The sequence below is a fragment of the Micromonospora sp. NPDC051543 genome, from assembly GCF_044454415.1.
Taxonomy (GTDB): domain Bacteria; phylum Actinomycetota; class Actinomycetes; order Mycobacteriales; family Micromonosporaceae; genus Micromonospora.
The window spans coordinates 164,590-279,373 of sequence record NZ_JBITDT010000001.1; the positions used below are offsets into that span (position 1 = coordinate 164,590).

105 protein-coding genes, 2 pseudogenes and 1 riboswitch (1 of these 108 cut by a window edge) are annotated in these 114,784 nt (G+C 73.5%); of the genes and pseudogenes, 58 read left to right on the top strand and 49 right to left on the bottom strand.

The window, feature by feature from the left end; genetic code table 11:
• Positions 1–136 precede the first annotated feature (136 nt).
• From ACIA3K_RS00875 to ACIA3K_RS00915, 9 genes are all read right to left on the bottom strand, one after another.
• Positions 137–661, bottom strand: a complete 525-nt coding sequence (locus ACIA3K_RS00875) for an FxsA family protein (protein WP_396798192.1) — start codon at positions 659–661, stop codon at positions 137–139.
• Between the two features lie 62 nt (positions 662–723).
• Complete coding sequence (locus ACIA3K_RS00880) at positions 724–1,512, bottom strand: polyprenol monophosphomannose synthase (RefSeq protein ID WP_396798784.1); 789 nt, start codon at positions 1,510–1,512, stop codon at positions 724–726.
• A 55-nt stretch (positions 1,513–1,567) separates the two neighbouring features.
• Complete coding sequence (gene lnt, locus ACIA3K_RS00885) at positions 1,568–3,091, bottom strand: apolipoprotein N-acyltransferase (RefSeq protein WP_396798785.1); 1,524 nt, start codon at positions 3,089–3,091, stop codon at positions 1,568–1,570.
• 654 nt (positions 3,092–3,745) lie between these two features.
• Complete coding sequence (locus tag ACIA3K_RS00890) at positions 3,746–5,077, bottom strand: glutamate mutase L (RefSeq protein WP_396798194.1); 1,332 nt, start codon at positions 5,075–5,077, stop codon at positions 3,746–3,748.
• Positions 5,074–5,469: a hotdog domain-containing protein gene (locus tag ACIA3K_RS00895; RefSeq protein WP_396798195.1), complete on the bottom strand. Its 396-nt coding sequence runs from the start codon at positions 5,467–5,469 to the stop codon at positions 5,074–5,076. The genes ACIA3K_RS00890 and ACIA3K_RS00895 overlap by 4 nt, the downstream gene beginning before the upstream one ends.
• Positions 5,466–6,215, bottom strand: coding sequence for an OAM dimerization domain-containing protein (locus tag ACIA3K_RS00900; RefSeq protein ID WP_355051124.1), 750 nt, complete (start codon positions 6,213–6,215; stop codon positions 5,466–5,468). Before ACIA3K_RS00900 ends, ACIA3K_RS00895 begins: the two co-directional genes overlap by 4 nt.
• Positions 6,208–7,770, bottom strand: coding sequence for a lysine 5,6-aminomutase subunit alpha (locus ACIA3K_RS00905; RefSeq protein ID WP_355051125.1), 1,563 nt, complete (start codon positions 7,768–7,770; stop codon positions 6,208–6,210). Before ACIA3K_RS00905 ends, ACIA3K_RS00900 begins: the two co-directional genes overlap by 8 nt.
• A gap of 22 nt (positions 7,771–7,792) precedes the next feature.
• Positions 7,793–9,358, bottom strand: a complete 1,566-nt coding sequence (locus tag ACIA3K_RS00910; protein WP_396798196.1) for an amidohydrolase — start codon at positions 9,356–9,358, stop codon at positions 7,793–7,795.
• 4 nt (positions 9,359–9,362) lie between these two features.
• Positions 9,363–10,412 carry a zinc-binding alcohol dehydrogenase gene (locus ACIA3K_RS00915; RefSeq protein ID WP_396798787.1) on the bottom strand — a complete coding sequence of 350 codons (1,050 nt, stop codon included), beginning with the start codon at positions 10,410–10,412 and terminating at the stop codon, positions 9,363–9,365.
• Positions 10,413–10,565: 153 nt separating this feature from the next.
• On the opposite strand from ACIA3K_RS00915, the gene ACIA3K_RS00920 reads away from it, so the two are divergent.
• On the top strand, positions 10,566–11,957 hold the full coding sequence (locus ACIA3K_RS00920; RefSeq protein ID WP_396798197.1) for a KamA family radical SAM protein: 1,392 nt from the start codon (positions 10,566–10,568) through the stop codon (positions 11,955–11,957).
• 25 nt (positions 11,958–11,982) lie between these two features.
• Here the strand turns inward: ACIA3K_RS00920 and ACIA3K_RS00925 are convergent, their stop codons facing one another.
• The 3 genes from ACIA3K_RS00925 to ACIA3K_RS00935 form a co-directional block, all read right to left on the bottom strand.
• Positions 11,983–12,663 (bottom strand): polysaccharide deacetylase family protein, encoded by a 681-nt coding sequence (locus tag ACIA3K_RS00925; protein ID WP_396798198.1) that lies wholly within the window; start codon positions 12,661–12,663, stop codon positions 11,983–11,985.
• 379 nt (positions 12,664–13,042) lie between these two features.
• Complete coding sequence (locus ACIA3K_RS00930; RefSeq protein ID WP_396798200.1) at positions 13,043–13,384, bottom strand: YnfA family protein; 342 nt, start codon at positions 13,382–13,384, stop codon at positions 13,043–13,045.
• Between the two features lie 74 nt (positions 13,385–13,458).
• Positions 13,459–13,653 carry a CsbD family protein gene (locus ACIA3K_RS00935; protein ID WP_355051130.1) on the bottom strand — a complete coding sequence of 65 codons (195 nt, stop codon included), beginning with the start codon at positions 13,651–13,653 and terminating at the stop codon, positions 13,459–13,461.
• A 156-nt stretch (positions 13,654–13,809) separates the two neighbouring features.
• Between ACIA3K_RS00935 and ACIA3K_RS00940 the strand changes: the two genes are divergently transcribed.
• The gene (locus ACIA3K_RS00940; RefSeq protein ID WP_355051131.1) at positions 13,810–14,421 is read left to right on the top strand and encodes a histidine phosphatase family protein; all 612 of its coding nucleotides are present in this window, start codon (positions 13,810–13,812) and stop codon (positions 14,419–14,421) included.
• On the opposite strand, the gene ACIA3K_RS00945 is transcribed toward ACIA3K_RS00940, so the two are convergent.
• The 3 genes from ACIA3K_RS00945 to ACIA3K_RS00955 are packed head-to-tail and all read right to left on the bottom strand — an operon-like array spanning position 14,351 to position 17,162.
• Positions 14,351–14,857, bottom strand: coding sequence for an Lrp/AsnC family transcriptional regulator (locus ACIA3K_RS00945; protein ID WP_355051132.1), 507 nt, complete (start codon positions 14,855–14,857; stop codon positions 14,351–14,353). The two genes, ACIA3K_RS00940 and ACIA3K_RS00945, sit on opposite strands and share 71 nt — an antisense overlap.
• 56 nt (positions 14,858–14,913) lie before the next feature.
• Complete coding sequence (locus ACIA3K_RS00950) at positions 14,914–16,056, bottom strand: acyl-CoA dehydrogenase family protein (RefSeq protein ID WP_396798202.1); 1,143 nt, start codon at positions 16,054–16,056, stop codon at positions 14,914–14,916.
• Positions 16,053–17,162, bottom strand: coding sequence for a M24 family metallopeptidase (locus ACIA3K_RS00955; protein WP_396798204.1), 1,110 nt, complete (start codon positions 17,160–17,162; stop codon positions 16,053–16,055). The genes ACIA3K_RS00950 and ACIA3K_RS00955 overlap by 4 nt, the downstream gene beginning before the upstream one ends.
• Before the next feature lie 203 nt (positions 17,163–17,365).
• Between ACIA3K_RS00955 and ACIA3K_RS00960 the strand changes: the two genes are divergently transcribed.
• Entirely contained in the window at positions 17,366–18,736 is a 1,371-nt protein-coding gene (locus ACIA3K_RS00960) for a glycosyl hydrolase family 18 protein (RefSeq protein WP_396798207.1), read from the top strand.
• Between the two features lie 37 nt (positions 18,737–18,773).
• On the opposite strand, the gene ACIA3K_RS00965 is transcribed toward ACIA3K_RS00960, so the two are convergent.
• Positions 18,774–19,661, bottom strand: a complete 888-nt coding sequence (locus ACIA3K_RS00965) for a winged helix-turn-helix transcriptional regulator (protein WP_396798209.1) — start codon at positions 19,659–19,661, stop codon at positions 18,774–18,776.
• Positions 19,662–19,759: 98 nt separating this feature from the next.
• Here ACIA3K_RS00965 and ACIA3K_RS00970 point away from each other — a divergent pair, with 98 nt between their 5' ends.
• The 4 genes from ACIA3K_RS00970 (at position 19,760) to ACIA3K_RS00985 (ending at position 23,146) form a co-directional block, all read left to right on the top strand.
• The gene (locus ACIA3K_RS00970; protein WP_396798789.1) at positions 19,760–21,022 is read left to right on the top strand and encodes an MFS transporter; all 1,263 of its coding nucleotides are present in this window, start codon (positions 19,760–19,762) and stop codon (positions 21,020–21,022) included.
• 86 nt (positions 21,023–21,108) lie between these two features.
• Positions 21,109–21,336, top strand: coding sequence for a hypothetical protein (locus ACIA3K_RS00975; RefSeq protein ID WP_396798211.1), 228 nt, complete (start codon positions 21,109–21,111; stop codon positions 21,334–21,336).
• 59 nt (positions 21,337–21,395) lie between these two features.
• A complete protein-coding gene (locus ACIA3K_RS00980) occupies positions 21,396–22,325 on the top strand; it encodes a 5'-3' exonuclease H3TH domain-containing protein (protein ID WP_396798213.1) in 930 nt (309 codons plus the stop codon).
• An 86-nt stretch (positions 22,326–22,411) separates the two neighbouring features.
• On the top strand, positions 22,412–23,146 hold the full coding sequence (locus tag ACIA3K_RS00985; RefSeq protein ID WP_396798215.1) for a DUF1963 domain-containing protein: 735 nt from the start codon (positions 22,412–22,414) through the stop codon (positions 23,144–23,146).
• 58 nt (positions 23,147–23,204) lie between these two features.
• Here ACIA3K_RS00985 and ACIA3K_RS00990 read toward each other — a convergent pair whose 3' ends face one another.
• The gene (locus ACIA3K_RS00990; protein WP_396798217.1) at positions 23,205–23,921 is read right to left on the bottom strand and encodes an isocitrate lyase/phosphoenolpyruvate mutase family protein; all 717 of its coding nucleotides are present in this window, start codon (positions 23,919–23,921) and stop codon (positions 23,205–23,207) included.
• Between the two features lie 192 nt (positions 23,922–24,113).
• Between ACIA3K_RS00990 and ACIA3K_RS00995 the strand changes: the two genes are divergently transcribed.
• The 3 genes from ACIA3K_RS00995 to ACIA3K_RS01005 are packed head-to-tail and all read left to right on the top strand — an operon-like array spanning position 24,114 to position 25,364.
• Positions 24,114–24,572, top strand: a complete 459-nt coding sequence (locus tag ACIA3K_RS00995; RefSeq protein ID WP_396798218.1) for an SRPBCC domain-containing protein — start codon at positions 24,114–24,116, stop codon at positions 24,570–24,572.
• Positions 24,569–24,919, top strand: coding sequence for an ArsR/SmtB family transcription factor (locus ACIA3K_RS01000; RefSeq protein WP_396798220.1), 351 nt, complete (start codon positions 24,569–24,571; stop codon positions 24,917–24,919). The genes ACIA3K_RS00995 and ACIA3K_RS01000 overlap by 4 nt, the downstream gene beginning before the upstream one ends.
• A gap of 1 nt (position 24,920) precedes the next feature.
• Positions 24,921–25,364, top strand: coding sequence for an SRPBCC domain-containing protein (locus ACIA3K_RS01005; protein WP_396798222.1), 444 nt, complete (start codon positions 24,921–24,923; stop codon positions 25,362–25,364).
• An 8-nt stretch (positions 25,365–25,372) separates the two neighbouring features.
• Here ACIA3K_RS01005 and ACIA3K_RS01010 read toward each other — a convergent pair whose 3' ends face one another.
• From ACIA3K_RS01010 to ACIA3K_RS01020, 3 genes are all read right to left on the bottom strand, one after another.
• Complete coding sequence (locus ACIA3K_RS01010; protein WP_396798224.1) at positions 25,373–25,675, bottom strand: GNAT family N-acetyltransferase; 303 nt, start codon at positions 25,673–25,675, stop codon at positions 25,373–25,375.
• A gap of 84 nt (positions 25,676–25,759) precedes the next feature.
• A complete protein-coding gene (locus tag ACIA3K_RS01015; RefSeq protein WP_355051144.1) occupies positions 25,760–26,029 on the bottom strand; it encodes a GlsB/YeaQ/YmgE family stress response membrane protein in 270 nt (89 codons plus the stop codon).
• 179 nt (positions 26,030–26,208) lie between these two features.
• Positions 26,209–27,381: a lactonase family protein gene (locus ACIA3K_RS01020; protein ID WP_396798226.1), complete on the bottom strand. Its 1,173-nt coding sequence runs from the start codon at positions 27,379–27,381 to the stop codon at positions 26,209–26,211.
• Between the two features lie 237 nt (positions 27,382–27,618).
• Here ACIA3K_RS01020 and ACIA3K_RS01025 point away from each other — a divergent pair, with 237 nt between their 5' ends.
• The 13 genes from ACIA3K_RS01025 (at position 27,619) to ACIA3K_RS01085 (ending at position 42,806) form a co-directional block, all read left to right on the top strand.
• The gene (locus ACIA3K_RS01025; protein WP_396798227.1) at positions 27,619–28,338 is read left to right on the top strand and encodes a DUF1223 domain-containing protein; all 720 of its coding nucleotides are present in this window, start codon (positions 27,619–27,621) and stop codon (positions 28,336–28,338) included.
• Between the two features lie 63 nt (positions 28,339–28,401).
• On the top strand, positions 28,402–28,776 hold the full coding sequence (locus ACIA3K_RS01030) for an MmcQ/YjbR family DNA-binding protein (protein ID WP_396798229.1): 375 nt from the start codon (positions 28,402–28,404) through the stop codon (positions 28,774–28,776).
• Between the two features lie 172 nt (positions 28,777–28,948).
• Entirely contained in the window at positions 28,949–31,864 is a 2,916-nt protein-coding gene (locus tag ACIA3K_RS01035; RefSeq protein WP_396798230.1) for a glycosyl hydrolase, read from the top strand.
• 338 nt (positions 31,865–32,202) lie between these two features.
• Positions 32,203–33,495 (top strand): cytochrome P450, encoded by a 1,293-nt coding sequence (locus ACIA3K_RS01040; RefSeq protein ID WP_396798231.1) that lies wholly within the window; start codon positions 32,203–32,205, stop codon positions 33,493–33,495.
• A 239-nt stretch (positions 33,496–33,734) separates the two neighbouring features.
• A complete protein-coding gene (locus ACIA3K_RS01045) occupies positions 33,735–34,214 on the top strand; it encodes a helix-turn-helix transcriptional regulator (RefSeq protein ID WP_396798233.1) in 480 nt (159 codons plus the stop codon).
• Between the two features lie 179 nt (positions 34,215–34,393).
• On the top strand, positions 34,394–36,850 hold the full coding sequence (locus tag ACIA3K_RS01050; RefSeq protein ID WP_396798234.1) for a nitrate- and nitrite sensing domain-containing protein: 2,457 nt from the start codon (positions 34,394–34,396) through the stop codon (positions 36,848–36,850).
• 16 nt (positions 36,851–36,866) lie between these two features.
• Positions 36,867–37,271 (top strand): roadblock/LC7 domain-containing protein, encoded by a 405-nt coding sequence (locus tag ACIA3K_RS01055; protein ID WP_355051152.1) that lies wholly within the window; start codon positions 36,867–36,869, stop codon positions 37,269–37,271.
• Between the two features lie 41 nt (positions 37,272–37,312).
• Entirely contained in the window at positions 37,313–38,506 is a 1,194-nt protein-coding gene (locus ACIA3K_RS01060) for an ABC transporter substrate-binding protein (protein ID WP_396798235.1), read from the top strand.
• On the top strand, positions 38,503–39,399 hold the full coding sequence (locus ACIA3K_RS01065) for a branched-chain amino acid ABC transporter permease (protein ID WP_396798236.1): 897 nt from the start codon (positions 38,503–38,505) through the stop codon (positions 39,397–39,399). The genes ACIA3K_RS01060 and ACIA3K_RS01065 overlap by 4 nt, the downstream gene beginning before the upstream one ends.
• Entirely contained in the window at positions 39,396–40,412 is a 1,017-nt protein-coding gene (locus ACIA3K_RS01070) for a branched-chain amino acid ABC transporter permease (RefSeq protein WP_396798237.1), read from the top strand. The genes ACIA3K_RS01065 and ACIA3K_RS01070 overlap by 4 nt, the downstream gene beginning before the upstream one ends.
• Positions 40,409–41,152, top strand: coding sequence for an ABC transporter ATP-binding protein (locus tag ACIA3K_RS01075; RefSeq protein ID WP_396798238.1), 744 nt, complete (start codon positions 40,409–40,411; stop codon positions 41,150–41,152). Before ACIA3K_RS01070 ends, ACIA3K_RS01075 begins: the two co-directional genes overlap by 4 nt.
• Entirely contained in the window at positions 41,152–41,922 is a 771-nt protein-coding gene (locus ACIA3K_RS01080; protein ID WP_396798239.1) for an ABC transporter ATP-binding protein, read from the top strand. Before ACIA3K_RS01075 ends, ACIA3K_RS01080 begins: the two co-directional genes overlap by 1 nt.
• Before the next feature lie 65 nt (positions 41,923–41,987).
• Positions 41,988–42,806: a class I SAM-dependent methyltransferase gene (locus ACIA3K_RS01085; protein WP_396798241.1), complete on the top strand. Its 819-nt coding sequence runs from the start codon at positions 41,988–41,990 to the stop codon at positions 42,804–42,806.
• Positions 42,807–42,926: 120 nt separating this feature from the next.
• On the opposite strand, the gene ACIA3K_RS01090 is transcribed toward ACIA3K_RS01085, so the two are convergent.
• Complete coding sequence (locus ACIA3K_RS01090) at positions 42,927–43,292, bottom strand: hypothetical protein (RefSeq protein ID WP_396798242.1); 366 nt, start codon at positions 43,290–43,292, stop codon at positions 42,927–42,929.
• Positions 43,293–43,616: 324 nt separating this feature from the next.
• Between ACIA3K_RS01090 and ACIA3K_RS01095 the strand changes: the two genes are divergently transcribed.
• Positions 43,617–44,576 (top strand): TIGR03557 family F420-dependent LLM class oxidoreductase, encoded by a 960-nt coding sequence (locus tag ACIA3K_RS01095; RefSeq protein ID WP_396798243.1) that lies wholly within the window; start codon positions 43,617–43,619, stop codon positions 44,574–44,576.
• A gap of 85 nt (positions 44,577–44,661) precedes the next feature.
• Here ACIA3K_RS01095 and ACIA3K_RS01100 read toward each other — a convergent pair whose 3' ends face one another.
• The 5 genes from ACIA3K_RS01100 to ACIA3K_RS01120 form a co-directional block, all read right to left on the bottom strand.
• Complete coding sequence (locus ACIA3K_RS01100) at positions 44,662–46,176, bottom strand: hypothetical protein (RefSeq protein ID WP_396798245.1); 1,515 nt, start codon at positions 46,174–46,176, stop codon at positions 44,662–44,664.
• 171 nt (positions 46,177–46,347) lie between these two features.
• Positions 46,348–48,444 (bottom strand): amino acid transporter, encoded by a 2,097-nt coding sequence (locus tag ACIA3K_RS01105; protein WP_396798246.1) that lies wholly within the window; start codon positions 48,442–48,444, stop codon positions 46,348–46,350.
• Between the two features lie 87 nt (positions 48,445–48,531).
• On the bottom strand, positions 48,532–48,933 hold the full coding sequence (locus ACIA3K_RS01110; RefSeq protein ID WP_396798247.1) for a hypothetical protein: 402 nt from the start codon (positions 48,931–48,933) through the stop codon (positions 48,532–48,534).
• Between the two features lie 363 nt (positions 48,934–49,296).
• A complete protein-coding gene (locus ACIA3K_RS01115) occupies positions 49,297–50,067 on the bottom strand; it encodes a DUF5995 family protein (protein WP_396798249.1) in 771 nt (256 codons plus the stop codon).
• Positions 50,068–50,202: 135 nt separating this feature from the next.
• Positions 50,203–53,103 carry an AAA family ATPase gene (locus ACIA3K_RS01120; protein ID WP_396798250.1) on the bottom strand — a complete coding sequence of 967 codons (2,901 nt, stop codon included), beginning with the start codon at positions 53,101–53,103 and terminating at the stop codon, positions 50,203–50,205.
• A 193-nt stretch (positions 53,104–53,296) separates the two neighbouring features.
• On the opposite strand from ACIA3K_RS01120, the gene ACIA3K_RS01125 reads away from it, so the two are divergent.
• Complete coding sequence (locus tag ACIA3K_RS01125; protein WP_396798251.1) at positions 53,297–55,408, top strand: AAA family ATPase; 2,112 nt, start codon at positions 53,297–53,299, stop codon at positions 55,406–55,408.
• A gap of 41 nt (positions 55,409–55,449) precedes the next feature.
• Here ACIA3K_RS01125 and ACIA3K_RS01130 read toward each other — a convergent pair whose 3' ends face one another.
• Positions 55,450–56,268: a class I SAM-dependent methyltransferase gene (locus ACIA3K_RS01130; RefSeq protein WP_396798252.1), complete on the bottom strand. Its 819-nt coding sequence runs from the start codon at positions 56,266–56,268 to the stop codon at positions 55,450–55,452.
• Positions 56,269–56,384: 116 nt separating this feature from the next.
• Here ACIA3K_RS01130 and ACIA3K_RS01135 point away from each other — a divergent pair, with 116 nt between their 5' ends.
• Both ACIA3K_RS01135 and ACIA3K_RS01140 read left to right on the top strand, forming a co-directional pair.
• Positions 56,385–59,654: a BTAD domain-containing putative transcriptional regulator gene (locus tag ACIA3K_RS01135; protein ID WP_396798253.1), complete on the top strand. Its 3,270-nt coding sequence runs from the start codon at positions 56,385–56,387 to the stop codon at positions 59,652–59,654.
• A gap of 83 nt (positions 59,655–59,737) precedes the next feature.
• The gene (locus ACIA3K_RS01140; RefSeq protein ID WP_396798254.1) at positions 59,738–60,430 is read left to right on the top strand and encodes a hemerythrin domain-containing protein; all 693 of its coding nucleotides are present in this window, start codon (positions 59,738–59,740) and stop codon (positions 60,428–60,430) included.
• Positions 60,431–60,587: 157 nt separating this feature from the next.
• Here the strand turns inward: ACIA3K_RS01140 and ACIA3K_RS01145 are convergent, their stop codons facing one another.
• The 4 genes from ACIA3K_RS01145 to ACIA3K_RS01160 all read right to left on the bottom strand — a co-directional run bounded on the left by ACIA3K_RS01145 (position 60,588) and on the right by ACIA3K_RS01160 (position 64,199).
• Complete coding sequence (locus ACIA3K_RS01145; protein ID WP_396798255.1) at positions 60,588–61,154, bottom strand: dienelactone hydrolase family protein; 567 nt, start codon at positions 61,152–61,154, stop codon at positions 60,588–60,590.
• A gap of 55 nt (positions 61,155–61,209) precedes the next feature.
• A complete protein-coding gene (locus ACIA3K_RS01150) occupies positions 61,210–62,319 on the bottom strand; it encodes a nucleotide disphospho-sugar-binding domain-containing protein (protein ID WP_396798256.1) in 1,110 nt (369 codons plus the stop codon).
• A 55-nt stretch (positions 62,320–62,374) separates the two neighbouring features.
• Entirely contained in the window at positions 62,375–63,682 is a 1,308-nt protein-coding gene (gene paaK / locus ACIA3K_RS01155; protein WP_396798258.1) for a phenylacetate--CoA ligase PaaK, read from the bottom strand.
• Between the two features lie 67 nt (positions 63,683–63,749).
• Complete coding sequence (locus ACIA3K_RS01160) at positions 63,750–64,199, bottom strand: MarR family transcriptional regulator (RefSeq protein WP_357118380.1); 450 nt, start codon at positions 64,197–64,199, stop codon at positions 63,750–63,752.
• Between the two features lie 136 nt (positions 64,200–64,335).
• On the opposite strand from ACIA3K_RS01160, the gene ACIA3K_RS01165 reads away from it, so the two are divergent.
• From ACIA3K_RS01165 to ACIA3K_RS01195, 7 genes are all read left to right on the top strand, one after another.
• Entirely contained in the window at positions 64,336–65,559 is a 1,224-nt protein-coding gene (locus ACIA3K_RS01165) for an MFS transporter (RefSeq protein WP_396798260.1), read from the top strand.
• A 140-nt stretch (positions 65,560–65,699) separates the two neighbouring features.
• Entirely contained in the window at positions 65,700–66,458 is a 759-nt protein-coding gene (locus ACIA3K_RS01170; RefSeq protein ID WP_396798262.1) for a class I SAM-dependent methyltransferase, read from the top strand.
• 75 nt (positions 66,459–66,533) lie between these two features.
• A complete protein-coding gene (locus tag ACIA3K_RS01175) occupies positions 66,534–67,010 on the top strand; it encodes a fluoride efflux transporter FluC (protein WP_396798264.1) in 477 nt (158 codons plus the stop codon).
• Positions 67,007–67,369, top strand: coding sequence for a fluoride efflux transporter CrcB (gene crcB / locus ACIA3K_RS01180; protein ID WP_396798265.1), 363 nt, complete (start codon positions 67,007–67,009; stop codon positions 67,367–67,369). Before ACIA3K_RS01175 ends, crcB begins: the two co-directional genes overlap by 4 nt.
• 91 nt (positions 67,370–67,460) lie before the next feature.
• Positions 67,461–67,985 (top strand): PadR family transcriptional regulator, encoded by a 525-nt coding sequence (locus ACIA3K_RS01185; protein ID WP_357118364.1) that lies wholly within the window; start codon positions 67,461–67,463, stop codon positions 67,983–67,985.
• Positions 67,982–68,662 carry an ABC transporter ATP-binding protein gene (locus tag ACIA3K_RS01190; RefSeq protein ID WP_396798267.1) on the top strand — a complete coding sequence of 227 codons (681 nt, stop codon included), beginning with the start codon at positions 67,982–67,984 and terminating at the stop codon, positions 68,660–68,662. Before ACIA3K_RS01185 ends, ACIA3K_RS01190 begins: the two co-directional genes overlap by 4 nt.
• Positions 68,659–70,815 (top strand): FtsX-like permease family protein, encoded by a 2,157-nt coding sequence (locus tag ACIA3K_RS01195; RefSeq protein WP_396798268.1) that lies wholly within the window; start codon positions 68,659–68,661, stop codon positions 70,813–70,815. Before ACIA3K_RS01190 ends, ACIA3K_RS01195 begins: the two co-directional genes overlap by 4 nt.
• A gap of 33 nt (positions 70,816–70,848) precedes the next feature.
• Here the strand turns inward: ACIA3K_RS01195 and ACIA3K_RS01200 are convergent.
• From ACIA3K_RS01200 to ACIA3K_RS01260, 13 genes and pseudogenes are all read right to left on the bottom strand, one after another.
• Positions 70,849–71,790, bottom strand: a pseudogene (locus ACIA3K_RS01200) (sirohydrochlorin chelatase); the annotation flags it as partial.
• A complete protein-coding gene (locus tag ACIA3K_RS01205) occupies positions 71,787–72,383 on the bottom strand; it encodes a precorrin-8X methylmutase (protein ID WP_396798270.1) in 597 nt (198 codons plus the stop codon). The pseudogene ACIA3K_RS01200 and the gene ACIA3K_RS01205, both read right to left, overlap by 4 nt.
• On the bottom strand, positions 72,380–72,571 hold the full coding sequence (locus ACIA3K_RS01210) for a DUF362 domain-containing protein (RefSeq protein ID WP_396798272.1): 192 nt from the start codon (positions 72,569–72,571) through the stop codon (positions 72,380–72,382). Before ACIA3K_RS01210 ends, ACIA3K_RS01205 begins: the two co-directional genes overlap by 4 nt.
• Complete coding sequence (gene cobJ, locus ACIA3K_RS01215; protein ID WP_396798273.1) at positions 72,559–74,283, bottom strand: precorrin-3B C(17)-methyltransferase; 1,725 nt, start codon at positions 74,281–74,283, stop codon at positions 72,559–72,561. The genes ACIA3K_RS01210 and cobJ overlap by 13 nt, the downstream gene beginning before the upstream one ends.
• Entirely contained in the window at positions 74,280–75,572 is a 1,293-nt protein-coding gene (gene cbiE, locus ACIA3K_RS01220; RefSeq protein WP_396798274.1) for a precorrin-6y C5,15-methyltransferase (decarboxylating) subunit CbiE, read from the bottom strand. Before cbiE ends, cobJ begins: the two co-directional genes overlap by 4 nt.
• Positions 75,569–76,720 carry a cobalt-precorrin-5B (C(1))-methyltransferase gene (locus ACIA3K_RS01225; protein WP_396798276.1) on the bottom strand — a complete coding sequence of 384 codons (1,152 nt, stop codon included), beginning with the start codon at positions 76,718–76,720 and terminating at the stop codon, positions 75,569–75,571. The genes cbiE and ACIA3K_RS01225 overlap by 4 nt, the downstream gene beginning before the upstream one ends.
• Positions 76,717–77,541 carry a precorrin-4 C(11)-methyltransferase gene (gene cobM, locus ACIA3K_RS01230; RefSeq protein WP_396798278.1) on the bottom strand — a complete coding sequence of 275 codons (825 nt, stop codon included), beginning with the start codon at positions 77,539–77,541 and terminating at the stop codon, positions 76,717–76,719. Before cobM ends, ACIA3K_RS01225 begins: the two co-directional genes overlap by 4 nt.
• Positions 77,538–78,311 carry a precorrin-2 C(20)-methyltransferase gene (gene cobI, locus ACIA3K_RS01235; RefSeq protein ID WP_396798279.1) on the bottom strand — a complete coding sequence of 258 codons (774 nt, stop codon included), beginning with the start codon at positions 78,309–78,311 and terminating at the stop codon, positions 77,538–77,540. Before cobI ends, cobM begins: the two co-directional genes overlap by 4 nt.
• Positions 78,308–79,663 (bottom strand): cobyrinate a,c-diamide synthase, encoded by a 1,356-nt coding sequence (locus ACIA3K_RS01240; protein ID WP_396798281.1) that lies wholly within the window; start codon positions 79,661–79,663, stop codon positions 78,308–78,310. The genes cobI and ACIA3K_RS01240 overlap by 4 nt, the downstream gene beginning before the upstream one ends.
• Positions 79,657–80,268: a cob(I)yrinic acid a,c-diamide adenosyltransferase gene (gene cobO, locus ACIA3K_RS01245; RefSeq protein ID WP_396798282.1), complete on the bottom strand. Its 612-nt coding sequence runs from the start codon at positions 80,266–80,268 to the stop codon at positions 79,657–79,659. Before cobO ends, ACIA3K_RS01240 begins: the two co-directional genes overlap by 7 nt.
• A 76-nt stretch (positions 80,269–80,344) precedes the next feature.
• Positions 80,345–82,600, bottom strand: a pseudogene (locus ACIA3K_RS01250) (magnesium chelatase subunit D family protein); the annotation flags it as partial.
• A 117-nt stretch (positions 82,601–82,717) separates the two neighbouring features.
• Complete coding sequence (cobN, locus tag ACIA3K_RS01255) at positions 82,718–86,386, bottom strand: cobaltochelatase subunit CobN (protein WP_396798284.1); 3,669 nt, start codon at positions 86,384–86,386, stop codon at positions 82,718–82,720.
• 286 nt (positions 86,387–86,672) lie between these two features.
• A riboswitch (cobalamin riboswitch) is annotated at positions 86,673–86,802 on the bottom strand.
• Positions 86,803–86,913: 111 nt separating this feature from the next.
• Entirely contained in the window at positions 86,914–87,189 is a 276-nt protein-coding gene (locus ACIA3K_RS01260) for a hypothetical protein (protein WP_396798285.1), read from the bottom strand.
• 153 nt (positions 87,190–87,342) lie between these two features.
• Here ACIA3K_RS01260 and ACIA3K_RS01265 point away from each other — a divergent pair, with 153 nt between their 5' ends.
• A complete protein-coding gene (locus ACIA3K_RS01265; protein WP_396798286.1) occupies positions 87,343–88,227 on the top strand; it encodes a DUF5919 domain-containing protein in 885 nt (294 codons plus the stop codon).
• A complete protein-coding gene (locus ACIA3K_RS01270; RefSeq protein WP_396798288.1) occupies positions 88,224–89,030 on the top strand; it encodes an inositol monophosphatase family protein in 807 nt (268 codons plus the stop codon). Before ACIA3K_RS01265 ends, ACIA3K_RS01270 begins: the two co-directional genes overlap by 4 nt.
• Before the next feature lie 22 nt (positions 89,031–89,052).
• On the opposite strand, the gene ACIA3K_RS01275 is transcribed toward ACIA3K_RS01270, so the two are convergent.
• Positions 89,053–89,388: a hypothetical protein gene (locus ACIA3K_RS01275; RefSeq protein WP_396798289.1), complete on the bottom strand. Its 336-nt coding sequence runs from the start codon at positions 89,386–89,388 to the stop codon at positions 89,053–89,055.
• Between the two features lie 125 nt (positions 89,389–89,513).
• Here ACIA3K_RS01275 and ACIA3K_RS01280 point away from each other — a divergent pair, with 125 nt between their 5' ends.
• The 5 genes from ACIA3K_RS01280 (at position 89,514) to ACIA3K_RS01300 (ending at position 94,372) form a co-directional block, all read left to right on the top strand.
• Complete coding sequence (locus tag ACIA3K_RS01280) at positions 89,514–90,089, top strand: RNA polymerase sigma factor (protein ID WP_396798291.1); 576 nt, start codon at positions 89,514–89,516, stop codon at positions 90,087–90,089.
• The gene (locus ACIA3K_RS01285; protein WP_396798293.1) at positions 90,082–90,816 is read left to right on the top strand and encodes a hypothetical protein; all 735 of its coding nucleotides are present in this window, start codon (positions 90,082–90,084) and stop codon (positions 90,814–90,816) included. Before ACIA3K_RS01280 ends, ACIA3K_RS01285 begins: the two co-directional genes overlap by 8 nt.
• Before the next feature lie 90 nt (positions 90,817–90,906).
• Positions 90,907–91,413, top strand: a complete 507-nt coding sequence (locus ACIA3K_RS01290; protein WP_396798295.1) for a hypothetical protein — start codon at positions 90,907–90,909, stop codon at positions 91,411–91,413.
• Between the two features lie 126 nt (positions 91,414–91,539).
• Entirely contained in the window at positions 91,540–93,699 is a 2,160-nt protein-coding gene (gene helR, locus ACIA3K_RS01295) for an RNA polymerase recycling motor ATPase HelR (RefSeq protein WP_396798791.1), read from the top strand.
• 10 nt (positions 93,700–93,709) lie between these two features.
• Positions 93,710–94,372 (top strand): hypothetical protein, encoded by a 663-nt coding sequence (locus tag ACIA3K_RS01300; protein WP_396798297.1) that lies wholly within the window; start codon positions 93,710–93,712, stop codon positions 94,370–94,372.
• An 88-nt stretch (positions 94,373–94,460) separates the two neighbouring features.
• Here the strand turns inward: ACIA3K_RS01300 and ACIA3K_RS01305 are convergent, their stop codons facing one another.
• Positions 94,461–95,357 carry an aldo/keto reductase gene (locus tag ACIA3K_RS01305; protein ID WP_396798298.1) on the bottom strand — a complete coding sequence of 299 codons (897 nt, stop codon included), beginning with the start codon at positions 95,355–95,357 and terminating at the stop codon, positions 94,461–94,463.
• A 73-nt stretch (positions 95,358–95,430) separates the two neighbouring features.
• Complete coding sequence (locus ACIA3K_RS01310; RefSeq protein WP_396798300.1) at positions 95,431–96,699, bottom strand: MFS transporter; 1,269 nt, start codon at positions 96,697–96,699, stop codon at positions 95,431–95,433.
• Positions 96,700–96,860: 161 nt separating this feature from the next.
• Between ACIA3K_RS01310 and ACIA3K_RS01315 the strand changes: the two genes are divergently transcribed.
• A complete protein-coding gene (locus ACIA3K_RS01315) occupies positions 96,861–97,850 on the top strand; it encodes a LacI family DNA-binding transcriptional regulator (protein WP_396798302.1) in 990 nt (329 codons plus the stop codon).
• Positions 97,851–97,925: 75 nt separating this feature from the next.
• Positions 97,926–98,627 carry an alpha/beta hydrolase gene (locus ACIA3K_RS01320; RefSeq protein ID WP_396798304.1) on the top strand — a complete coding sequence of 234 codons (702 nt, stop codon included), beginning with the start codon at positions 97,926–97,928 and terminating at the stop codon, positions 98,625–98,627.
• A 13-nt stretch (positions 98,628–98,640) separates the two neighbouring features.
• Here the strand turns inward: ACIA3K_RS01320 and ACIA3K_RS01325 are convergent, their stop codons facing one another.
• Positions 98,641–99,765, bottom strand: a complete 1,125-nt coding sequence (locus ACIA3K_RS01325; RefSeq protein WP_396798306.1) for an aromatic acid exporter family protein — start codon at positions 99,763–99,765, stop codon at positions 98,641–98,643.
• 172 nt (positions 99,766–99,937) lie between these two features.
• Complete coding sequence (locus tag ACIA3K_RS01330; RefSeq protein WP_396798308.1) at positions 99,938–100,567, bottom strand: TetR/AcrR family transcriptional regulator; 630 nt, start codon at positions 100,565–100,567, stop codon at positions 99,938–99,940.
• A gap of 67 nt (positions 100,568–100,634) precedes the next feature.
• Here ACIA3K_RS01330 and ACIA3K_RS01335 point away from each other — a divergent pair, with 67 nt between their 5' ends.
• From ACIA3K_RS01335 to ACIA3K_RS01405, 15 genes are all read left to right on the top strand, one after another.
• The gene (locus tag ACIA3K_RS01335; RefSeq protein WP_396798309.1) at positions 100,635–101,798 is read left to right on the top strand and encodes an FAD-dependent oxidoreductase; all 1,164 of its coding nucleotides are present in this window, start codon (positions 100,635–100,637) and stop codon (positions 101,796–101,798) included.
• 158 nt (positions 101,799–101,956) lie between these two features.
• The gene (locus tag ACIA3K_RS01340; protein ID WP_396798311.1) at positions 101,957–102,763 is read left to right on the top strand and encodes an LppM family (lipo)protein; all 807 of its coding nucleotides are present in this window, start codon (positions 101,957–101,959) and stop codon (positions 102,761–102,763) included.
• 148 nt (positions 102,764–102,911) lie between these two features.
• Positions 102,912–103,247: a hypothetical protein gene (locus tag ACIA3K_RS01345; RefSeq protein WP_355051204.1), complete on the top strand. Its 336-nt coding sequence runs from the start codon at positions 102,912–102,914 to the stop codon at positions 103,245–103,247.
• Positions 103,248–103,260: 13 nt separating this feature from the next.
• Positions 103,261–103,869: a glycine zipper family protein gene (locus ACIA3K_RS01350; RefSeq protein WP_396798313.1), complete on the top strand. Its 609-nt coding sequence runs from the start codon at positions 103,261–103,263 to the stop codon at positions 103,867–103,869.
• The gene (locus tag ACIA3K_RS01355) at positions 103,866–104,564 is read left to right on the top strand and encodes a carboxypeptidase-like regulatory domain-containing protein (RefSeq protein ID WP_396798315.1); all 699 of its coding nucleotides are present in this window, start codon (positions 103,866–103,868) and stop codon (positions 104,562–104,564) included. Before ACIA3K_RS01350 ends, ACIA3K_RS01355 begins: the two co-directional genes overlap by 4 nt.
• Positions 104,565–104,588: 24 nt before the next feature.
• A complete protein-coding gene (locus ACIA3K_RS01360) occupies positions 104,589–105,818 on the top strand; it encodes a phage tail sheath subtilisin-like domain-containing protein (RefSeq protein WP_396798317.1) in 1,230 nt (409 codons plus the stop codon).
• Position 105,819: 1 nt separating this feature from the next.
• Positions 105,820–106,302 carry a phage tail protein gene (locus ACIA3K_RS01365; RefSeq protein ID WP_355051208.1) on the top strand — a complete coding sequence of 161 codons (483 nt, stop codon included), beginning with the start codon at positions 105,820–105,822 and terminating at the stop codon, positions 106,300–106,302.
• The gene (locus ACIA3K_RS01370; RefSeq protein ID WP_396798318.1) at positions 106,277–107,620 is read left to right on the top strand and encodes a hypothetical protein; all 1,344 of its coding nucleotides are present in this window, start codon (positions 106,277–106,279) and stop codon (positions 107,618–107,620) included. The genes ACIA3K_RS01365 and ACIA3K_RS01370 overlap by 26 nt, the downstream gene beginning before the upstream one ends.
• Positions 107,620–108,594: a hypothetical protein gene (locus ACIA3K_RS01375; protein WP_396798321.1), complete on the top strand. Its 975-nt coding sequence runs from the start codon at positions 107,620–107,622 to the stop codon at positions 108,592–108,594. The genes ACIA3K_RS01370 and ACIA3K_RS01375 overlap by 1 nt, the downstream gene beginning before the upstream one ends.
• Entirely contained in the window at positions 108,591–110,183 is a 1,593-nt protein-coding gene (locus ACIA3K_RS01380; protein ID WP_396798322.1) for a contractile injection system protein, VgrG/Pvc8 family, read from the top strand. Before ACIA3K_RS01375 ends, ACIA3K_RS01380 begins: the two co-directional genes overlap by 4 nt.
• Positions 110,183–110,521 carry a hypothetical protein gene (locus ACIA3K_RS01385; RefSeq protein WP_396798324.1) on the top strand — a complete coding sequence of 113 codons (339 nt, stop codon included), beginning with the start codon at positions 110,183–110,185 and terminating at the stop codon, positions 110,519–110,521. The genes ACIA3K_RS01380 and ACIA3K_RS01385 overlap by 1 nt, the downstream gene beginning before the upstream one ends.
• Positions 110,518–110,949 carry a GPW/gp25 family protein gene (locus ACIA3K_RS01390; protein ID WP_396798326.1) on the top strand — a complete coding sequence of 144 codons (432 nt, stop codon included), beginning with the start codon at positions 110,518–110,520 and terminating at the stop codon, positions 110,947–110,949. The genes ACIA3K_RS01385 and ACIA3K_RS01390 overlap by 4 nt, the downstream gene beginning before the upstream one ends.
• Positions 110,946–113,597: a putative baseplate assembly protein gene (locus ACIA3K_RS01395; protein ID WP_396798327.1), complete on the top strand. Its 2,652-nt coding sequence runs from the start codon at positions 110,946–110,948 to the stop codon at positions 113,595–113,597. Before ACIA3K_RS01390 ends, ACIA3K_RS01395 begins: the two co-directional genes overlap by 4 nt.
• Positions 113,578–114,123 carry a phage tail protein gene (locus tag ACIA3K_RS01400; RefSeq protein WP_396798328.1) on the top strand — a complete coding sequence of 182 codons (546 nt, stop codon included), beginning with the start codon at positions 113,578–113,580 and terminating at the stop codon, positions 114,121–114,123. Before ACIA3K_RS01395 ends, ACIA3K_RS01400 begins: the two co-directional genes overlap by 20 nt.
• A 9-nt stretch (positions 114,124–114,132) precedes the next feature.
• On the top strand, positions 114,133–114,784 hold the 5' portion of the coding sequence (locus tag ACIA3K_RS01405; RefSeq protein ID WP_396798329.1) for a hypothetical protein. 281 nt of this gene lie beyond the right edge of the window; 652 of the gene's 933 nt are visible here — the first part of the coding sequence; it begins with the start codon at positions 114,133–114,135; the stop codon falls past the right edge of the window.

Genomic DNA, 114,784 nt, shown 5'->3' on the forward strand with positions numbered 1-114,784 from the left:
TTCGATCGCCTAGATTGTGCACATCCTCGCCGTGCGGCTCCTGGTGGTACGTACCCGCCGCGGCCGCCCCTGAGCCGCACCCACACACCCCCCGGCGCCCCCGGGGTTGCCCGGGGGCGCCGTCGTGTGTGTGGGTTCAGTTGCGGCCCGGCTCGACGATCTCGCCCTCGATGGCGCGGCCACCGTCGACGACCACCGGCTGCTCCGGCTGCGGACGTGGCGGCGGCTGTGGCGCGCCCTGACGCACCCGGACCGTACGCGGCCCGAACAGGTCACCGGCCACCATCGACGACACCCGCCGCTCGGCGACGCGTTGCACCCCGGCGCGAGCCAACCGGCGCACCGGCGGCACCATCAGCAGCAACCCGACCAGGCCGCTGACCAGGCCTGGTATCGCCAGCAGCAGGGCACCGGCCAACCCGACGAGCCCATCGGTCACCTGACGGCCCGGCGGCTGCCCGGCCTGCGCGGCGGTGCGGAACCCCCGCCAGGCGCGCATTCCCTCACGGCGCAGCAGCACCAGCCCCAGCAGGGACGCGGCGAACACCAGCAGCACCGCCGCGCCGAACCCCACCGCCCTGCCCACGACGACGAACACCGCCAGCTCCAGCACCACCGTCAGCAGCAGGGCCAGCGGCACGAACCTCAGTCCTCGGCGCATCTCACCTCATCGCCATCCCGCGGCACGACACGAACCGCACATCCAGCATGACACGGCCACGCTCACGGCCACCGCACCTGACCGCTGGGGGTGCCGTTCAGGCTGCGGCGTACGGCCTGCCGCCGGTCCTGCACGCCCCACGCGGTGATCCGCCACAACGCCTCGGCGACGATGCGCGGACTCATCTTGCTGTCGCCGCGTTCCCGCTCGGCGAACGTGATCGGCACCTCCACGATCCGCACCCCCGCCCGGTGCGCCAGCCGCGACAGCTCCACCTGGAACGAGTACCCCTGCGAGGTCACCGACGCCAGGTCGATGGCGTCCAGGGCGCTGGTGCGGTACACCCGGTAGCCGCCGGTGGCGTCCGAGACGGGCATGCCCAGCGCGAGACGCGCGTACAGGTTGCCGCCGCGCGACAGCAGCAGCCGCCGCAGCGGCCAGTTCACCACCCGCGCCCCGCTGGTCCACCGCGACCCGATCACCACATCGGCGTCCCGGGCGGCCTCCAGCAGCGCCGGCAGGTCCTCCGGGGCGTGGGAGCCGTCGGCGTCCATCTCCACCACCGCGTGGTAGCCGCGCTCGCGCGCCCACCCGAACCCGGCCAGGTACGCCGCGCCGAGCCCCTCCTTGCCCCGGCGATGCAACACCTGCACGTGCGGGTCGCCGTCGGCGAGGGCGTCGGCGATCGCGCCGGTGCCGTCGGGGCTGTTGTCGTCGGCGATGAGGATGCTCACGGTGGGGGCGGCCCGGCGGACCCGCCCCACGATCGCCGCCACGTTGTCGGCCTCGTTGTAGGTGGGGATCACCACGAGGACCCGACCCACGCCGGGCACCTCGTCGGGACGCCGGATCGTATCGGTGGCCTGGACCACGGTTCCTCCGCTCCCGCCGGCGTACCGGCTGCTGCTATGCGGGCACGACCCGCTGGCGGCGCCGCAGCACACCCGCGCCGACCAGGGCGGCCACCGCCAGAGCGGCCAGGGCCAACTCCGGCCACCAGCCGAGGCGGGTGGCGAGGGTGCGTCCGCTGTCGAGCCGCAGCTGCCGCACCACGACCTCCCGGGTGTTGAACCCGGTGGCATCGCTTACCCGCCCGTCGGGGGCGACGAACCCGGACACGCCGACCGTGGAGGCCATCAGCGCCGGCCGGCCGTGCTCGACGGCCCGCAGCCGCACCATGGCCAGCTGTTGGCGGGCCTCCGCCTCGTTGAAGGTGGCGTTGTTGGTCTGCACCACCAGCAGTTGCGCGCCGCCGGTGACCGTGTCGCGGACCACCTCGTCGTAGGCGACCTCGAAGCAGATCACGTCGCCGAGGGTCGCCGGGCCGGCGCGTACCACGCCCGGGGTGCTGCCGGGTACGAAGTCGGTGCGGATCAGGTCGACCTTGTCGCTGACCATGCGCGCGATGTTCCGCAACGGCACGTACTCGGCGAACGGCACCGGATGCCGTTTGGTGTAGAGCTGCGCCATGTCCGCACCGGTGCCGGGCCGCCACAGGATGCCCGCGTTGCGGACCTGCCCGGGCCCGGGGCCGAGCAGCACCGCGCCGACCAGGATGGGCGCGCGGATCGCGTCGGCGGCCTGGGCGATGCGGGCCCCGGCGGTGGGGTTGCGCAGCGGGTCGATGTCGCTGGAGTTCTCCGGCCACACCACCAGGTCGGGTCGCTGCGCGGTGCCGGCGACGACCCGGGCGGCCAGCTCGATGGTGGCGTCGACGTGGTTGTTGAGCACGGCCTGCCGCTGGGCGTTGAAGTCCAGCCCGAGGCGCGGCACGTTGCCCTGCACGATGGCGACGGTCACGGTCTTGCCGCCGCCCGCGGCGGCGACGGGCACCAGCAGGCTCACCGCGCCCACCGCCACGGCGACGGCGGCCGGCACGACCGCCGCCAGCCACCACTCGGGGCGGGCGTCGCGGCGGGCCGCCCAGCCCCGCCAGACGGCGGCGGCGAGCAGGCCACCGGCGAGGGCCACGGCGAAGGTGACCAGTGGCGCGCCGCCGAGGGCGGCCAGGCGCAGCAGCGGAGAGTCGTCCTGGCTGAACGCGAGGCGACCCCACGGGAAACCGCCGAACGGGGTACGGTCGCGCACCGCCTCCTGCCCCACCCACAGCAGCCCGGTCAGCGCCGGCCACTGCCACGGGCCCCGGTCGGCCAGGGGGGACACCCAGGCGGTGGCGGCGCCGAGCAGCGCCAGGTAGCCGGCCTGCAGCAGCGACAGCAGCACCCACGGCAGGTAGCCGGTGTGCAGGTTCGTCCAGGCCAGCATCGGCGCGAACAGCGCCACCCCGGTGAGGAAACCCAGGCCGGCGCCGGCGCGCAACCGTCGCCGGTGGGCGGCGGCGGCCAGCAGCGCCACCCCGACGGGCGCGAGCGGCCACACCCCGTACGGCGGGAACGCCAGCAGCAGGGCCAACCCGGCGACCACGGCCATCGGCGCGGCCACGCGCAGCGGCAGCGGCCGACCCGCGACGACCGGCGCACTGGTCACCGTGGGGACGTGACTCCCGTCCCGGTCCAGCGTCGTCACCGCTGCTTCACCTCGATCACCCGCCGAAGGCTACCCGGCCGCCATCCGCGCCTGACCCCTGCTCCGCGATCTTGCAGTTTCCGCTGCGACAGAAGGGGCGTTACCGCCCAACTCGACCACAGAAACCGCAAGATCGGCGCGGCGATGGGGGGCGATGTCGGGGGCGCATGAAATCGGGGCGCGGCTTGCGCCGCGCCCCGATGCTCCCAGGCCCTTCCCGGCCGGTGGGGCGAGGATGGGGCACGCCGACCTTCGGACCGACCAGGCGGTTGACTGGCTGCCCCCGCCGGGCCGTTGTCTACTGGCCGTGCACCTCACCCTGCCCGTACACCGGTAATCGCGGCCGGTTCGCGCCGCCCCGCCGACCCCCGCCCGCTGGACCTGGCCGCCGCGACGATGACGCTGAAACATGTCGCTCGGCCAGCGGACGAAGGGACGAAGCGAACAACAGCCGCTTCCCGTGGTAGGACTCAAAGACGGTACGTGCTGCACCCCGCCTCCTGTCAACCCACCCCGGCCTGTCGTGTGTTGCGCCACGGCGTGTCGGATCGGTGTGTCTCACTGCGGGCACAGATGGTGGCGCACCAGCGCCTGCGCCGCCGTCCGGTGCTCCTCGGCGAGCAGCCCACCGGCGGCCAGCACGTAGTCGACGTCCACCACCGCGCGGGCGGCGCGCGGCACCGCCCACCCGCCCGCGTGATCGGCCAGGACCGCCGCCAGCACCCGCCCCGACGCGTCGGGCGGCGCGTGCCGCAGCACCCCACCGGAGCCCACCAGCAGCCGCACGTCCCGCAGGTCCCGCCCGGCCCGCTCACCGGTGGCGACACCCCGGGCGTGCCGGCGCAGCGCCACCGTCGCCGCCAGGGTCGCGATCCGCGCGTCCACGGCCCGCTCGGCATCGTCGGCGGCCAGGAACGCCGGGTCGGCCGCCCGCCGGTCGGCGGCGGCAGTGAGGTCGTCGGCGTCGGTGAGCAGCCGCTCCTCGACGGCGGCGCGCACCACGCCCGGCGCGCTCCACCGCATGCCGAGATCGCCCTCGACGGTGCGGGCACGCCACAGGCTGCCGGCGACCTCCCGGCCCGGGCCGGTGGCCCGCTCGTCGGGGGTGAGCACCGAGTACACGTCGGTGGTGGCCCCACCCACGTCGACGACGGCCAGGTCACCGCCGATGGTGTCGGCCAGCACCTCCACGCCGGTCAGGACCGCGTCGGGGGTGGCCGCCCGTACCAGCCGCGCGAAACGGGTGCCCCGGGACAGTCGTTTACCTCCGATGACGTGCCGCAGGAACACCGCCCGGATCGCCGCCCGCGCCGACGTCGGCGTGAGGACCCCGATGCGCGGCAGCACGTTGTCCGCGCCGCTCACCGGCACCCCGGCGTCCGCCAGCAGCGCGGTCAGCTCGGCACGCACGTCGGCGTTGCCGGCCAGGACCACAGGGGTGCGCCAGCGGGCGCGGGCCAGCCGGGTCGCGTTGTGGCGGATCGTGTCGGCGTCGCCGCCGTCGGTGCCACCCACCAGCAGCACCACGTCCGGCCGGGCCGCCCGCAACACGGCCAGGGCCGCCGCGTCGAGCCGCCCGGCGGCGGTGTGCACCACGTGCGCGCCCGCCGACAACCCGACCCGCCGGCCCGCCTGCGCGGTCACGAGGGCCTCGTAGCCGATGACGGCCAGCCGCAGCCCACCGCCGGCGGACGAGCAGACGTACCACGGCACGTCGCGCAGCCCGAGCCCGGCGGTGGCCGCCGTGACCGCGGCGTCCAGGCCGCGCAGCACGTCGCTGCCCACCGTGGTGGGCGCGGCCGCCGCGCCGACGAGGACACCGGCGGCCAGATCCACCACGGCCGCCTTGGTGTACGTCGAGCCGACGTCCGCGCAGACCGCGAGGGTCATGACGAAGCGGGTACGACCACGGTGCCGGTCGCGGTCACCGCCACGATCGGCGGGTCGAGGACCTCGGCGGTGGACTCGGAGCGGTCCGGGCGGCCCCGGCACACCACCGCGCAGCTCAACTCCAGGGTGCGGCTGCGGCTGCCGACCCGTGTCACCCGCGCCGTCACCTCGACCACGTCACCGGCGCGGATCGGCGCGGTGAACCGCACATCGGCGTACCCGGCGAACAGGCCCTCGTCGCCGTCGGTGCGGATGCACACCTCGGTGGCGACGTCACCGAACAGCCCCAGGGCGTACGCCCCGTCGACGAGGTTGCCGGCGTAGTGGGCGTGCGCGTACGGCACGTACCGCCGGTGCGTCACCGTCAACCCGAGCCGCGCGTCGTCGCTCATGCGTTCGCCTTCCGTTGCGTGATCAGGGCGTGCACCAGGTAGCTGGCCACCTCGCCCGGCGTGGTGCCCCGGCCGAAGATCCGGTCGACGCCCAACTCGTCGGTCATCGTCTCGTCGAAGCGGGGACCGCCGACGATCAGCAGCGGCCGCTTGCCCGCCGGCATGGCCTCCCGGAACGCCGCCGACATCTCCCGCGTGTTGTGCAGGTGCGCGTCGCGTTGCGTGACGACCTGCGACACGAGCACCGCGTCGGCCTTCTCCGCCCGCGCGGCCTCCACCAACTCCGGGACGCTGACCTGCGCGCCCAGGTTGGTGACCTTCAGCTCCCGGTAGTACTCCAGGCCCTTCTCGCCCGCGATGCCCTTGACGTTGAGGATCGCGTCGATGCCCACCGTGTGGGCGTCGGTGCCGATGCACGCGCCGACCACTGACAGCTTGCGCCGCAGCCGCTGCTTGATCACCGTGTTGACGTCCTTGGCCGACAGCAACGCGAAGTCCCGCTCCACGACCTGCACGGCGGCCAGATCGACGAGGTGGTTGACCCGCCCGTACACGACGAAGAACGTGAACCCGTCCCCCATCGGTTTGGCGTGCACCACCATCGCCGGGTCGATGCCCATCTTGTTGGCCAACTGCACCGCCGCGCCCTCGGCCCGCTTGTCGTGCGGCACGGGCAGGGTGAACGACACCTGCACCATCCCGTCGCCGGTGGTGTCCCCGTAGGGCCGAACGATCGCCTTACTCACGACCCGCCTCCAGGATCTCCGTGGCCGGGTTGTAGTAGTCGCCCTCGTGCGCGGCGACACCGTCGAGGCCCTTGCCCCGGTCCGCGGGCCGCTTCATGATCCCGAAGGTGCCCTCGGCGATCGCGGTGAGCAGCGTCTGCTCCCCGATGCGCTCCAGCAGGTCCAGGGCCTCACCGAGCACCTGGTTGGCGCGGCGACGGATGAACCCGCCCGCCGCCGGAACGAAGTCCTCGTGCAGCCCGCCGGCCGCGCCGAGGACGTACCGCACGTTCTGCAGGGCGATGTCCCGGTCGGACAGCCACGGCGTCACCACCGCCTCGGTCATCATCCCCACCAGCAGGATGCCCTGACCGGTCAGCGTCCCCGCCAGGTTGAAGAACCCGTCGAGCAGGTTGCCCCGGAACACGTCACCGGTCATGTGTTTCGTCGGCGGCATCCACTTCAGCGGCGCGTCGGGGAACAACTCCCGCGCCAGCAGGGCGTGCGCCAACTCCAGGCGGAACGACTCCGGCACCTCCGGGTTGATCTCGAAGGCGTGCCCCAGGCCCAACTGCCAGTCCGCCAGGCCCGCCTCGTGGGCGAAGAACTCGTTGAGCAACTGCGACACCGTCACCGTGTGCGCCTCGTCGACGGCGTCGGCGGTGGTCAGGTAGTTGTCCTCACCGGTGTTGATGATGATCCCCGCGCGGGCGTGGACCTGCCGGGAGAACCGCTGATCGACGAACGTGCGCACCGGGTTGATGTCGCGGAACAGGATCCCGTACATCGAGTCGTTGAGCATCATGTCGAGGCGTTCCAGGCCGGCCAGGGTCGCCATCTCCGGCATGCACAGACCCGACGCGTAGTTCGTCAGCCGCACGTAGCGGCCCAACTCCTTCGACGACGCGTCCAACGCCGCGCGCATCAGCCGGAAGTTCTCCTGCGTGGCGTACGTGCCGGCAAACCCCTCCCGGGTGGCGCCCTCGGGCACGTAGTCCAGCAGCGACTGGCCCGTGGACCGGATCACCGCGATCACGTCCGCGCCCGCCCGCGCCGCCGCCTGCGCCTGCGGGATGTCCTCGTAGATGTCCCCGGTCGCCACGATCAGGTAGATCCAGGGCCGCTGCGCCGGGTCACCGTGCCGCTTGACGAGCCGGTCCCGCTCGACCCGCCGCCGGTCGATACGCCGGATCCCCGCGCCCACGGCCCGGCGGGCCGCCGACCGGGCCGCCGTGGCCGCCCGACCCGACGGCACGCCGAACCGCACCGACCCGGCGGCGGCCTTCTGCGCCAGCAACGTCACGTCGGTGCTGCCCTCACGCACCAGCGCGTCGAACACCGGCGCCGCCACCCCGTGCCCCAGGCCGACGTCCGCGACGACCGCGTCGACGAGCCGGTTCACCCACGGAATGCCGTCCGGGTCGGCGCCCGTCACCCCGGCGAGGCGCAGCACCGCCCGCTCCACCGACACCGTGGTGTGGCTGCGCGCCAGGTCGACCACCGGCTGCCCGGCCCGCCGCGCCAACTCCCGCGCCCGCGCCACCAACACCGGATCAAGATCAAGCTTCCCGGTCACGCCACACCGCTCATCTGCTCGCTCACGACGACCCTTCCTCATAGATGACCTCGCCGCGCAGCACCAGCCGCCGGCACACCGGCAGCGGCGTCGGGTCGTCCGGGCCGCGCAGGTCCGGATCCTCGGCCAGCAGCACCGGCAGGCCCCGCTCGACACCGGCCGGCGTCGACCACACCGCGAACGTCGCCGGGGCGCCCAACGCCAGCACACCCTCGACGTCCAGGTGCACCGCCCGCCACCCGCCGCGCGTGTGCGCCGCGAACGCCGCCCGCACACTCATCCGCTGCGCCGGGTTGTGATGCGCCGCCGCCGCCCGCACCGACCCCCACGGATCCAACGGCGTCACCGGCGAATCCGACCCGAACGCCAACGCCACACCCACCGAGTGCATGGCGCCCATCGGGTTCGACTCCAACGACCGGGCGAGGCCCAGACGCGCCTCGTACATCCGGCCCGCACCACCCCACAGCCGGTCGAACGCCGGCTGCACGCTCGCCACGATCCCGTACTCCACGAACCGCGCGATCATCCGCCGACTCATGATCTCGGCGTGCTCCACGCGGTGCCGGGCCGCCCGCAGCCGCTCCACGCCCAGCGTCGCCGCCGCCGCCGCGAACCCGTCCAGCACCGTGCCGATCGCCGCGTCACCGATCGCGTGGAACCCGCCCTGCAGGCCGTGCGCCGCGCAGTCCACCAGGTGGTCACGCACCTGCTCGACCGTCAGGTAGCCGTGCCCACAGCCGTCGCCGTCGCCGTACGGCTGCGACACGTGCGCCGTGCGCGACCCCAACGCCCCGTCCGCGAACAGGTCACCACCCGCGCCCACCGCGCCCAACTCCCGGGCCCGCGCCGCGCCACCCAACTCACCCCAGTACCCGTACACCTCCGGCACCCCCGCGCCCGAGATGCCCAACAGGCCCGTGAAGTCCTCCTCGTCGGAGATCTCCGGGCCGCCGCACTCGTGCACCGCGGCGATACCCAGCGACGCCGCGTGCGCGAGCGCCACCCGCTGCGCCGCCACCCGCTGCGCCCGACTCACCGACCCCTGCGCCGCCGCCCGCACCACGTGGTGCGCGTCGCGACGCAGCCAACCCGACGGGTCGTAGCCGGCCGCGTCCACCACCTGCGGGCACGCCGCCAGCAACGCCGACGACACCAACGCCGAATGGATCGACGCCTGCGACAGGTACACCCGCCGGCCACCGGCCGCCCGGTCCAGCGCCGCCGCGTCCGGCAACGTCACGTCCGACCAACCCGACTCGTCCCAGCCGTGCCCCAGCACCACCGCGTCCGCCGGCAGCCCCGCCGCGAACACCGCCACCGCGTCCAGCAACTGCCCCGCCGAGCGCACGCCAGACAACTCCAGCCCGGACAACGCCAACCCGGTGTCCGTGGCGTGCACGTGCGCGTCCACGAACGCCGGCGTCACCAGCGCCCCGCCCAGGTCCACCACCTTCTCGGCCGGCGGCGCGTCACCGTCCGTGCCCAACCAGGTGATCCGCCCACCGGACACCAGCAGCGCGGTCGCGCTCGGATCCGCCGGACAGTGCAACACGCCGCCGCGGTACAACGTCGAGGGGTTCGTCATGACCTCAGTCTGCCGCGATCCGCGCCGCGAAAAGCTGGCGCACCCCCGGCTCGGCGCGCAGCAACCCCAACGCCAACTCCGCGTGCCCCGGCACGTACCCGTTGCCCACCAGCATCGTCACGTCCGCCGCCAGCCCCTCCGCGCCCAACGCCGCCGCCGAGAAGCTCGTCGCCATCGAGAAGAAGATCACCGTGCCGCCGTCCGCGGTCGCCAGGACCGCCCCGTGCTCACAACCCGGCACGTCCACGCAGACCACCGTCACGTCCGCCGGCGTACCCAACGCCGTGGTCACCGCCGTGGACAGGCCCACCGGATCCCGCGCGTCGGCCACCGCCACCACCGACGCCAGCCCCGCCGCCGTCAGCGCGTCGCGCTCCGCCGCCACCGGAACCACCCCGACGGTACGGGCGGCGCCCGCCCGCCGCGCCGCGGCCAGGGACAGCGACCCGCTCTTGCCCGCCCCACCGATCACGGCCACGCTCACCGGCGTCGGATCGCCGGCACGCCGCCGGTCCTCCACGTGACGCGACACCACCCGCGCCGTCAGCGCCGGCGCCCCGCACACGTCCAGCACGGCGAGGGACAACTGCGGATCCTCGTCCTCGGGCAGCACCGCCGCGATCGACCGGGCGAACAGGATCGCCCACCCGTCACACGGCACCTGCTCGCTGCGACCGTCCCAACGGGCCAGCCCGTCGGTGATCACCAGCGGCGTCAGCGTCAACGACACCAGCGAGGCGACCCGCTCGCCGGCCTTGAGCCCCAGCGGGGAACGCCGACCGGCCTCCTCGACGACGCCGATCAACATCCCACCCGAGCCGGTCACCGGGTTCTGCATCTTGCCCCGGGTGGAGATGATCTCCAGCACCTCGGCGCGGACCGCGTCACCGTTCCCGCCGTGCTTCTCCGACAACTGCCGGAAGCTCGCCGCGTCCAGGTTCAGACGCTGCACCCGGATCCGCACCTCGTTCGGCGCGATCTCCCTCGACGCGTCCAGGCGCCACGCCGCCTGCGGCAGCACCCCCGCCGGTTGCACGACGCGGTGCAGTCCCACCGGTGACGTCACGCCAACCTCCCCCACGCAGCCGCTCGAAGCCCCGGCCAGGGCTCGCGTAACGGGAAAACTTACGGCAGACTAATTTCTTTGCCGAATATTTTCCAGTAGCCTTCGAGCTTCGATGATCCACCGCAGCACCGAGGAGGGGCCGTGACCCAGACCATCCCCCAACCCCGTCACGCCCCGGTCGCCACACCGACCGCCGGGCAGCCGTACGAATACCACCGCCGCCCCCTGGTCGAACCCGACTGGACCCGCTTCCCCGGCTGGCGACACGTCACCCGCGACCAGTGGGAAAGCGCCCAGTGGCAGCGGGTCAACTGCGTCAAGAACATCAAGCAGCTCCGCGCCGTCCTCGGCGACACCGTCGACGAGACCTTCTACGCCGACCTCGAGGCCGACCAGAAGGCCCTGGCCACCATGTCCATGCTGGTGCCCCCGCAGATGATCAACACGATGGTGCCGTTCGAGGCGATGAGCACCGAAGCGCTGCTCGCCGACCCGATCCGCCGCTACATGATCCCGGTGGCCTCCGACCGGCGCACCGACTGGCCCTCACACCCCTACGCCAGCCGCGACAGCCTCCACGAGCACGACATGTGGGTCGCCGAAGGCCTCACCCACCGCTACCCCACCAAGGTCCTCGCCGAACTGCTCTCCACCTGCCCGCAGTACTGCGGGCACTGCACCCGCATGGACCTCGTCGGCAACTCCACCCCCACCGTCGAGAAACTCAAGCTCACCCTCAAGCCCGTCGACCGCTACGACGCCCACATCGCCTACCTCAAGAACCACCCCGGCGTACGCGACGTCGTCGTCTCCGGCGGCGACGTCGCCAACGTCCCCTGGCGCAACCTCGAGTCGTACCTCATGCGGCTGCTCGACATCGAAACCGTCCGCGACATCCGGCTCGCCACCAAGGCCCTCATGGGCCTCCCCCAGCACTGGCTCCAGCCCGACGTCGTCGAAGGCCTCGAACGCGTCGCCCGCACCGCCGCCCGACGCGGCGTCAACCTCGCCATCCACACCCACGTCAACCACGCCCAGTCGCTGACCCCACTGGTCGCCAAGGCCGCCCAGACCGCGCTCGACGTCGGCGTACGCGACGTCCGCAACCAGGGCGTCCTCATGCGCGGCGTCAACGCCACGAACGCCGACCTGCTCGACCTCTGCTTCGCCCTGCAGGGCGAAGCAGGCATCCTGCCGTACTACTTCTACATGTGCGACATGATCCCCAACGCCGAGCACTGGCGGGTCCCGGTCTGGCACGCCCAGCAGCTCCAGCACGACATCATGGGCTACCTGCCCGGCTACGCCACCCCGCGGATCGTCTGCGACGTCCCCTTCGTCGGCAAGCGCTGGGTCCACATGCTCACCGACTACGACCGTGAGCGCGGCATCTCCTACTGGACCAAGAACTACCGCACCTCCATCGAGTCCGCCGACCTGGAGGCGCTCAACAAGCGCTACGCCTACTACGACCCGATCGACACCCTGCCCGAGGGCGGCCAGCAGTGGTGGACCGACCACCGCGACGACTGACGTAGCCGACGTGCTGGCCGCCCACTCAACCGGCGGCCAGCACCTCCGACAACGGCGCCGGCGTCAACCCACGCTCGCGTAACCCGGCCAGGATGTGCGGCAACGCCTCATCGGTCATCGCCGCGTTCGCCTCGGTCACATGCATGATCACCACCGAGCCGGGACGGACGTGGTCCAGGACGGCCCGCACCAGCGGCTTCCACGCCTTCGCGAACGGATCACCGCTCACCACGTCACCGTCCACCACCGTCACGCCCAACGGCGCCAACGCGTCCAACGCCGCCGCGTCGTGGCACAACCCCGGAAAGCGGAAGTACCGCGTCTGCCGCCCCCCGTACGGCGCGATCACCTCGAACGTCTTCGCCACGTCGGCGGCCAGCTCGCCGACCGGCAGCCGAGGCAGGTCGTAACAGTCCGCCGTGAACGCCGCGTGCCCGTAGGTGTGGTTCGCCACCTCGAAGCGCGGATTGCCGGCGATCCGCCGGGTCACCTCCGGATACCGCTGCACCCACTTGCCGGTCAGGAAGAACGTCGCCGGCACCTGCTCCCGCTCCAGCAGGTCGAGGATCCGCAGGTTCGCGTACGACCGCACCTTGCCACTGCGCAGATTGGCCAGCATGCCGTCGGTCATGTCCGCGTCGAACGTCAGCGCGACCCGGGTGCCGACCCGCGGCCCATGGTCGACCACCGGCGCCCTGGTCCCCACCCTCGACGCCCCGGGGACGCTCGAAACCCCCGACGTCGGAGAAGCCGCCGATGCGGCGCTGTCGGACGAGGGCGCGGCGGAGGGTCCAAAGAACGTCGGCCGCTCCGGCGGCGGCACCCGAGAAGCCGAACACCCGCCCACGCCCAGCGAAGCCATCACAACCAGCGCCCCACACCAGAACGAGCGGAGCCGCACTCCCATCACGCGCCGCATCATCGCAGAAGCGAGCACGTCTCACCGCCCCGCCCACCCACGCTCCCTGGCACGCGTCGATCATGGACCTGTGGTGCCTGATTCACGGTCTCGCGAGCGTTTCGTCCCCGCCACAACTCCATGATCGACTGCCCGAGAGGCGGCCGGGGGGCAACGGGCTACGGGACTACGGGGTTGGGGTTCGGGGGGCGTACATGATGACGGCTACGCCCAGCAGGCACAGGGCTGCGCCGGTCAGGTCCCAGCGGTCTGGGCGGAAGCCGTCGACCACCATCGCCCAGCCCAGCGAGCCGGCCACGAACACGCCGCCGTAAGCGGCCAGGATGCGGCCGAAGTTCGCGTCCGGCTGGAACGTGGCCACGAAGCCGTAGCAGCCGAGGGCGACCACACCGGCGGCGATCCACCACAGGCCGCGCTGCTCACGCCAACCCTGCCAGACCAGCCAGGCACCGCCGATCTCGGCGAGGGCGGCCAACGCGAACAACACCAGCGAACGAAGCACGGTCACGCCGCCGACCCTAACGGCTCGCACGCGTGTGGTCCCCGAACAGCATCTGCTCGGGGACCACGCGACCGCTCAGGTCACTTGTTGAAGGCGTCCTTCACGTTGCGACCCGCGTCCTTGACGTTCTGACCGGCCTGCTTGGCGCGCGCGTCACTCTGCTCACTGGCGCCCTCGCCACGCATCCGCTCGTTGTTGGTCATGTCGCCGACCCGCTCCTTCGCGGCGCCGGCCATCTGCTCGGCCTTGTTCTTTGCCTTCTCGGTGAAGCTCATCGCGCCTCCTCGGTCTGGCGGTTGTCGCCGCTCGCTTGCCCGGTCTCCGGGTGCTGAAACCGGTGGTGCCGGTCGGCACACCCGGTAGGGCGTCCTAGGAAGATAGGTTGAGGGAGGGTGGCCCGGGCCACGACGCCACGATGGTTAACTGGCCGCATGGGAGAGCTCCTGCTGATCCGGCACGGCGAGACCACCTGGAGCGCCAGCCTGCGGCACACCTCGTACACCGACCTGGAGCTGACACCCGACGGCGAGCGACAGGCCCGCACCCTCGCGGCGTTCCTCGCCGGACGGCGCTTCGCCACCGTCCTGGCCAGTCCCCGCTCCCGGGCACTGCGCACCGCGCAGCTCGCCGGGCTCACCGTCGACGCCGTCGACGAGGACCTCAGCGAGTGGAACTACGGCGAGTACGAGGGCCGCACCACCGTCGACATCCACGACGACGACCCGCACTGGAACATCTGGACCGACGGCTGCCCCGGCGGGGAGTCACCCGCCCAGGTGGGCGAGCGTCTCGACCGCGTGCTGGCCCGCGTCACCCCGCTGCTCGACCGCGGCACCGTGGCCCTGGTCGGCCACGCGCACAGCCTGCGGGTGCTCGGCGCCCGCTGGATCGGGCTACCGCCGTCCGCCGGCGGCCGACTGCGCCTGGACACCGCGACGGTGAGCGCGCTCGGTCACGAGCACGGCCGGCAGGTCATCCTGCGGTGGAACCAGCCGGCTCCTCCGGCGCCCGGGACCGCGACCGACCAGGCGCCCCGGCACTGATCTTCGGCGGACGGTTCTCGTACGGCGTGGACAGCACCACCGTCGTCCGGGTCGTCACGTTCGCCGAGGTGCGGATCTCCTGCAACACCCGCTCCAGGTCCGTCGGGCTGGCCACCCGCACCAACAGCAGGTAGAAGTCCTCCCCCGCCACCGAGTAGCACGAGTCGATCTCGGGTAGGTGGGCGAGCCGCTCCGGCGCGTCGTCCGGCTGCGACGGATCGAACGGTCGGATCGCCACGAACGCGGTCAACGGCAGGTCCAGCGCCTCGAAGGAGACCCGGGCCGCGTACCCCTTGACGACGCCGCGTTGCTCCAGCCGCCGCACCCGCTGGTGCACGGCGGACACCGACAGTCCCACCCGCTCGGCCAGGTCGGTGTACGACAGACGGCCGTCAGCGGTCAGGGCGGCGACGATGGCGCGGTCGATCTCCTCCACGGCGAGCAACCTACCGGGAAATCGGCGCGACGGCGACGAGGAAACCCCGGGCCTGGTCAGCTCTTCGCGAGCGCCCGGGAGATCACCAGCCGCTGGATCTGGTTGGTGCCCTCCACGATCTGCAGCACCTTCGCCTCGCGCAGGTACCGCTCCACCGGGTGGTCGGCCACGTAGCCGGCCCCGCCGAGCACCTGCACGGCGTCGGTGGTCACCCGCATGGCCATGTCGGTGGCGAACAGCTTCGCCTTCGCCGCCTCGATCGAGTACGGCCGCCCGGCGTCGCGCAGCCGCGCCGCCGCCAGGGTCAACGCGCGGGCGGCGGAGATCTGGGTGGCCGCGTCGGCGAGCAGGAAGCCCAGGCCCTGGAAGTCGATGATGGACCGGCCGAACTGCTGCCGCTCCCGCGCGTAGCCGACCGCGTAGTCAAGCGCTCCCTGGGCGAGCCCCACCGCGCAGGCCGCGATGCCGAGCCGGCCCGAGTCCAGCGCGGACATCGCGATGGTGAACCCGGCTCCCTCGCCACCGACCAGCCGGTCCGCCGGCACCCGCGCCCCGTCGAAGACGATCTGCGCCACCGGCGAGGAGCGCAGCCCCATCGTCCGCTCGGCCGTCTGCGGCGCGATGCCGGCGGTGCCCGCGTCGGCGACCAGGCAGGAGATGCCCTTCGGGCCGGGCCCGCCGGTGCGGCAGAAGACGTTGTAGAAGTCGGCGCTGTGGGCGTGCGTGATCCACGCCTTGGTGCCGGAGACGACGTACGCGTCGCCGTCGCGGACCGCCCGGGTGCTCAGTGCCGCCGCGTCCGAGCCACCCTGCGGCTCGGAGAGGCAGTACGCGCCGAGCAGTTCGCCGCCGAGCATGTCCGGCAGCAGCTTGCGCTGCTCGTCGCTGCCGAACGCGGCCACCGGGTAGCAGCTCAGGGTGTGCACGCTGACCGCCTCGGCGACCGCGAGCCAGCGGCTGGCCAGGATCTCCAGCACCTGGAGGTACACCTCGTACGGCTGCGCCGCGCCGCCGTACTCCTCGGCGTACGGCAGACCGAGCAGGCCGGCGCGGCCGATCGTGCGCAGCACCTCGCGCGGGAACTCGGCGCGTTCCTCGAAGCCGGCGGCCTTGGGCGCCAACTCACGGTCGGCCAGCTCGGTAGCGAGGTCCAGCAGGTCGTGGGCCTCGTCGGTGGGGAGGATCCGGTCGACAGTCATAGCGCGATGAGCTCCGTGGGGGTGGTGTTGAGCCGTTGCACGCCGTCCGTCGTGCAGACGACGATGTCCTCGATGCGGGCGCCGTGCCGGCCCGCCAGGTAGATGCCCGGTTCGATGGAGAACGCCATGCCGGCCTCCAGGGGCCGGTCGTTCCCGGCCACCAGGTAGGGCTCCTCGTGACCGTCCAGGCCGATGCCGTGCCCGGTGCGGTGCAGGAACGCGTCGCCGTATCCGGCGGCCGTGATGGGCGTCCGGGCCGCCGCGTCGGCCGCCGCCGCGGTGCGGCCGGGCCGGACCGCCGCCACCGCGGCGCGCTGGGCGGCGTGCAGCACCGCGTAGTACTCCAGAAACTCGGCCGGCGCGGTTCCGCCCGCCAGGTAGGTGCGGGTGCAGTCCGAGCGGTAGCCCGAGGGCATGGTGCCGCCGATGTCGACCACCACCGGCTCGCCGACGCCGATCGGCCGATCCGAGGTGCCGTGGTGCGGGCTCGCGGAGTTGGGGCCGGCGGCCACGATGACGAAGTCGACGCTGACGTGCCCGGCGGCGCGGATCGCGGCGGCGATGTCGGCGGCCACCTCGACCTCGGTGCGCCCGGGTCGCAGCCACTCGCCCATGCGCAGGTGCACCTCGTCGATCGCCGCGCCGGCCTCGGCGAGGGCCGCGATCTCCGCCGGGGACTTGCGGATCCGCAGCTCGCGCAGCACGTCGCCGGCGAGCCGCTGCGCGACGCCGGGCAGCGCCGCGCGCAGGGCGAGGACCTGCTCGGCCCACATCCGGTCGGCGAGCCCGACCGCCGCCGCCGGGCCGTCGAGTGCGGCCACGACCAGGGGGTACGGATCCGCGCCGTCGGGATGGTCGACGATGCGCAGACCGGTGGTGGTCGACGCCTCGGCGGCGGGACGTTCCAGTCGGGGCACCACGAGCGTGGGCTCGCCCTCGGCGGGCAGCACCAGGCAGGTCAGCCGCTCCCCCGCGTGGGCGTCGTAGCCGATCAGGTAGCGCAGGTCGGAGCCGGGGGTGAGCAGCAGCGCGTCCAGGCCGGCAGCGGCGGTGGCGCGCTGCGCGGCGATCAGCCGGTCCGGCGGGTACAGCTCGTCGGTTCCCACCCGGTCAGCTTAACGGTCGTTTGGGGAGCGCCAGAAGCCGTGTACGCCCCCACGACGGAAATCCACCGGCGTTGATTGACGCCGACAGTTAACACTCTTTAAGATTTGGCTGCCTCGAGGCCCACCCGTTCCTGCCCCCGCACGTCCCGCCCGCGACAACCCTGCGCGGGCGGGTGTCGTCCCCCGCCCACGGGAAGGCCCCCATGTCCTCACCACTGCGCCGCGTCCTCAGCGCCGGCCTGCTCGCCCTGGCCACCGCCGCCACCACCGTCGCCCTCGTCCCCACCGCCGCGCAGGCCGTGGTGCTGCCGAACGGTTTCAAGAGCGTCGGCTACATGCCCTCGTGGGCCGGCAACGTCAACACGATCCAGTACAACAAGCTCACCCACATCAACTACGCCTTCGTGCTGCCCAACAACGACGGCAGCCTGCGCGCCGTGGAGAACCCGAGCAAACTCTCCTCGCTCGTCTCCCAGGCGCACGCCAACAACGTCAAGGTCTCCATCGCCGTCGGCGGCTGGAACGACGGCAACGACTCGGCCTTCGAAGCCCTCGCAGCCAACTCGGGCAGCCGGACGGCGTTCGTCAACAACCTGGTCAACTTCGTCAACCAGTACAACCTCGACGGCGTCGACATGGACTGGGAGTACCCGGACCCGGGCGCCTCGGCCAACAACTACACCCAGCTCATGACCCAGCTGGGCAGCGCCATGCACAGCCGCGGCAAGCTGCTCACCGCGGCCGTCGTCTCCGAGGGCTACTACCTCGACGGTGTGCCGACCGCCGTGTTCAGCCAGGTCGACTGGCTCAACATCATGGCGTACGACGGCGGTAGCCCGCACTCGAACTACGACTGGTCGATCAACAGCATCAACCTGTGGAAGTCCCGTGGACTGCCGGCCAGCAAGGCCGTCCTCGGCATCCCCTTCTACAGCCGCCCCGGCTACTACACGTACTCGGCGCTCGTCGCCCTGGACCCGGCCAACGCCAACCGGGACTGCACCACCGCCGGCGGCGCGCAGCAGTGCTACAACGGCATCCCGACCGTCAAGCGCAAGACGCAGTGGGCGCTCGCCAACGCCGGCGGCGTGATGAACTGGGAGCTGTCGCAGGACACCACCGGCTCCACCTCACTGGTGAGCGCCATGTACGACACCATCATGGGCGGCACCACCCCGCCGCCGTCGGGTCGTACCGGCCAGATCACCGGGATCGGCGGCAAGTGCGTCGACGTGGCGGCCGCGAGCACCGCCAACGGCGCCGCCGTCCAGATCTACACCTGCAACGGCACCGCCGCGCAGACCTGGACCGTCGCCACCGACGGCACGCTGCGCGCCCTCGGCAAGTGCGCCGACATCACCAGCGGCTCCACCGCCAACGGCGCGAAGGTGCAGCTGTACGACTGCAACGGCAGCGGCGCGCAGGTGTGGCAGGCGCAGTCCAACGGCACGCTGCGCAACCCGCAGTCCAACAAGTGCCTCGACGTCACCGACAACACCTCGGCCGACGGCGCCCGCCTGCAGATCTGGGAGTGCTTCGCCGGCGCCAACCAGCGCTGGACGCTCCCGGCCTGATCCGCCCGTACGCCCCGATCCCCGGTTGACGACCGTGTCAGCCGGGGATCGTCGCGTGGTCGCGGGCCAGGGCCAGCATCTCGTCGACCGACCCGGCCGGATCGGTGACCGGGAACTGCACCGCCCGCACCACCGACGTCGGATCGACCAACATGGTCAGTCGCTTGAAGCGGGTCACCCCGCCGGCCCGGAAGGTGGGCAGCAGCAGGCCCGCGGCGAGCCGGCCGTCCTCGTCGGACAGCAGCGGAAACGGCAACCCGGCGTACGCGCTGAAGTCGGCGAGCTGGTCCGGTCGTTGGGTGCTGATGCCGTACACCCGCACGCCCAGGTCCCGGAATCGCGGGTACCGGTCGGCGTAGGTGGTCGACTCCAGGGTGCAGCCCCGCGCGCCCGGGATGTCGGCCCACCCGGGCGGATAGGCGTTCACGCCCGGCGCGTACGCGCCCGGAAAGAGGTAGAGGACGCTCCAGGCGTCCGGCGTGGCCACCGGGACCGGCCGTCCGTCCGGCCCGGGCAGGACGACCTCGGGTAGTCGCCGCCCGACGAGGTGGTGCACCCGTCGCGCCTCGGCGGAGGCGTCGTCGGCGGTCGCGGTCAGTTCCCCGTCACCCATCAGGTGCCTCGTTCCCCAGTCCTGTAGGGCGATCAGCACCGGTAGCAGGCCCTCGCCCCGCGCGGTCAGCAGGTAGTCGTGCCGGGGTGGGTGCGCGGAGTACGGGCGGCGTTCGAGCACGCCGTGCTCCACCAGCGCGGCCAGGCGTTCGGTCAACGCCCGTCGGCTGACGCCCAGCTCGCGCTGGAGCGCGTCGAAGCGGGTCGTGCCGCCGGCGACGTCGCGCACGATGAGGAACGTCCACCAGTCCCCCAGCACACCGAGCGCCTGCGCGATGCCGCAGTCCGCGTCGGCGAGATCCTCCCGTCGCACCCGCTTCCTCCCTCCGTCCTGACCCGACTATAGTCCGTTCCAGAATGGAACGCACTGACACCGGGAGCATCGCGGCGCGACGAACGGGGGCCGACGACATGCACGTCGACGAACGGGCCGGGGTGTTCTGGCGCTGGTGGACCGCCGGCACGACCAGCATGGTCGGGTCGGCGGTCGGCGCGGTGGCCCTGCCGCTGACCGCGCTGGTCGTCCTGGACGCCTCCGCCTGGCAGATGGGTCTGATCGCGGCGGCCAGCTACGTCGCCTGGATCGTGATCGGCCTACCCGCCGGTGTCATCGTGCAGCGCCTGCCGCTGCGCGGCGCCCAGATCGGTGCGGACGTGGCCCGGGCCCTCGCCGTCGCGTCGATCCCCCTGGCCTGGTGGTGGGGGCAGCTCACGGTGACCCACCTGGTGATCACCGCGCTGGTCGTCAGCTTCGCCAACGTGCTGTTCGACGTGGCCAACTCGACCTTCCTGCCCAGCATCGTCGAGCGCGAGCAGTTGCAGTCTCGCAACAGCCTCACCTCGGCCACCCACGCCGCGACCCTGCTCAGCGGCCCGTCCCTCGGTGGACTCGCCGTGCAGGCGCTCGGCGCGGTGCCCACCCTGCTCGTCGACTCGGCAAGCTACCTCGTCTCCGCGGCTCTGCTACGTACGCTGCCCGCGCGCCGCGTCGACGCGCCCGAGCACTGGCCGCCGGTCGGTGCGCTGATCCGCGAGGGCTGGCGCTACGCCGCGTACCACCCGGTCATCGGGCCGTGCATGTGGGCCGCGACGGCCATGAACTTCGTCTGCGGCGCCCAGTTCGCGCTGCACCCGCTCTACCTGGTCCGCGACCTGCACGCGCCACCCGGCCTGGTCGGCGTCCTGCTCGCCGTCGAGGGTGTCGGCGCGCTGGTCGGCGCCGCCCTCACCAACCGGATCACCACGTGGCTCGGTAGCGCCCGCGCGCTGGTCGCCGCCGGATTCACGACGGTCGTCGGCGCGTTCCTGATTCCCGGGGGCACCGGTTGGCCGGCGTACGTGGCCTTCGCCGCCGGCAGCATCGTCTTCTCCCTCGGCACGGTCGTGCTCAGCGTGACCACCCGCACGTACCGACAGATCGCCAGCCCACCCGAGCTGCTCTCGCGGGTGATGGCGACCGTACGGTTCGTCTCCTGGGGCGCGATCCCGGTCGGTGGGCTCGTCGCCGGCGCGCTGGCCGGCCCGCTCGGCGCCCGCGCCACGCTGTTCGTCGTCGCGGCGACCCTGATCTGCGCGCCCCTGGCGCTGCTGCTCTCCCCCGTCCGGCACCTGCACGACCTCACCGACCACGACCGTGACGAGACCCGGCGTCCGGCCGTCACCGCTGGTCGGTGAGCGGTTTGCCGGGTAGGACCGGGGAGGGGGCCATAGCCTGGAATCGGGCCGCCCGCGCGGGTGGCTCCCGAGCGGGGAGGACGGACGTGGCAGCGAACGACGCGAACCGGGCGGCGACCCGTCGCCGTCGGCAACTGTGGGCCGGAGTCCTCGCGCTCATCGGCCTGGTCCTGCTCGTGATCGGGCTGACCGCGGCCGACGGCGTGGCCGCCTGGGTCGAGGTGGTGGTCGCGATCCTGCTGCTGGTGACCAGCTACGTGGTGCAGCACCTCGCCCGCCGCGACACCGTCTACCGACACGACGATCGGCGCTGACGCCGCCGGGCGGCCGGGCGTACCGCTGATCGTCGGGGGGCTGTGCCAGGCTGTCGGGCGTGGCACACCGATCCCCGATCCTGCTGATCGACGCACCCAGCCTCTACTTCCGGGCGTACTTCGGCATTCCGGAGTCCGCCGCACGCGCCGAGGACGGCACACCCGTCAACGCGGTGCGCGGCTTCCTCGACATGCTCGCCACGCTCATCCGCGGTCGCGGCGCGGACCGGATGGTGTGCGCCCTCGACTACGACTGGCGACCGGCGTGGCGGGTCGAGCTGCTGCCGTCCTACAAGGCGCACCGGGTGGCCCCGCAGGGCGGCGAGGTCGTCCCCGACACGCTCTCCCCCCAGGTGCCGATGATCCTGGAGGTCCTCGACGCGGTCGGCATCACCGCCGTGGGCGCGAACGGCTACGAGGCCGACGACGTGCTCGGCACGCTGTCGGTGACCCAGCCGGGCCCGGTCGAGGTGGTCTCCGGCGACCGGGACCTGTTCCAACTCGTCGACGACTCCCGGGACGTGCGCCTGCTCTACATCGGGCGCGGCGTCGCCAAGCTCGACGACTGCGACGACGCGGCGGTGCGCGCCCGCTACGGCGTGCCGGCCGATCGGTACGCCGACTTCGCCGCCCTGCGCGGCGACCCCAGCGACGGGCTGCCCGGGGTGCCGGGCGTCGGCGAGAAGACCGCCGCGCGGCTGATCGAGCGGTACGGCAGCATCGACGGCGTCCTGGCCGCGCTGGACGACTCCGACTCGTCGTTCGCGCCGGGTCTGCGTACCAAGCTGGCGGGCGCCCGCGACTACCTGGCCGTCGCGCCGACGGTGGTCCGGGTGGCCCTGGACGTGGCCCTGCCGGAGCTGCCCACCGCGCTGCCGACGGCCCCCGCCGACCCGGAGCGGCTGCTCGACCTGGCCGGCCGGTGGAACCTCGCCGGCTCCGCCCGCCGACTCGTGGACGCCCTGGCCGCCCGCGTCGACACCGCCTGACAAGGCGCAGCCCGGCGCGCGGCGTCGAACCCGCGTGGCGGTAATGGCCGGATGTCTGTCGGATCTCTCCGGCACAATGCCCGGCCATGGACGTACGACAGGAGTTCCGGGGCGCGGCCCGGGAAAAGGGCGTGCCGGCGGATGAGATCGAGCGCTGGGTGCGGCTGGCCCGACCGCAGACGGAGCTGGTTCCCAAGGGCGACGGCCTGCCCGTGGCCGGCCGCTTCGGCGGTCTCGCGGCGTTGCCGCGGGGTGCGGAGTGGCCGCCCGGGCAGTGTCTCGTGTTGACGCTCGACCTCGCCGCGATCTCCTCGCACGGGCACGACCTCGACCTGCCGGCCGACGGGTGGCTGCTGTTCTTCGTCGAGCCGCGCTTCACGCCAACCCGGTGCCGGGTCGTCCATGTGCCGGCCGACACTGCGGTGACCGAGCGCCCCAACCCCGGGGTGCCGGTCTTCGATCCCGTCCCACTACACGCTCGTGCCGGCTGGAGCCTTCCGGAGAACGAGCGCGAGGCGCCGTTCGACCTTCGCCTGGACGACGAGGTCGAGGAGGCGATCGGCGAGGTGATGTGGTACCTCGACGGCAACGACCACGACTTCTCTCTCGGCGGCTACGGCGCCGCCAGCACCGGCGGCGCGGACAATCCCATCGTCGACGCCACCGAGCACACCGTGCTGGCCACCGTCTGGCTGGACGAGGGGCAGGTGGGTGACGCGTTCGGCGAGACGCTGATCGTCGTCAACTTCATGATCAAGCATGCGGACCTGGCCGAGCGCGCCTTCGACCGGATCTGGCTGATGACGGACTTCAACGGCTGACGCGGTCGGGGCTCCCCGGAGCCCGGTGTGGTGACGGAGCGTCGTCGAGGCACCGCACCTAGGCCCGCAGGTTCGCCGCCAGGTCGCCGACCGCGCCCATCGCGTACCGCTGCAGGCCCGGACCGAAGGTGATGCGGGTGGCGCCGTTGCGGGCCAGCTCGGCCACCGACTCCCGGCTCGGGGCGGCCGCCATGTTGATGGGGCCGGCGATGCCCTCGCGCAGCGCCGGAAGGACCTCGATGGGCGCCCGCAGCGGGTAGACGCAGTCGGCCCCAGCCGCCACGTAGAGCTTCGCGCGGGCGATCGCGTCGGCCGGGTCGCCGGTACCGAACAGGAAGGTGTCGACGCGCGCGTTGATGACGAGCGCGTCGCCGGCCGCCGCCCGCACCTCGGCCAGCCAGTCCGCGTGCCGCTGCGGGTCCTTGAGCGTGGCGTGCCCCTCGGAGTCCTCCAGGTTGCAGCCGACGGCGCCGGCCTCCAGCAGCCGCTCGACCAGCTCGGCGGGCGTCAGCCCGTACCCGTCCTCGACGTCGGCGGAGACCGGTACGGACACGGCCCGGACGATCCGCGCCACCGCGGCGAACATCTCGGCGGCCGGGGTCGCGCCGTCCTCGTAGCCGAGGGAGGCCGCGACTCCGGCGCTCGGTGTGGCGAGCGCGTCGAAGCCGGCATCGGCGAAGACCCGGGCGCTGCCGGCGTCCCAGGCGTTCGGCAGGACGAGCGGGTCGCCGACCGGGCGGTCGTGGTGCAGGGCACGCAGAGCAGAGGCAGTCATCGTTCAGGTCTCCCGGGGGTCGTGGAGGGACGACGGTGCGGGCCGGACAGGCCACCCATCCTGGACCGTACCGCCATCGCACGCTCCGTGCCCGCCTGGGAACGCGCCGCACCAACGCGCAACGAAAGGTTGCACATCGCCGCCGGACCGTTGTATCGTTACGCAACCAAAGGTTGCGAGAGGGTGGTACGCATGGAGTACGGAGTCATCGAACGCGACATCGACGTCGACGCCTCACCCGAGGTGGTCTTCGAGGTGATCAGCCAGCCCGAGCACGTACGGGAGTGGTGGCCGGACGACGCCCGGTTCGAACCGGTCGCGGGCGCTCCCGGAGAGCTGGTGTGGCGCGACGCCGAGACCGGCGCGACGACGACCGTCGACCTGGCCGTCGTCGACGTGGACCCGCCGAAGCGCTTCTCCTTCCGGTGGTGCTTCACCGAGCCGGACCGCGGCGGCCAGTCGCTGCTGGTCACCTTCGACCTCGTCCCGACCGCCACGGGGACCCGCCTCCGGATGACGGAGACCGGGTTCCGCGAGATGGGCTGGGAGGTCGCCATGTTGGAGAAGCAGTACCAGGACCACGTCAGCGGGTGGAACCACTACGTCCCGAACCTCGGCGCGTACGTCGCCCGGCTGGTCGCCACGTCATGAGCACGGCAGTCGACGACGCCCTCTGGTCGGCGATCGGCGATCCCATCCGGCGCAGCATGATCGACCTGCTGCTCACCGGCGGGCCCGGCACGGCCACGTCACTGAGCGAGCGACTTCCCGTCACCCGACAGGCCGTCTCGAAGCACCTGGCCGTTCTGGACCGGGTGGGCCTGATCCACTCGGCTCCCGCCGGTCGCGAGCGTCACTACCAGGTCGACGAGGCGCAACTGGCCCGTGCGGTCGCCCAACTGACCGCCGTCGGAGCGACCTGGGACGCCCGCCTGCGCCGGATCAAGCGGATCGCCGAGACGATCGAACGTCACCGCGCCGACAAGAACGGAGAATGAGATGGTCGACATTTTGCACCGGGTCGGCGTGGTCGCCCCGCTCGACGACGTCTACCGCGCGGTGGCCACCCCGCAGGGCCTCGCCAGCTGGTGGACGACCGACACGGTCGGCACGAGCGAGGTCGGCGGGCAGTTGGCCTTCCGGTTCGGCGACGTCGGCGGCTTCGACATGCAGGTCCTTGAGCTGGACCCGCGCGGCCACGTCCGCTGGCGGGTCACCGGCGGCCCCGAGGAATGGGTCGGCACCGAGGTTGACTGGCACCTTGACCAGCGGGGCGACTACACGATCGTCCTGTTCGCCCACCAGGGCTGGCGTGAGCCGGTCGAGTTCATGCACCACTGCAGCACCAAGTGGGCGACGTTCCTGATGAGCCTCAAGGAACTGGTGGAGACCGGGCGCGGCAGGCCCGCTCCGGACGACGTCGCGATCAGCGACTGGCACTGACCGCGGGGCTACTTCACCTTGCGGGTGGACCGTACGACGATGTCCTCGTACTCGGGGTGCTTGACCAGCCACTCGGCGAGGAACGGGCAGATCGGCACCACGCTGCGGCCCTTGGCGCGCGCGTCGTCCATGACGGCGCGCGCGAGGGTCGACCCGACGCCCCGACCCTCGTACGCCGGATCGACCTCGGTGTGGGTGTAGGCGATGATGGCGCCGGTCAGCTGGTAGGTGACGATGCCGGCGACCGCGCCCGTCTCGTCGCGCGCCTCGAACCGCTCCCGCGCGGGCACGTCTGTCACGGTGAACTGCACCGGATCATCCAAGCACAGCGCCCGTGGCGACCAGTCGTCGCCACGGGCGCGTGGGGGCGGGCAGGCCCCCGAAAGAGCGGGACGTCAGGGGCGTCGCCGGCCCAACACGGCGGCGGCGCCGGCCACACCGATCGCGGCGAACACCACCTGCAGGAGCAGCTCGATCCAGTCGATGCCGGCGGTGTCGTCGACGCCGAGGGCACCGGCGACGAGCGTGCCGAGGATCGCGGCGAGCACGCCGATCGCGAGGGTGAGCACGATCGAGATGTTCTGCTTGCCGGGAACCACGAGGCGACCGAGGGCGCCGATGACCAGGCCGATGATGATGGCGGTGAAGAAGCCCTGGATTTCCACGGGGGCCGTCCCTTCCAAATGTGTTGTCGTCAGCGACGTCTGGTTGCCCCATGCCCGGCCCCGCCGAAACCGGCGATCGGCCCATGGGCTGATTTGTCACACAGTTGTCATGTCCCGGCCGGGACGGGAACGCGCGCTGGTCCCGGCCGGAGTGACCGGGACCAGCGGGGTGTGAACGGTCAGGAGGCGGCGATGCCCTCCATGCCGATGCCGTCGGCGAACTTCGGCAGGCCCTCGACGGTGGTGACGAGGCGCAGCGAGCCGTCGTCGTTCACCTCGTAGCCCTGCACGTTGCCGGCGGCGGCGTTCTGGACGTAGAGGAAACCGTCGCTGGTGGTCATGTCGATCGACCCGCCGCCGGTGTCGACGGCAACGGCGTGGACGAGTTGGAGCTTGCCGTCGTCGTCGACCCGGTAGGCGCTGATCGTGGAGCTGCCGGCGTTCGCCACGTAGAAGTAGTCGCCGACCCGCTGGATCCAGCAGGGCGCCTGCTGGCCGTTCGGCACCGACGGCCCGACCTGGTCGAGGGCGCCGTCGTCGTCGAGCTCGAACCGGCCGACCTCGTTGCTGCCCGACTCGGTGACCAGCACCGAGTCCTCGGTGTCGAAGGTGAAGCCGAACGGCGCGGACCCGGCGTCACTGACGACCGGGTGGCGGGACAGTTCGCCGTGGCGACCGATCTCGTAGCTGAACATGACGTTCGCCGCCTTGGTCGACACCAGGACGAACTCGCTGTCCGGGTCGATCTTGATCTGCGCCGGGGCGGTCATGAACGCCGGCGGGTTGCCGTTGTGCAGGCCGAGCGACCGGTTGGCACCGTGAATCGGCGTCAGCCGCCCCTTGTCCAGCTCGAAGCCCTGCACCGAGCCTTCGCCACCGGCGTTGAGCACGTAGACGAGGTTGTCGCGGACCGTGACGCTGACCGGGAGCAGACCACCGGACCAGATCACCTGGCGCTTGTGCAGTCGGGTGCCGTCGACGTCGAAGACGGTCACGGTGTTGCTGCCGGCGTTCACGGCGAACAGCAGCCCACGGTGGTAGATCAACGAACCCTGCGACGCCAGCGCGTCGACCGGCGCGCCGATGGTGAAGCCGCCGAGGCCGCCGGTCTCGTACTCCCCCGCCTTGCTGAGCTGACCGTCCTCGTCGCGCTCGTACACCTTGATGGTGTTGCCCTCGGCCTTGTTGGTCTGGACGAAGACGGCGCCCTCGCTGCCCCGGTGGTGTCCGCGTCCCCCGCGGTCATCGTGGCCACCTGCGGGCCCGCCGTCCGCGAGGGCGGCCCCGGGAAGGGTTCCGGCGCTGGTCAGACCCACCAGGAGGGCCGCCGCTAGCGCTACGCTGCGCTTCATCACTGATCTCCTTAGCCGCAACTCACGAGGAATGAGAGTTTTTCTCTCCTTCGCAAGCTATCGGAGGAAGATCCCTGTTCGCGGTCGCTTACCCGTAAGTGGCACGACCGCACGTAACGGCGGATTTGTGCTACCAGAGGCGCACCAGGAGCCGGAACCGCCTCGCTGCCCAGGCGTTGTCGGCGCGGTAACGGGAATCGCAGAGCAGCCCGCAGGTCTCGCCGGAGGAGACGTGACATGACCAACCCATCGCCGGACAACCCGTCGACGGCGACCGGTGGCGGTGTCGCCGTCGTGGAGCTGTTCACCTCCCAGGGCTGCAACAGCTGCCCGCCCGCCGAGGAGCTGCTCAGCGAGATCGAGCGCGACGCCCGCACGCGCGGGGAGCCGGTGTTCGCCCTCGGCTTCCACGTGGACTACTGGGACGACCTGGGCTGGCCCGACCAGTTCGCGGACGCGGCACACACCGCACGGCAGGAGGCGTACGCCCGCGCCTTCGGCTCCGGACGTCTCTACACCCCGCAGATGATCGTCAACGGCACCGTGGAGTTCGTCGGCTCCGACCGGGGCCGGGCGGCGAGCGCCATCGCGTCCGCCCTGACGTCGCCCGCCGCCGCGCCCCTGACGGTGTCGGTGACGCAGGTCGGTGGAGGCGGCACGCCGTTGGTCCTGGACTACCGGGTCGAGCGGGCGCCGCAGCGCGCGGTGGTGAACGTGGCGATCGTGCAGCGCGGCCTGGACAGCGCGATCGCCCGTGGTGAGAACGCCGGCCGGACGCTGCGGCAGGACAACGTCGTACGCGCCTTCGCGTCGACGCCCCTGCACGGCGAGCGGGGGCAGGTGGAGCTGACCGTGCCGCCGGAGGTCGACCCGGGCCAGGCCGCGGTGATCGGTTACGTCCAGCGCGAGGCCGACCGGGTGGTCGTGGGCGCCGCGGCCGTCGACCTGTCCGGCTGAGTCCTGTCGGTCCCGGTGCGTACTCTCGGCTCATGCGGATGGCACGCGACGTGCGGGGTCCCGGTGGCTGACGCCGACGACGTCCGCCGCTTGGCCCTGGGCCTGCCCCACACGGTCGAGATCGACAGTGAGGGCTTCGACTTCCGGGTGGCCGACAAGGGTTTCGTCTGGTCCTATCCGGAGCGTCGGCCCGGCCGGCCACGGGTGATCCGCCTCGACATCGCCGTGCTGTTCGTCGGGGACGAGGCCGAGAAGCAGGCCCTGCTGCTCGGCGAGCCCGACGTCTTCTTCACCACGCCCGGGTACGACGGCCTCCCGCTGGTGCTGCTGCGTCTGACGGCCGTCGACGTCGACCGCCTCGCCGAGTTGGTGACGGACGCCTGGCGGATGCGCGCGCCGGAGGCGCTGCACGCCGAGCTGGACGGGGTCGGCTGGTAACCCCGGTCAGTTCGCGACATCCGCACGCAACCGAACGGACACATTGACGGGAATCTCGACGGTCGATTACCGTGCCGTCTGAGAGAGCGCTCTCTCGATCGACGTTTTCCACAATTCAGACGCAAGGCGCCGGGGCGGCACGATCCGCGCCCGGACGCGCGATGGAGGCACCATGAAACCTCCCGTCCCCCACCGCCGATGGGCGCTGGCAGCCGCCACCGCCCTGGCCCTGGTCGTCGGTGGCCTCACGATCCCCGTCACCCGTGCCGCCGAGGCCGCCGGAGTCGGCGCCGGCAGCTACACCACCACCCCGGTCGGCGCTCTCCCCACCGGCTGCGGGCAGATGTCCAGCAACCCCCGGCAGTTCGCCACCGCCAACGCGCCCGCCGGAGCGGTGCCCACCAACGACTGGTGGTCCTCGCTGCTGTGGAAGCGCACCGACTGCGCCTTCAGCGAGCCCCTGCACGCGCACCCCACCTCGTACGACACGTTCACCGACGGGCTCGGCTTCTCGGCCAACTCCACCCCCGCCATCAGCGGCACCGCCACCGGCGTCGGCGAGTACCACTACCCGTACGTGCAGGACATCCGGGTCGGCGTGGCCGGCCTCGCCGCGCCCCAGGTCAAGGTGGACGGTTGGACCGACTGGACGGTCAGCCCGTACTGGAGCGACGGCGCCCGCACCCTGCGCGCCACCATCGGCCACGGCCTGCCGTTCGCCTACTTCCAGGCCACCGGCGGGGACGCGGTGATCGGCACGTCCGGCGGCCCCGAGGTGTGGTCCAACAGCGGGACCACCATCGGCTTCCGGGTCAACGGCCACGATTACGTGGCGTACGCCCCGAGCGGAGCGAGCTGGACCGTCAGCGGTAGCCGCATCTCGTCCACCCTGGCCGGTCGCGGCTACTTCTCGGTGGCCCTGCTGCCCCCGACGGGCAGCGCCAGCGAGCGCGCCGACCTGGCCAGCACCTACGGCCGGTACGCGCACGCCCACGTCACCGGCACCCGGATCTCCTACTCCTACGACCCGTCGACCAACGGCCTGAGCACGACGTACGCCTTCACCACCACCGCCCGCGAGGGCAGCGCCACGCAGACCGTGGTGAGCCTGTACCCGCACCAGTGGAAGTCGCTGGCCGGCTCGACCCCGATCACGCCGACCTACCCGTCGGCGCGGGGCCGGATGAAGGTCCTCACCGGGATCAACCAGTTCCGTACCGCCATGACGTTCCAGGGCGTCCTGCCGGAGTTGCCGGCCGTCGGCGACGGCAGCGGATCGGACCTGTCCACGTTGACCGGCCACCTGGCCGCCGCCCGGAGCAACCCGATGGACCAGCGCGGCAACGACACGTACTGGACCGGCAAGGGGCTCGGCCGGGCCGCCCGGATCGCCGAGATCGCCGACCTGGTCAACGACACCACCACCCGCGACAGCGCGCTGAACGCGATCCGCTCCACGCTCACCGACTGGTTCACCGCCTCGACGGGCAAGACCAGCAAGCTCTTCTACTACGACGCCAACTGGGGCACCCTGATCGGCTACCCGGCGTCGTACGGCTCGGACCAGGAGCTCAACGACCACCACTTCCACTACGGCTACTTCATCGCCGCCGCCGCGACGCTGGCCAAGTACGACCCGTCGTGGGCCGCGAGCAGCCGCTACGGCGGCATGGTGGATCTGCTGATCCGCGACGCCAACAACTACCGTCGCGACGACACCCGCTTCCCGTACCTGCGGGACTTCGACATCTACGCGGGGCACGACTGGGCGTCCGGGCACGGCTCGTTCGGCTCGGGCAACAACCAGGAGTCCTCCTCGGAGGGGATGAACTTCGCCAACGCCCTCATCCAGTGGGGGCAGGTCACCGGCGACACCGCCGTCCGGGACGCCGGCATCTTCCTCTACACGACGCAGGCCGCCGCGATCCAGGAGTACTGGTTCGACGTCAGCGACCAGAACTTCCCGGCCGCCTTCGGGCACTCCACCGTCGGCATGGTCTGGGGCGACGGCGGGGCGTACGCCACCTGGTTCAGCGGCGAGCCGGAGATGATCCAGGGCATCAACCTGCTGCCCATCACGGGCGGCCACCTGTACCTGGGCGCCAACCCGGCGTACGTGCGCACCAACTACGCCGAACTGGTGCGCAACAACGGCGGGCCGCCGACGGTGTGGCAGGACATCCTCTGGCAGTTCCAGGCCCTCGGCGACCCCGACGCGGCCCTGGCCAACCTGCGCGCCAATCCCGGTTACACCCCGGAGGAGGGCGAGAGTCGGGCGCACACCTTCCACTGGATCCGCAACCTCGCGGCGCTGGGCACCGTCGACACGACGGTCAGCGCCAACCACCCGCTGAGCGCGGTCTTCTCCCGCAACGGCGCGCGCACCTACGTGGCGTCGAACCCGACCGCGAGCCCCATCACCGTCACGTTCTCCAACGGCACGCGGCTCACCGTGGGGGCCGGACGGACGGCCACCACCGGGGCGTACACGTGGAGCGGTGGCAACGCCTCGGGCGGCGTACCGCCGACCAGCGCGCCACCCACGACGGCGCCACCCACGACGGCGCCACCGACCACGGCGCCGCCCACGACGGCCCCGCCGACCACGCCGCCGCCCAGCTCGGGCTCGCCGACGCGGTACCTGCTCGCCGGTGGCGGGTTGGGCAACGCCGGCAGCGCGACCACGACGACGGTCGCGGCCGCAAACGGCAACCACGACGGTACGCCGACGAACGCGCAGGTGTTCACGGCGACCGGCCTCAACCTCGCCTATTCCGGGGCGCAGACCGCGTTCGACCTGTTCGTGGACGCGGGAACGGCCGTCGGTAACGGCACGCAGGTGCGGGTCTCCTACGACCTGACCGGCAACGGCAGTTGGGACCGGACGGAGACGTGGCGCTACTTCGCCACCGACCCGGTCACCGGCTACGAGCACTACACGCAGAGCGCCGGCCTGGCCTCGGCGACCGGGACGTTTGGCACGTTGAGCAACGGCACGGTCCGGGTGGAGGTCTGGTCGGCCATCGGCAACAACCCCACCACCCTGGGCATCGGCAACCAGTCGGTGCTCCGCCTTCCGTACTCCTGACCGGTCCATCCGCGCCCGCCGCCGGCCGTGCCCCGGCCGACGGCGGGCGCGGTGCCGTCACCCGGGGTCCCGGCGATCGTTGCCCGGAAATGGGGAAGCGCGGGTACGACGGATCGGGGCAAGCGCCGGCCTGCAAGGTGCACCGGGCGAGGGCCGTTCTGGTCCTGCAATCGACAAATGGCGGCACCGCCAAATAGATAAACACCAATCTTGACTTACGCATCGGAGCAGCGCACCGTGAGGAGCAGGCGGCGGATGCCCACCATTGTCGGCCCGCCTCGCGCGACGGACGGAATGCGAGCGCCGCTGATTTCGTGCGGCGTGTCAGGAGGCATTCGATGCAGTTGAATCCGTACTCAGGAGCCTATCTCAGCGATCCGGCCGCCACCTGGCGACGCATTCTCGACGATCCCGCTCGGGCGCTGTACGCCGAGGATCTGGGCCTGTGGTTGATCAGTCGGCACGCGGACGTCCGGCGGGCCCTCGCCGACGCCACGACGTTCGGCAACGCCCTCACCCTCGCCCCGGTGTACGAGGTCTGCCCGGCGGCGATGAGCGTCGTCACGCAGATCGACGCGCCGCCGACCACGGCCGCCGCCGACCCACCGGTACACCCCCGTACCCGCCGCGCCCTCCGGGCGACCTTCGCCAACACCGCCGAGCGGGCCGAGGCCGAGTACGGCCGGATCGTCCGCCGCCGCGTCGAGCACCTGGTGTCCCGGCTCGTCGACCAGCAGGGCCGGCGGGTGGATCTCGTCAGGGAGTTCACCAGCGAGCTTCCGCTGCTGGTCATCCTGGACATCCTCGGTGTTCCCGACGCCGACGTCGACCGGATCCGGCGGTGGGCGGACGGCCAGGTGGCCCTCATCTGGGGGCAACCGGACGAGGACGAGCAGGTACGCCTGGCCCGGGGCCTGCTGGACTTCTGGCGCTACTGCCAGGACCTGGTGCGGCAGCGACTCGACAGCGGCGCCGACGGCGGCGACTTCATCAGCCGCGCCCTGGCCTACCGCGACGATGACGACGACGTGCTGACGGTGCCGGAGGTGGCGAGCCTCGCCTTCAACCTCCTGGTGGCCGGGCACGAGACGACCGCCGGGCTGCTCGCCCACGCGCTCGACGCGGCCCTGTCCAGCCCGCACCGGTGGGGGGCACTCGTCGGCGACCCGCAGTCCGTGCCCGCCTTCGTGGCCGAGACCCTCCGGTTCGCGCCCGCCATCGACGGCTGGCTGCGGGTGACCCGTCGGGACGTCACCCTGGGCGAGGTCACCATTCCGGCGGGGGCACGTTGCCTGCTGATGATCGGGGCGGCCAACCGGGACCCGTTGGTGTTCGCCCGACCGGACCGGTTCGATCCATACCGTACGGACGCCGCCGATCACCTGTCATTCGGCCACGGACCGCATTTCTGCATCGGCGCGGCACTGGCGCGATTGGAGGCCGACGTCGCTCTGACCCACCTCGCCGCGGCCATTCCCGGCCTGCGCCTGTCCCCCGACCATCGCCGTTCGTTCACACCCAATGTGTCGTTCCGGGCGCACGACGCTCTTCTCGCGACAATCGACATCCACGCGCCCGCCGACGTCCCGGAGGCAACCCCGACCGCTCCGGCCACGGCACAGGCCGCCTGACGGGCAGGCCACGGCGGTGTCGACCGGTGCGTCGGCCGGGTCCTATCGGCAGGACGCTGCCGACACCTGGGGACGAGTCGGGCGCCTGGATCTCTCGCGCATTGCGCGACAATTCATCGCACACGTCTTCACACCCATCGTGTCATGGGTTAAGAATTGCCCCCTATGAATGTCCGACCCGTCGGTCAATCTCGATCTGACGCCCGTCGCTGATTCGCGGACGCCACGAAGGTGAGCGCATGGAGCACACGCCCCCGCCGAGCGCCGCGTACTCCGCGGCCAGCCAACAGTTCCGGTGGGAGCTGCGCGCCTGCCGGGTACGGCGGGGCCTGACCCAGCGGGCCCTGGCGGACCTGGTGCGGTTCAGCCGGGAGACGGTCGCGGCGGTGGAGTCGGGCCGCCGCTTCGGCAGCCAGGAGTTCGCGGTCCGCTGCGACGACGTGCTCGACACCGGCGGTCGGCTGGCCGGACTGTGGCCGCAGGTCGCGGCCGAACAGTTGGCGGCGGACGGACGACGGGGCCCGCGATCGTCGGACCGTGCTCGCCTCGACCCACCCGTGCCGCGCCAGCGCGGTCGTCGCGACGCGCGCGACCCGGGCGCCGTGGTGGACGCCATCGACGAGCTGCGCGAGTTGATCGGTCAGGTGCTCAGCAGCCAACCCGAGGCGGACGACGCCGCACCACGGCGCGGGTCCGAGCGCCTCGACGACCAGCGCTGAGCGCGTCCCACACCGGCCGGAGGCAGCGCGCCACCGGTCGCTGACTCTGGGTACAGATGCTGGTACGGCCAGTTTGTACCACCGCGAGGTCTGGCCTCCGAGCGCGGGTTCCGGCGGAATGGGACTTGCATTCGGCAAGGTGCGAATAGACCGTCATCGACGAGTCGCGGGAGTCAATCTTGGCGTCGAGCACGAGGTCCCACGCGGCCCGACCCTACCCGACCCGCCAGCGCGGCTGGAAGATCGCCGGCCGGATGCGCCTCATCGTGGCGGCGCCACTGGTCGCCGTCATCGGGTTCGCCGGCCTCGCGCTGACCGAGAGCGCCCGCCAGACGACCCGGGCCAGCGACCTGGAGGTGCTGGCCCGCCTCGGCGCGGAGGCCGGCGACCTGGCGTACCGGCTGCAACGCGAACGGGTCGCGGCCGCCGACCTGCTCACCAACGCCGCCGCCGAACAGCAGGACGCCTTCGGCACGGAGATGGCCGCCACCGACGCCTCCGTCGCGCGCTACCGCCGCCAGCGCGACCGGGTGCCCACCGACGCCAACGCCACGCTCCTGCGCCGCGTCGACGCCGCGCTCGACGGCCTGGCACCGCTGCGCACCCAGGTCCGTACGGCCGAACACGCCTCGGTGTCCGCGATGACGTTCAGCTACCGCATCGCGATCGCCGACCTCATCACCTTCCGGGACAACGTCTCGCACGGCGTGGTCAACGCGCGGCTCGCCGACGGCATCCGCGCCTCGGCCGCGCTGTCGAAGACCGCCGAGGCGATCGGCCAGCAGCAGGTCGCCGTCCTGCGGGCCGTGGCGGCCGGCGAGCTGACCCCCGCCACCCAGCAGGACATCACCGCCGCCCGCACCAGCTACACCGAGTCCAGCCTGTCCTTCCTGGCCCTCGCCCCGGCCGAGTGGGGCCTGTGGTGGGAGCAGGCCGGCACCGGCACGGAGGCGCTCGCCCTGCAACGGATGCAGGACGAGGTGAACCGCGCCCAACCGGGATCGCCGCTGCGCCTGGCGACCGCCGACTGGGTCACCACGACGCAGCAGCGCGCCGCCCGGCTGGCCGACCTGCGGGGCCGCGTCGACGTGGCGGTGCTCGACGACGTGCGCGACGCGTACGCCGACCAGCGCCGCCGGGCCGTGGCCGAAGCCGTCGGCGTCCTGCTGGCGCTGGTGCTGACCGCCCTGGTGACCTGGGCCGTCGCCCGGCAGATCACCCGCCGGCTGCGACGACTGCGCGACGCGGCCAACGCCGTCGCGTTCGAACAGCTCCCCGCCGTGGTGGCCCGGCTGCAACGCCCCGACAGCTCCAGCGTCGACCCCGACGAGCTGGCCCGCCAACAGTCCACGGCGGCCCTGGAGGCGTCCAGCGACGACGAGATCGGCGAACTCGGTCAGGCGTTCAGCGCCGTGCACCAGGCCGCCGTGCGGACCGCCGCCGAACAGGCCGTGATGCGCGCCAACACCGCCGACATCTTCATCCACCTCAGTCGACGCGAACAGCGACTCGTCGACGCCGTCCTCGCACAGGTCGACCGGGTCGAACGGGACGAGACCGACCCCGACCGCCTGCACCAGCTCTACGCCCTGGACAACCTGGCCACCCGGATGGGCCGGATCAACGCCAGCCTCCTCGTGCTGGGCGGCGTCGGCGTGGGCCGGGTACGCCAACACGACGTCCCACTGCAACAGGTGCTCCAGGCCGCCCAGTCCCAGATCGAGCACTACGCGCGGATCCGGCTCGGCATGGTCGACGGCGACGTCGCGGTGGCCGCCAAGTCCGTCGACGAGGTCGTGCACCTCCTCGCCGAACTCATGGACAACGCGACGGCGTACTCACCGCCGGGCAGCGAGACCTGGGTGAGCGGCCGCAGCCTCGGCGACCGGGTCATCGTCCAGATCAGCGACGAGGGCGTGGGCCTGCCCCCGCAACGGTTGCAGCAACTCAACGAGCTGCTGGCCCGACCACCCGCCATCGACGTCGCCGCCGTCCGGGCCATGGGCCTGGTCGTCGTCGGCCAGCTCGCCGCCCGCCTCGGCGCGAGCGTCCAACTGCGCCGTGGCCCCCGGCGCGGCACCCTCGCCGAGGCGACGCTGCCCGCTGCCATGATCCGGTCACTGCCGCCGGAGGAGTACCTGCTCGCGCCCGGCCGACTGTCCCGGCGGTCCGCCCGCACGTCCGTCGCGCCGCCCCCGTACCGACCGGGCGCGGAACCGACCGCCGGGCACGCCCCCGCCACGCGGACACTGCCCGCGGCGCCCGTGTTCCGCCCGACGCCCCGCGTGGACCCCGCCGACGCCCCCACCGAGGAGCTGCTCATCTTCGAACAGGTCAACCACTGGTTCCACACCGACGTCGTGGACGCCCCGAACGGCCGTCAGTGGTCCAGCCCCGCCGACGACGCGTGGCAGACCGCCGCCCAGGCCCAGACGCCCGAGGTGGCCACGACCACCACCGCCGGCCTGCCCAAACGACAACCGCAGCGGCACCTGGTGCCCGGCGGCGTCACCCCGCCCGCCCCGCAGCAACGCTCCGAGTACCGCGACCCGGCCCAGGTCGCCACCGCGATGGCCGCGTACGCCCGCGGAGTGGCGGCCCGCCGCCGTACCCCGATCAACCTCAGCAACAAGTGACGGGACAGGAGAGCACGTGACCGACCACCAGGACCTCGGCTGGCTGCTGGACAGCTTCGCCGAGCGCGCGACCGAGGTCAGCCATGCGATCGCCATCTCCAGTGACGGCCTGATGGTGGCCGCCACCCGCGACCTGCCCCCGGACCGGGCGGACCAGCTCGCCGCGACCGGCAGTGGCCTGGTCAGCCTCCTGCGGGGCGCGGCGGCCTTCTTCGACGCCGGGGCGGTGATCTCCAACGTCACGCAGCTCGAGGGCGGCTTCATGTTCTCGATGGCCTTCAACGACGGCGCGTCGCTGCTCGTGCTCGCCGCGCCCGACTGCGACGTGGGCAAGGTGTCCTACGAGATGACGGAGCTGGCGAACCGGATCGGCGACGCGCTGACCCCCGCGGCCCGAGCGGCGCTCGCCCGCAGCCGCTGACCCACCGACCGACCCCCTCCTCCTCTTCCCCTGGAGACGATATGTCCCTCACCACCCCTGCGCGCAGCCGTGCCGTCGGCGCCACGCTGCTCGCGCTCGTGCTCACCGTGAGCACGGCCTGCGCGGACAACGAACCGGCCACGAGCGGCGGCGGGTCCATCAAGATCGGACTCCTCGCGTCGCTGTCCGGGACGTACCAGTCCGTCGGCAAGGACATCCGCGACGGCTTCGAGCTGTACCTGGACACCCACGACGGCAAGCTCGGCGGCCGGCAGGTCGACCTCGTCGTCGCCGACGAGGGCAACGGCGCCGCGACCGCCGTACCGGCGGCGACCAAGCTCCTCAAGCAGGACCGCGTCGCCGCGCTCACCGGCATCGTCGGCGGCGGTTCGGTCGCCGGCGTCTACCCGCTGCTGCAGGAGACCAAGGTTCCGCTCGTCGGCTCCAACGGCCGGCCGGAGATCAAGGACGTCTCCCGGGTGTGGCACACCTCGTACCTCTCCGACGAGCCGGGCGCCGCGATCGCCCAGCACGTCAAGGACAACGTCAAGGGCTCGGTGTACGCCATCGGCCCGGACTACCAGGGCGGCTGGGACGAGCTGCGGGGCTTCACCGAGGCGTTCGCCAAGGCCGGCGGGACGCTCGCCAACCCCGACGGCAAGACCACCTTCACGCCGTTCCCGGCCACCACCAACTTCACGCCGTACTTCGCCCGGATCAAGGCCTCCGGCGCGCAGGCCGTCTTCACCTTCTACGCCGGCAGCGCCGCCGTCGACTTCGTCAAGCAGTACGCGCAGTCCGAGATCAAGGACATCCCGCTGTACGCGGCCGGATTCCTCACCGAGGGCGGCGTGCTCAACGCCCAGGGCGAGGCGGCCCGGGACATCTACTCCGTGCTCAACTACTCCCCCGACCTCGACAACGCCGAGAACCGCAACTTCGTCGCGGCGTGGAAGGCCAAGCACGACGGGTCGCCGACGACGTACGCCCTGGCGTCGTACGACGCGGCGGCGGTGCTCGACCGCGCCATCGGGGCCGCCGGCAGCGACCCGACACCGGAGGCCATCAACGCGGAGATCGGCAAGCTCGGGCAGATCGCCAGCCCGCGCGGCGCGTGGCAGTTCTCCTCGGTCACCCACTCGCCGGTGCAGAAGTGGTACCTGCGTCAGGTCCGCCAGGACGGTCGGGCGCTGTCCAACACCGTCGTGGGCGACCTCGCGACCGTCGGCCGGTGAGCACCGTCGCGGCCGGCACGAACCGGATCGACCCGTACCTCATCCCGGCGCTGGACGGTGTCGCCTACGGGCTGCTCGTGTTCGTCGCCGCGGCGGGCCTGGTCTTCTGCTTCGGCGTCGCCAACATCCTCAACCTGGCACACGGCATGCTCTACGCGATCGGCGGCTACACCGCCGCGGCGGTGCTCGACGGCGGCTGGGCGAGTCTCGCGCTGGCTCTCGGGGTCGGTGTGCTGGCCGCCGCCGCCGCCGGCGTGGTGCTCGCCGGGCTGCTCACGCCGGTCGCCACCGGCAACCACCTCACCCAGGCGCTGCTGACCTTCGGGGTGGCCATGGCCGGCGGCAGCCTCCTCGTCGCCGGTTTCGGCCCCGACGACCCGCAGGTACGGGTCCCGGCCGCCCTCGACGGGTCGGTGGCGGTCGCCGGGCACCGCTACGCCGCGTACCGGCTGGTCTTCATCGTCGTGGCGGCGGCGCTGGCCGCCGGTCTCTACCTGGTCGTGCGGCGGACCCGGGCCGGGATGCTGGTCCGCGCGGCCGTGGACGACCCGGAGATGGTCGCCTGCCTGGGCGTGAGCCCGGCACGGATCCGCGTCGGCGTGCTCGCCGCCGGTGGCGCGCTGGCCGGCGCGGCCGGGGTCCTCGGCGCGCCCATCATCGGCCCCGGCGCGGACACCGCCGACACGGTGCTGCTGCTGTCGCTGGTCGTCGTCGTCCTCGGTGGGCTCGGGTCCATGGTGGGCACCCTGCTCGCGGCGCTGGCCGTCGGCGAGATCCAGACGCTGGGCGTGGCGCTGCTGCCGTCCGCCGCCCCGTTCCTGCTGTTCGCCGCCATGGCCGCCGTGCTCGCCGTTCGGGCGCGCGGTCTGGCCCTGCGGTGGGCGGCGGCGTGAGGGACGGGGTGCTCCGCCGGGCGCGTGCCGCCGTCGCGGCGCTCGTCGTCGCCGGCCTGATCATGGCCCCGTGGGTGGTCGACGACTACACCGCGGCGATCCTCGCCCGGACGCTCGCGCTGGGCCTGGTCGGGGTGAGCGTCGCGCTGCTCACCGGTGTCGCCGGCCTGCCCACCCTGGGTCAGACCGCGCCGTACGCCGCCGGCGCGTACGCCAGCGCGGTGCTCGGCAGCCAGGTCTCCGACGTCGGCGTGGTGCAGGTCGCCGTGGCGGCGCTGGCCGGGGCGACCCTCGCCGCGGTGACGCTGCCGCTGGTCGTGCCGGCCCGGGGCGTCATCGTCCTGATGATCACCCTGGCGATCGGCGAGCTCGTCGTGACCGTCCTCGGACGCTGGCGGTCGGTGACCGGCGGCACGGACGGCCTGGCCGGAATCACCCCGGTCCGTCCGCTGTGGGGACTGCCGGTGCTGGCCTCCGACCGGGACCGGTACGTCTACACCCTCATCGTCGTGGCGACGCTGGTCGGCGCGGTCCTGCTGCTGGTACGCACCCGTGGCGGGCTGCTGCTGCGGGCCGCCCGCGACGACGAGGCGCGGCTGCGCGCCAGCGGGCACCGGGTGCCGCTCTACCTGTCCGGCGCGCACGTCGCCGCCGGGGCGATCGCCGGCGCGGCCGGCTCGCTGCTCGTCGTCGCCCAGCAGTACATCTCCCCCGCCGACTTCGGCTTCGACACGTCGGCGCTGCTGCTGCTCGGCGTCGTCATCGGCGGCACCGCGTCGGTCGGCGGCGCGCTGGTGGGCGCGGTTCTCGTCATCGCCGTACGCGACTGGTTGTTCGGGATCCTGCCCGGACACGCGCCGCTGGTGCTGGGCGCGCTGTTCGTGGCGACGGTCTACCTGCTGCCCACGGGCGTCACACGGGTCCGCCGACCACGCGGCGGGTCGCGGCAACCCGTCCCCACGCTGGACCGCCCGGCCCCGCCAGCCGCCCGCACACCGGAGCTACGGGTATGACCTGCCTGCTCAGCGCCGAGAAGGTCACCGTGCGGTACGGCTCGCTCGCCGCGCTCACCGACGTCGACCTGTGCGTGCACGACGGCCAGCGCCACGCCCTGATCGGGCCCAACGGGGCCGGCAAGACGACCCTGCTCAACGTGCTCGGCGCGACGACCCGCCCGCAGCGCGGCACGGTGCGTTTCGCCGGGAGCGACGTCAGCGGGCTCGGACCGGCGGCGCGGGCCCGCCGCGGCATCGACCGGACACACCAGCGGCCCGCCGTCTTCGCGACCCTGACCGTCAGCGAGAACGTCGAAGTCGCCGCGCTGCCCCGGGCGGTCCGGCCACACCGCTGGTGGCCGGGTGGAACCCGGGACGCCGCCCGACGGCGCGCCACCGCGCTGCTCGATCAGCTCGACCTGTCCGACCTCGCGACGGTACCCGCCGGCCAGCTCGCACACGGGCAACGCCGGCAGGTGGAGATCGCGATGGCCCTCGCCGGCCGTCCCCGCCTGCTGCTGCTCGACGAACCGGCGGCCGGACTGTCCGCCAGCGAGGTCGGCCGGCTCGCCGAACTGCTGGCGGCGCTGCCCCGGCAGGTCGCCGTGCTGCTGGTGGAGCACCACCTGGACCTGGTGTACGCCCTCTGCGACACCGTCACCGTGCTGCGCGACGGCCGGACGGTGGCCGCCGGCACACCGGACGAGATCCGTACCTCGCCGCTGGTGCGGCGGGCCTACGCCGACGGTGTGTCCTGATGCTGTACGTGGAGCGCCTCCGCGCCGGCTACGCCGGGGGGACCGTGCTGCACGACGTCGACCTGCGGGTGCCGGCGGGCACCATCCAGGCCGTGGTGGGTCGCAACGGCGCCGGCAAGAGCACCCTCGTGCACACCATCGCCGGGCTGGTGCGCGCCTCCAGCGGGCGCGTCGAGATCGGCGGCGTCCACGTGGCCGGACGGCAACCCCACCGGGTCGCCCAGTCCGGCGTCGGCCTCGTACCGCAGGGCCGGCGGGTCTTCTCCCGGTTGACGGTGGCCGAGCACCTCGTCCTGGCGGCCGCGCCGTGGCGGGCCGCGACACCCGGCGGCGAGGGCTGGACGGTGGCCCGGATCCTCGAGCTGCTGCCGCGCCTGGCGGTACGGCTGCGACACCGCGGCTGCGAACTCTCCGGCGGCGAGCAGCAGATGCTGGCCATCGCCCGCGCGCTGCTCGGCCAGCCGCGGGTGCTGCTGCTCGACGAACCCTGTGAGGGGCTCGCGCCCGACCTGGCCGCGCGGGTCCGCGACCTCGTCGGTCACCTCGCCGCGAACGGGTTGACCGTGCTGCTCGTCGAGCAGCAACTCCGCCACGCGATCGAGGTCGCCGACCGGGTGGCGGTGCTGGAGTACGGCCGGGTGGTCTACGACCGGCCGACCACCGAGGCGCGCAGCGACCCGGGCCGCCTGGAGGCGATGGTCGGCGTCACCGCCACCCGCACGCCCCCGGGCACCGGAGCGAGCCCACGGCTCTGGGCCGACACCCCGTAGTCACAGCCGGTCCCCGCGTTCGGGGCCGACCCCCGCAGTCACTCACTCGGAGAGGCGGAAGACGTATGGCGACACCGATCAGCGACGGGACGTACACCTTCGACAACGGCGCACCGGACGCGGTGCCGCAGATGCGGGCGCTGGAGTCCTTCCTGGACCCGATCACGATGCGCCGCCTGGCCCGTCCGGTCCTGCGCCTCGGGTCGACCTGCTGGGAGGTCGGGGCCGGTGGCGGCTCGATGGCCCGGCGGATCGCCCGCGCGGTCGGCGGGGACGGCAGCGTGCTGGCCACCGACATCGACCCCACGCACCTCGTGGCCGACGGCAACCTGCGGGTACGCCGGCACGACGTGCGCGCCGATCCCCCGCCCGGGGACGCGTTCGACCTGATCCACGCCCGGCTGGTGCTGCTGCACCTGCCCGAGCGTCGGCGGGTCCTGCGTACCCTCGCCGGCGCGTTGGCCCCCGACGGCTGGCTGGTCGTCGAGGAGTTCGACTGCACCACGCCGGTGCGGGTGCTGACCGCGCCGAGCGACGACGCGGCGAAGCTGTTCGCGCAGGTAATGGACACCATGATGGGGGTGCTCCAGGACCACGGCGCCGACCTGGGGTGGGCGCAGGACGTGCACACCGAGATGACCCTCGCCGGGCTCGCCGACGTCGACACCGTGACCCACTCGCAGAGCTGGGCCGGCGGATCTTCCGGCACGTCGCTCTACGAGACGAACTCCCGCCAGTTGGAGCCCGACCTGCTGGCGGCGGGGCTGTCACCGCAGCAGCTCACCGCCTTCCGTCGACTGGTCCGCGACCCGGCGTTCGCCGTCATGAGTTACCACTTCGTCTCCACCCGAGGCCGGCTCGGTGTCCCCACCCACACCCCCTAAAGCGTCCTAGGACACTGCCCTTCCTGCCCGTCGGCGCCCTGGAGGGCTTGGCAACGCCCGGAATGACCGCGGGCCCGTTACCCCCGACGCCGGGGGTAACGGGCCCATCTGCGAGCTGGTCTACCCGAGGCAGGTGACGACGGCCGTCAGGTTTTGAGCCGTGGTCCCCCGGTTGGAGCCTCGTACCGCCCAGCCGTTGCCCGACGCGAACGAGTCAGTGATGAAGATGTCGAACCCGGATGTCTGTCCGCCTCCTCCGGTGACGATCGTGCCGGCGGGGCAGGTGGCGAAGGAGATGTTGTTCGCGCCCGCCACCACTGTCACGGGAGTCCCTGTCGTTTGCGACAATGCGGTCATCCCGGACGGCTTCTTGTTCGCGGCGGGACTGGTGTCAGCCGCGTTCGCCCCGCTCAGAGGAACGACCAGCAGAAGACCGCTGACCGATAGTGCCGCTGCGCTGCTGATGAACAACTTCTTCTTCTGCACGCCTGGTTCTCCCATCGAGAGACATTCGACCGGACGGTCCGCAGCAGGTTACTAACAGCCAGCGATCGGATTACATCGATGTATGCAGATCTACAGATGGGCACAAGTTCGAGACATGACCCCGGCCGGCAACAAAGGCGCGACCGATCTCGACCTTCCACCCACTCACCGACCCGGGCACCGTCGGCACCGGCACCGACCGCCCCCCACGTGCCGGGAATGTTTCCGGCGTGAAAACTACGGGCGGGCACAGGGGGCTGGTTTGTCGGTCCTGCGGTCGGGAACCGACTGCCGTCAGGGCCGGGACGGATCGGGGGCGCGCCAATGCAGATCGGCTACAAGCTGGCCTCGGAGGGTTTCGGGCCGCAGGAGATCATCCGCCAGGCCGTCCGGGCCGAGGAGGCCGGTTTCGACTTCGTCGAGATGAGCGATCACTACCACCCCTGGCTGGAGGCGCAGGGCCACTCGTCCTTCACCTGGAGCGTCCTGGGCGCGATCGCGACGCGCACCAGCACGCTGCGCCTCGCCACCGGCGTCACCTGCCCGACGGTGCGCTACCACCCGGCGATCATCGCGCAGGCGGCGGCCACCATGGCGCTGATCTCCGATGGACGGTTCACCCTCGGCGTCGGGGCGGGTGAACGGCTCAACGAACACGTCGTGGGACAGGGCTTCCCCAGCGTACGGGGACGGCACGAACGGCTGCGCGAGGCGCTGGAGATCATCCGACTACTCTGGCAGGGCGGCTACCAGTCGTACGAGGGGCGGCACCTGCACCTGGAGGAAGCCCAGGTCTTCGACCTGCCGGACACCCCGCCCGTGATCGCCGTCGCGGCCAGCGGGGAGGCATCGGCCCGGCTCGCCGCCGAACTGGGCGACGGACTCTTCGCCACCGATCCGGACGCCTCGGTCGTCGAGCACTACCGGCGCGCCGGCGGATCGGGCCCCCGCTACGCCGAGGTGCCGCTGGCCTGGGCCACCGACGAGCAACAGGCGGTACGGGCGGTGTTGCAGAAGAGCCGCTGGATGGTCACCGGGTGGAAGGTGATGAGCGAGCTGCCGAACCCGGTGAACTTCGACGCGGCGAGCGCGCACGTCGAGGAGAAGCACGTCCGGGCGCTGTTCGCCGTCGGCCCCGACCCCGAGGCGCACGTGGCGAAGGTCCGGTCGTACGTCGACGCCGGCTTCGACCACATCGTGCTGCAGAACGCCGGTCCGGACCCCGACGGCTTCCTCGACTTCTTCGCCACCGACCTGTCCGGGCGGCTGCGCGCGCCGAGCTGAGCGGCCGCACCCGCGCACGAGCACGCCCGCCCGGACGGCTGTCCGGGCGGGCGTCTGCGCGCTCAGGATGGAGGACGGGTGGAACTCAGCGGAAGCAGTGCGCGATCGGTACGGCGCTGCCCTCGCAGTTGGTCGGCTCGTTCTCGACGACCACGCTCTCGTCGTCGATCTTCACCTGGGCGTGCTCGGCGAAGATGCCGCCCGGCTTCACCGTGGCCGCGTTGTGGGTGACCTTGCTCGTGTAGAGCGCCACCGCGCCCGCGGTGGCGTAGATGCCGCCACCCTTGGACGTCGCGCCGACCGCCTCGTTGCCGGTCACGTCGCTACCGCGCACGAGCAGGTTGGACTTCTCGGTGTAGATGCCCGCCCCGATGCCGTGCGTGGTGTTGCCGGCCACCACGCTGTCGTCGAGGGGCAGCAGCCCCTTGACGGTCGAGATGCCGCCGCCGTTGACGGTGGAGGTGTTGCCGCGGATGGTCATCTTGCGCATCACCAGCACCGCGTCGGAGTTGGCGGCGCCGCCGCCGACCTGCGCGGTGTTGTTCAGCAACTCGGTGTCGTACACCTTGGTCCGGGCCGAGAAGCTGGCCAGGCCACCGCCCTGCCCGGCGCTGTTCTGCGCGAAGCTGGTGCTCTCCACGTCGGCCGCGCCCCGGTAGTTGCCGAGCCCGCCGCCGTAGCCGTTGGCGCTGTTGTGCTGGAACTCCGAGCGCTTCAGCGTCAACACTCCGCCGTTGAGCAGGCCCCCGCCCTTGCCCGCGGCGCCGGAGGCGCTGTTGCCGATGAACGTGGAGTCGGTGACCACCATATTGCCGTCGTTGAAGATCCCACCGCCGCCGCCCTCGGGCGACAGCGACGTGCTCTGGGTGACGGTGACCCGTTCCACCACGGCCGTCGCGCCGTGCACGACGTGCACGCTGCCGCCCTCGATGGCCGAGCGGCCGTTGTGCAGCTCGACGTCGCGCAGGGTCAGCTCGCCGCCGTCGCGGACGGTGAAGAACCGGAACGCCTCGGCCTGGGCGTCGCGGGCGATCGTCGCGCCGGCGCCGTCGATGGTGATGGGCTGGTAGATCACCGGCAGGCCGGCCGTGTCGTCGGCCGGGTTGTGCGGCGGGGCGTCGGCGTCCCCGGGGGTCTCCGCCGCGTCGGCCTGCTCCCGGGCGTCCCGGATCCCGCCGTCGTACTGGTCGGTCTCGTGGAACGCCTCGGTCAGCGTGTATCGGCACCGGGGCGCGAGCCGCAGCTCGGCGCCGCCCTCCGCGTTGGCCGCCACCAACGCGGCCACCAGCTTCGCCGCGTCGCAGGGCACCTCGACCACGCCGTGCTTGCCGGTGCCCGGCGTCTGCGGCCGGGCCCGCTCGGCGTCCTCCCCGCCGCGCTCGGGGCTGGACCGCTCGCCGGAGCGCCGGTCGTCGTCGCGGTCGGCGGCGGTCAACCGGCCCAGGACGCCGAGGGAGAGGTCACGGTCGGCGGCGGCCGCGACGCCGGCCACCCCGGCCGCGCCCACCACCAGGCTCCCCGCCAGGAGCCCGCCGGCTAAGAACCATCGGGACCGCCGTCGAGGTCGAGCTGGGCGGTCTCCTGGTCGGTACGTGGACATCCGGTTCCTGCCTTCCTGCGTACGTGCCATGACCGCGTCCCATTTCGGGCGCGGGGGGCCGGACGTGCCGCCGGCCACCAGAGGTCACGATATGACCGCAATACGGACAGGGAGGTGTGAACGTGAATAGTGCTGCCATTCATCTTTTTCGGTACCAGACGGCGCGTGCCCTCAGCCGCCGACGTGGATACCCGGGCGGCGCAGCGGGTCCGGCTCGGTACGGCGGATGATCTCCCGCACCACCGGTGGGGTGTCCCCGCGGCCGAGGATCAGGTACCGCAGCAGGTGCGCGATCGGGCTCCCCTCGGACCACTCGAAGTGCGCGTGCGGGCGTACCCCGGTCGCGTCGCGCAGCGCGAGCAGGATCGCGGCGATCGCGTTCGGCGCGGCCGCGCTGCTGGCCCGCAGCACCCGGAAACCCCCCACCTCCACCCCGTGCACCCGCAGCACCTGACTGAACCCCGACGGGTCCACCACGTCGATCTCCAGGAACAGCACGTCGGACGCGCCGGGCACCGGGTTCATGCCGCGCTGCGCCCGCTCCTTGAGCGTGTACTCCTTCAGGGACCCGCCCTGGCGCTTGTTCGCGATCAGGTGCAACTGGCCGTCGTGGGCGAGCGACTCGGTGATGAACCGTCGGGCCGCCTCGTCGAACTCGATCCGTTCGGCGCGCAGCTCCGTGGTCCGGGTGACCCGGGAGACCAGGGACACCGCGATGATGCCGAGGATGAACAGCGCCGAGATGGTGATCCCGTCCGGCTTCTCGATGACGTTCTCCACCAACGCGTACAGCAGCACCAGCGTCAGCACGGTGAAGCCGACGGCGCCGGCGCGCTGGCGGTGCCGGACCGCGGAGATGGTCACCGCCACCGCGCCGGACACCATCATCGCCAGGATGCCGGTGGCGTACGCGCCGGCCTGGGCGTTGACGTCGGCACGGAAGGCGACCGTGAGGGCGACGCTGACGACGGTGTAGACGATCACCACCGGACGTACGGCGCGAGCCCACTCCGGAGCCATGCCGTACGAGGGCAGGTAGCGGGGCACGATGTTGATCAGCCCGGCCATCGCCGACGCGCCCGCGAACCAGAGGATGAGCACGCTGCTCAGGTCGTAGACGGTGCCGAACCCCTCACCGAGGTACGCGTGCGCCAGATACGCCAGCGCCCGTCCGTTCGCCGCCCCACCCGGCCGGAACTCGGCGGCCGGAACGAGCGCGGTGGTCACGAACGTCGTCGAGATGAGGTACACCGACATGATCAGCGCGGCGGTGGTGAGCAACCGCCGGGTGTTCCGGATCCGGGCGGCGAGCCGGGCCTCCCGGTCCGGTCCGTCGGCCGCCACCAGGGGCATCATGCTGACTCCGGTCTCGAAGCCGGACAGGCCCAGCACCAGCAGCGGAAAGGCCAACACGGCGGTGAGCAGCACGTCGGCGGGTCCGCCGCCGCTCGCCGTCAGCGCCGCCGTCCAGTTCGACACGATGCTGGGATCGCCGGCGATCCGGGCCACCGCGACCACCACGATCACCGCGTTGAGCACGAGGAACACGGCCACCAACGGGATGGCGACCACCACCGCCTCACGGAAGCCGAGCAGAAACACCCCGCCGAGGACGAGCAGCAGTGCCACGGTGACCAGCACCGGCACCGCCGGGCCGTGCAGGGCGTCCGGCAGGAACGGGTTCTCCAGCAGGTGCACCGTGGCGTCGGCCGAGGACAGGGTGATCGTGATGATCCACGAGGTGGCCACGAACCCGAGCAACACGAGCACGAAGATCTTGCCCCGCCAGAACGGCAGCAGGCGCTCCAGCATCGCCACCGAACCCTGCCCGTGCGGGCTCTCCTGGGCGACCCGCCGGTACATGGGCAACATGCCGAACAGGGTCAGCGCGACGATCAGCAGGGTCGCCAGCGGAGACAGCGCGCCGGCGGCCACCGCCGCGATGCCCGGCAGGTACGACAGGGTCGAGAAGTAGTCCACGCCGGTCAGGCACATCACCTGCCACCAGGCGTGCCTGCGGTTCTGCCCCTCGCTCGTCTCCGGGCCCGGCGGCTGTACCTGGTGCTCGAAAAGCCACCGCCGCAGCGGGCTGGCCGGCGGCGTCGAGCGGGCCGGGCTGTCCACCCGCTCCGGCACCACGACACCCGGCCGACCGCCCGGGTGCGGCCGGGCCGGGTCGCGGGCCGCGCGCAGGGCCGGGTCCGGCCCGGTCGGCGTGTGGCGTCGTCCGCCCCAGCGTCGCGGTCTCGCCCGGTGCTCGTCAGCCATCGCCCGTCCCACCCTCGCAGGTCCTGATCCGACCGTAGGTGCCAGCCCACGGCCCGAGCGGCCGAACGGGACAGGCAGATGGGCTGCTCAGGGCAGGTCCGGTCCGCCGAGCAGCCGAGCCAGGGCCGCCGGGTCGGCAACGGTGACCGTGGCCGCCGGGTGCCGGGGCCAGCCGGCGGGCGCCAGGGCCGGCACCGGTACGCCGAAGCGCACGCAGACCCCTGCCTGCGCGCTGCTGCCGAAACTGACGCCGCCGTCGGCAAGCGACAGCCGTGGGCCGATCACCCGCCACCACCGGTACGGCCCGCCGACCTCGGCGCCGAGCACGTTGTCCCGGCCGGTCCGCAGCCGCCACGGCCCGTACCGGATCTCCAGGTCCCGGTCGTCGACGGCGACCCAGGCCGTCGCCGGGCGGACCCCCACCAGCGCCAGTGCCGGACGGAACGCCGCGTCGAAGCGGAACGGAAACCGGGTCGGTGTGTCGGTCATCGGGCACCCGGCCGGGCCGCCGGCCGCGGGACCGGGCCGCCCGGGCGCAGCGGACCGGGCCGCGCGGGACGAGGTCGGGCAGCGGGACGACGCCGGGCCAGGACGGTCATGGCGCGGGCGTACCCGGAACTCATCGGTCGACACCCCCGGATTCGCCGCACCCGCCGCTCCCCCGCCGCCGGCCGGCACCCCCCGGGCCGGCCGACGACGGCGGACGGTCGACACCCCCCGGGCCGACCGGCCGACTCCCCGGCCGCCGCCGACGGATGCCGGCGGACCGCGCGGGGAGGTGGAGCGGGCGGGTGGTTGCGCCCCCGCGCTCCGCCGCCCCCACGGGCGGAGCGCGGGGACCCCCCGTCCCGGCTACTGCAGGAACGCCCCGAGGGGCGAGAGCAGCAACCGTCCAAGCGCAGCGGCGTTGTCGTCCAGCCGCAGACGCTCGCACTCTCGGGCGTCCGGATCGTGCCGGCACCGCCAGATCTTCTGCGCGTTGCGCCACGCGACATCGCGGGTGTACTCGACCAGTTCCCCCTGGTACCAGTCGTCGATGTCGCCGTTGAGCATGTCGATGAGCAGCTGCCACCGCTCCAGGTAGCCCCGGCGCAGACCGGGGATCTTGTCGGCGAAGATGTTGTTGATCTGGAGGTAGTCGTGGTGCTGGTCGGTGCCGTCGACCGGCTCCGACTCGAGGTGGTCGAACGTCGTCACCAACGCGAACGGCAGGTCGAAGTTGATGTGCGCATTCACACCGGCCGCCGCCGACGGCAACGGGCGGGCGTCGGGCCCCCGCATCCGCGAGAACAGACACGACCACGCCTTCGGCGTGCCCGGACTGGAGTCGGTCCAGAGCCGCAGGGCGTCGAAGTAGCGGGCCGCGAACTCGACGTCCAGCCGGGAGAGGAAGACCGGATCGACGAAACGGTCGTCGTACAGGCCGTCCAGCACACTGCTGGTGATCGTCAGGTACAACCTGTTGAAGTCGGCGAGCGGGCAGCTCGCCTCCAGCGGCGGCAACCGCACCAGCAGGTCCTGAAGCTTCGTGAGATGGTCGACCACCGCCGGCACGTCCGCCGGGTGATCGGCGAGCAGGTCGACGATGTCCCGGTGCACGGGCCCCCAGACCGGTTCGGTCATCTCTCCTCCATGATGTCGTTGCGCCTGCGCGACGCCGCCGACGGGCCACAGCCTCTCAGCCGGCAACCGCCGCCGGGATCAGTAGAACGACGTATCCCCGGCGCACACGGGCGCCGGGGATACGTAGGGGTGTGGTCAGCCGCGCGCGTTACGCAGGTGGATCGCGCTGGCCTGCACACGGGTGCGGACCTGCAGTTTGTCGAAGATGTGCGACACGTGCACGCCGATGGTCCGCTCGCTGATGAACAGCCGCTGCCCGATCTCCCGGTTGGTCAGCCCCTCGGCGACGAGCGCGAGCACCTCCCGCTCCCGCACGGTGAGAGTCGCCAACTCGTCGTCGGCCGGATCGACCGATCCGCCGGCACGCGTGCCGTCGGCGCTGTCCCGCTCCTCAAGGGACACCCGGGCCCGCCCGGCCAGCTCCCGGATCTCCGAGGTCAGCGGCACCGCGCCCAACGCCTGCGCCACCCCGTACGCCTCCCGGAGCAACTTGCCCGCGGTGGCCACCCGGCTCCGTCGGGCCAGCAGGGCCTCGGCCTGGCGCAGCCGCGAGTACGCCGCCGGGTAGGGGTGGTTACGCCGGTCCCACTCGGCGACCGAGGCGGCCCACAGCTCCGGGTCGCTGCCGTCCAGGCGGCTCACCTCGGCGGCGCACAGCGCCAGGAAGCCGTCCACCACCGACCGCACCGGTCGGGCCGCGGACGCGCTCTTGCGCGCCACCCGCTCGGCCACGTCCCGCAACCGGCGTACCGCCGTCGGGTCCACCTCGACGGCACGGCTGGCGTGCGCCTCCGCCTCGGCGCGCAACCCGTGCCAGACCAGCGCGGACAGGATCGTCACGTCGTCCGAGCGGCTCTCGGTGAGGCCGCGCTGCACGGCCTGGCGCGCCACGTCGTGCCGGCCCTCCCACATCGACAGCCCGGCGCGCAGGGTGAGCAGCGGGATGACGTGTCGGGCGCCGCCTCCGGCGAGCACCGTCGCCACCGCGTCGAGGTCCCGGTCCGCGGCCGCGATGTCGCCGTAGCCCACCGACAGCCGGCACCGGGCCAGCAGCAGCTCGACGGCGTCCGCCCCGGACGGTCGGTGCCGCAGCGCGGCGGCCACCACCTTCTCCGCCTCGGCCCACTGCCCCACCCGGAATAGCCCGTTGGTGGCGATGGCCAACAGGCGGGTCTCATAGGTACGCCCGAGGCCCAGCTCGGCCACCCGCTCGGCGCCCCGGCGGGCCACCACGACACCCTCTTCGAGGATGTTCAGCGGCCCGGTCATCAACTCCGCCAGGTGCAGGTACGCGCAGGCCACGTCCTCCGGCTGGCCGGAGCGCTCGGCGGTCTCCAGGGCCTGACGCACGACGGCCAGCCCGGCCTCCGGGTCCTCCAGGTAGGCGTCGCTGAAGCCGAGCGCCGAGCTGGCGAGCACCACCTCGGTGGTGGACCCCTCCACCTCGGCGGCCAACGCCAGCGCCTCCCGCGCGCGCCGGCCCGCGTCGGCGTACCGGCCCAGGTGCAGCAGCAGTTCGGCGAGCCGCGCGGCGGCGGTCGCCCGGCTCTGTGGCGAGCAGTCCGCCGCGTCGAGGGCCCGCTCGTACTCCTTCTCGGCGAGAGCGGAGCGGCCCGCGGCGGCGAGGTATCGCGCCCGGCGGATGTGCAGCTCGCAGCTCGGCGCGCCACCCCCCACCGCGACCAGTTCCTCCAGCAACGCCAGGGCGCGGGCGTGCTCACCGCAGTGGTGGGCCGCCTCGGCCGCGTTGCCGAGCAGCTCGACCCGGCCCACCTCCGGCGAGCCGGAGTCGCCGGCCAACTGCAACGCGACCGTCCAGTGGCGGTGCGCCTCGGCGTAACCGTGCAGCCGCTCAGCCTCCTGCGCGGCGCCCACCGCGGCGGGCAACGCCCGGGCCGGCTCGCCGGCCAGCCGCCAGTGATGCGCCAACCGGGCCTGCCGCAGCTCGCCCGGCGCCGCGGTGAGCGCCTCGGCGTAGCGGCGGTGCAGCCCGGAGCGTTCGGCGGGCAGCAGCTCGTGCGCCAGCACCTCGGCGACGAGTCGGTGCCGCAGCCGGTAGCCGTCGTCGGCGCTCACCAGCAACCGGTGCGCGACCGCAGCCCGGGCGGCCTCGATCAACTCGCCGTCGGGCAGGTGCAGCACCTCGGCCAGCAACCAGTGCTGCACGGGCTCGACGCCCGCCGCCACGGCATGCACCACGGCGTGCGCGTGCTGCGGCAACGCGTCGACCCGGTCGAGGAAGATCTCACGCAGCGTCTCGGACAGCCCGTCCCGCCCGTCCCGCAGGTCGCGTGCCAGCTCCTCGATGACGAACGGGTTGCCGCCGCTGCGCTGCCAGACCTGCTCGGCCGCCTCGACGGGAAGCGGCCGGCCCACCACCGCGGCGGCGAGCTGTTCGGTGTCGGCACGGTCCAGCGGGGACAGGTCGAGCACCCGTACCGTCCGTAGCCGGCGCAACTCGGTCAGCACGCGGCGCAGCGGGTGCGCGCCCTGCAACGATTCGGCGCGTACCGCGGCCAGCACCGAGAGTTGCAGGTCACCCAGACCGGCCAACAGGTACAGCAGGAGCTGTCGGGTGCTGCGGTCGACCCACTGCAGGTCGTCGAGGATCAGCACCAGCGGTCGCCCCTCGGCGATCAGGTGCAGACCCCGGGAGACGCGTTCCAGCAGCGTGCCCGCGCCGTCCGGGCCGCCGGTCTCGTCGGCGAACACCTGCAACAGCCCACGTACGGCCGAGGAGGTGCGCGCCTGAGCGGCGGTCAGGTCGGCGTCGAAACGCCGCAGCGCCTGGAGCAACGGGTGCAGTGGGGAGGCGTCGCCGATGTCCAGGCAACTGCCGGTCAACACCAACGCACCCGCCGCACGCAGTCGGACGCCGACCTCGCCGAGGATCCGGGTCTTGCCCACACCGCTCTCGCCGGTGAGGAAGACCGCGGCCGTCTGTCCCTGTGCCACGTCACCGAGAAGCGCCGACCGAACCGTCTGTACCAGCTCGGTCCGGCCCACGAGCGGTGCGGTGTCCACATCGCTGGCCATGGCACGCAGCCTAATCACAGGCCCCCCGACCGTTCTACGGCCATCTGCCGCTTGTGGTACTCCTCGCGTCGACATTGCGACTAAAGGTTGCGGGTGGCCGACATACGTCGTTCTGCCGATCCCCTGTCGGCCCAGGGATGCCAATCTCCGAGGGTCGTCAGCCCATCACCGGGGAAGGTCGGGTGCGCCACCCATGATCACCATCGTCGCCGACACACAGCGGACCGACCGCCCACACTGGCCGGTGCCCGAGGAACGACGGACGGTCAGCGTCCTCTTCGTCGACATCGTCGGCTCCACCGCGCTTGTCGACCAGCTCGACCCCGAGGACGTCCGTGCCCTGCAACGGGCCTACTTCGAACGGGTCGCCGGTGTGCTGAACCGCTGGCACGGCGTGGTGGAGAAGTACGTCGGCGACGCGGTGATGGCGCTGTTCGGGGCACGGCACTCCGACGGCTTCGACGCGTACCGGGCGGTGCGGGCCGGGCTGGAGATCCAGGCCGCGCTGGACCGCCGTCCCATCCTCGGCGACATCGCCCTGCGGGTGCGTGTCGGCATCGCGACCGGCGAGGTGGTGGTCGACCTGGGCGACGCGGTCAGCGGTGGTCACGGCGTGGCCAGCGGCGCGGTGATCACCACCGCGGCCCGCCTACAGGGGTACGCGGCACCCGGCGGTGTCGCGTTGTGCGCGGTCACCGCGCGGGCCACCGCCGGTCTCATCGCCCAGCGTCAACTCGCGCCGATGCCGGTGGCCGGCCGGTTGGCGCCGATGCCCGTGTGGCACGCCAGCGGTCCCGCCCGTCCCGGCGTCGACCGGCACGACGGCCCGCTCATCGGGCGTCGCCGGGAACTGGTCGGCATCGGCGAGCAGGTGAGCGAGGCACTGCGCACGCGCGAACCGCGCTGGATCTCCCTCGTCGGTCCGAGCGGCAGCGGCCGCAGCCGGTTGCTGCACGAGCTGAGCCGGACGCTGCACACGGTGGACGGGCTGCCGGTGCGCTGGTGCGTGGTGCGCTGCCCGCCGTACCCCGATCAGGTCCTCGCGCCGGTTGCCGAGCTGGTCCGCGTCCTGGCCGGCACCCGTCCCGGCGACGGCCCGGCGGCGGTCCGCGAACGCCTGACCGACACCCTGACGCCGCTGTACCCGCCCGACCGCGTCGCGGCGGCGGTGCCGGCGCTGCACCGGCTGCTGACCACCCCGGACGCCTCGGCCGAGGCGTTCGCCGCCGCGGCGATCTGCCGCGACGCCCTGCTGCGGCTGGCCGCTCACCGGCCGCTCGTCGTGGCCGTGGACGATGTGGACCGTGCCGCGCCGGCCGTGAGTCGCTTCCTGCACGACCTGTTCACCGCGGCCACGGCGTGCGGCGTGCCGCTGGCCGTGCTCACCGTGCACCAGCCGCAGTGGACCGACACCCGACCGGGCCCCGCCCGGCGGGTGCCGATCCGACCGTTGGCCGCCGTCCAGTCCGGCCGCCTCCTGCGCCACCTGCTGACCCGCGCCGGGCAGCCGGTGGCCCTGGTCGACCGGCTGCTGCCGCTGATCGGCGGCCGTCCCGGGCACGCCGTCGCATACGTCACCTCGATCGCGGCGGGCGCGGACCCGACGACGCTGCCCGAGGGGGTACGTCGCAGCACCGGCGCCGAGCTGGACCGGCTCGGCGGTGAGGGCAGGGCGGTGCTGATGGCCGCCGGCACCCTCACGGGCATGCTCTCCGGCCCGGCCGTCGACCGGGCACTCGGTTGGCGGCCGGGACGGTCCGCTCCCCTGCTGGGCGCCCTCGTCTCCGCCGGACTGCTGCGCGTCGACCACGTCCGGGGGTACGCGTTCGTCGCGCCGGCGCTGCGTCAGGTCGCCGCCGAGCGTCTTCCCCACGCCCGGCGCGCCATGCTCACCCGGCGGGCCGCCGAGAATCGGGCATCCGACACCGTCGGCGAACTCGCGGCGCTGCCGTCCGCCGGTCAGCGGCGGCGCGGCGCCAACCCGCCGGGGCCGACGGCCGACCGCCCGCCGACTCTCCGACCGCTTCGCACCGCCCCGGAGGCCGGCACGCCCGCCGCGCCGACGCGCCCGGACGACCGCGCGCCGGTCCGCCGCCGACTGCGCGCGGTCACGGCGGACGTGCCGGCGGCCGGGACGAGCCGCCGTGGTACCCCGTGGCAGGCGGGTGTCGCGTCGCTGACCGTAGCTTCGGGGACGCCTACCCCCGTCGGCCGCGCCCGGACGCCGCTGCGCCCCAGCCGCGCCCAGGCCGGATTCCGATTACCGGTGACGCCCCCGCTGCGCGACCTGGCCGCCTCGGCCTGACGGCGGCGATCCAGCCACGGGCGGCGATGGCGGCTGCCGTGCTACGGCACGGAGGCAGACGCCAACAGCGCGGCGGTGGGCAGGGCGAGCAGACCGTCCGCCTCCCGGTAGGCGGCGGTCAGGTCGTCGTAGGCGGCCCGGATGCGGGCAATCACGGCCGGCGGCTGGGCCTCCATCAACAGCCCCGGACCGCTGATGCCGTTCGCCGGCCCGCTCCACCAGGCCTCGGGGTCGGTGCGGTGCACCCAGGTGATCGTCTCGCCGCGCACGTCGACGAGGCCGGCCGCGTCGAGCAGACCGGTCAGCCCTTCGACGGTACGGGGAAAGTTCCGGTCCGGGTCCACAGTCGGCGCGGGCGCGGCCGGCCCCACCCCGGCGGCGGCGAACACCTCGCCCCACAGTCGCTGCGCCCGCGGCGGTGGGTGCGGCCACGTCGTCACGGCGATCCGGCCCGCCGAGCGCACGACCCGCCGCAGCTCGGTGACCGCTGCGGCCGGGTCGCCCACATGGTTGATGACGAAGTTCGCCACCGCCGCGTCGAACCGCCCGGCGTCGAACGGAAGGCGCGGCAGGGCCGCGAGGCGCACCTGCTCGGCGTACGGGAGCCGACGGCGCGCCAGGTCCACCATGCTGGGTTCCGCGTCGACCGCCACCACGCTGGCGCCGCGTGCGCACGCCAACCCGGCGACAGTCCCCGAGCCGGTGCCCACGTCGAGCAGTCGGGTGCCGACGCCCACGGTCGCGGCGTCCAGCAGCGCGTCGGCGGGATGCGCGCACAGCAGTGCGAAACTGCCGTCGAAGGCCGCCGCCCGCCCGGCCCAACGTCGCCGCTCGTGCTCGTCGTAGGCGGTGGTCACCACAGCCGTACCCCCTGGATCGTGACGGTGCCGCCCCGTAGCGAAAGGCCGAGGGTTCGGTGGGTACGGCGGATCGCCCGACGCCGTTGACTAGGATTGGCGCAGTCATGCTGCTACGGGTGCTGGGACCGCTCGAGGTCGAGGTCGACACGGGCGGACCGACCGACCTCGGCGGCCCCCGTCAACGCGCCGTGCTCGCGCTGCTGCTGGCGGCCCGCGGCGAGGTCGTCTCCGTCGGCCGGATGATCGAGTTGCTGTGGCGGGGTGGCGCCCCACCACGGGCGATCGTCTCGCTCCAGGCGTACGTCTCGCACCTGCGCCGCGTGGTGGAGCCGACCCGCGAGCGCCGGGCGCCGGCGCGGGTCCTGGTCACCGTGCCACCCGGGTACGCCCTGCGGGTGCCGGCCGACGCCGTCGACGCCGGCCGGTTCGAGTCGCTGCTGGCCGAGGCCCGCGCGGTCAGCCCGACCGACCCGGAGCGGGCCCGTCGGCTGCTCCGCGCCGGGCTCGACCTGTGGCGCGGCCCGGCGTACGCCGAATTCGTCGGTGAGCCGTGGGCGCAGCCGGAGGTGCTGCGGCTGGAGGAGCTGCGACTGGTCGCCCGGGAGCTGCTGGTCGACGTGACCATGCGCGGCGGCGGCCCCGCCGAGGCGGTGCCGGAGGCGGAGCTGCTGACCCGCCAGGCGCCACTGCGGGAGGAGGCGTGGCGGCTGCTGGCTCTGGCGTTGTGGCGTACCGGCCGGCAGGGGGACGCGCTCGCCGCGCTGCGGCGGGCCAGGGCGACCCTGGTGGACCAGCTCGGCCTGGACCCCGGCCCGGCGCTGGTCGAGGTCGAGGCCGCGATCCTGGGCCAACGCCTGGACCTGCTCCCGCCGGCCGCCGCGACGACGGCCGGCGGGGCCGAGCGGCCGGAGGAGATGTTCGTCGGCCGGGAGGCCGAGCTGGCGGCTCTCGGACAGGCAGCCGCCGAGGCGCGGGCACGTGGCCCGCGTGTCGCGCTGGTCAGCGGGGAGGCGGGCGCCGGCAAGACGCGTCTGCTCAGCCGGTTCGTCGAGGACCTGAGCGCCACCGGCTGGCTGGTCGCGCTCGGTCGCTGCCCCGAGGTCGAGGGCGCCCCGCCGGCCTGGGCGTGGGTCGAGGCGCTCCGGCACCTCGCGCTCCAGGCGCCGCCCGGTGCTCTCGCCCCGGCGCTCGCACCGCTGCTCGACGACGGCGACGGGGAGGTCGGTGGGGACGTCACCGCCGGCCGGTTCCGGCTGCACCGCGCCGTGGCCGCCTGGTTGGACGCGGCGGCCGCCGGCCGACCGGTCGCCGTCGTGCTCGACGATCTGCACGCCGCGGACGCCGAGACGCTGCTGTTGTTGACCAGCGTGGCCGAGACGACGGCGGGCGCGGTGCTGTTCGTCGCGGCGTTACGGCCCGCCGACAACGCCGAACGGCTCGCCGACACCATGGCCGTCCTGGCCCGCCGGTCGCCGCAGCGGATCGCGCTGGGCGGCCTGGCGACACCCGAGGTCGAACGGCTGCTCGGCGCGCTGGCCAGGACCACCGTCGATCCGGACACCGTTGCCGCGTTGGCCGAACGCACCGGCGGCAATCCCTTCTACGTCCGCGAGTCGGCCCGGTTGCTCGCCGCCGAGGGCACCCTCGTCGCCACCTCCGATGTGCCCGAGGGCGTACGCGACGTGCTGCGCCGGCGACTCGCCCACCTGCCGTCGGCGGCGGTGTCGGTGCTGCGCCTCACCGCGACCGTGGGCCGGGAGGCGGACGTACGGACACTCGTGGACGCCTCCGGCGCCGACGAGGGCACCGTCCTGGGCGGGCTGGAGGCCGGGTTGAGCGCCGGTCTGCTCACCGAGCCGGCGCCGGGACGGGTCCGCTTCGTCCACGGTCTGGTCTGCGACACCATCTACCGCGACCTGCCGCAGTTACGGCGCACCCGTCTGCACGCCCGTATCGCCGCCGTCACCCGGCGGCTCGACCCGGACGACTACCCGGCCCTGGCGTACCACTACTCGCGCGCCGCGTCGACCGACACCGCGCCCCTCGCCGTCGAGTACGCCGTCCGCGCCGCCGAGCTGGCCGAGCGTCGGTACGCGTACGACGCCGCCATCGAACTGCTCGGCAACGCCGTCGACGCGGCCGCGTCGGTGCCCGGGGACCGGGACGCGCTCCGGGTCGACCTGCTGGGCCGGTTGCTGCGCGCCCAGGCCCGGGCCGGCGCGGTGGCCGCCGCCCAGCAGACGCGGACGCGGGCCGTCGACATCGCCATCGCGGCCGGCCGCGACGAGCTGCTCATCGCGGCCTTCACCGCGTGGACCGTGCCGAGCCCCTGGCTGCGCCACGCGTACGGCGCCGTGGACCACACGGCCGTCGAGCTGCTCACGCGGCTGTTGCGCGCCGACCACCTGGACCCGGTCACCCGGTGCCGGCTGCTCGACGCGCTCGCCACCGAGCTGGACGGTGAAGCGGACCCGCGCGGCGTGGCGGCCGGCCGGGAGGCCGTGGCGGTCTCCCGGCGGCTGGACGATCCCGAGCTGCGCGCCCTCGCGCTGGCCGCCCGCGCCCGCACCATGAACTACGAGTTGGAGGCCTCGCAGCGCCTGGACCTGGCCGGGAAGCTGCGGGACCTCGCCGACGAGCACGGCCTGGTGACCTGGCGCTGGGTCGCCGAGCAGGTGGTCGGTCACTGCGCCGCCGCGCTCAACGACCCGGAGCAGCTCCGGGCCAGCGTCACGCGGCAGGGGCGGCTGGCCGAGACGTACCAGCTCAAGGAGGCCCAGGTGCTGTACCTGTGCTCCCTGGCCGTGCTCGCGCACGTCGCCGGTGACTTCGGGACCGCGCGACGGCACTACGACGAGGTCGCCGAGCAGATGCGGCGGCAGGGGTCGCTGCACGCCGAGGCCTTCCACTACCTCGCCGTGGCGACCCTGCTGATGAGCCAGGGCCGTTTCGGCGAGCACGTGGAGGCGACCCGCCGGATGCGGCCGTCGTTGGGGCCGATCGTGGACGACCTGCTGGCGTTGGCGCTGATCGAGAGCGGCCGGGTGGACGAGGCACGGGCCATGCCGATCGGCCGGCACACCTACCGCCCCGACTACTTCCAGTCGTCGCTGCTGAGCGTACGGGCGATGGTGATCGTGGCCCTGGGTCGGCGGGACCTGGCGCAGCCGGTGATCGACGCGCTGCTCCCGTTCCGTGATCAACTGGCCGGGCTCTCCACCACGGCGGCCGTGGTACGGCCGGTCGCGCTGACGCTCGGGGAGCTGTTCCGCCTGGCGGGTCGTACCGAGGAGGCCGCGGAACACTTCCGGCTGGCGGCGGCCCTGGCGCGGCGGTGGGAGTCACCGCACTGGCTGGCCCAGGCGACGGCGGCGCTGGCCGACTGACTCCCTCCCGATTCCAAGTGGGTTCCAAGTGGCGGCGCGAATGATCGTCTTGTTCGACCCACCGAATCCTTGGAAAGGGAACCGTGAACCAGACCAACCAGGAAGCGATGGCCGACGTCCGCGACATGTACATGGTGCACATCATGTTCCGCCGCGAGCTCGGCCTGCTCCCGCAACTCGTCCGCGGTGTACCGCCGGGCGACGCGAGGCGTGCGGAGGTCGTCGGCGCCCACGCCGCGCTCCTGTGCCAGCAGTTGCACCTGCACCACGAGGGTGAGGACCTCTTCCTGTGGCCGCTGCTCGCCGAGCGCGGTGGCGCGGAGGCGGCCGCCGTCGTCCCCGCGATGCAGGCCCAGCACCACGCCATCGAGCAGGCCTACGAGGCGGTCGTCGCACTGCTCCCCGCCTGGCGTTCGACCGGACAGAACGGCGCGGCGGTCGCCGACGCCGTGGAGCAGCTCCGGACCGTGGCGGCCGAGCACATGGCCCTGGAGGAGGCCGAGATCCTGCCGATGGCGCAGCGGTACGTCACCGCGGCCGAATGGGCCAAGCTCGGTGAGCACGGGCTCAACGACACCCCGAAGAAGGACCTGCCGCTGATCTTCGGAATGGCGATGTACGAGGGCGACGCCGCGGTGATCAAGGCGGTGCTCACGCACGCCCCGCTGCCGGCGCGGCTGCTCATGCCGATCGTCGGACCCCGGCTCTACCGCACGTACGCCAAGCGCGTCCACGGCACGGCCACGCCCCCGCGCATCGGCGCGAACGCGAGCTGAACACCCGGCTCGTGGGATAGATCGCGCCGACGAGGGGGTGGCGCGGTCGACGCACGTCGACCGTCACCGGCGAATTGGGGGCGCCGGCGACGGACGTCGCCGAGCCGGGGTGGCAAGGCGGCAGGGGCGACGCCTGACCGCGCGCGTAGACGCGTGGTCAGGCGTCGGCCAGAAAGGCCAGCACCCGGGGCCAGGCCGCCGTGGCGGCGTCCGGGGCGTACTCGCTCAGGGCCGGGTCGGTGAACAGGTGGCCCACGCCGGGGTAGCGGAACACCGTCAGGTCGGCACCGGCGTCGGCCATCGCCCGTTGCCACTCGTCGATCTCGTCCGGCGCGTCGTACGGGTCCGGGTCGGCGACGTGCAACTGCACCGGCAACCCGGGCCGCACCACGTCCGGCGCACCGCCGGTGCCGTGCAGCAGGAGCAGACCGGCGGCGTCGGGGCGTTCGGCGAGCAGCGCCCCGGCCACCCCCGCGCCCATCGAGAAGCCGGCGAGGACCGTCTGCGGCGGCAGGTCGCGCAGCGCCGCGCGGGCTCGGTCGAGCACCAGCTCGTGGCCGATCTTGTCGAGCAGCGCGAAGCCGTCCTCGACGGTGTCGGCGGCGGGAACGCCGTACAGGTCGGGCGTCGTGACCTGGTGCCCGGCGGCGCGCAACCGGTCGGCGGCGGCGCGGACGGCGGGCCGCAGCCCGTACACGGAGTGGTAAAGCACGACGTGGCGCATCCGGTCATCCTGCCGCCGGCGGGCCGACGACCGGCGGGGACACGCGGGGGTGGGCTCAGACCAGCGCCGTCAGCCGGGCGATCAGGGCCGACGGCGGTGGCATCGCGGCGATCTCCTGGCTGACCTGCACGGCGGCGGTCCGCAGGGTCTCGTCGGTGAGGAGCCGGGTCAGCGTGCGTGCGGTGATGTCGGCCGGGCGGGACGCGAGACCCGCGCCCCGGCGGGCCACCAGCTCCGCGTTGTGCCGCCGGTCTCCCGGGCCGACGGTGGCCAGTTGCGGCAGTCCGGCGGCGAGGGCGCCGAGCGCGCTGCCCGCGCCCCCGTGGTGGACCAGCGCCGCGCTCGCCGGCAACGCTTCGTCGAGCGGGATCCAGTCGACGACCCGGACGTTGTCGGGCAACGGACGGGCCGCCGTACGTCGATCGGGTCGGACCAGCACGATCTCGGCGTCCACGTCGGGCGCGGCCGCGACCACGGCGGGCATCGGGCCCCGGTCGCCGGGGCCGGTCAGGGTGCTGCGGGTAACCAGGATCCGGGGCCGCTCGGCCGGCTCGCGCAGCCAGTCCGGCAGCTCACCGCCGCCCACGTAGGAGGTGTGGCGCATCGGCCAGCCGTCCTGGGTCGCGACGCTTTCTGGCGCCACGGCGAGGGCGGCGGCCGGGGCGGGCAGCTCGGACAGGCCGTGCCGGCGCAGCGCGGCGCCGAGCTGGGCCACGGTGGCGGCGACCAGCTCCCGGCCGTCGAAGAGGCTGTTCTCCTGGCGTACGGCGGGCACGCCAAGCAGTGCGGCGGCCACCGCCCCGGCGACCGCGAACGGCTCGTGGAGCACCAGGTCGGGTCGCCACCGCGTCGCCAGCGTGACGACCGGATCGGTGAGCTGGTCGTTGAGGGCACCGAAGATCAGGCCCGCGCCCCGGGTGCCCGCGTTGCCGGCCATCTCGGCTCGGGCGATCAGCGGGTGGCGCAGGAGGACCCGCAGCGCGATCCGGCCGAAGTCGAAGCCCGGCGCGATGTCGTGGACGGCCAGACCGGCGTCGGCGGCGGCCAGGGCGCCGCCGCCGGTGGCCAGCAGCACGTCGTGACCGGCGTCGCGCAACGCGACCGCCAGCGGCACCAGCGGGAAGGCGTGCCCGACCAGCGGAGCGGAGACCACCAGCACACGCATGGCGTCGATCCTATGTCGACACCGGCGGACCCGTTGTCCCGCTGACCGGGCGGGGTCAGCCGGCCCGTCGCTGGTCGACGATACGGCGCATCTTGCCCATCGACCGCTCCACCGCGTCCGGGGCGAGCACGTCCACGGTCACGCTCACCCCGATCGTGTTCTTCACCAGCTCCACCAACGCGACGCCCGCCCGCTCGGCGGCGTCGACGGCCACGTCGGCGCGCCGCTCGACCCGTACGGTGAGGGTGTCCAGCCGGCCCTGCCGGTCCAGGACGCACTGGAAGTGCGGCGAGAGCTGGGGCGTCCGCAGGATCAGCTCCTCGATCTGGGTGGGGAAGACGTTCACTCCCCGCACGATCATCATGTCGTCCGTCCGGCCGGTGATCTTCTCGATCCGGCGCATGGGGCGCGCGGTGCCGGGCAACAGCCGGGTGAGGTCGCGGGTGCGGTAGCGCACGACCGGCATCGCCTGTTTGGTCAGTGAGGTGAGCACCAGTTCGCCCTGCTCGCCGTCGGGGAGCACCGCGCCGGTGACCGGGTCGATGATCTCCGGGTAGAAGTGGTCCTCCCAGAGGTGCAACCCGTCCTTGGTCTCGACGCACTCGGTGGCCACGCCGGGGCCCATCACCTCGGAGAGGCCGTAGATGTCCAGCGCGTGGATGTCCAGGCGCTGCTCCATCTCACGGCGCATGTCCTCGGTCCACGGCTCCGCGCCGAAGATGCCGACCCGCAGCGAGGTGCCGCGCGGGTCGACGCCCTGACGTCGCATCTCGTCGACGATGGCGAGCATGTAGCTGGGCGTCACCATGATGATCTCGGGCTCGAAGTCGCGGATCAGCATGACCTGCCGCTCGGTCATGCCACCGGAGACGGGGATGACCGTGCACCCCAACTCCTCGGCGCCGTAGTGGGCGCCCAGGCCGCCGGTGAAGAGTCCGTAGCCGTACGCGACGTGCACCCGGTCGCCGGGTCGTCCGCCGGAGGCGCGGATGGACCGGGCCATCAACCGGGCCCAGGTGCGCAGGTCGTCGCGGGTGTAGCCGACCACGGTGGGCCGGCCGGTGGTGCCGGAGGACGCGTGCAGTCGGGCTACCTGCTCCCGGGGTACGGCGAACATGCCGAACGGGTAGTTGTCGCGCAGCTCCGCCTTGCCGGTGAACGGGAAACGGGCCAGGTCGGCGAGGTCCCGGCAGTCGTCGGGGTGCGCGCCGACGGCGTCGAAGGCCCGGCGGTAGTGCGGCACGTTGTCGTACGCGTGCCGCAGCGACCAGCGCAGTCGCTCGCGTTGCAGGGCGCGCAGCTCGTCGACGTCGGCGCGCTCGATCGGCTCCAGTTCCTCGAGTGCCGGGGTGCGGTCCTGCATCGCGTGCCTCCCTTGGTGCGGCGATCCCGGGTACCGTACGCCCGTCGTCGTCAGGCTGACCCGACGGTCAGCGGACGGCCGGCAGCCGGTGCAGGGCGTCGACAAGTGGCGCCAACTCGGGGGTGGCGTGCGCCTCGGCGAGCGCGTCGGTGAGTACCCGGTCGTGGGTGGGCCGGGCGCGGGCGAGCAGCTCGGACCCGGCCGGGGTCAGCTCGGTGTAGATGCCGCGCCGGTCGTCGGCGCACAGGATGCGGGTCAGCAGTCCGCGCTGCTCCAGACGGGTGACGAGACGGGTCGTGGCGCTTCCGGAGAGCGCGGCGGCGCGGGCGAGTTGGCTCATCCGCATGTGCCAGCCGTCCTGACGCGACAGCGCGTCGAGCACCGTGTACTCGACGACGGACAGCTCGTGGCCGGCCTGCAGCGCCCGTTCCAGGGACGCCTCGATGAGCCCGTGCAGGGCGGCGAGGGTGCGCCAGCCCTGGGCGCGGATCTCGACCGCGTCGTCGGCGATGCCCATGTCGGCCTCCTGGGTGTGATCTAACCGGAGCCCAGGCTACCACGCTTGCGCTTATATAAAGCGCGTGCAAGTATCTCATTGTTAACGCGTGTAGTTGCACACGCTGCACATCTGACCCCTCCCCGATGGGAAGACCATGTCCGCACGCCAACAGTCCCTGCCGCCCGGCCTGATCGCGCTGGCCATCGGCGCCTTCGGTATCGGCCTCACCGAGTTCGTGATCATGGGGTTGCTGCCCGAGGTGGCCGCCGACTTCGCGGTCACCGAGCCGGTCGCCGGCTGGCTGATCTCCGGCTACGCGCTCAGCGTGGCCGTCGGCGGAGTCGCTCTCACCGCGGCGGTGACCCGACTGCCCCGTAAGCCCGTACTGCTCGGCCTGATGGTGCTCTTCATCGTCGGCAACCTCCTCTCCGCCGTCGCCGGCAACTATCCGGTGATGATGGCCGGTCGCGTCGTCGCCGCGCTCTGCCACGGCGCGTTCTTCGGCATCGGCGCCGTGGTGGCCGCCGGCCTGGTCGCGCCGGCCCGTCGCGCGGGCGCCATTGCCATGATGTTCGCCGGACTGACCATCGCGAACGTGCTCGGCGTACCGTTCGGCACCTTCCTCGGGCAGCACTTCGGCTGGCGTTCCACGTTCTGGGCGATCACCGCCATCGGCGTGGTCGCCCTGATCGGGTTGGCCGTGCTCATCCCGGCCCGCGACACCGCCGACGCCGACCGCCCCGCCACCGGGCTGCGCGGCGAGCTGGGAGCCTTCACCCACACCCAGGTCTGGCTGTCGCTGGTGATCACCGTCCTCGGCTTCGGTGGGATGTTCGGCGCGTTCACCTACATCGCCTATACCCTCACCGAGGTCAGCGGCTTCGCCAGCGGCACGGTGCCGTGGCTGCTCGTCCTCTTCGGGGTGGGCCTCTTCGCCGGCAACCTGCTCGGCGGCCGGGCGGCCGACCGGTCACTGTCGCGCACGCTGGTCACCGTCCTGGCGGCGCTCACCGTGGTACTCGTCGGCTTCGCGCTGACCGCGACGAGCCCGGCCCTGACCATCGTCGCGCTGGTGCTGATGGGTGGGTTCGGCTTCGCCACCGTCCCGCCGTTGCAGATGCGGATCATGCACTACGCCCGCCAGGCACCGACCCTGGCGTCCGGCGCGAACATCGCCGCGTTCAACCTCGGCAACGCGCTGGGCGCCTGGATCGGCGGGGTGACCATCGCCGCCGGGTTCGGCTACACCTCGCCGATCTGGGCCGGCGCCGCGCTCACCCTGGCCGGGCTGCTGGTCCTCGTCGGGGCGCTGCGGCTGGCCCGGCGCGACAAGCCGGCGCGAACGGCCGACGAGGAGCTGACGAGCGCGGCGGCCTGATCGCCGAGACGACGACGCCGGGCCAGGCGGTTGCCTGACCCGGCGCCACCTCGATCATCGCCCTGCCATCTTCTCGCAGTTGCAAAAGATGTGCAACAAGGTCTGGACAACGCTCCGGTGCCGTAACTAGCCTTTTTCTCATGAGTCCTTACATCACCGATCCGTGGGCATGGCAGGAGAGCTGGGACCGCCAGCAGGAGGCGTACCTGCCGGACCGGGAACACCGGTTCACCGCCATGCTCGACACCGTCGACGCGGTCGTCGACGGTCGAGCGCCGCGCGTGCTCGACCTGGCGGGTGGCACCGGCACCATCTCGCTGCGCACGCTGGCCCGCTTTCCCGACGCCGAGGTGACCCTGGTGGACCTCGATCCGGCGCTGCTCGCCATCGCCCGCGCCTCGCTCGGCGGTCGCGCCGCCATCATCACCGCCGACCTCGGCGCCCCCGACTGGCACGCCGCGCTCCCCCATCGCGACTACGACGCCGTCCTCACCGCCACCGCCCTGCACTGGCTGTCGGCCGACCGGCTCGGGCAGCTCTACGCCGAACTGCGCGACGTGCTGCGCCCGGGCGGCGTCCTCATCAACGCCGATCACATGCCCGACGACGCGCTGCCGGAGCTGACCAAGCGACTCCTGGATCGGGCACGCGACCGACGCGAAGCCCGCTACGCCGCCGGCTCGATGCTGTCCTGGTCGGACTGGTGGGCCTGGGCCGGCGCCGACCCGGCGCTCGCCCCGCTGGTCGCCCAGCGGCAGACGATCTATCCAACTGGGCACAGCCCCGAGTGGACCCCGCCGGCCTCCTGGCACCTGAGCGCCCTCACGGCGGCCGGCTTCGACCAGGTCGGCACCCTCTGGCGAGGCGGCGCGGACGCGGCCGTCGCGGCCGTACGCTGAGGCCGGCGCGCGCGACCGCCGCCGTCCGTGAGCCGTACGCGGACACCGCCGGCGGCGGCAGTACGCTGAGAACCCGTGGCAGAGCCGCTGGACCCGCGCACCGACCCCGACGTCGACCTCCGGGTGCCCGCCGATCGGGGTGAGCTGACCGCGCACCCCGCGACGATCCTCGCCGCCATCGCGGCGGGCGGCGTGCTCGGCGCGCTGGGCCGGGCCGGCCTGCAACACCTCGCTCCGCACGCGTCGACCGGCTTCCCGTGGGCGACGTTCGCCATCAACACGTCCGGCTGTCTGCTGATCGGTGTGCTGATGGCGGTGCTCGGGCACCTCGGCGGCGGGCACCCCCTCGCGCGCCCGTTCCTCGGGGTCGGGATTCTCGGTGGCTTCACCACGTTCTCCACCTACGCGGTCGACATCCAGCAGGCGCTGGTCGCGGGCGCCGCGGGCACCGCGCTGACCTATCTGGCCGCGACGCTGCTCGGGGCGCTCGTCGCGGTCGCGCTGGGCGACGCCGCCACCGCCCGACTGCTGAGCGGCGCGGCGGCCCGATGACCGTCCTGCTCATCGCCCTGGGCGCGGCCGTCGGCGCTCCCCTGCGCTACCTCACCGACCGGGCCGTGCAGTCCCGGCACACCTCGGCGTTCCCCTGGGGCACGTTGACCGTCAACGTGGTCGGCTCGCTGCTGCTCGGCGCTCTCGTGGGCCTACCGGCGGGTCCGGCGGTCAGCGCACTCCTCGGCACCGGATTCTGTGGGGCGCTCACCACCTACTCGACGTTCAGCTACGAGACGCTGCGGCTGGCCAGGGGCGGCCGCCGGCTGCTCGCGCTGGTCAACGCGGCGGGCAGCGTCGCCGCCGGGCTCGCCGCGGCCAGCGCCGGCTACGCCCTGACCCACTCCCTCACGGGCTGACCCGTCCCACCAGCACGCCTTTGGCCAGGGGCGATACCGAACACCCTCAGGGTATATACGCGAGGTATACCCTCGGTGTAGTCTCCTGGGCATGAGCGTGCCACTGACCCTGCTCGGTCTCCTCGAACGAGAGCCCAGCCACGGCTACGACCTGAAGCGCGACTACGACGCCTTCTTCGGCCGGGGTAAGCCACTGCCGTTCGGCCAGGTCTACTCGACCCTCAGCCGGCTGGCCCGGGACGGAAAGGTCGTGATCAGCGACGTCGCACCCGGCGCGGGGCCCGACCGCAAGCGCTACATCATCACCGACGTTGGTGCGACCGAGGTCGAGCAGTGGTTGACCCAGCCCGTCGACCCGGAGCCACACCTGCAGACGGTGCTCTTCGCCAAGGTCGTCCTCGCGCTGATGCTGGACCGGCCGGCCGCCGACTACCTCGACACCCAGCGCAGGGCGCACCTGCACCGGATGCGCGAACTGACCGAGATCAAGCGCGCCGGCAACCTGGTCGACGCGCTCCTGGCCGACCACGGCCTCTACCACCTGGAGGCCGACCTCAGGTGGATCGAAATGACCGGCGCCCGACTGGACGCCCTGCGCAAGGAGGTGCGGCCATGAGCGTCGTCATCGAAGCCCGCGACGTGACGTTCGCCTTCGGACAGACGCCCGCCCTGCGGGGTGCGACCATCAGCGTCGACACCGGCGAGATCGTCGCGATCATGGGGCCCAGCGGCTCGGGCAAGTCCACCCTGCTGCACTGCCTGGCCGGCATCCTGGTGCCCGACTCCGGCGAAATCCTCTTCGACGGGGCACGCGTCGACGCCATGGACGAGAGCCGGCGCAGCAGTCTGCGCCGGGACCGGTTCGGCTTCGTGTTCCAGTTCGGTCAACTCGTCCCCGAGCTGACCGCCGTGGAGAACGTCGCGCTGCCGTTGCTGCTCGGCGGCGTACACCGCAGGCAGGCGCTGCCGAAGGCGAGCGCCTGGTTCGCGCGCCTCGGCCTGGACGGCCTGGAGCAGCGCCGCTCCGGCGAGCTCTCCGGCGGGCAGGCGCAACGCGTCGCCCTGGCCCGCGGCCTGGTCGCCGAGCCGCAGGTGCTCTTCGCCGACGAGCCGACCGGCGCGCTCGACTCGCTCACCGGCGAACAGGTGATGGACCTGCTGGTCAGCGCCGCCCGCGAGCAGGGCACCACAGTCGTCCTGGTGACCCACGAGGCGCGGATCGCCGCGTACGCCGACCGCGAGGTCATGGTCCGCGACGGGCGCGTGAACGCGCCGGAACGGATCGCCTCATGATCCGCTTCGGTCTCCGCCTCGCCGTGGCCGGTGGCCGGGAGGCACTCACCCGCCTGCTCGTCATCGCCGCGGCCGTCGCGATCGGCAGTGGGCTGCTGCTGACCACCCTCGCCGGAGTCAACGCCGTCGACGCCCAGCTCACCCGGTACGCGTCGATCTATCCCCATGCCTCCACGACCGGTGCCGCCGACAAGCTGTGGTGGTCGACCCGGGACGACTACTTCCACGGCGAGCAGATCATCCGGATCGACGTCGCCGCCACCGGATCGACCGCGCCCGTCCCGGCCGGCGTCCCGACCACTCCCGGCCCCGGAGAGTTCTACGTCTCGCCGGCGCTACGGGACCTGTTCGCGGCACAGCCGGCCGATCAACTCGCGGACCGGTACCCGGGGCGTGACCTCGGCACCGTCGGACCGTCCGGGCTGACCTCACCGGACACCCTGCTCGCCATCGTGGGCGGCACACCGGACAGTGTCGGCAAGCTGCCCAACGCACGGCAGGTCGACGACCTCGGTGACACGCCCGCCCTTCCCGAGACCACGGTGGACCTCATCCTGGGTGTGGTCGCCGGCGGGTTGCTGTTCCCGGTGCTGATCTTCATCGGCACCGCCACCCGACTCAGCGCCGCCCGCCGGGAGCAGCGCTTCGCCGCGATGCGCCTGGTCGGCGCGACACCCCGGCAGATCTCGCTGGTCGCCGCGGTGGAGGCGGGCCTCGCCGCCGTCGTCGGCACCGCCGTCGGGTTCGGCCTGTTCTACGCCTTCCGCGACCCGCTCGCGGGCATTCCGTTCACCGGCATGCCGTTCTTTCCCGGCGACATGTCCCTCACGGGGGGGGACATTTTGCTGGTGGCGCTCGGCGTCCCGGCCGGCGCGGCGCTGGCGGCCCAGATCTCGCTGCGCCGGGTACGGATCTCGCCGCTGGGCGTCACCCGGCGGGTCACCCCTCGGCCACCGCGCGCGTACCGGCTGATCCCCATGGTGCTCGGCGTCGCCGTGCTGGTCTTCGCCATCAGCTTCCGGCCCGCGACGTCCGACGGCCAGGCGGCGGTGTTCCTGCCCGGCCTGCTGCTCATCATGGCCGGCCTGGTGTTCGCCGGCCCCTGGTTGACGATGGTCGGCGCCCGGGTCATGGCCCGGTACGCCAACCGCCCGGCCACGCTCATCGCCGCCCGTCGCCTCGCCGACAACCCGAAGGCGGGCTTCCGGGCGATCAGCGGCATCATGCTCGCGCTCTTCGTCACCAGCGTCGCCGTCGGTGTGATCACCACGATCGTCGACGAGCGTGGCCCGGCCCCGCTCGGCTCGACCGACGCGGGCACGGTCACCACCGTCTTCGACGAGAAGACGACGGCGGCGCCGGACGCGCTCCTCGCCGAACTGCGGGCGATCAGCGGCGTGTCGTCCGCGACCGCGATCCGAGAAGCCCCGGACATCAACACCGGCGGCGAGGGCGGGGTGATCGCGTGTGCCGACCTCCCGGACGCGTACGGCCGGTGCGCCGAGGGCGCGAGCGTCATCGAGGTGCCGTTGGGCCTGAGCCGCTGGGAGGAATCGGCATCGCCCGCGACGGTCTGGACGGCGGCGCCGCTCACCCTCGACGAGCTGCGGCGACTGCCGGTGGTGGCGGTCGTGGTCGGCACGGACGGCTCAACCGCCGCCATCGAACGCACCCGCACGCTGCTCGAGATCGCCTACCCGACCTTCTGGGTGGGGCCGAACGTGCCCGGCGACTTCGAGTCGGACTTCGCCGACACGCTGCGCGGCTGGGAACAGTTGGCGAACGTCGTCATCATCGCCAGCCTGGCCCTCGGCGGGTGCAGCCTCGCGGTCAGCGTGATCGGCGGCCTGACCGAACGGCGGCGACCGTTCAGCCTGCTGCGCCTCAGCGGCGCTCCGGTACGGGTGCTGCGCCGGGTCGTCGCTCTGGAGAGCGCCGTACCGATGCTCGCGGTCACCGCCGTCGCCATCGGGATGGGTCTGCTCGCCGCGCACCTCTTCCTGCGGGCGCAGATGGGCTACACGCTCGTCGCGCCGCCGCCGCGCTTCGCTCTGATCGTCGTCGTCGGCCTGGCTGCCTGCCTGGGCGTCATCGCCTCGACCATGCCGCTGTTGGAACGCGTCACCGGCCCGGAGACGGCCCGCAGCGAGTGAGTGTCAGGACCCGGTGGCCACCGCGATCGCCTCGTGCCCATGGTGGTGGTGATGGTGGTGGCCAACCGGGTCGTCGGGGTGGTCGTGCGGTTGCTGCGGGCGGCCCACCTTGTCGGCGAAGCCGGGCATCAGCACCCGGTAGGCGCAGGTGTCGCAGTTCATCCGGATGTCCCCGCCCAGCGCCTCGTCGTAACGTTCGCGCACCAGGTCGGCGAGGGCGTCGCAGTCGCCGATCACCTCGGCCACGCGGACGTCCAGGTCGGGGTGGGCGGCGGCGAACTCGGCCGACTGGGCGACGATCCGGTCGGGCAGCACCCCGGCGAACAGGAAGTACGGCGCGACGACGATCCGCCGCGCGCCGAGCCGGCGCAGCCGTTCCAGCACCGCCGGCACGGACGGTTCGGCGAGGGAGATGAACCCCGGTTCGACGCCCGCGTACCCGCGCCCCTCCCAGAGCAGCCGGGCGACCTTGGCGACCTCGGCGTTGGCGTCCGGGTCGGTGGAGCCGCGCCCGATGAGCGCCACCCAGGTTCCGGCCCGGTCGGCGTCCGCCAACGCGACGCCTGGCCGGTCCACGTCCGCCGGCACGACGCCGTCCGTCGACGCGGTGCCCGTCAACGCGGCGTCGATGCGCTCTTCGAGGGCCGTGTGCAGCAACGGGTGCGGGCCGAGCGGACGCCCGTAGCGGTACGTCAGCCCGGGGTGCCGCTGCTGCTCGCGGGCCATCGCGGCCGGGATGTCGCCCTTGCCGTGCCCGGCGCCGGTGAGCACCAGCGGCAGCGCGACCAGGTTCCGGTGGCCGCGCGCGACGAGCGCGCCGACCGCGTCGGTCAGCGGCGGACGGGACAGCTCGATGAATCCACCCTCGACGTCGCCGATGTCCGCACGACGGCGGACCCGCTCGACGAGCGCCGCGAACTGGTCGACCCCGGCCGCGCTGCGCGTGCCGTGCCCGACGATGACCAACCCGGTCATGATTTCTCCTCGCTGTAGAGCAGGGCGTTGAGGGCGGCGGCGGCGACCGCCGAACCACCCTTCTCGCCCACGTTGGACACCCCGGGCAGGCCGCTGGCCCGCAACGCCGCCTTCGACTCGGCCGCGCCCACGAAGCCGACCGGCAGGCCGACGACCAGCGCCGGGGCGGCGTCCAGGGTGAGTAGTTCGACGAGCGCGGTCGGCGCACAGCCGACCACCCAGACCGCGCCGGGGCCGACCCGGTCCAGGGCGATCCGCACGGCCGCCGCCGAGCGGGTGATGCCGGCCGCGCGGCCCAGCTCGGCGGCGGCCGGCTCGGCGACCGGGCAGACCAGTTCCAGGCCGGCCCGGGTGATGCCGGCGGCGACCATCGCCACGTCCGTCACCACGGGTACGCCCGCGCGCAACGCGGCCAGTCCCGCCTCCAGGGCCGCCTCGTCGCAGACCAGGTCGTCGGCGTACGCGAGGTCGGCGCTGGCGTGCACCACCCGCTCGGTGACCGCTCGGCTCAACGGCGGCAGGTGCGACAGGTCGACGCGCTCGCGCAGGATGCGGTACGACTCGACCTCGATGGGATGCACCATCCGGCTCATCGGGCTCCTTCCCAGGGCTCGGCCACGCGGATCGCGTCGACCGGGCAGATCTCCAGGCACTCCAGGCAGCCGGTGCAGCGGTCGGCGCGTACCGTGAGGCCGCCGGCGACCGGCCTGATCGCGTGCGTGGGGCAGGTCAGCAGGCACGCGCCGCAGCCTTGGCAGGCGTCGATGGTCACGAGCGCCACCGGTACCCCCGGGGTGTGACCATCCGCCCGGCGACCAGCCGGGTGTCGCTGTTGCCCACCACGACCACGCTGTACATGTCGACGACGGCCGGATCGAGCGTGGCCACCGTCGCCAGGTGCACGCGCTCGCCGGGGCGGCTGGCGTTGCGCACCACCCCGACCGGCGTGTCCGGTGGCCGGTGCGCGGCGAGGATGCCGAGCGCCTTGCCGAGCTGCCAGCCGCGGGCGCGGCTGCGCGGGTTGTAGAACACCGTCACGAAGTCACCCTCGGCGGCGGCGGTCACCCGCCGCTCGACGACCTCCCACGGGGTGTGCAGATCGGACAGGCTGACGTAGGCGTGGTCGTGCCCGAGCGGCGCGCCGAGCAGCGCCCCGGCGGCGAGCGCGGCGGTCACCCCGGGAACGCCCACCACGTCGATCCGCTCGTCGGCGTACTCGAGGGCGGGGCTCGCCATCGCGTACACCCCGGCGTCGCCGGACCCGATGAGCGCGACCGCGCGGCCGGCGGCGGCCTCGGCCACGGCGGCCCGGGCCCGCGCCTCCTCCGCGCCGAGTGAGCTGGCGAGCACCCGGGTGCCCGGCCGCAGCACGTCGCGGACCTGGTCGACGTACTGGTCCAGGCCCACCACCACGGCCGCGCGGCGCAGCTCCGCCACCGCCCGGGGAGTGCGCAGGTCGGCCGCGCCCGGCCCGAGGCCGACGACCGCGAGCCGGCCGCGCGGCGCGTGCCGCGCCACCGCCACGGTCGCCATCGCCGACGCGGTCTTGCCCACCAGCAGCGTCGCGTCGTCGGCCCGGCCGTCCGCGCCGAGCAGGGCCGCGGCCTCCGCGACGCTCGGCGTGCCGACCGCCGCCCGGACCACCTCGCTGGGGTGCGGCACGTCGACCGCGGCGAGGCGCGTCGCGGGCCAGGTCACCAGGGGTACGCCGAGCGCGTCGGCGGTGCTGCGGATGCCCGCCTCGTCGGCCTTGATATCGGCGCTGGCCAGGCAGCTCAGGCTCGCCGGGTCGAGGCCGGCCTCGGCCAGCACCCGGTGCAGCAGCTCGGCCACCTCGGCGGCCGGTACGCCCCGACTCGCCCCGACACCGGCGACCAGCGACGGCGGTCGCAGCACGGCGGTGCGCGCGTCGAGCGGCACCACCCGATCGGTGACCAGCAGCCGGTGCCCGCCGTCGGCCGTGTCCCCGCCGGTAGGACCCACGTTGGGCGGCAGGGCGGGCAGCGGCCAATCGGCGTCGGCGACCAGCTCGACCGGCTTACCGTCCAGGATGGCCCGGGACACCGCGGCGACCGCGCCGCGCACGGGCCAGCCGAGGGTGTCCAGCCCGGGCAGCCCGACCGCGTCGGTGGCGGTGGTGACCACCGGTCGGGCGTCCAGCAGCGCACCGACCTGCTCGGCGAGATCGTTGCCGCCGCCGGCGTGACCGCCCAGCAGCGCCACCGCGTGCCGGGCCGCCTCGTCGACGACCACCACGGCCGGGTCGGTGCGCTTGTCGCCGAGCAGCGGCGCGAGGACGCGTACCACGGCGCCGGTGGCCAGGAACGCGACCACCGCGTCAGCTTCCGCCCAGGCCGCGCGTAACGCGTCGGCGACGCTGTCGCCCTCGACCAGCCGGGCGTGCGGCCAGGCGGCGGCCAGGGTTCCGGCGTGCCGCCGGCCGGCGGCGGTCGCCGCCACCAGGCCGATCCGCGCGGGAGTGTTGTCGTTCACGGGCGCTCCCCGGTGAGGACGACCACCGGGTTGGTGGCCGCGAGACGGATCGACCCGCCGGGCAGGTCGGCGAGGCGGGCGGCGGCGAGCTGGCTGCCCTCGGCCGTGTAGCCGGCGGCGCGCAGCAGCGCCACCGCCGGCGCGACGCGGTCCAGCGCGGCCAGGGTGAGCACGATCCGCTCGGGGCGGCGGGCCACCACGGCGGTGAGGACGTCGACGCCGCCGCCACCCACGAAGACCGCGTCCGGTTCGGGCAGCCCGTCAAGCGCCGCCGGGGCACGCCCGACGACGATCCGGACGTCGACGGCGTGCGTGGCGGCGTTGTCCCGGATCGTCGTGGCGGACGCCGGGTCCTGCTCGACGGCGAGCACGGCCGCGCCGAGCAGCGCGCACTCGATGCCGACGGAGCCGCTGCCCGCGCCGACGTCCCAGACGAGGCGACCCAGCCGGGGGCGCAGCCGCGCGACGACCAGGGCGCGCACCTCCGACTTGGTGATCATCGAGTCGCGGTGGGAGTACCGGCTCTCCGGCAGCGCCCAGCCGCCGACCGGCGCGGCGGCCGGCTGGTTGTCGACGCGCATCCCACCGCCCGCGACGGGTTCGGGCACGGTGGGCTCGGGCACGGCGACGCTGAGCAGGACGTGTGGGTCGGGCCAGGTGCCGGCGGCGGCCTGGGCCGGGGTCGTCTCCCGCACCCGTTCGGCGTCGGTGCCGAGGTTCTCGGCGACCAGCAGGCGTCGGGACCAGCCGACGAGGCCGGCGCCCAGTTCGGCGGCTCCCGCCCCCGGCGCGGTGAGGACCGCGACCAGCGGCAGCGCCCGGCAGGCGTTCAGCGCCGGCCGGAGGTCGCGGCCGTGCGCGGTGACCACGGCCGCGCCGTCCCAGGACAGGCCGGCGCGGGCGAACGCGGCGGCCACACTCGACACCGCCGGCACCACCCGCAGCGGCAGCCCGGCCGCGCGCAGCCGCCGGACGATCCCGAACAGGCCGGGATCGCCGCTGGCCAGCACGACGGCCGGCACCCGGGCGGCGACGGCGTCGGCCAGCCGGCGCAGGGCCGGGGCGAGCGGTCCGAGGACGACGGTCTGCGCGCTCGCCGGTACGGGCACCGCGGCCAGGTGCCGGGCCGCCCCGACCACCAGTCCCGCGCCGGCCAGCGCGGGGGCGAGGGCGGGGTGCGGTGGTGCCCCGGCGGCGTCCAGCCCGACCACGGTCACCAGCGTGTCCGGGGATGTCGCCGTCGCTTCGCTCGATGTCACCCCGCCGGCCGGCGCGTCCGGGGCGCTCATCGGGGCCACCGGCCGGACGAGGCGACGACCCGTGCTCCGGCGAAGTCGACCATCGCCACGTCCACGGTGACCGTCGGCCCGGCGAAGCGTCGCAGCACCGCCTGGACCCGTTGGCAGAGCAGGTCGCCGGCCGTGCCGAGCAGGCCGGCGGCCTCCCACAACTCGTACGCGTGCCGCCCGGTGTTGGCCTCGGTCACGGCGGCGACGAGCGCCGGATCGCCGCCGGCGTCGGCGGTCACCGCGCCGAGCAGGGACAGGTCCACCTTGGACCGGGTGTAGTGGGTCATGAGGATGCCGGCGGCGAGCTTGGCGAGCTTGCCGGCCATGCCGACGAAGACCACGCCGGTCATCGCGTCCTCGACGGCGGCGGTCACCGCCGCGCCGGTGAAGTCGCCCACCTCGACGAAGCACACCTCGGGCAGGTCGGGCAGCAGCGCGCGGGCGGCCCGCTCGGTACGCCCGCCGGTGCACAGCACCACGGTGCGCTCGCCCTGCGCGGCCATGACGTGCACGGCCTGCACCACGCTGGCCCGCCAGGAGGCGGTGGAGAAGGGCCGGACGATTCCGGTGGTGCCGAGGATCGAGATGCCACCGAGGATGCCGAGCCGCCGGTTGGTGGTCTTGCGGGCCATGATCTCGCCCCGGGGCACGCTGATGACCACGCGCACGCCGACCTCGGTGAGGTCGACGACCTCGGCCACCGCCTCGCCGATCATCCGGCGGGGCGTGTCGTTGATGGCCGGGCCGCCGACGGCGAGCCCGAGGCCGGGTTTGGTGACGGTGCCGACGCCGGCGCCGCCGGCCAACCGCAGCCCCGGGGCGTCGGTGAAGTCCACGGTGGCGGTCAGCTCGGCGCCGTGGGTGACGTCCGGGTCGTCCCCGGCGTCCTTCACCACCACCGCCTCGGCGCGCACCGGTGGGCTGCCGGTCACCTCACAGCGTTCCACCGGAAAGCGCACCCGCCGTCCGGCCGGCAGACCGATCTCCACCTCCGGTTGGATCTCGCCGGTGACCAGGGCGGTGACCGCCGCCTTGGCCGCCGCCGTCGCGCACGCCCCGGTCGTCCAGCCGGTCCGCAGCGCGGTGGGCCGGACCTTCGCCGTACGCGGCAGGTCCGGCTCGCGCAGCGGCGGCTCGGCGTACGTCATGGGGTTTCTGTTTCTCCGGCGCGGGCGCGGCGCAGCTCGGCGCGGGCGGCCGGTTCGGCGCGACGGAAGGTGTGGAAGTGCCCCGGGTGGTAGAGGTGTGAGCGGGTGCCCGTCGCGGCGAGGGCCGGGCCGACCAGGAACAGGGTGTGTTTCCACAGCTTGTGCCGCTTGACCGTGGCCTCCAGGGTGCCGACCGTGCAGCGCACGACCAGCTCGTCGGGCCAGGTCGCCTGGTACGCCACGACGGCCGGGGTGTCCTCCGGGTAGCCGCCGGCCAGCAGTTCGGCCTGCACCTGCCCGGAGCGGGCGGCGGAGAGGAACAGCGCCATCGTGGTGCCGTGTCGGGCGAAGTCGCGGACCCGCTCGCCGGGCGGCATGGGGGTCTTGCCGCCTTCGAGGCGGGTGAGGATCACCGACTGGGCGACCTCGGGCACGGTCAGTTCCCGCCCGACGATCGCGGCCACGGCGGTGAACGAGGACACCCCGGGGACGATCTCGACGGCCAGGTCGAGCGCCCGGCACAGGTCCAGTTGCTCCTGCACCGCGCCCCACAACGCCGGGTCGCCGGAGTGGATGCGCGCCACGGTCAGCCCCTGCGCGGCGGCGCGCTCGTAGAGCGGCAGCACCCCCTCGATGGGCAGTTGCGACGAGTCGATCACCTCCGCGTCGGGGCGGGCGTGGTCGAGCACGTCGGCGTGCACCAGGCTGGCCGCCCAGATCACGATGTCCGCCGTGGCGATCACGCGGGCGGCCCGCAGGGTCAGCAGGTCCGCCGCCCCCGGGCCGGCGCCGACGAACCAGACCTTGCCGTCGCTGGTCACAGTTTTCCTCCTCGGTGCGCGCGCCGGGCGGGGACCAGCAGCGTGGACAGGTACGGCAGATCGGGCACGGCGTCGTCGACCGGGCCGACCCGTTCGCCGGGCAGGCCCAGTGCGCGCCCGAGCACGGCGTCGGACAGGCGGTCCTGCCGGCGCAGCTCGGCCAACAACTCGGGGTGCCGCCGCCAGCCCTTGTAGACGACCACGGTGCCCGGCCCGGCGAGGGCGTCGGCGAACAGCGCGGGGCCGGCGGTGGCCGGCAGCAGCGTGAGCGGTTCGCGTCCCTCCACGAGCGGGGTGCCGCTGCGCGCGGCCAGCTCCTGCATGGCGGTCACGCCGGGCACCGTCGCCACCCGCACGGCCGGGCGCAGCGCCCGCACGCTCTGCGCGAGGTAGCCGAAGGTGGAGTAGACGTTGGGGTCGCCGATGGTCGCGAAGGCCAGCGACCCCGCGCCCGCGTCGATCGCCTCGACGACCGTCCGGGCGGCGTCGTCCCAGGCCGCCGCGCGGCGGGCGGTCACCCCACCCCGATCGTCGAGGGCGAACGGCAGCCGGCGCAGCCGGTCCGCCGGGACGTACTCCCGGACGGTCGCCTCGGCCCGCCCGGCGTCCGCGCCCGGCGGCGTCGGACCGGTCGTCGCGCCGGTCTCGGCCCGGTCCGCCATCACGGGTACGAAGACCACGTCGGCCTCGCGCAGGACCCGCACCGCCTTGACGGTGAGCAGTTCCGGGTCGCCCGGTCCGACGCCGACGCCGGTCAGCGTGGCGGTCATCGGGCCGCCTCGACCAGCCGGCGGGCCGCCGCGGGGTGCCCGGCCCAGTGGGTGTGCAGGTAGGAGGCGTGCACCCGGCCGTCGACGAAGCCGTGCTCGGTGTCGTTCCAGCGCCACGCCGGCGCGTCGCCGTGCCCGGGGTCGGTGGTGGTGCGGTGGAACTCGTGGCCGCGTACCGGCTCGCCCATCCCGGCCACCGGTGAGTCGGTGACGGCGACGGCCTCGCGGTAGCCGAGGGTGAGCCGACCGGTCATCCGGGCGGTCAGGTCCAGCCGCCCGCACATGGGTACGCCGTCCAGGGACCGCCCGAGATAGAGCAGTCCGGCGCACTCGGCCACGATCGGCCCGGCGAAGTCGGCCAGTTCGGCGCGGAGCGTGCCGTTGCCGGCCAGCGCCTCGGCGTACGCCTCGGGGAAGCCGCCGCCGATCACCACCGCGCGGGTGCCGGTGGGCAGCGAGCGGTCGCGCAGCGGGTCGACGGTGACGACGTCCGCCCCGGCAGCGACGAGCAGTTCGGCGGTCTCGGCGTACGAGAAGGTGAAGGCCGGACCACCGGCGAGCGCGACACGTGGCCGCCCGACGCCGGCCGGCCCGCCGACGGCCTGGACCGGGTCCCAGGCCGGGACGGTCAGCGGCGGCGCGGTCCGGGCCAGGTCGAGGACGGCGTCGAGGTCGACGGTGGCCTCGACCAGTTCGGCGAGGGCGCTGACGATCGCCAGGGACTCGGGGGCCCGCTCGGCGACCGGCACCAGCCCGAGGTGCCGGGCCGGCGCGGCCACCTCGGCGGCGCGGGTCACCGCCCCGAGCACCGGTACGCCCACTTCGGCGAGGGCGTCACGCAGCAGGGTCTCGTGCCGGGGCGAGCCGACCCGGTTGAGGATCACGCCGCCGATCCGCACGGCGGGGTCGAACGCGGCCATGCCGAGGGTCAGCGCGGCGGCCGAGCGGCCCTGCGCGGTGGTGTCCAGCACCAGCAGCACGGGCGCGTCGACGAGCCGGGCGACGTGTGCCGTGGAGGCGAAGTCGCGGCGGCCCACCGCGCCGTCGTGCAGGCCCATGACGCCCTCGACCACGGCGATGTCGGCGGGCGTGGGGACGCTCGCGCCGTGCCGTAGCAGGCCGGCGATCCGCTCGGGCCCGACCAGGAACGGGTCGAGGTTGCGGCCGGGCCGGCCGGCGGCGAGGGCGTGGTAGCCGGGGTCGATGTAGTCGGGGCCGACCTTGTGCGGGCTGACCGTGAGGCCGCGTCGACGCAGTGCGGCGAGCAGCCCGGTGGCGACCGTCGTCTTGCCGTGGCCGCTGGCCGGCGCGGCGACCACCACCCGGGGCAGCGCCCACAGTGTGCTCACCACTCGATGCCCTTCTGGCCCTTCTGACCGGCGTCCATCGGGTGCTTGACCTTGGTCAGCTCGGCGACCAGGTCGGCGGCGGCGACGAGGCGCGGGTCGGCGTCGCGGCCGGTGATGACGACGTGCTGGAAGCCGGGCCGGTCGGCCAGGGTGGCGACCACCTCGTCGACGTCCACCCAGCCCCACTTCATCGGGTAGGTGAACTCGTCCAGCACGTACAGCCCGTACCGCTCGGCGGCCAGGTCCCGCTGGATCTGCCGCCACCCCTCCAGGGCGTCGGCGGCGTGGTCGGCCTCGCCGCCGCGCTGGATCCAGGACCAGCCCTCACCCATCTTGTGCCAGGCCACCGGAGCGCCCTGGCCGGTACGCTCGTGCACCTCGCCGAGGGCGCGGAAGGCGTTCTCCTCCCCGACCCGCCACTTGGCGCTCTTGACGAACTGGAAGACGCCGATCGGCAGGCCGGCCGTCCAGGCCCGCAGCGCCAGCCCGAAGGCGGCCGTCGACTTCCCCTTCATCTGTCCGGTGTGGACGATCAGCAGCGGCCGATTCCGCCGCTGTCGGGTGGTCAACCCGTCAGCGGGCACGTGGCTCGGTTGTCCCTGCGGCATCAGCCCATCCCCCGTCCCGTGTCCAGGTGTCCCGCGATCTTGCAGTTTCTGTCGGTCATCTGCGCGCTTCGTCCCTTCATGTCGCCACCGAAAGTGCAAGATCGCGGGGGTGGGTCAGGGTGGCCAGGGGGTGTACGGGGGCGGTCAGCTGGGTTGCCAGGCGGGCGGCCAGGTTGAGGCGGATCGGGCCGGTCTCGCAGTCGACGACCACGCAGGGGGCACCCGTCGCCGCGAGGACCGCCGCCGCGCCTGCCGCCCGGTCGAGCGGGCGGGTTCCGGCGGTGGCTCTGCCGTCGGTGACGATGAGGACCAGGGGGCGGCGCTTCGGATCGCGCAGGCGTTCCACGCGCAACAGATCGGCGGCGGCGAGCAGGCCCTCGGCCAGTGGCGTCCGCCCGCCGGTCGGCAGTTCGGCCAGCCGGGTCGACGCGGCCAGCACCGACGAGGTGGCCGGCAGCAGCGTCCGCGCGCCGGCGCCCCGGAACGCGATCACCGCGACCTTGTCCCGCCGCTGGTACGCGTCGGTGAGCAGGGCGAGCACCGCGTCCTTCACGGTGACCATCCGCTGCCGGGCGCCCATCGAGCCGCTCGCGTCCACCACGAACAGCACCAGGTTGCCCTCACGCCCCTCCCGGACCGCCTCCCGCAGGTCCTCCGGGCGCAGCCGCAACGGCCCGGTGAGCCGACCCCGGGCCGCCTGGTGCGGCGCGGCGGCGCGAACCGTCGCCGGCAGGTGCAGCGCGCCCACCCGGCCCGCCGGCACCCGGGCCCCGGTGGTGCGGCCCCGCCCGGTCCGCGCCCGGGAGCGCCGGCCCGGCACCCCGTCACCGACGCCGGGCGCGGTGAGGAGCCGGGCCCGCAGACCACCCCGGGGTACGGCCACCGCTCCGCCGTCCCAGTCCCGATCGTTCCCGGCGTCGCTCGGCCCCACGCCCCCGGCCCGTCCACGACGCGTGCCCTGGCTGTCAACCTGTGATCGGTCGGAGGACCCGTCCGCGCCGGCGTGCGGCTCGGGACCGTCGCGATGCTCGTCCCCGCCGGTGCCGCGCTCGTCCCCGCCGGCGGAGCCGTGTCGATCCGGACCGTCCATGGCGCTCGGGTCGCCGACGGCGCCGCCGGCGTCACGGTCACGGGCGTCCGGGCCGGACCCATCGGAACGGTGCCCAGCGTCCGGGCCACCCGCACCGCCCGGGCCACCGGCACTGCCGTCCGGGCCGCTGCGGCCGTCCGGGCCGTCTCCGCCGTCCGGACCGTCGGGGCGCGGGCCGGCGGGGCCGCCGTCGTGTGGGCCGTCGTCGTCCGGCTCGTCGGGGTGGGCGTCCTGGGCTCGTTGCAGCGCCTCGTCGAGGCGCTTCTCGTCCAGCCCCGGCGTGTCGAACGGGTCGCGGCGGCGACGGTGCGGCAGGGCGAGCCGCGCCGCCACCCGGACGTCGTCGCTGGTGACCCGGTCCCGGCCGTGCCAGGCGGCGTGGGCGAGAGCGGTACGCGCGGTGACGATGTCGGCGCGCATCCCGTCCACGTCGAACGCCGCGCACACCTCGGCGATCTGCCGCAGCGCGGCGTCGGGCAGGCGTACCCCGGGAAGCCGGCGGCGGGCGGAGGCCACCTGGGCGGCGATCTCGGCGTCGGCGTCGGCCCAGCGGGCGGCGAACCCGACCGGGTCGGCGTCGGCGGCGAGCCGGCGGCGCACGACCTCCACCCGGATCTCCGGGTCCCGGCTGGCGTTCACCTCCACGGTCAGCCCGAACCGGTCGAGCAGCTGCGGGCGCAGCTCCCCCTCCTCCGGGTTCATAGTGCCGACCAGCAGGAACCGGGCGGCGTGGCTCACCGACACGCCCTCGCGCTCGACGTGGCTGCGGCCCATCGCCGCCGCGTCCAGCAGCAGGTCGACGAGGTGATCGTGCAGCAGGTTGACCTCGTCCACGTAGAGCACGCCCCGGTGGGCGGCGGCGAGCAGGCCCGGTTCGAAGGCGCGGACGCCCTCGCCGAGGGCCTTCTCCAGGTCCAGCGACCCGACGACCCGGTCCTCGGCCGCGCCGACGGGCAGTTCCACGAGGCGCGCCGGCCCAGTCTCGGCGGCCGCCCCGAGCGGGTGCGGCCCGTCCGGGCAGCCCGGGTCGGGTTCGGCCGGATCACACCCGAAGCGGCAGCCGGCGACCCGACGCACCGGGGGCAGCAGCGCCGCGAGGGCACGGACGGCGGTCGACTTCGCGGTGCCCTTCTCACCCCGCACCAGGACCCCGCCGATCGCCGGGGAGACGGCGTTGAGCAGCAACGCGAGCCGCATGTCGGCCATGCCGAGCACGGCGCTGAACGGATAGGTGGCACTCATGCTGGGCCTTCTTCCGTTCGCGACTGCGGGGCTCGCAAAACCGGCTCACTCCTCGCGCTCACTGAGCCTCCTTGGATCGCGACTGCGGGGCTCGCAAAACCGGCTCACTCCTCGCGCTCACGCCTTGTCCTCCAGGTCGCCCTCGCTGGCCAGGTACTCGTCGCGCAGGCGGTCCAGGGTGGCCGGCTCGGGCTTGGCCCACAGCCCCCGGTCGGCGGCCTCCAACAGCCGCTCGGTGATGCCGCGCAACGCCCACGGGTTGGACCGCGCCAGGAACTCCCGGGTGGTGTCGTCGAACAGGTAGGCGGCGGCCAGGTGCTCGTACATCCAGTCGTCCACCACGCCGGCGGTGGCGTCGTAGCCGAACAGGTAGTCCACGGTGGCGGCCAGCTCGAACGCGCCCTTGTAGCCGTGCCGGCGCATCGCGGCGATCCACTTCGGGTTGACCACCCGGGCCCGGAACACCCGCCGGGTCTCCTCGCCCAGCGTGCGGGTCCGTACGTCGTGCGGCATGGCCGAGTCGCCCACGTACGCGGCCGGGGACGTGCCGGTGAGGTGACGGACCATCGCCACCATCCCGCCGTGGTACTGGAAGTAGTCGTCGGAGTCGACGATGTCGTGCTCGCGGGTGTCCTGGTTCTTCACCGCGACCGAGATCCGGGCGAACGAGCGTTCCATGTCGGCGCGCGCCTCCCGACCGTCCAGGCCCCGGCCGTACGCGTAGCCACCCCACACCGCGTACACCTCGGCCAGGTCGGCGTCGCTGCGCCACGTACGGGCGTCGATCAACGGCAGCAGGCCCGCCCCGTACGCGCCGGGTTTGGAGCCGAAGATGCGGGCGGTGGCCCGCCGCTCGTCGCCGTGCTCGGCCACGTCGGCGGTGACGTGCGCCCGCAGGTAGTTCTCCTCGTCCGGCTCGTCGAGGGCGGCGACCTGCCGGACGGCGTCGTCGAGCAGCGCCACCACGTGCGGAAACGCGTCGCGGAAGAAGCCGGAGATCCGCACGGTGACGTCGACGCGGGGTCGACCCAGCTCGGCGGTCGGCACCACCTCGACGCCGGTGACCCGCCGGGACCGCTCGTCCCACACCGGCCGGCAGCCCAGCAGCGCGAGCACCTCGGCGATGTCATCGCCCTGGGTGCGCATCGCGCTGGTGCCCCACACGGTCAAGCCCACCGAGCGGGGGTACGCGCCGGTGTCGGCGAGGTGCCGGGCCAGCAGCGAGTCGGCCAGGGCCACGCCGACGTCCCAGGCGTTGCGGCTGGGGATGGCCTTCGGGTCGACGGAGTAGAAGTTCCGGCCGGTGGGCAGCACGTTGACCAGGCCCCGGGTGGGTGAGCCGGACGGGCCTGGCGGCACGAACCGACCGTCGAGCGCGCCGAGGGTGTTGCGCAGCTCGTCCGTGGTGCGCTCCAGCCGGGGCACCAGCTCGGTCGCGGCGAAGTGCAGCACCTTGGCGGCCTCCGGGATCGGCTGGCCGGTCACCTCGGCGACGACCGCCTCGGCCGTCTCGGCGCTCCAGCCCAGGGTCTCCATGCCGATGGCCAGCCGCCGGGCGAGGGCTTCGATCAGGTCGACGGCATCGGCGGCGGTGCCGGCCGGCCCGTCCACCGCGTCGGTCAACGCGGCCGGCAGGGCGACCCGCTGGCCCGGCGTCGCGAGCAGTTCCTGCTCGTCGAGGGCGTACGCGGCGGCGAGGGCCTGCCGCAGGCCGGGCAGGGCCTGGGCGCCGCCCCAGATCTGCGGGGCGCGCAGCACCGCGAGGACGAGGTTGACGCGGGGCTCTCCGGTGGGCGCTTCGGCGAGGATGTGCAGGCCGTCGCGGATCTGCACGTCCTTGACCTCGCACAGGTAGCCGTCGAGGTGCAGCACGAAGTCGTCGAAGTCGTCCGCGTCGGGCATCGCCTCGGTGTGCAGGTCGTGGTGCAGTTCGGCGGCGCGGACCAGGTCCCAGATCTGCGCCCGCACGGTCGGTACCTTGGCCGGGTCGAGCGCCTGCACGGTGGCGTACTCGTCGAGCAGTTGCTCCAGTTTGGCCAGGTCGCCGTAGGTCTCGGCGCGGGCCATCGGCGGCACCAGGTGGTCGATGACCACGGCGTGTGCCCGCCGCTTGGCCTGGGTGCCCTCGCCGGGGTCGTTGACGATGAACGGGTAGACCAGCGGCAGGTCCGCGAGGACCGCGTCGGGCGCGCAGTCGGCGGCCAGGCCGAGGCCCTTGCCGGGCAGCCACTCCAGGGTGCCGTGCTTGCCCAGGTGTACCACGGCGTCCGCGCCGAAGCCGCCGTCCGCGACCGGCGCGGCGAGCCAGCGGTACGCGGCCAGGTAGTGGTGGCTCGGCGGCAGGTCCGGGTCGTGGTAGATGGCGATCGGGTTCTCCCCGAAGCCACGCGGCGGCTGGATCAGCAGCGCCACGTTGCCGAAGCGCAGCCCGGCCAGCACGATGTCCCCGCCGTCGGTGTACAGCTCGCCGGGCGGCTCGCCCCAGTGCTGCCGCATCCGTTCGCGCAGCTCGACCGGGACCGCCTCGAACCAGCGCCGGTACGTCTGCCCCGGTATCCGGGCCTCGGCGGCGGCCAACTGCTCCGGGGTGAGCCACTCCACGTCGTGCCCGCCGGCGGCGATCAGCGCGTGGATCAGCGCGTCACCGTCCGTGGGCGGCGGGGAGCCGCCGAGGTCGTAGCCCGCCTCGGCGAGCGCGGCGAACAGCCGGACCGCCGAGGCCGGGGTGTCCAACCCGACGGCGTTGCCGACGCGCGAGTGCTTGGTGGGGTACGAGCTGAGCACCACGGCGATCCGCTTCTCGGCGTTCGGCACGTCGCGCAGCCGGGCGTGACGCACCGCGATGCCGGCGACGCGGGCGGCCCGCTCGGGGTCGGCGGCGTACACCGAGAGCCCGTCGGCGTCGACCTGCTTGAACGAGAACGGCACCGTGACGATCCGGCCGTCGAACTCGGGGATTGCCACCTGCATCGCCGCGTCCAGCGGGGACAGTCCGGCGTCGCTGGCGGCCCACTGCTCGCGCGTGCTGGTGAGGCAGAGCGCCTGGATGACCGGCACGTCCAGGGCGGCGAGCGCGCCGACGTCCCAGGCGTCCTCGTCGCCGCCGGAGGAAGCGTCCGCCGCGACCGCGCCGCCGGCCGCGAGGACGGTGACCAGCAACGCGTCACAGCGGGCGAACAGCCCGAGCGGCCCGGCGCCGGTGGTCAGCCCGCGCAGCGAGCCGCAGAAGATCGGCAGTGGGTTGCCGCCGGCCGCGCGGACCGCCTCGGCCAGCACGTCGACGAACGCGGTGTTGCCGGCCAGGGCATGCGCCCGGTAGAAGACGATTCCGATGGTGGGCCGACCCGCTTCGGTGGGGTGCTCGCCGTACACGCCGTATGCCGGGGTCGGCGCGGGCGGTGCGAATCCCTCCCCGGTGAGCAGGACCGTGTCGGAGAGGAACCGGGCCAGCTCCCCCAGGTTGTCCGGCCCGCCCTCGACCAGGTACGCGAGGGCCTGGGCGACCACCCCGGACGGCACCGTGGAGACCGCCATCAGCTCCGCGTCCGGCAGCGCCTCGCCGCCGAGGACGACCGTGGGCACGCCGCTGGCGAGCACGGCGGCGAGGCCGTCCGGCCACGCCTGCCGACCGCCGAGCAGGCGTACGACGGCGAGGTCGACCCCGTCGAGCAGGGCGGGCACCTCGTCGGCCGCCACCCGGGCGGGGTTGGCGAGCCGGTAGTCGGCGTCGCTGGCGCGGGCGGCCAGCAGGTCGGTGTCGGCGGTGGAGAGCAGCAGAATGCGCACGGCAGGCTCCGGACGGTAACGTCGGCGCTCTCGCGGAAGCGATTCGGCGACGACGTGCGGGTGGGCGCGGGGTTCAGCGGGCGCCGCGACCCGGACCGCTCACCGGCACGGGGCCGGCGGCGACGGGTGGCGTGGCGCGGAACTCAGCGGTGAACGGAGTCGATGCCGATCGCGGCGACAGCACGGCCGCGGTGCGGGGAACGGCAGCGGCCGTCGATGATGGAGACGCCATGCGTCATCGGGTCCTCCTCGGGTGTCCACGCCCTGGGGTACGTCCCGACGGCCGAAGTATCCTGGCTTCCGGATCGACGCTCTCCCCCGGCCTTCCAACCGCAGACACACGGCCGTGACTCGCGAGGGGGGATCACTCCCCGGTGACAGTGGCGGGACCGCGTCGGATTCGCACCGACTTCCTTCACTGCCGTCAGGCCGCGAATGCTGCCACACCCTGACGCTGCCGGTCAACGCGGACCCCGGCGCCGCCCGGCCCCGAGCACCACATTGACCTGCGAAGATATCGGGGCGAGTCACTCATGGTTGAAGCGACGCGGCCGGCGAGTCAACGACAGCCAGCCGAGGAAACGCGCGTGCATCAGGGCAAGGTCGGGGCGACCGCCGAGACCGTACAAGTCGTGGATGGCCTCGTTCATGCAGGACGTGAGGTAGAGAGCCAGCGCCAGCGAGTGACCGTAGAACTCGGCGACGAGATCGAGTTGCGCGCGGGAGCATGGCCAAGCTGCGGCACAGTTGCGGCACAACCAGGCGGGGCGCATGGGCAGGTGGGGGCGGGACCGCAGACTCACACCACGACCTTGCTCACCACAATCGCAGCGATCCATCACAGCGGGTGATTCCTCGATGGATAACTTTCATCCGCCCTCCGGATGTCCTCCCGGCATGCCATCCCACTACTGGATAAGCTGGCCCTCGGCCCTTGAGCAGGAAGGGAGCCAGCCGTGAGCGTCCGCACAACTGCCACGCTTACCACTGTCGACCTGTTGTGGGACACCACTGACATGCTCGACGCCCTGGCCGCTCGCAACATCGCTCAGGTATTTCGCCTCGTGCAGCGAGCCACCCGCGCCAGCCAGACCACTCTCGGCGTCGCCACCGGCCTCAGCCAGGCTCAGATCAGCGAGATCACCAGCGGTGCCCGCCGGGTCAGCAGCATCGATGTCCTCACCCGCATCTGCACCGGCCTGTCCATGCCACGCCACGCACGAATGACGCTTCTCCTCGGCGAACGCGAGCCGGCCCCGGACCTCGCCGGACACCAGCTCGGCACGGCCGTACGGGACCAGTGCGCTGATGTCAGCGCGATCTATTCCAGCCGATCAGATTTCATGGCGGAGCTGCCCCCGCAAGCCCTTTTCGACCATGCCGCGGACATCCGAGCGGCCGGGCTGTCACTGAACCTCATCTGTCAGCAGTACGGCGACAATCGCCTCCTGAGACTCCTCGCCGCCGGCACCCGCCTCCGCTGCCTGTTCCTTGACCCGGCCGGCGAGGCGATCAGGCGGCAGGAGCGGGAGGACGACTATCCAGACGGGCACCTGAGCGCGCTCACCGAACTCAACATTCAGAACCTGGCTCGCCGTATTCGTGACCGGCTCCCCGCGGACGCCCGAGACAACCTCGTCATCGGCGTCTACGACGAGTCCATTCGCGCCAACGTCCTCCTGATCGATGGTCGACTCTGCGTCGTCCAGCACTACCTACCGCAGATGCGCGGTGTGGACTGCCCGACGCTGGTCATCGAGCGCAGCGCCAGCCCGTCGGGCCTCTACCCGATATTCGACGAGATGTTCAATTCGCTGTGGGAGCGCAGCCGCCAGCTATGACCGAGTTCGCGCACCTCCTCGCCCTCGCACAGGAGGCAGTCGACCTGGCACACGACCTGATGCGGAGGCTCCAGCCCGGTGCGCTGACCTTCAAGGGTGACCGCGACATGGCCTCGGACGTGGATTACGCCATCGAGCGAGCGGTTCGCGAGTACCTGGCCGCCAAGGCACCTGACATCGGTTTCCTCGGTGAGGAGTACGGCAGCAGCGGCGACACCAGCGCGCTGACCTGGGCGCTCGATCCAGTCGACGGCACCGTCAACTTCATCCACGGCTCGCCCCTGTGCGCGATCTCTCTCGGCCTCATCCACCGCACACACGCCGTCCTTGGTGTCATCGACCTTCCGTTTCTCGGTACCCGCTACCACGCCGTTCAGGGGCACGGCGCCTATGCCGACAACCGGAGCATCCGCGCCAGCCAGGTCACCGATCTGCGGGACGCCGTCGTCGCCATCGGCGACTATGCGGTCGGTGCCGAGGCCAGCCGGAAGAACATCGAGCGCCTTGCCATCACCGAGCAGCTCACCCGGCACGTGCAACGGATACGCATGCACGGGTCAGCCGCAATCGATCTCGCCTGGTTGGCGCACGGCCGGATCGACGCGTTCGTCATGCTCAACAACAACCCGTGGGACACCGTCGCGGGCGTCGTCATCGCCAGGGAGGCTGGCGCGCTGGTCGTCGACATCGACGGCACGCCCCACGACGTGAACGCTGCCGCCACGATCGGCGGTGGTGAGCTGATCCTTCCATCCGTCCTCACGATCATTCAGCGATCACTCAGACAGGCGAAACCCGCTTGAGCCCGCTCAGGGCCTGACCGGCTCAGCGGGCGTGGCGTTCCGGGTGTGCCCGATTCCACACCCGCATCCGCTCCGGGTAGCCGGTGCGGGCCGCCTCGTACAGCGGCACCGCGTGCTTGCGGGCGATGTCGCCCGCCGCACGGGGTGTGCCGGTGCGGCGACGGATCCACTCACCGTCGTGGGCGATCGCGACCACGGTGGTGTCGGTGGCGGTCGTCTCCGGTTCCAGGTAGAACTCCACACCCCGCCGACTGACGACGAACGCCTCCAGCGCGGCGAGATCCTCCCGGGTGGCCTCACGGTCCAGCTTCGTCGGGGTGGCCTCGCCACCGCGAGACCGCCGGTTGAACCAGCCCATGCCCAGCCCCTCTCCTTGGACGCCACTCCCAGTTCAGCACCGATTCCTGGCAATAGGCTGCACGGCGGGTGGGAGAAATCTGACTCCGCTGGGACGGAACCCGACGCGCGCGGGTGGTGTCATCAGTGCGAGTCCGACCGGAGGTTCCCCTGGACGACGACGTGCTCGTCACCCGCGCCCGAGCCGGTGACCTGGAGGCGTACGACCTCCTGGTCGCCCGGCACACCGCGTCCGCGTACCGGACGGCGGTGCTGCTCGGCGCGGGTTCGGACTCCGAGGACGTCGTTCAGGAGGCGTTCGTGAAGGGCTACCGCAAGCTGTCCCGCTACCGGGGAGAGTCGTCCTTCCGCTCCTGGTTGCTCGCGATCGTCGCCAACGAGACCCGCAACCTGCACCGCTCCCGCACGCGCCGGGACGGCCTGGTCCTGCGGGCGGCGGCGAACCCCCCGCCCGAGGTCGCCGAGGATGACGCCGTCGACGCCGTCCTGGCCGGCGAGCGTCGGGCCGCGTTGGTGGCGGCCCTGCGGCAACTGCCGGTACGCGACCGCGAGGTGATCGTCTGCCGGTTCTTCCTCGATCTCGGCGAGCAGGAGACGGGCGTCATGCTGGGCTGGCCCCGGGGGACGGTGAAGTCGCGTACCTCACGGGCACTGGCGAAGCTGCGCGCCCTGCTCGCCGACGAGGAGGTGCGTCATGGATGACCTCTCCCGGGACGGCCTGGAAGCGGAGCTGCGTGACCTCGGTGGCTGGCTGGACACGCCCGCCACGCCGGACGTCACCGCACGGGTGCGCGACCGGCTCGTCGGGGACGTACGCGGACGACGTCGGTGGCGCTCCCTGGCCGCGGCGGCGGTCGTTGCCCTGCTGGTCGCGGCGCTGCCGCCGATGCGTGCGGCCGTCGCCGACGCGGTCGGCGAGGTGCTGCGCTTCGCCGGCGTCGACATCGTCACGTCGTCGACGCCGCCGTCACCCCCGGGCGAGCCGTCGCCCCTGCCGTCGCTGCGGACGGTCGGCCTGGACGAGGCGCGGCGGGCGGTACGCTTCCCGGTCCGGGTGCCCGCCGCGCTCGGTCCGCCGGAGCGGGTGTCGGTCGCCGACCCCGACGGCACCGACGCGTACCGAGTCGCGACGCTGCTGTACGAGGGCGGCGCGCTGCGTCTCGACGCGTTCGACGGTCGCCTCGACCTGACCTTCCACAAGCGGACCAGCCGGCCGGGTGTGGAGTGGACGCAGGTCGACGGCGACTTCGCCGTCTGGGTCGACGGTCCGCACGTGCTGTCCTACGTCGACCGGTCAGGGCAGATCCGCCGAGAGACCGCCCGACTCGCCGCGTCGACCCTGATCTGGGAGCAGAACGGTGTGACCTACCGGTTGGAGGGCGCGCGCAGCATGGCCGAGGCGCTCGAGATCGCCCGGTCGCTCCCCTAGGGCCAGTTCTCATGAGACAGGCCCTGGGAACCCGTCCGGCCCGACCGGTGTCTCTCTGGCACGGGACACGTCCGTGTGGGAGGGAGCGCGATGATCACTTGGGGCAGGTTTCTGCTGGGGTCGGTTCTGCTGCTGGCGGGCTGCGGCACGGCCGGCGACGGGCCGGCGACGACTGCCGGCGATCCAAGCACCGCGGCGGTCGGCTGCGCGTCGCGGGTCGAGACGGGGTCGCTGCCCGACTGGGCGGACGAGGGGTTCCACGGGGACACCCGCATGCCGCACGTCTTCGGCGCACGGGGTGAGATCGTGGCGGTGCTGTTCGGCCACCCGCTGGCGCTGGTCCGGCCGGACGCGTCGAGCAACAAGATCCTCTGGGTGGCCCGGCCCGCCACCACCTCGCCGGCCCCGGACGCGTCGACCACTCTGAAGATCACCGCGACGTTGGACGGCACCGACACGAGAGTGAGCCACGAGGTCGCCGGAGGGCCCGGGCCGTCGATCATCGACCTGCCCCGAGCGGGGTGCTGGCATCTCGACCTGCGCTGGGCCGGGCGCACCGACACGGTGGATCTCGTCTACGCCGAACGGAAGCCGTGAGGACGGGGAACAACACCTCCCGCCATATCCAACATATACCGCATGGGGGGACTTGCGGCAAGGCCCCCGCAGTGCCGCAGAATGGCCCGTCCAAGGCCATGACCTGCGCAAACGGGAGCCATGAAGATGAACGTGTCGTCGGCGGCGACCAGTGTGTTCGACCTTCCCGAGAACCTCGCCGCCAAGGCCGCCCCGGCGCTCGTCGCCCGGGACGAGCAGCACTTCGCCGTGATCGCGGCGAGCCTTCAGCGGTCCACCGCCGACCTGTCCGACCGTCTGGACGCCGAGCGGCGGGCACCGGCGGGCAAGGGTCGGCAGGCGGTCGTCCGGGACGAGGAGGTCCGGCGGCTGACCGCCCGCCTGCGTGCGCTGAGCCGTTTCGGTCTGGATCTGTGTCTCGGCCGCATGGTCCACGCGGACGACTCCGAGCCCGTCTACATCGGACGGTTCGGCCTCAGCGACGGCGACGGCCGCCGGCTGCTGCTCGACTGGCGCTCACCGGCCGCCGCGCCGTTCTTCGGAGCGACCCACGCCAACCCGATGGGCCTGGCGAGCCGACGTCGGTACCGCTGGACCCTCGGCCGGATCAGCGACTACTGGGACGAGGTGTTCATCCCCGACGGGTTCGAGGGGCACGCCGCGCTGGACGACCAGTCGGCGTTCATCGCCAGCCTCGGCGGCAACCGGTCGGCCCGGATGCGTGACGTGCTCGGCACCATCCAGGCCGACCAGGATGCCATCATCCGGGCCGGATCCCGTGGCGTGCTCATCGTCGACGGTGGTCCGGGCACCGGCAAGACCGTCGTCGCCCTGCACCGCACCGCGTACCTGCTCTACTCCGACCCGCGCCTGCGGCAGGGGCGCGGCGGGGTGCTGTTCGTCGGGCCGCACCAGCCCTACCTGGCGTACGTCGCCGACGTCCTGCCCAGCCTCGGCGAGGAGGACGTGCAGACCTGCACCCTGCGGGACCTCGTACCGCAGGGCGCCTCGGCCGCCGCCGAGAGCGACCCGGAGGTGGACCGCCTCAAGTCCTCGCTCGGCCTGGTACGGGCGATCGACGCGGCCGTGCGCTTCTACGAGGAGCCGCCGACGGCCGCGCTGACCGTCACGGCCGGCGACACCGACATCCGGCTGAGCGCCGACGACTGGGCCCAGGCGTTCGAGGCGCCCGGACCGGGCACCCCGCACAACGAGGCCCGCGACGAGATCTGGGACGAGCTGCTGAGCATCCTGCTCGGCCGGTACGACGGCGACGAACCCGGGGACGTCGTCCGCGCGTCGCTGCGGCGCGACGCGGAACTCCGTACGACGGTCAACCGCGCCTGGCCGCTGCTCGACGCGGCCGACATCGTCGCGGACCTGTGGTCGGTACCCGCCTATCTGCGCAGGTGCGCCCCCTGGCTCGGTCCCGACGACGTCCGCCGGCTCCAGCGGCCCGACCCCCGCGCGTGGACGGTGTCCGACCTGCCGCTGCTGGACGCGGCACGACAGCGGCTCGGCGATGCGGAGGCGTCGCGGCGTACCCGCCGCCGCGAGGCCACGATCGCCGCCGAACGGGCACGCATGGCGACGGTCGTCGACGAGCTGATCGAGGCGCACGCCTACGACGACGGCGAGGGCGTGCTGTCGAGCCTGCGCCAGCTGGACCTGCAGGACGCGCTTGTCGACGAGGCCGTCCTGCCGGGCGTCGCCGCGGATCTGCTGGCCGGCCCGTTCGCGCACATCGTGGTGGACGAGGCGCAGGAGCTGACCGACGCGCAGTGGCAGATGCTGCTGTCGCGGTGCCCGTCGCGCAGCTTCACGATCGTCGGGGACCGGGCCCAGGCCCGGCACGGATTCACCGGGTCGTGGCGGCAGCGGCTCGCCCGCGTCGGGCTCGACGAGGTGACCCTGACCTCGTTGACCGTCAACTACCGGACGCCCCGGGAGGTCATGGCGCAGGCCGAACCGGTCATCCGGGCCGTGCTCCCGGACGCGAACGTGCCGACCTCGATCCGCGGCAACGGGATCCCCGTCACCCACGCGTCGGTACGCGACCGGGACGCGATCGTCGACGGCTGGCTCGCGGAGCACGCCGAGGGGATCGCCTGCGTCATCGGGGACCCCACGTTCCGGCCCGCGACGAGTCGCGTCCGGTCGTTGAGCCCGGAACTGTCCAAGGGGCTGGAGTTCGACCTGGTCGTCCTCGTCGAGCCGGAGGCGTTCGGCGAGGGCGTCCAGGGGGCGGTGGACAGGTACGTCGCAATGACGCGCGCGACCCAGCGGCTCGTCGTGCTCTCCGATTAGGCTGCCGGGCGTGCCGGACGACGTGCGGGAGGCGGCGGCGCACAACAACGCGCGTTGGTGCGACGTGGTGTGCGCCAGCCACGGGCTGGTCGGCCGGATCGACGCCGACGCGTGGTCGGTGCCCCGCCGCTCCCCACCGTGGTATCCGGACGCGGTCACCCTGCGCCCCGGCGTCGACCCCGAAGCGCTGCTCGCGCGGATCGACGCCGGGGCCGGCGCGTCGGTGAAGGACAGCTTCGCCGACCTCGACCTGGCGGCGTACGGGTTCCGGGTCCTCTTCGACGCACAGTGGATCCACCGCCCGCCCACCGAGCCCCCGGACGGGCCGCCGCTCACTCCGGTCACCACCGGGCCCGGGCTGGCGGCCTGGGCGGGCGCGCACGGCGGTGGGGAGCTGTTCGGCCCGGCGCTCCTGGCCGAACCGCGACTCCGGGTGCTGGCCCGCTACGACGAGAACGGCACGGTCATCGGCGGTGCGGTGGTCAGCGGCGACGACCCGTGCGGCGTCTCCAACCTGTTCAGCAGCACGGACGACCCGGACGAGATCTGGCGTGCGGTCGTCGTCACCCGACCCGGCGTACCCCTGGTCGGCTACGAGTCCGCGCCGGACCTGCCCCCGGCCCGCCGAGCCGGCTTCCTCCCCATCGGACCCCTGCGCGTCTGGCTCCGGTGATCATGAAGTTATCGGCGCGACACGCCGACATCGAGGGCAATAACTTCATGATCACCGGGAGTAAGCGGGTCAGCGGGAGCGCGGGGGGTCAGGCCAGGCGGGTCAGGTCTTCCGGGGTCAGGTCCAGGGCGGCGGCGGCTATGTTCTCCTCGAGGTGCAGCGGGTTGCTGGTGCCGGGGATGGCGAGGACGTGCGGGCCCTGGTGCAGAGTCCAGGCCAGGCGTACCTGCGAAGGGGTGACGCTGTGGTCGCGGGCGACCGCCTCGACGGCCGCGCCCGGCGCGGCGGTCGCTCCCGCCTCCCGGGACGTTCCGGCCAGCGCGAAGAACGGCACGAAGGCGACTCCGCGCTCGCCGCAGGCCCGGACGAAGGCGTCCTGTTCCCGGTAGGCGTCCACCCCGTAGTTGTTCTGCACGCAGACCACGGGCGCGATGCCGGCCACCTCGTCCAGCTGCTCGGGGCGGACGTTGGACAGCCCGAGGTGCCGGATCAGCCCAGCGTCGCGCAGCTCGGCCAGGGCGCCGAAGCGCTCGGCCAGCGGCACCGCCCCCGGCCCTCGGCCGAGTCGTAGGTTCACCACGTCTAGCTGGTCACGGCCGAGACGACGCAGGTTCTCCTCGACCTGCGCGCGCAACTGCGCGGCAGTGACCGCCTCGCGGAACCCGTCCACCGGGTCGTACCCGAAGCCGACCTTGGTCACGATCACCAGATCGTCCGGGTACGGAGCGAGGGCGGCGTGGATCAGCTCGGTGGCGTACCGGGCGGGACCGGTGCCCACCCGCAGGGTTCCGCCGGGCGAGACGTAGAACGCGGCCGTGTCGATGTGGTTGACGCCCAGCTCGACGGCGCGGCGCAGCAGCGCGATCGCGCGCTCGCGGTCGGGGTTCGCGGTGATCCGCATCGAGCCGAAGCCCATCCGGCGCACCGTGCGGTCGCCCAGGGTCCAGGTGCCCGCCGCGGCGGCGGTGATCTCGTCTGTTGGCATCGGGCGACCGTAGCCAGCACGGGCGCGCGGCGCACTCGGCCGCGCGCCCGATACCGGTACGCCCTGATCCGGGTTAGTTTGATTGTGCTGCCGACGACTGCTCCCGCTCGGCGGCTCGCGGCGGACGCAGCGCCGGCACCAGCGCCAACGTCGGCAGGAGCAGCAGCGGCACCACCAGCAGCGCCCGCAGGACGCCGACGTGGTCGCCGAGCAAACCGAGCAGCGGCGGCCCACCCAGGAAGGCCGTGTAGCCGATCACGGCGACGACGCTGACCCGTACCGCCGCGTGCGCCTCCTCGTCGGCCGCCGCGCTCATGCCGACGGGGAAGCCGAGAGACGCGCCGATCCCCCACAGCGCGACGCCGACGATGGCCACCGGCCCCGAGCCGGCCAGCACGGCCAGCGTCGCGCCGGCGGCGGCGAGCAGGACGGTGCCGGTGAGGACTGGCACCCGCCCCCAACGGTCCAGCGCGACCGTGCCGGCGGTGCGACCGAGGGTCATCCCGACGACGAACACGCCGAAGACCGCCGCACCGGCCGCCTCGCTCAGGTCCCGGCCGTCCACGAACGCGACCGCCAGCCAGTCGTTGGCGCTGCCCTCGGTGAAGGCGGCCACCAGCACGAACAGCCCGATCAGCAGGGTGCGCGGCTCGCGCCAGGCGGCGAGCTGGGCCCGCCGACGGCCGGCCGGGCTGGTGTCCGTCGGCCCGTTGGCCGCGTCCACGACCGGCTGGGGCAGGTACGCCCGGGACGCGAAGAAGGTGCCGACCAGGACCACCACCGCTATCACGGCGAGGTGCGCGCCCACCGGCACGTCCAGGCGGGCCGCCCCGGCGCCGACGCCCGCGCCGGCCACCGAGCCGAGGCTCCAGGCCGCGTGGAAACGGGGCATGACGGTACGCCCCAACCGACGCTCCACCGCAGCGCCCTCGACGTTCATCGCCACGTCACACGCGCCGGAGCCGTAGCCGAAGGCGACCATCCCCAGCGCGACGACGGCGGCCGACCCGGCGACCGTCGCGCCCAACCCGGCCACGATCAGGCCCACCGCGACCAGCACGGTGGCGAGGGTCACCGTGCGGGCGGAGCCGAGGCGCTGGGCGAGCAGCCCGGACGTCGGCATGGCGAGCAGCGCGCCGACGCTCAACGCGAGCAGCAGCAGCCCGAGGCGGCCGGCGGACAGGTCCAGCGCCTCTCGGACGGCCGGCACCCGGGAGAACCAGCTACCGACGGCCAGGCCGTTGAGGGTGAAGGTCAGGGCGACGCCGTTGCGGGCGAGCACGACGGCCCGCGCCGGCGCGGCGGCGTCCGGGGCGACGGCGGGACTGGTGGGGGCACTCACGGGGTGGTCCTCTTCCTTGGGGTGATCTGCTGGCACGATCGCACACCTGAGAGCGCTACCACCACAAGCGGGCCCCGCCCCTTACCGCAAGCCCGCAGGTCGGGGGATGATGGCTGGCAGGCGCACGCCCGCGGGGGGCGGGCGTCGTCGGGGAGGACACGATGACGGCAGCGGCACAGCGGCCAGCCACCCTGGAGGACGTCGCCCGGGCCGCCGGAGTGTCCCGGTCCACCGCCTCGCGGGTGATCGCCGGCACCGGGTTCGCCTCGCCGGCCGCCCGGGCACGGGTGGTGACGGCCGCCGACCAGCTCGGCTACGTGCCCAACCCGGCCGCGCGCGCACTGGTCCGCGGCGGCGGCGTGCGGCTGGTGGTGGCCGCTTCGGGGACCAGCGCGGCCGTGCTGGACGACCCGTACGTCGACCGCGTGGTCGGCTCGGCCGCCCGGGTGTGCGCGCCGGCCGGCGTCGGGGTGGCCCTGCACTGGCTGCCGCTGGGCGACCCGCACGCCCTCGACCAGCTCGCCGCCGACCGCAGCGTATGCGGGGTCGTGCTGGTCAACACCACCGAGGACCTGCTGGCAGCCGTACCCCGGGCGCTGCACGGCCGGATCGCCTCGATCGGCATCGGCTCGGCCACGGTGCCGTCGTTCGACGTCGACAACACGACCGGCGCGGGCGCGGTGTTACGCCACCTGTACGGGACAGGCCGCCGCCGGATCGCCATGGTGACCGGTCCGCGGTGGCTGCCGTGCGCGCAGCGGCCGGTGCGGGCGTACCGCCACCTGATGCGCGAGGCCGGCCTGCCGGAGCGGGTCGTGCGGGGAGACTTCACGGCGGCGCGGGGCCGGGAGGCGGCCGGCGAGGCGCTGCGGCGCTGGCCGGACGTCGACGCGATCTACGCGATCAGCGACGAGACGGCCCTCGGGGTGATCGCGGCGCTGCGCGAGGACGGCGTCCGGGTGCCCTGTGACGTCGCGGTGGCCGGCTTCGACGACATCCCGCTGGCCGGCATGACCGCACCGGCGCTCACCACCGCGAGTCACCCCGTGGGCCGGATCGCCGCCGCGGCGGCCACCGCCGTGCTGGCCGGTCGCCCGGGAGCGCCGGTGACGCTCTTCCCGTCCGACCTGGTGGCCCGCGACAGCGCCTGAGCGGCCGCCGGTTAACCGGCGGCCGGCCGGGTAACCGCCTCGCACCTCTCGTCGACCGCGAGGAGTTGGTGGCCCGTGTCCGACCCCGCGCCGCCGAGCCGGGCGCCCGCGCAGGGTCACCGGCACGGCCGGTTGACCACACGCCCACACCCGCCGGTGGTGACCGGGCCGACCGGCATCGTGCCGCTGCCCGGCGGTGACGGTGGCCGGCCCGCGATGGCGTACGTGCCGGAGCCGGCCGCCGACGGGGCCGCGTACCGGCTGGTGGTGCTCCTGCACGGGGCGGGTGGCTCCGCCCGGCACGGCCTGGACCTGCTGCTGCCGGTCGCGGACGCGCACCGCCTGCTGCTGATCGCCCCGCAGTCGTCGGCGACCAGCTGGGACCTGATCGCCGGTGGCCTCGGGGTGGACGTCGAGCACATCGACGCGTTGCTGGCCAGCGCGTTCGACGGCTACCCGGTACGCGGTGTGACGCTCGGCGGTTTCTCCGACGGGGCGTCGTACGCCCTCTCGCTGGGCCTGGCCAACGGCGACCTGGTCGACGCGGTGCTGGCCTTCTCCCCCGGCTTCGCCGCGCCGCCGGTCGTCCGCGGGCGACCACGGATCTTCGTCTCACACGGGGTGGACGACCCGGTGCTGCCCGTCGACGTGTGCAGCCGCCGCTTCGTGCCCCACCTGCGCGGGATCGGCTACGACGTCACCTACGAGGAGTTCCCGGGCGGCCATGATCTGCCCGCGGACATCCGCGCGAGGGCCACCGAGTGGCTCACCGGGTGAACCTCGGTGTCGGTCAGACGGCGGGTAGGCCGAGGGCCGCGTCCACGCGGGCCAGGACCGCGACGTCGTCGTCGGGGTGCACGCCCCGCAGCAGGTCGATCGCCGTCGCCCGGACCTGGCCGATGATCATGGCGAGGGGGAGCGTCTGGGTCGACCCGAAGAGCTGCCCCGCGGTACGGACGGCAGCCAGCGCCGCCTCGTCCGCCCGCAGGGCGTGCCGGTCGGCGACCTCCTCCTGCCCGTCCAGGTCGGCGGCGAGCGCCGCGCCGGCCTCCCGGACCGCCTCCACCAGGCAGCGCAGCGCGTCGCCCAACTCGGGCGGGGTGGGGGTCCGCAGTCGGCTGAGCGTCACGCCCGCGCGGGCCAGCACCCGGACGTTGCGGACCACGTAGTCGATCTGCCGGACCGACTCGTCCACCGACCGCAACCGGCCGATGTGCCGGCGTCGGCGCACGTTGAGCCGCAGCGCCTCGCCGGCGGCCAGCACGCCGTCCCGCAGCCCGTCGACCCGGGCGTCCATGCTCCGGGCGCGCGCCAGGGCGGCCACCGCCGCCGGCTCGTCGCGCCCGTCCAGCGCGTCGGCGATCTCGCCCAGCAGACCGGCCAGCTCGTCGAACGTGCGCCGCACCTCGACGACGAGCGGCGCGAGCGGGTGCCGGGCGTCGACGAGGAGGCTGACGGCGAGCGCCACCGCGCCGCCGACCAGCGCGTCGACGAAGCGGAACGGCACCAGCGACCCGTCCGGCGGCGCGACCACGACCAGGTAGAGCGCGGAGACGGCGGCCTGCACGAGGGTGACGCCGGTGGCGCCGAAGGCGACCGCGAGCAGGACGGTGAGCAGGATGACCGTGCAGACCGTCCAGGTGCTGCCGGGTCCCAGCGCCTGCACGACCAGGTCCGCGACGAGCACACCGGCGGCCACCCCGAGCACGACCTCGACGGCCCGCCGGATGCGCTGCCCACGGGCCTGACCGAGGACGATCAGCGCGGCGGCCGGCGCGAAGAACGGCTGCGGATGCCCGAGCAGACGGGTGGCGAGCAGCCAGGCCACGGTCGCCGCGACGGTCGCCTCCAGCACCGGCCGCCACCCCTGGCGCAACCGGTGGCCGGCGACCCGCAGGCCCGCGAACCACGCCATCGCCACCTCCCACCGGTCGACCAGCGCGTTGCACGGCCGTCAGCGATCACCGGCGCCCGCCGGCTCGCTCTCCGCGATCGTCCACCATCGCGCGGCGGAACCGCCTACCGGGCCGGGCACCGGTCACCCGTTCCGCCGATCCCGGGCCGGGCCGGCGGGCGCGACGCTGCGGTCACCTCCCGGTCAGGGCGCGCAGCAGCGTACGGACGGCGTCCGCGAGATCGGCGCGGCTGGCCGGGGTGCCGGGCGTCGGGGCGGTGAGCGCTCCCGTGCCGACCAGCCGGTCGAAGAGCAACCCGTCGACGTACGCGACGAACTGGTCACCCTGCCGGTCCGGGTCGGTCGCGCCGGCGCGGGTCAGCAGGTCGCGGGACTGGGCGCGGACGCCGGTGCCGTGTCGCAGGATGCCGCGTAGCTCGGGGCGGTGCACCGCCTCCAGCAGACAGGCGTAGCGGGCCAGGGTACGGCTGCGTCCCACGCCCAGCCACCGGTCGAGCACCTCGGCCACCCCGGCGGCGAGCTGGTCGAGGTCGTCTTCGTCCAGGCGCGGACCGGGCTGCGGGGCGGGCGGCTCGACCGGCAGGTCGTACGCGGCCAGGTCGATCCGGTCACGCTCGACGAGGCGCTGCACCACCGCCTCGATCAGGGCCTGGCGGGTGCGCAGGTACGCCGAGGTGGTGCCGGGCGGTAGCTCGGCGCGGGCGTCGACGGCCCGGTGGGTGAGCGCCCGCATGCCGCCATCGGCGATCAGCTCGATGGCCGCGTCGGTCAACAGCGCGATCCGGTGGGCGCGGGCCGTCACAGGGTCTCCTCCATTTCGTGGTGCGGAGGTAGTATCGCTCTTCTACAGGTGTAGAAGGGTGGTCGACATGAGCGACTCGCACGCCGTGGTGGTCGGCGGCGGCATCGGCGGGCTGAGCGCGGCGCTCGCCCTGCACCGGCGTGGCTGGCGGGTCACCGTGCTGGAACGCGCCCCGGAGCTGCGCGAGGTGGGTGCCGGCCTGACCCTGATGACCAACGCGCTACGCGCGCTGGACGCCCTGGGCCTGAGCTCGGCCCTGCGGTCCAATGCGCACGCCGAGGCCCCCGGTGGGGTCCGCGACCGACCGGGCCGATGGCTGTCCCGAATGGACGCGGCAGAGATGGTCCGACAGCTCGGCACCGGCGCGCTCGGCGTCCACCGGGCCACCCTGCACCGCATCCTGCGCGAGGCGCTGCCCGCGTCGTCGCTGCACACCGGGGCTGAGGTCGAGCACGTCGACTCCGACCCCGACCGCGCGACGGTGCGCTACCGAGGGCCCGACGGCCCGCGAACCCTCCACGCCGACCTGGTGGTCGGCGCCGACGGCCTGCGCAGCCGGCTGCGCGCCCAGCTCTGGCCCGAGATCCCCGCCCCGGTGTACGCGGGCTCGACGGCCTGGCGGGCCGCCATCGCGTTCCCGGAACCGATCCCGACGGCGATCACCTGGGGCCCGGCCGCCGAGTTCGGCATGGTGCCGATCGGCGAGGGTTGGCTCTACTGGTACGCGGCCCGCAACGCCCCACCCGGCGGCCACGCCCCGGACGAGCTGGCGGCCGTACGGGAGCACTTCGGCGCGTGGCACGACCCCATCCCCGCGCTGCTGGCGGCCACTGCACCCGGGGTGGTGCTGCGCAACGACATCCACCACCTGGCCACACCGCTGCCGTCGTACGTGCGGGGACGGGTGGCGCTGCTCGGTGACGCGGCCCACGCGATGACGCCGAACCTCGGGCAGGGTGCCGGCCAGGCGATCGAGGACGCGGTGGTGCTCGGTGCCGCCTGCGCCGGTGGCGCCCAGGGGTTGACGGCCGCCCTGGCGACGTACGACGAGCAGCGCCGCCCCCGCACCCAGGCCATCGCCCGCGCGTCCCTGCGCGCCGGGCGGTACGGCCAGCAACTGCGCAACCCTCTCGCCCTCGCGGCCCGCACCGCCGCTCTGCGCCTCGTCCCGGCCAGCGTCACGCTGCGGAGCATGACCTGGTGCGTCGACTGGCGGCCGCCGCAGGACTGAGTCACCGATCATTCCGGCCGGCGGCGCAAAGCTTCAGTCTATTCTTCGGGACCGCTCTCGGCCTCGGCCACATACGACAGTGCGCCGGTACAATCGGCGACTACCTAGTGACCGATCGCTGACTGCTGATGGTGAAAGCGATCACACACACTGAGCGCATGAACAGGAGCGTCAACCGCGGTAGGGCACTCCGCATCGCGGTGTGCCTCCTTCTTCTCGCCGCGTTGAGCGGCTGCATGCAACTCAACATGGGACTCACCGTGAACGCCGACGACACGGTCGACGGGCAGTTGCTGCTGACCGCCCAGAAGTCGGTGCTGAGCTCCCAGAACAAGAACATCCCGGCCGCCTTCGCCGAGCTGCGGAAGAACATTCCGGCGCTGCCTCCCGGCGAGGAGACGGGCTACGAGGACAGCAAGCTCTTCGGCGCGCAGATCAATTATCGCAAGGCGCCGCTGGCGGGCTTCGACAGCGAGAGCGTCAAACTGGTCCGGGACGGCGACTTCTACCGTTTCACGTTACCGCTGGATCCGAAGAAATACGGCGGGAAAGCCGCCCAGCAGAATCCTCAACAGCAGCAGGCCTTCCTCAAGCTGATGTCGTTCGAGATCTCGGTGACCTTTCCCGGACGGGTGATCGACACCAATGGCACCGTCAACGGTCGCTCGGTCACCTGGAAGGTCGACTCCAACCAGGACAAGCCGATGGAATTGCGCGCCGTCGCCGAGGCGCCACCGCGCCCCTCGGCCTCGCCGGCAGCCGCCGAGACCGACTCGGGTGGTTTCCCGTGGCTGCTGGTCGTCGGCGGCGTACTCCTGCTGCTCGTCCTCACCGCTGTGGCCGTACTCCTGTTGCGTCGCCGTCGCACGACGGCGTCGGCGGCAGCCGGTCCGACCGCGACCGACCCGACCGCGACCGGCCCGACCCCGCCGGGGCCGCCCGCCGGCGCGCCCGGGCCCGGCTGACGCATCCGGTGGCCGGCGTCCGCCGGCCGCGTCTCCGCTCCGGCCGCCCCGCGACGACGGCGACCGGCGTCGGTGCTCCCCGCGCGGGAGCGCCGGCCTCACCACCACCACATCCCGGTCGCACCATCGCAGAAGAGGGGGGATCGCCGTGAACGATCTCTTCACCTGGGCAGCCCTGGGCAGTCTCGCCGGAGCGAGCGCCGCCACCCTGCTGGCCACCAACGTCATCGGCGGGTTGATCGGTCCGAGCGGCGACAAGCTCCGCAAGTGGATCGCCATCGCCATCGCCCTGCTGCTGTCCTACCTCTCGGCGGCGTTCGCCGACGAGGTCGGCGGCGAGAAGTGGGTCATCGCGTTCTTCAACGCGCTGGTCATCTTCTCCGCCGCGCTCGGCGTCAACCAGTTCCCGCCCGGCAACCGGCAGGCCACCCCCACCCAGCTCGCGAGCGGTCGCGAGCCCCGCGTCTTCCGCTCCTGGGTCTGAGGGGGGTGACGACATGATCTTCGGAATCCTCAGCGCGGTGATCCAGATGGCTGCCGGCGCCGTCTTCGGCCTGCTGGCCGGCGGGCCGATCGGCCTGCTCGTCGGGGCCGTCGTGGGCCTGCTGGTCGGGGCCGTGTTCGGCTGGGCGGTGACCTCCGCCGGGGTGTACGCCCCGGACGCCCGCGGCATCGTCCTCTTCGTCGTCGACCACACGTGGAGCCTGCTCAACACGGTGGTCGGGGCCGTCTACCTGGTCGTGCACCTCGTCTTCGGGCACTCGTTGGACCGACCCACGTCGGCCGCCAGCGGTCGGGTCTGCGTGGTGGAGGGGGTCTCCCCGCGCTACGCCACCACCATCGGCACGGTCTGCGCGGGCTCCAACTCCGGCATCCAACGCCACGAGGACGTGCACATCTTCCAGGCGCGTCTGCTCGGACCGCTGTACATCCCGTTGGTGCTGGCGAACTACGCGCTCTTCACGATCGCGCCGATCTGGCTGCTCTACCACGACCACACCAACGCGCCGATCAACCGGTTCACCCGCTACTTCGAGATCGGCGTCTACCCGCACGTGTGGAACGAGGCCATCGCGTACCGCATCCAGGGGACGCCGCCGCGATGACCGTCGACGGGCGCGGACCGATCGAGACGGCCACCGCCGAGCTGGTCGAATGGTTGACCGGCGCGGCGGGGGAACCCGTCCCGATCGGTCCACCCCGCGCGGGCGGCGACGCCGACGGGCTGACCCTGTGGCCCCTCGAACTGCGCCCGGCCCAGCAGACCCGCTCCAGCGGCGCGGTCCGCGAGCCGTACCGGTTCACGGTCCGCTACCTGCTCAGCGTGGCCGGTCCGGCCGGGCTCGCCGTGCTGGACCGGGTGCTCGCCGCCACGACCCGGGACGGCCGCTACCCGGTGGTGCTGGAAGCCGGAGCGGCGGCGCTGTGGCACGCGCTGGACGCCGCGCCCCGCCCGGCGCTGCTGATCGACGTACCGGCCCAGGTGGACCACCCGACACCGGCCGCGCCCCCGGTCCTGCAGCCGCTGCGGCTGCGTCAGGTCGCGGTGCGCGCGCTCGCCGGCCGGGTCGTCGGCCCGCAGGACCAGCCCCTCGCCGCCATGCGCGTCGAGGTGCCGGGCACGACGTCCGCGACCCGCACCGGGGCCGACGGCCGGTTCCAGATCGCCGGGGTCCCGCACGACCCCGAACACCCCCGCCCGGTACGGCTGCGGCTGAGCGGTCGCGGGCTCGTGCTCACCGCCGACGTGGACGCGGACGACGACGACATCGTCATCGTCTGCGCTCCACCGACCCACTGACGCCCACCCCGCACAGGAGGACCGATGCCCAGCTACTTCTCCCCCGGCATCTATGTCGAGGAGGTCCCCAGCGGCGCCCGACCGATCGGCCCGGTGAGCACCAGCATCGCCGCGTTCGTCGGCGTCGCCCCGAACCGCGACGCCCACCTGGGCAAGGCCGTACCGGTCAACAACTGGACCGAGTTCCTGCGGCTCTTCGCCGACGGCGACCAGGTCGAGAGCACCCCCCTCGCACGGGCCGTCTTCGGTTTCCTGGACAACGGGGGCGCGCGCTGCTGGGTGGTCAACGTCGGCGACGGCGGCGCGATCACCGGCACCGGCAAGCAACGCGGCGGCCTGCAACTGCTGGAGGCCGTCGATGAGATCTCCATCATCGCCGCTCCGGGCTTCTCCGACCCGGTGTCCCACGACGCGCTGATCAGCATGGCCGAGCGGACCCGCACCATGGTGGCGATCTGCGACCCGGCCCCGGACATCGACGACATCTCCGCGCTGACCCGGGTCGCCACCCCGTCCTCCGGCAAGCCGCCGAAACCCGCCGAGGGTGCGGGCCCTGCCGCTGGTCCGGGCGGCGGGGAGGGACCGCCGGCCTACCGGCCCCGGCAGTCCGAGTTCGCCGCGTTCTACTACCCGTACCTGCAGGTGCGTGACCCGATCAGCGGCGAGCTGGAACTGACGCCGCCGAGCGGGCACCTGGCCGGCATCTGGGCCCGCACCGACGCCCTGCGCGGCGTGCACAAGGCGCCGGCCAACGAACCGGTCCGGGGCGCCGTCGACCTCGGCTACCGGGTCACCCGCCCCGAGCACGACGTGCTCAACCCCAAGGGTGTCAACGTGATCCGCTACTTCGCCGGCGAGGGCATCCGCGTCTGGGGCGCCCGTACGCTCGCCGCCGAGGCCAGCGAGTGGCGCTACCTCAACGTCCGGCGACTCAGCATCGCCATCGAACAGGCCATCGCCAACGGCACCCGGTGGATGGTCTTCGAACCGAACGACTTCACCCTCTGGCGCTCGATCCGGCGCGACATCGGGGCGTTCCTCACCCGGGTGTGGCGCGACGGCGCGCTGCTGGGGCGCAGCCCCGAGGAGGCGTTCTTCGTCAAGTGCGACGAGGAGACCAACCCGCCGGACGTCCGCGACGCCGGCATGGTGATCGCCCACATCGGCATCGCCGTCGTCAAGCCCGCCGAATTCGTGGTGTTCAAGCTCAGCCAGTGGGCCGGCGGCACCGAGACCGAGACGATCGGAGGCTGACATGGCCACCCCCGCCACCCCGCAGCCCGGCGCGCCCGTCGACCCGTACCGGGCCTACAACTTCCGGCTGCTCATCAACGGCGTCACCAACGGCCACTTCACGGAGATGAGCGGGCTGGAGGTGAACATCCCCGGGCAGCCGTACCGGGAGCACGGCCCCGGACCGACGCGGATGGTCCCCGGGCAGGCCGAGTACGAGCCGGTGACACTGCACTTCGGCCTCACCGCGTCCCGTGAGCTGTGGGACTGGGTGAACGCCACCGCCAAGGGCACCCTCAACCGCCGCAACGTGTCGGTGGTGCTGCTCGACGCGGCGGGCACCGCCGAGGTGCTGCGCTGGAACCTGATCGACGCGTGGCCCACCCGGTGGCGCGGAGCGCACCTCAACACGGTGAGCCACGAGATCGCCATCGCGTCGCTGACGCTGCGCTACGAGGGCCTCGAACTGGAGGCCGGCGGTGCCGCCGCGCCGACGCCCGCGTAGCTGGCTGGCCGGTCGCCTCCGCTCGGTGGCCGGCGCGGTGCAGCGCCTCGCCGGACGCGTCGACAACCCGACCGCCGAGCCGGAACGTCCGGCGGAGCCGCCGCGTCGTCTCGGCGAGCCGCCGCAGCACTGGGTGGACCTGGTCGCCGCGCACGCCCCCGGCCTGCTCCGTGAGCTGGACGTCGACCTCGACCAGGCCGCGCCGACGCGGAACGAGACTCCGCCGGGCGCGGCGCCAACGCGGCGGCCGGACCGCTCGGGCGACCCGGTCGACCCGGCGTTCCGACCGGTCGCCGGTCGGACCCACCGGCCGGTGGCGGGTCGGACCGGCCGGCCGACCGCCGCCCACGGCCGACTCGGCGACCCGCACCCGCGCGCCCGACCGGGCGGCGCTGGTGATCACGTCCACCCTGGTCTGGAGGCGGGCGGTCCCGGACACGCGGACGGCGGGTCGGAACGACGGCTCCCGATCATTCGACCAGCGATCCCGGACGGCTCGACGTCGTCGAGCGGGACGGCCCGGTCCGACGGCTCCGCGTCGACGAACGGGAGTGCCAGCGCGGCGAGCGTCGGCAGGCCGTTCCGCGCGCCCGGCGTCGCCCACCCCGGGGAGGCGGTCGCCACCCCCGGCACCGCGTCACATCTGCCCCCCACACCTGAGCCACCCGGCGAGAGGGCGGACGGTTTCGGCACCTCCGAAAGGGCTTACTCCCGACGATCCGCTCCGGACGCCACGACGTCGCAGCACGGACGCGGCGGCGGGAGGATGGGCGGACCGTCCTGGCCCGCTCTGCCGGACGAGCCGGCCGGGCCGGCCCGGCTCGGCGAGCACCCCGCCGAGGGGCACCCCCGGCCCCACGCCGGCCACCATCTCGAACAGCAGAGCGACGGGTTCCCCGAGCACCAGTTCCGTGGGCGCTCCCGGCAGTCGCCCGAGCACCGCGCGAGCCGGCTTCCTGACCAGCAACCAACGGGCCGGTACGGCGAGCCGGAGAGGCCCGACCAGCACGACGTACCACGCCGCGGCCAGCGCACCCCGCCGGACCGCGACCAGCGCGCCGACAACCCGTACGCCGACGGGCGGCGCGGCGGCGAGGTCGGGTGGTGGGACGCCGGACCGGGGTACGGGACGGGCACCGCCGAGGTCGACAGCGCCGGGCGTTGGCCGGTGAGCGCGCCGTTCGCGTCGGCGGCCTTCGGGCCCGGCGTGGACCCGTGGCCGGCTCTGCCGGATGACGGCCCGCTGTGGACGGTGCCCGGCGCGGCGCTCGACGCGGGCCACGAGCGCCGGCTCGACCGGGAGCAGGCGGGCGGCTGATGGAACGGGTCGCCTTCCTCATCGACTCCACCGGGGAGCGGGTGGACTGCCTGCTCAACCCGGAGACCGTGCAGGTGACCCGGCTCGCCGGCGTACGCCATCGGGGTGCGGGCGGCGCGCAGCTCACCGGCTCCGGTCTGGCCGACGACCCGCTGGTATTCACCGGCGGTGGCCGTACGGAGTTGGTGCTGGATCTGCTCTTCGACGTCGACTTCGTCCAGGCGCAGGTGCGCCCCACCGACGTACGGATGCTGACCCGACCGTTGTGGATGCTGGCGGAGAACTCCGACGTCGAGCACGGCTGGCTGCGTCCGCCGCTGGTCCGGGTGGTCTGGGGCAAGACGTGGAACGTGCCGGGCGTGATCGTGGCGGTGGCCGAGCGGTTCGACGCGTTCACCGGTACCGGCTCGCCCCGGCGCTCCTGGCTGCGACTGAAGCTGGTCCGGACCGCCGAGAGCGCCGACCAGGCGCAGGCCGGCTTCGCCGAGGAGCTTGCCGCGGCGAGTACGCCGGTCGCCGCACCGGGCAGCGCCGTGGTCGCGGCCGGCGACGGCGCCACCGAGCCGGGCCACGCCGGTGTCCGTTTCGACCTGCTGGCCAACGACGCGCTCGGCTCGCCGCTGCGGTGGCGGCTGCTGGCCGAACACAACCGGATCACCGACCCGCTCGCGGTGCCGGCCGGTACGACCCTCGCGGTTCCCCCCGTCGGCTCGGGCGGCTCCGCGCCGGAGTCGACGCTCGGCGCGATGGCGCGGGCCGGCGGGTCGTTCGTGGACGCCTCGATCGCCGCCGCCGCGAGTTGGGCCGCCTCGATCGCGGCCGCGACCGGGGTCGGCCCGACCGGAGCAGCCACCGCGAGCGGGGCCGGCCCGACCGGAGCAGCCACCGCGAGCGGGGCCGGCCCGACCGGAACGGCCACCGCGAGCGGGTCCGCGTCGGCCGGCGGCGCACCAGCCGCGGGGGGTACGCCGTGACCAGCGTCGCGCCCCGGGCGCTGACCGTCCTGCTCGACGGCGTCGAGCTGAACGCCGTGGCCCGCCAGCGGATCCGCTCGCTGCGGGTGGCCGCCCGGCTCGACCAGCCGACCCAGGCGGAACTGGTCCTCGCGACCGCCGCCGGCACCGCGGCGCTCGACCCGGCCGTGCGCCCCGGCACGACCCTCGACGTACGGCTCGCCGACCACGCCGACGCGCTGTTCGTCGGGGAGGTGACCTGCGTGGAGGTCGAGTACGCCGCCGATGGCGCGGTCGTGCTGCGGCTGCGGGCGTACGACGCGCTGCACCGGCTGCGCAAGCGGCAGGACCTGCGGGTCTTCACCTCGGTGACGGCGGCGGAGCTGGCCCGGGATCTGTGCGGCCAGGTGGGGCTGAGCGTCGCGGCCGAGGACGACGGCCCGCGGCTGGAACGGTTGGTCCAGCACCGGCACAGTGATCTGGAGCTGCTCTGCGAGGTCGCCGGGCGGGCCGGGCTGCACCTGGCCGCCGACGGTGACGGCGTACGACTGGTGACCCTCGCCGGCTACGGCGAGCCGGTCCCGCTGACCCTCGGCGCGGGCGTGCACACCCTGCGGTTGTCCACGAACGCGGACCAGGCCAGCGGCGCGAGCGTCGCGTTGGGGTGGCACCCGCAGCGGGCCGAGCCGATCAGCCAGCGGGCCGACGAGGCGCGCTGCGGTCGGCCGTCCGGTGACCGTCCGGACCCGGCCGACGTGGGCGCCGACGGCGTCCGCACCGCCGTCGACCAGCCGGGACGCAGCGACGACGAGGTGGCCGCGCTGGCCCAGGCGCGACTGGACCGGCGCGCCGCCGCCTTGTCGACCGCCGAGGGGGTGGCCGAGGGTGATCCGGCGCTGCGACCGGGCCGACGGATCGACCTCGCGGGGGTGCCCGACCCCCTCGCGGGGGCGTACGTGCTGACCGAGGTGGTGCACACCGTGGACGGCGAGGGGCACCTCACCCGGTTCTCGACCGTGCCGCCGACCACGACGCCCACGGCGGTCGGCGGCGCGGTCGTCACCCTCGGCACCGTGACCGACGTGGCCGACCCGGACGGGCTGGGCCGGGTACGGCTGACCCTGCCCGCGTACGGGGACCTGGACGCCGGTTGGCTCGGCGTGCTCTGCCCGGGTGCCGGGCGCGGCAAGGGTCTGGTGGCGCTCCCCGATCCGGACGACACGGTGCTGGTGGTGCTGCCCGGCGGCGAGCCGGCCTCGGGCATCGTGCTGGGTTCGCTGTTCGGGGCCGTCGAGCCGTACGACGCGGGCATCGACGACGGTCGGGCCCGGCGCTGGACGCTGCGCACGGCCGGCGGACAGTCGATCGTTGTGGACGACGTCCAGCGCAGCCTGCGGCTCGGCACCGAGGGCGGCAGTTGGCTGGAGCTCACCCCCGACCTGGCCACCCTGCACGCGGCGACGGATCTGGTGATCTCCGCACCGGGCCGGGCCATGGTGGTCCGCGCCCGCAGCGTGGACTTCCTGCGCGCCGAGGCGACCGAGGACCCGACCACCGCGGCGCGGCAGGCCCGTTCGCTCGCCCGCGCCCACCACGAAGGAGGCGGCTGATGCGTTGGATCCACCGCGACTCGGTGATCGCCTGCGACCACGACGGCCGGGTCGAGAACCAACCGTCGCAGCGATGGGTGACCGTCACCGCCGTGCCGGTGCTGGTGGACGACGACCCGGAGGGACGGACGATCGTCGCCTGCCCGAACTACGGCCCGACCATCAAACCGTGCGCGAAGACGCTGACCGTCCACGTCGGCTACAGCGACTGGCTCCGCGTCGACGGACACCGGGTGGTGCTCTCGCACCTGGAGGGCTTCACCGACGGCACACCGCCGGACGCGATCCACCACACCGTCCGCGACCCCCGGCAGCGCTTCCTGGGGGCGGACCGGTGAGGGCGTTCCGCTTCGTCGGGGCCGGCTTCGACGCCGGCCGGGGCGGCGGGTTGGCGCTCACCGCCGCCGGTGGCCTGGCCATGACCGAGGGCGACGAGAGCGTACGCCAGGCGCTGTTCCTGCTGTTGTCGACGACGCCCGGCGAGCGGCTGATGCGACCCGGGTACGGCTCCCGGCTGCACCGGCTGATCTTCGCGCCCAACGACGACACCACGGCCGGGCTGGCGATCCACTACGTGCGGCAGGCCATCGCCCGCTGGGAGCCCCGGGTCGAGGTCATCGACGTCGACGCCGGGCCGGACGTGGACGACGCGTGGCGGCTGGTGATCCGGCTGGACTACCGGGTGCGGGCCAGCCTCACGCCCGGCCAGTTGGTGTTCTCCGTGGATCTGCTCCCCGCCGACGACCAACCGGGAGAATCGTCATGACGCTGCCCGTGCCGCACCTGGACGACCGGGGGTTCCTCGACCTCGTCACCGAGGCCCGCGAGCGGATCCGCCAGTCCTGCCCCGCCTGGACCGACCTGTCGGCGCACGACCCCGGCATGGCGCTGGTGGAGGCGTTCGCGCACCTGACCGAGGTGATGATCTACCGGCTGAACCAGTTGCCGGAGAAGGCGTACGTCCAGTTCCTGAACCTGCTCGGGGTGGCGCGGCACGCGCCCACCGCGGCCTGGGCGGACGTGGTGTTCACCCGCGCCGGCACCGACACCTCGGCGGTGCGGATCCCGGCCGGGCTGCGGGTCGCGGCGGCGCGTGGCGCCGATCCCCGGCCCGTCGTGTTCGTCACGACCGAGCCGGCGATGCTGCCGGCCGGCGAGTCGTCGGTGACCGTCCGGATGCACCACTGCGAGCCGGTGGACGCGGAGCTGCTGGGTCTCGGCACCGGCCAGCCGGGGCAGGTGCTGCGCGCGGCCCGCGCTCCCCTGGCCCACACCGGCGAGCCGCTGGACCTGCTGCTCGGGGTGGAGGTGCCGACCGGCTCGGTGGAGCTGGGGGCGGCCGCCCGCGAGCACGAGGGCCGCACGTTCGAGATCTGGCAACCGGTGGACAGCTTCGCCGGGCTCGGCCCGCAGGCCAAGGCGTACCTGGTGGACCGCTGCTCGGGCACCGTCACCTTCGCCCCGGCCCTGGACCTGCGGCCGCCCGCCGACGGCACCGCCGGGCCGACGCCGGTGGCGGCCGTGCCCCCGGCCGGGCGGCAGGTCCGCCTCTGGTACCGGGCCGGCGGCGGTCCGGCCGGCAACGTCGCCGCCGGCACACTGACCACCCTGCGCGATCCACTGCCCGGGGTACGCGTCGACAACCCCACCCGGGCGGCCGGCGGCCGGGAGATGGAGGCGTTGGAATCGGTGCTGCTGCGCGGCCCGTACGAGTTCTTCGCCCAGCAGCGCGCGGTCACCGCCCGCGACTTCGAGGTCCTCGCCACCAGCTCGGGCGCGGTGGCACGGGCCCGGGCGTTCACCCGCTCGGCCGTCTACAGCTTCGCCCGCCCGGGTGAGGTCGAGGTGGTGCTGGTGCCGTACGTGCCGCCGGCGGACCGCCCGGGCGGCCGGCTGCCGGTGGCGGTGCTGCGCGAGTACGAGGTGCCCGAGGCCCGCCACCGCGTCGAGGCGGACCTGGAACAGCGCCGGATGGTCGGTATCCGCTCGCGGGCGAGCTGGGCCCGGTTCAAGGCGGTGTCGGTGCGGGCCCGCGTGGTGGTGCGGCGGGAGGAGGACGTCGACGCGGTCCGGCGGCGCATCCACGACCGGCTGCACCAGACGCTCAGCCCGCTGCCCACCGCGCTCAACCCGAGCGGGTGGCCGTTCGGTGAGCCGCTGCGGGCGTCGAACGTGTACCGGTTGTTGGAGCAGGCCGAGCCGGGCGTGCGGTACGTCGAGTCGGTGCGGTTCGTGGTCGACGAGGCGCCCGACGCCAACGTCCGCGCCCTCGCCGTCGACGCGTACCAGCCGCGCACCTGGTACGCCGGGCGTGGCCCGGTGCTGTTCCGCTCCAGCAACGCGGGTTCCGGCTGGGAGCCGGCCGGCCGGTTCGACGACGACGAGACGGTGCTGCGGGTCGCGCCCGCCCCCGCCCCGGTGCGGCCCGGCATCGTGGCGCGTCCCGGCTCGGTTGCCGTGGTGACGGTGCGCGAGTCGGGCGGCTCCCGGGTACGACTGAGCACCGACCTGGGTGAGACGTGGTCGCTGCTGACCGACCTGGACTCGCGGATCTCCGACGTGGCGTGGCTGGACCGCGACGGCGCGGGAGCGCTGCTGGTGGCCACCGACACCGGGCTGTACGAGGTGTCGCTGCTGCCCGGCGCGGTGCCGTTGCAGATCCTCGTCGACCCGTCCGACGCCGACCGGGGCTTCTACGCGGTCCGCGCCTTCGTCTCCGAGCGCGGCGCGCCCGGGGTGGCGGTCGCGGCGCAGGCCAGCTTCGGGGTCTACCTGTCGACGGCCGGCGGCCGGCCCGGCAGCTTCACGCACGTCGGGCTCTCCAATGTGGACAACCGGGTCCTCGCGGTGCAGTACGACGGCCCGGCCACGCTGCTGTGGAGTGGCGCGGGCGAGCCGGACCCGAAGAAGCCCGGTCAGGGCTGTCACCGCACCCGGCTGTTCGAGTCCGACGTCAAGTGGCAGTCGGTGCAGGCCGGCTGGATCGGCGGCACCTGCCGGGATCTGGCGTTCGCCGGCCAGCAGGCGGTGGCCGCCACGCAGAGCGGCGGGGTGCTGCGGCTGGACACCCTGGCCGCCCAGCCGCAGTGGCAACCGGTCTCGGTCAACTGCGGGCTGCCGTTACGCGACCGGACCCGGTTCGTGCCGGTCGACGCCGTCGCCGTGAGCGGCCCTCCGGCGGCGGCCGTCGGCGCGGGCGCTCCGGCGGCCTCCGGCGCGGGCACTCCGGCGGCCGACCGGCTGGTGCTGGCCTGCGGCGAGCGCGGCGTGTACCGCAGCGCCGACGCGGTCACCTGGACCGCAAGCGCCAACCAGGCCACCGCCGACGTGGTGACCGTCCCGGACACGTGGCTGCTCTGCTCCGGCGAGCACGACATCGAGGTGGTGCGCCAGGATGCGACGCTCGGCGATTGAGCGGCTGCTGCCCGCCGCCTACCAGCGGGCATGCGTGCCGGGCAGCGTGCTCTGGGCGCTGCTGGACGTCATGGAGGGGCTGCACGCCCCGGACGAAGCGATCCTCGCCGAGGTGGACGCCCTGTTCGACCCGTACCGGGCCCCCGACGACATGGTCGTACGCCTGACCCGCTGGGTGGCGATGGACCACGTCGTGGCGTCGCACCGACCGGACGCGCCCCTGCCCCTGCCGGTCGGGCGGCTGCGTGACCTGGTGGCCCACGGCGCGCTGCTGGCGCGGTGGCGCGGCACCCCGTACGGGATGCGACGGGCCCTGGAGGTGGCCACCGGGATGAGCGGCTTCGCCATCGACGAGCCCGACGAGAGGCCCTTTCACATCGTGGTGCGGGTGCCGGCGGCCGCCGCCGACCACCTCGCCGTGATCACCCGCATCGTCGAGGCGGAGAAGCCGGCGGCGACCACCGCCGAGGTCGTCCTCGCCGCCTCGCCACCATCGGATCAGCCGACCGCGGCACCGTCCGCTTAAGGAGCCGTCATGACCACCGAATGGGCCGTCGTCGCCGCCGCGTCGCAGTTCACGCTGGACGCCGCCAACCACGGCGAGCTGACGTTCACCGTCTCCAACCCGGGCCTCGCGCCGGACACCGTCGTCTTCGACGTGGCGCCCGGCGAGGGCAGCCAGCGGGCCTGGTTCACCGTCACCGAGCCGCAGCGGGTGGTGCCCGGTCAGGGTTCGGTCTCGTTCCTGGTCCGCCTCGCGGTGCCGGCCGGTACCGCACCCCGCCGCTACGACATGACCGGGTTCGCGTACTCGGCGAACACCGCGCCGGAGGAGAGCTCGCGCTCCAGCGGCCGGGTGACGTACGAGGTCCGGGCGGTCGCCGCGCCGAAGCGGACGCCGTGGCCGTGGATCGCCGCCGCGGCGGCGCTGGTGCTCGTGGTCGGCGGGGTGGTCGGCTACCTGCTGACCCGCTCCGACGGCCCACCGACGCCGGGCACGCCACGGGTCGTGACGCTGGAGGCGGAGAGCCTGGTCGACGGGGCGCGGGTGGAGTCCCCGGCGAAGACCGCCGCGGGCATCGACGCGCAGCCGAACTGCTGCGACATCACCTGGTCGGACGACGCGCAACTGTTCTTCACGGGCCTGGCGCCCGGTGACCGGGTGAGCGTCACCGTCGACCTGCCGG

Coding starts and splice junctions, on each gene's coding strand:
- ACIA3K_RS01150 (WP_396798256.1), bottom strand. CDS start 62,319: ATGCGTGTGCTGGTGGTCTCCGCTCCGCTGGTCGGGCACGCCTTCCCG.
- ACIA3K_RS01185 (WP_357118364.1), top strand. CDS start 67,461: ATGAGCGTGCCACTGACCCTGCTCGGTCTCCTCGAACGAGAGCCCAGC.
- ACIA3K_RS00895 (WP_396798195.1), bottom strand. CDS start 5,469: ATGAGCGACGACGCGCGGCTCGGGTTGACGGTGACGCACCGGCGGTAC.
- ACIA3K_RS01225 (WP_396798276.1), bottom strand. CDS start 76,720: ATGACGTACGCCGAGCCGCCGCTGCGCGAGCCGGACCTGCCGCGTACG.
- cobI (WP_396798279.1), bottom strand. CDS start 78,311: ATGACCGCCACGCTGACCGGCGTCGGCGTCGGACCGGGCGACCCGGAA.
- ACIA3K_RS01315 (WP_396798302.1), top strand. CDS start 96,861: ATGACGGCAGCGGCACAGCGGCCAGCCACCCTGGAGGACGTCGCCCGG.
- ACIA3K_RS00950 (WP_396798202.1), bottom strand. CDS start 16,056: ATGACTGTCGACCGGATCCTCCCCACCGACGAGGCCCACGACCTGCTG.
- helR (WP_396798791.1), top strand. CDS start 91,540: ATGAACGTGTCGTCGGCGGCGACCAGTGTGTTCGACCTTCCCGAGAAC.
- cbiE (WP_396798274.1), bottom strand. CDS start 75,572: ATGAGCGCCCCGGACGCGCCGGCCGGCGGGGTGACATCGAGCGAAGCG.
- ACIA3K_RS01395 (WP_396798327.1), top strand. CDS start 110,946: ATGACGCTGCCCGTGCCGCACCTGGACGACCGGGGGTTCCTCGACCTC.
- ACIA3K_RS01325 (WP_396798306.1), bottom strand. CDS start 99,765: ATGGCGTGGTTCGCGGGCCTGCGGGTCGCCGGCCACCGGTTGCGCCAG.
- ACIA3K_RS01040 (WP_396798231.1), top strand. CDS start 32,203: ATGCAGTTGAATCCGTACTCAGGAGCCTATCTCAGCGATCCGGCCGCC.
- paaK (WP_396798258.1), bottom strand. CDS start 63,682: ATGCAGGACCGCACCCCGGCACTCGAGGAACTGGAGCCGATCGAGCGC.
- ACIA3K_RS01335 (WP_396798309.1), top strand. CDS start 100,635: ATGAGCGACTCGCACGCCGTGGTGGTCGGCGGCGGCATCGGCGGGCTG.
- ACIA3K_RS01105 (WP_396798246.1), bottom strand. CDS start 48,444: ATGGCTGACGAGCACCGGGCGAGACCGCGACGCTGGGGCGGACGACGC.
- ACIA3K_RS01035 (WP_396798230.1), top strand. CDS start 28,949: ATGAAACCTCCCGTCCCCCACCGCCGATGGGCGCTGGCAGCCGCCACC.
- ACIA3K_RS01120 (WP_396798250.1), bottom strand. CDS start 53,103: ATGGCCAGCGATGTGGACACCGCACCGCTCGTGGGCCGGACCGAGCTG.
- ACIA3K_RS01195 (WP_396798268.1), top strand. CDS start 68,659: ATGATCCGCTTCGGTCTCCGCCTCGCCGTGGCCGGTGGCCGGGAGGCA.
- ACIA3K_RS00875 (WP_396798192.1), bottom strand. CDS start 661: ATGCGCCGAGGACTGAGGTTCGTGCCGCTGGCCCTGCTGCTGACGGTG.
- ACIA3K_RS01110 (WP_396798247.1), bottom strand. CDS start 48,933: ATGACCGACACACCGACCCGGTTTCCGTTCCGCTTCGACGCGGCGTTC.
- ACIA3K_RS01385 (WP_396798324.1), top strand. CDS start 110,183: ATGCGTTGGATCCACCGCGACTCGGTGATCGCCTGCGACCACGACGGC.
- ACIA3K_RS01100 (WP_396798245.1), bottom strand. CDS start 46,176: ATGTCCACGTACCGACCAGGAGACCGCCCAGCTCGACCTCGACGGCGG.
- ACIA3K_RS01375 (WP_396798321.1), top strand. CDS start 107,620: ATGGAACGGGTCGCCTTCCTCATCGACTCCACCGGGGAGCGGGTGGAC.
- ACIA3K_RS01365 (WP_355051208.1), top strand. CDS start 105,820: ATGGCCACCCCCGCCACCCCGCAGCCCGGCGCGCCCGTCGACCCGTAC.
- ACIA3K_RS00935 (WP_355051130.1), bottom strand. CDS start 13,653: ATGAGCTTCACCGAGAAGGCAAAGAACAAGGCCGAGCAGATGGCCGGC.
- ACIA3K_RS01085 (WP_396798241.1), top strand. CDS start 41,988: ATGGCGACACCGATCAGCGACGGGACGTACACCTTCGACAACGGCGCA.
- ACIA3K_RS01020 (WP_396798226.1), bottom strand. CDS start 27,381: ATGAAGCGCAGCGTAGCGCTAGCGGCGGCCCTCCTGGTGGGTCTGACC.
- ACIA3K_RS00960 (WP_396798207.1), top strand. CDS start 17,366: ATGTCCTCACCACTGCGCCGCGTCCTCAGCGCCGGCCTGCTCGCCCTG.
- ACIA3K_RS01095 (WP_396798243.1), top strand. CDS start 43,617: ATGCAGATCGGCTACAAGCTGGCCTCGGAGGGTTTCGGGCCGCAGGAG.
- ACIA3K_RS01125 (WP_396798251.1), top strand. CDS start 53,297: ATGATCACCATCGTCGCCGACACACAGCGGACCGACCGCCCACACTGG.
- ACIA3K_RS01145 (WP_396798255.1), bottom strand. CDS start 61,154: ATGCGCCACGTCGTGCTTTACCACTCCGTGTACGGGCTGCGGCCCGCC.
- ACIA3K_RS01355 (WP_396798315.1), top strand. CDS start 103,866: ATGACCGTCGACGGGCGCGGACCGATCGAGACGGCCACCGCCGAGCTG.
- ACIA3K_RS00890 (WP_396798194.1), bottom strand. CDS start 5,077: ATGACCCTCGCGGTCTGCGCGGACGTCGGCTCGACGTACACCAAGGCG.
- ACIA3K_RS00995 (WP_396798218.1), top strand. CDS start 24,114: ATGGAGTACGGAGTCATCGAACGCGACATCGACGTCGACGCCTCACCC.
- ACIA3K_RS01165 (WP_396798260.1), top strand. CDS start 64,336: ATGTCCGCACGCCAACAGTCCCTGCCGCCCGGCCTGATCGCGCTGGCC.
- ACIA3K_RS01080 (WP_396798239.1), top strand. CDS start 41,152: ATGCTGTACGTGGAGCGCCTCCGCGCCGGCTACGCCGGGGGGACCGTG.
- ACIA3K_RS01350 (WP_396798313.1), top strand. CDS start 103,261: ATGATCTTCGGAATCCTCAGCGCGGTGATCCAGATGGCTGCCGGCGCC.
- ACIA3K_RS00990 (WP_396798217.1), bottom strand. CDS start 23,921: ATGACTGCCTCTGCTCTGCGTGCCCTGCACCACGACCGCCCGGTCGGC.
- ACIA3K_RS01025 (WP_396798227.1), top strand. CDS start 27,619: ATGACCAACCCATCGCCGGACAACCCGTCGACGGCGACCGGTGGCGGT.
- ACIA3K_RS01305 (WP_396798298.1), bottom strand. CDS start 95,357: ATGCCAACAGACGAGATCACCGCCGCCGCGGCGGGCACCTGGACCCTG.
- ACIA3K_RS01290 (WP_396798295.1), top strand. CDS start 90,907: ATGATCACTTGGGGCAGGTTTCTGCTGGGGTCGGTTCTGCTGCTGGCG.
- ACIA3K_RS01160 (WP_357118380.1), bottom strand. CDS start 64,199: ATGGGCATCGCCGACGACGCGGTCGAGATCCGCGCCCAGGGCTGGCGC.
- ACIA3K_RS01045 (WP_396798233.1), top strand. CDS start 33,735: ATGGAGCACACGCCCCCGCCGAGCGCCGCGTACTCCGCGGCCAGCCAA.
- ACIA3K_RS01115 (WP_396798249.1), bottom strand. CDS start 50,067: ATGACCGAACCGGTCTGGGGGCCCGTGCACCGGGACATCGTCGACCTG.
- ACIA3K_RS00970 (WP_396798789.1), top strand. CDS start 19,760: ATGCACGTCGACGAACGGGCCGGGGTGTTCTGGCGCTGGTGGACCGCC.
- ACIA3K_RS00940 (WP_355051131.1), top strand. CDS start 13,810: ATGGGAGAGCTCCTGCTGATCCGGCACGGCGAGACCACCTGGAGCGCC.
- lnt (WP_396798785.1), bottom strand. CDS start 3,091: ATGGCCGTGGTCGCCGGGTTGGCCCTGCTGCTGGCGTTCCCGCCGTAC.
- ACIA3K_RS01340 (WP_396798311.1), top strand. CDS start 101,957: ATGAACAGGAGCGTCAACCGCGGTAGGGCACTCCGCATCGCGGTGTGC.
- ACIA3K_RS01400 (WP_396798328.1), top strand. CDS start 113,578: ATGCGACGCTCGGCGATTGAGCGGCTGCTGCCCGCCGCCTACCAGCGG.
- ACIA3K_RS00910 (WP_396798196.1), bottom strand. CDS start 9,358: ATGACGAACCCCTCGACGTTGTACCGCGGCGGCGTGTTGCACTGTCCG.
- ACIA3K_RS01360 (WP_396798317.1), top strand. CDS start 104,589: ATGCCCAGCTACTTCTCCCCCGGCATCTATGTCGAGGAGGTCCCCAGC.
- ACIA3K_RS01000 (WP_396798220.1), top strand. CDS start 24,569: ATGAGCACGGCAGTCGACGACGCCCTCTGGTCGGCGATCGGCGATCCC.
- ACIA3K_RS01005 (WP_396798222.1), top strand. CDS start 24,921: ATGGTCGACATTTTGCACCGGGTCGGCGTGGTCGCCCCGCTCGACGAC.
- ACIA3K_RS01075 (WP_396798238.1), top strand. CDS start 40,409: ATGACCTGCCTGCTCAGCGCCGAGAAGGTCACCGTGCGGTACGGCTCG.
- ACIA3K_RS01275 (WP_396798289.1), bottom strand. CDS start 89,388: ATGGGCTGGTTCAACCGGCGGTCTCGCGGTGGCGAGGCCACCCCGACG.
- crcB (WP_396798265.1), top strand. CDS start 67,007: ATGACCGTCCTGCTCATCGCCCTGGGCGCGGCCGTCGGCGCTCCCCTG.
- ACIA3K_RS01270 (WP_396798288.1), top strand. CDS start 88,224: ATGACCGAGTTCGCGCACCTCCTCGCCCTCGCACAGGAGGCAGTCGAC.
- ACIA3K_RS01205 (WP_396798270.1), bottom strand. CDS start 72,383: ATGAGCCGGATGGTGCATCCCATCGAGGTCGAGTCGTACCGCATCCTG.
- ACIA3K_RS01170 (WP_396798262.1), top strand. CDS start 65,700: ATGAGTCCTTACATCACCGATCCGTGGGCATGGCAGGAGAGCTGGGAC.
- ACIA3K_RS00985 (WP_396798215.1), top strand. CDS start 22,412: ATGGACGTACGACAGGAGTTCCGGGGCGCGGCCCGGGAAAAGGGCGTG.
- ACIA3K_RS01060 (WP_396798235.1), top strand. CDS start 37,313: ATGTCCCTCACCACCCCTGCGCGCAGCCGTGCCGTCGGCGCCACGCTG.
- cobO (WP_396798282.1), bottom strand. CDS start 80,268: ATGCCGCAGGGACAACCGAGCCACGTGCCCGCTGACGGGTTGACCACC.
- ACIA3K_RS01285 (WP_396798293.1), top strand. CDS start 90,082: ATGGATGACCTCTCCCGGGACGGCCTGGAAGCGGAGCTGCGTGACCTC.
- ACIA3K_RS01190 (WP_396798267.1), top strand. CDS start 67,982: ATGAGCGTCGTCATCGAAGCCCGCGACGTGACGTTCGCCTTCGGACAG.